Source organism: Pseudomonas putida group bacterium ESBL64 (assembly GCF_045277175.1).
In the GTDB taxonomy this organism is placed as follows: domain Bacteria; phylum Pseudomonadota; class Gammaproteobacteria; order Pseudomonadales; family Pseudomonadaceae; genus Aquipseudomonas; species Aquipseudomonas alloputida.
The window spans coordinates 1,548,559-1,662,196 of the sequence record NZ_CP145799.1 but is presented as its reverse complement, the minus strand read 5'-3'; the positions used below and the strand labels follow the sequence as shown (position 1 = coordinate 1,662,196).

Genomic DNA, 113,638 nt, shown 5'->3' with positions numbered 1-113,638 from the left:
GACCTGTTCCGCCAGCGCAAGGTGCTTGGCCGGCAGCTGGAAGCCCTGGAGCAGAGCCGCCAGGAACAGGAGCTGTTGCTCAGCCAGCTGCAGGTGGCACGGTGTGAGCTGGAGCACGCCGTGCGCATGCGGGACGACTTCATGTCGATCGTCTCCCACGAGGTGCGTACGCCGCTCAATGGCCTGATCCTGGAAACCCAGTTGCGCAAGATGCACCTGGCTCGGGGCAACCTGGACGCGTTCAGTGTCGACAAGCTGCAGGCCATGGTCGAGCGCGACGAACGGCAGATCAACAGCCTGATCCGGTTGGTCGAGGACATGCTCGATGTTTCGCGCATCCGTACCGGTAAACTGTCGCTGCGGCCCAAACTGTTTGACCTGGGCCAACTGGTGCGTGGGCTGGTGGAAAACTTCACGGCGCAGGCCATGGCCCTGGAAACACACATCGAATTGCAGCGTTGCGAAGCGCTGAAGGGGGAGTGGGACGAATTCCGGATTGAACAAGTAGTGGCCAACCTGTTGTCCAATGCAATGCGTTACGGCGAGCGCAATCCGGTGCAGGTGCGGGTGTTCGAGCAGGGCGGCATGGCCTGGGTGCAGGTGCAGGACCACGGCATCGGTATCAGCGCCGTCAACCAGCAGCGGATCTTCCAGCAGTTCGAGCGGGTCTCTGCCCAGCAGGCCAGCGGAGGGTTGGGCCTGGGGTTGTACATCTCCGAGCAGATCGTCCAGGCACACGGTGGCCGGATACAGGTTGAAAGCGAGGAGGGCAAGGGTGCCACATTCACCCTGCAATTGCCGATGGCAATATTCAAAGAACAAAACGACCAGGCGCGGGCAACCTCTGTGTAAGCCTGGGGTCTGATGGCCAACTGTAAGTATTTCAAGGCGTTAACATGAGTGAAGATGCACAAGATGTGGTTCTGGTCGTCGAGGATGAACCGGCGATTCGCATGATTTTGCGCGATTACCTGGCGGGTGAGGGGTACCACGTCCTGGTGGCTGAGGATGGCGAGCAGGCGTTTGCCATCCTGGCCAGCAAACCGCACCTGGACCTGATGGTGACAGACTTCCGTTTGCCGGGGGGGATCTCGGGGGTGGATATTGCCGAGCCCGCGGTGAAATTGCGGCCCGACCTGAAGGTGATTTTCATCAGCGGCTACCCGGCGGAGATTCTCGAATCTGGCAGCCCGATCACCCGCAAGGCACCTATCCTGGCCAAGCCGTTTGACCTGGATAACTTGCACGAGCAGATCCAGTCGCTGTTGCGCTGAGGCATCCGGCCTTTTCGCGGGGCAAACCCGCGAGGAGGCCGTTGCAGGCTATCGCAGCGTCCGCTCAATCCCGCCGACCAGCAAGTTTTCCATCAGCTCCAACCCTTGCGCTTCAGGCAGTGCTTTGAGCAACCCCGGCAGCTGGTTGAGAAACGTCGCCAGTACATGCGCTGTAGCGTCCAACGCCTGCCCCGGCAGTTTCGCTTGCGGTGCGATCAAGCGCAGCAAACCCGCCTCATAGCGCTTGCGCAACGATGCCAGGTGCGCCTGTTGCGCCTCACTCAAACAACACAAATCCCGCTCGGCCAGCCGAAACTGCAGCGGCCGTTCGGCATGCAACTGCCAGTGCGCAGCAATCAGGCAGCTCAATGCCGATGTCCCCCGGGCCATGGCCCGGCGGGCCTGGTCCAGGGTGGCCTGCAGCTCTTCGTACAACTCTTCGATCAAGTCGTACAGCAGGTCCTGCTTGCTGGGAAAGTGATGGTACAGCGAGCCGGCGGTCAGCCCCACATGGGCCGCCAGTTCGCGCATGCTGACCTGGCCAAAGCCCTTTTCGGCAAACAATGCCATGGCCCGGTCACGTCGCTCCTCAAAGTTGGCACAGCGCATTGCGGCATTGACCGGGGGCATGGCGCTTGGTCCTCAGTAGGTGAAGAAACCGCGACCGCTCTTGCGCCCCAGCCAGCCGGCCGCGACCATTTCCTTGAGCAGCGGAGCAGGGCGGTACTTGCTGTCGTTGAAGCCTTCATGGAAGGCCTCCATGATCGCCAGCAGGGTGTCCAGGCCGATCAGGTCGGCCAACGCCAGCGGGCCGATCGGCTGGTTGCAGCCCAGGCGCATGCCGGTGTCGATGTCCTCGGCACTGGCCAGGCCTTCCTGGCGCACGAAGATCGCCTCGTTGATCATTGGCACCAGGATGCGGTTGACCACGAAGCCCGGACGGTTGCCGGCGGTGATCGGGGTCTTGCCGACTTTTTCGGTCACCACCAGCGCCTGGGCGTAGGTGTTGTCGCTGGTCTGCAGGCCACGAATGATTTCGACCAGCGCCATCATCGGTACTGGGTTGAAGAAGTGCACACCAATGAAGCGCTCGGGGTGCTCGATGCTGGCGGCCAGTTGAGTCACCGACAGCGACGAGGTGTTGGTGGCGATCAGGCAGTCGGCGGCAACGTTGGCTGCCACCTGCTGCAGGATGCGCTGCTTGAGCTGCAGGTTCTCGGTCGCCGCTTCGATCACCAGGTGTGCAGCGCTGAGCTGGGTGTAGTCGGTGCTGGTGCGAATGCGTGCTTTGGCGGCTGCGGCCTTGTCGGCATCGAGGGTGCCTTTGCTGACCTGGCGCTCGAGGTTCTTGCTCAAGGTGGCCACGCCGCGCTCGAGCGCTGCGTCGGAAACATCCACCAGCAGCACCTGGTAGCCGGCAATGGCGCACACCTGGGCAATGCCGTTGCCCATGGTGCCCGCGCCGATCACGGCGATCTGTTCAATGCTCATGTGTCAGTCTCCCTCAGACGCGCTCGAACACGACGGCGATGCCTTGGCCACCGCCGATACACATCGTGGCCAGGGCGTAGCGGCCCTGGATGCGCTGCAGCTCATGGATGGCCTTGGTGGCGATGATCGCACCGGTGGCACCCACCGGGTGGCCCAGGGAAATGCCCGAACCGTTGGGGTTGACCTTTTCCGGGTCGAAGCCCAGCTCGCGGGCCACGGCGCAGGCCTGGGCAGCGAAGGCCTCGTTGGACTCGATCACATCCAGGTCTTGTAGGTTCAGGCCGGTTTTTTCCAGCACTTTGCGGGTGGCCGGAATCGGCCCCAGGCCCATCAGCTCGGGCTCCACCCCGGCGTGGGCATAGCCCACCAGGCGTGCCAACGGTTTCAGGCCCAGGCGGCGCACTGCGTCACCGGTGGCCAACACCAGGCCGGCGGCGCCATCGTTGATACCGCTGGCGTTGCCGGCGGTGACGGTGCCGTCTTTCTTGAATACCGGCTTCATACCGGCCAGTTGTTCGGCGGTCACATCAGCACGCACATGCTCGTCGACACTGAACTGCACGCTGCCTTTGCGGGTTTTCAGCTCCAGCGCAACGATCTGGCTGGCGAAGCGGCCCTCGGCAATGGCACGCGCGGCGCGGCGCTGGCTGGTCAAGGCCAGTTCGTCCTGCATTTCGCGGGTAATGCCGTGCTTGGCCGAAACGTTCTCGGCGGTGATGCCCATGTGGAAGTGCTGGAACGGGTCCTGTAGCACGCCGACGGTATAGTCGATGCCTTGCAGGTCACCCATGCGTGCACCCCAGCGCGCCTGTGGCAGCAGGTAAGGGCCACGGCTCATGGATTCGGCGCCGGCTGCGACGGCCACATCGGTGTCGCCCAGCAACAGGCCCTGGGCCGCAGAGACAATAGCCTGCAGGCCAGACCCGCACAGGCGGTTGACGTTGAATGCCGGCGTTTCCTTGGGGATGCCAGCGTTCATTGCCGCTACCCGTGCCAGGTAGGCGTCACGCGGTTCGGTGGGGATCACCGTGCCCATCACCAGGTGGCCGACTTGCTCGGCGGCCAGGCCCGAACGCTCGATGGCGGCGCGGGTCACGGCGCTGGCCAGGTCGGCCAGTGGCAGGTCCTTGAGGGAACCGCCGAAGCCACCAATGGCTGAACGGACGGCACTGACGACGTAGATTTCTGCGCTGCTCATGAGGGCTCCGATTGCGAAGGCGTGGCGGGACCGGGCCAGGCTCTGCGAGAATGGTGGGCGGCCCCGGAGTGGGATCGAGTCTAGGCAAAGGCTCTGTTGCCGCCTATGCCGGATCTGTTCAAACAACCTGGCACTTTTTGCCACTCAGCATAGACAGCGAAAACCGCCATGCGCGAAAGCGATTCAGTCGCCGTGTACTTCCTCAACGCCATGCTCCACGCCCTGCGCGACACGCCCGCCGAGCGTGATGCCCAGCTGCGTGCGGTGGGCATTGCCCCGCAGCTGCTGGATCAGCCTCAGGCGCGGGTGCCGGCCAAGGCGTTCGCCCAGCTGTGGCTGGCGTTGATCCAGCGCCTGGACGATGAGTTCTTTGGCCTCGACAGCCACGGCATGCCGCTGGGCAGTTTTGCCCTGATCTGCCGGGGTTTGATCCTCGAGCCGAACCTGGAAAAGGCCTTGCGCCAGTGCATGGGGGGCTTCGGCCTGTTCCTGCGTGACCTGCGTGGCAGCCTGACGGTACGTGGCGGGCGGGCGCTGATCAGCGTGCAGTCGAACATTGCCGACCCATTGACCCGGGTCTATGCCGAGGAAACCTACCTGGTGCTGATGATCGGCATGCTGTGCTGGCTGGCCGGGCGGCGGATTGCCATCGACCGCACGGAGCTCGCGGTGTCGCGCCCGGCCCAGGAGGACGACTTGCTGCTGTGGGGGCCGGACCTGCGCCTGGGCAGCGGACGCACCGAGGTGGAGTTCGACAGCGCTTACCTGCGCCTGCCGGTGGTGCAGGACCGGGCGGCTTTGCAGACCTTCCTGCGCAGTGCGCCACAGGGCCTGGTGATCCGCTTTCGCAATCAGAACGGGCTGGTGGCTGAGGTGTATCGGCACCTGCGGGCATTGCGCTATGGACAGTGGCCGACATTGGCCGCGCTGGCGCAGCAGCAGGGGGTCAGTGCCAGTACCTTTCGCCGGCAGTTGGAGCGGGAGGGGCGTTCGTACCAGCAGATCAAGGATGAAGTGCGCCGGGCCATGGCCTTCGAGCGGCTGCGCGAAGGCGCGTTGAGCATTGCCGAAATTGCCGAGCAGGCGGGGTTTCAGGAACCGAGTGCCTTCCACCGGGCGTTCAAGAAGTGGACCGGGCAGAGCCCAGGAAGCTACCGGGCGCGGCTGGCCGGCCTGCGTTCTACCTGTGGGAGCGGGCTTGCCCGCGAAGAAACAAACGCGGTGGATGGCACCGGCTCTGCCGGTGTTCGCGGGTAAACCCGCTCCTACAGGGCACGCCCAGAATTGTAGGACCGGGCTTGCCCGCGAAGAAACCAACGCGGTGGATGGCACCGGCTCTGCCGGTGTTCGCGGGTAAACCCGCTCCTACAGGGCATTGCACAGAATTGTAGGAGCGGGCTTGCCCGCGAATAGGCCTGCACAGGCCACCCGAAAGGATCAGGCCGGCACCATGGCAAAGCCGACGCCGAACCGGTTCCAGGCATTGATGGTGGCAATTGCCAAGGTCAGGTTGGCCACCTCGGCCGGCTCGAAGTGTTCCTGCAGGGCTTCATATTGGCCCTGCGGCGCACCCTGTTCTGGCAAGCGGGTCAGGCTCTCGACCCAGGCCAGCGCAGCACGTTCACGCGGCGTGAAGTAGCTGGTGTCCTGCCACACGCACAAGGTCTGCAGGCGTGCTTCGGTCTCACCGGCCTTGCGCGCATCGTTGGCATGCAGGTTGACGCAGTAGGCGCAGCCGTTGATCTGCGAAGCGCGCAGGCGTATCAGCTCCAGCAGCGAGTTTTCAAGGCCGCTGTTAGCCAGCGCCTGCTCCAGGCCGACCATGGCTTTGTAGGCTTGCGGCGCGTGTTTGGCCCATTCGATACGGTTGTGCATGTCAGTCTCCAGGCGTGTGGGGGTGGATATGGCGCTACTGTAGCGCCGCTCATTGGCCACCCCGATAGCCAATTTTGCGCATAAGCGGGAGGCCAATCGTCCATTCAGGTGGCCACTGACCTGCATCCAATCTCTTCATTTCTGCCAAGCCAGCCGAGCCGGGATAATGGCCAGCTCCTGCTAAAAGAGAACCGACTCACAATGAGCGCTGTACTGAACCTGTTGCTGGTGATCCTGCTGGCGTTGAACCTGCGGCCGATCCTGACCAGTATCGGCCCGTTACTCGAACCGATGCGCGCCAGCACCGGCCTGGGTTACCAGCAGGCCGCCTTGCTGACGGCGCTACCGGTGCTGTGCATGGGCCTGGTGCCCCTGTTGCAACCGTGGCTGCGACGCTGGGTCAGCGAGCACGGCGGCATGCTTGGGGGCCTGACCGCCATTGCCTTGGCCTGCCTGTGGCGCCTGCAACTGGACAGTGCCTGGGCGCTGATCGCCAGTGCGCTGGTCGCCGGCCTGGGCGTGGCGGTGGTGCAGGGCATGATGCCGGGGCTGGTCAACCGCTGGTTCCCTGGCCGTCTGGCCGGGGCGATGGGGCTGTACTCGGCGGCGCTGATGAGCGGCGGCGGCTTGGCGGCAGTACTCGGTCCACACATCAGCGGCCATTTCGGTTACTGGCAGGCGGGCCTGGGCGTTTGGGCGATCCCGGCCGTGCTGGCGGTGCTGGCCTGGGCCGTGCTGCGGCCAAGGCAGGAGGCGCCAAAGCTGTCTGGGGCCGCAGGCGGGCACTGGTTCGGCACCCGCCGGGCGTGGTTGCTGGCCCTGTACTTCGGCCTGATCAACGGCGGCTACACCAGCATGGTGGCCTGGTTGCCGGCTTACCACATCGAGCACGGCGGCACCGCTCAGGGCGGTGCCGACCTGGTGGGCCTGATGACCGTCTTTCAGGTGCTCGGTGCGCTTGGCCTGCCGCTGCTGCTGCGACGTTGGGCCGACAGGCGCCCGGGTTTGTGGCTGGCGCTGGCGATCCAGCTGGCGGGCTTTCTGGGTCTTTTGCTGGCACCTGCGGCGGCTTCCGGGCTTTGGGTCGCCATGATCGGCTTTGGCTTGGGTGCCTGCTTCAGCCAGTGCCTGACGTTGACCCTGGAACACCTGAAAACGCCTGCCGAGGCCGGCAGCCTGGCGGCGTTCGTACAGGGTATCGGCTTTATCATCACCGGCATCGTGCCGTATATCACGGGTTGGCTGCGGGATGTCAGTGGCGACTTCCAGGCTTCGTGGACGCTGTTGACCGTGACCGTGATGGCAATGCTGCTGGTGACGGCGTGCTTCAACCCGCGCGGCTATGCGACGGCTATCGCCCGGCCGGCCGCAACCGGCAAGGCCGCACCGGTCAACTGAGGCGTTGCAGGGTATCGCGTACCCGGTCCAGCGCCGGGTCGATATCCAGCAGTTCGATGGCGCCGAAGCCCATCAATAACCCCGGGCGGACCGGCGCCTCGCTGAAGAAGGGTGCCAGTGAATACAGGCCGACCTCTACCTTGCGCGCGAGGTTGGCCAACAGTTCCACATCCACTGCGGGCGTAGCCAAGGCACTGAGGTGGAAGCCTGCGCTGGCGGGGATGGCGCTGAACCACGGTGCCAGATCGCCGCCAAGGCGCGCCAGGATGCGCTCGCGGCGTGCACTGTAGACCTCGTGGCAGCGGCGGATGTGCTTGTTCAGGTGGCCTTCGCCAAGGAAGCGCGCCAGCGCCCACTGCAGCAGGGTCGGGCTGTGCCAATCGCTCAGGTGCTTGGCCACGCAAGCGGCCTGCAGTACGGCAGGTGGTAATACGGCATAGCCCAGGCGCAGCTCGGGCAGCAAAGTCTTGGAGAAGGTCCCGACATAGGCGACCAGCCCATGCCGGTCCAGACGCTGCAGCGCGTCCGAGGCTGGCCCGTGGTAGCGGAACTCACAGTCGTAGTCGTCTTCGATGATCAGTGCACCCAGCTCGGCGGCCCGCGCAAGCAGGGCATGCCGGCGTGGCTCGCTCATCGGCATGCCCAGCGGGAACTGGTGCGAGGGTGTGACGTAGATCAGCCGGGTGCCATCGGCGATCTGTTCCACGCACAGGCCCTCATCGTCCACCGGCACCGATTGCAGGCGTGCCCCCAGGGCCAGGAACAATTGCCGTGCCGGCGGGTAGCCAGGATCTTCCATGGCCACCTGGCAGCCCGGTTCGACCAGCACCCGGGCGATCAGGTCCAGCGCCTGCTGGGCGCCGTTGCACACCAGCAGGTCGGCTGCGCTGCAGTGCACCCCGCGCGAGTAGGCGATGTGGTGGGCAATGGCTTCGCGCAGTTCCGGCAAGCCCTGGGCCGGGAATTGTCGCTCGGGGTGGCGCTGGCTACGGCGCAGTGCGTAGTTCAGGCAACTGCGCCACTGGTCGAAGGGGAACTGTGCCTTGCTCGAAGCACCACCGACGAAGTCATAGCGCGATGGCGCCTGCACCTGGCGTTGGCTGAGCACGGTGGCGCGCTGCTGCCAGCGCTCGAGGGAGGCGGCGCCGGCCAGGGGTATGGTGGCTGATTCGTTACTGCGCAGCGGATGGCGTGGGGTGACGAACGTGCCACGGCCGACCACGCCGCTGAGCAGGTTATCGTAGGTCAGCCGCGAATAGGCCTCGGCCACTGTCTTGCGCGATACGCCCAGTTGTTCAGCCAGCAGACGGGTGGGCGGCAGTTGGGTACCGGCGGCCAGGTGGCCGCTGTCGATACCGTCGCGCAGTTGCTGGTAAAGCTGATCGGCCAGGCCTTTGCGGCCCTCCAGGCGAATGTGCAGTTCCATGGGCGGGTCCGGAGCGGAGGATTGCTCAGGATAGCGGATCGGCTGCGACTCAGGTGCTTGTCACAGGCTACGATGATGCCAAGCAAACCGCTCAGAGCCGGGCGGTGCTGACAGTGATATAGCCTTTTTCTGCCAGGGCAATGCGTATCACGGTTTCATCCTCCGGCGCGTTGCGGTTGCGCTTGATGCGCACGCCTTCAACCGCCGAAGCTTTCATATGCTCTGAAATGGCCCGCCCGTTCGCGTCGAAGAACACCTCGCTGGCCAGCAACTCGATGCGTTCGATCAGTTGCCGGGAATGTTCATCGGTGGCGCAGAAGAACATGACCCCCGACAAGTGCGGGTCGTTGTCGGGGTTGGTCATGTCATGGGCCAGCATTTCGCGCAGGCTGCTGCGCAGTTCGGCGATGGGGCGGGCGTACGGGTGCATGCGGAGCCTCCTCTGGGGCGCGACCTTGCGTCCTCCAGTGCCGATCATGTTTTCTGTGGGCAGAGGCAGCAAGTAGGGCGCTTCTGAGGGCGGCGTAGGAAACGTCTTAAGATGCTGGGCGGTGGTCGAACCCCAGGGTCTACAAGGCAGCAGCCCCCGCCTTGGCCACCTGGGCATCCTGTTCGGATTTGACGCCGGATACACCAATGGCGCCCACCACCTGGCCTTCCACCCGCAGCGGCACGCCACCTTCAAGGCTGGTCAGCAGGGGGGCGGTCACGAAGGCCGTGCGGCCGCCATTGACCATGTCTTCATAATCCCGTGTCTCTTTGCGCCCCAGTGCGGCGGTGCGGGCCTTTTCCATCGCGATGTAGGCACTGGCCGGTGCGCAGCCGTCCAGGCGTTCCAGGGCCAGTGGGTGGCCGCCGTCGTCGACCACGGCGATGGTCACGCTCCATTGGCGGGCCTGGGCTTCCTGGCGGGCGGCGGTCAGTACGCGGGCGATTTCGGTCTGGCCGATAACGAACTTGCTAAGCATGGGCGGGCTCCGGGTTCAAGGCGGCTTCGACGATTTCGATCCAGTGGCGCACGGGCGTGCGTCCAGCTCCGTCGAGGTGGGCCTGGCAGCCTATGTTGGCTGTGGCAATGAGGTGCGGTTTACCGCTTTCCAGCGCATTCAGACGATTGTCGCGAAGTTGCAGTGACAGTTCAGGTTGGGTCAGCGAATAGGTGCCTGCCGAGCCGCAGCACAGGTGGCCATCGGGCACCGAGGTCAGGGTAAAGCCAAGCCGTGTCAGCAACGCCTCTACCGCGCCGCCCAGCTTCAGTGCGTGCTGCAGGGTGCATGGGCAGTGGAAGGCCAGGCGCTGTTCGGCGCACAGGGCCAATTGTTCGATCGGCTCATCGCGCAGGATTTCCACCAGATCGCGGGAAAGTGCACTGACCCGTGCGGCCTTGGCAGCGTAATGGGGGTCTTTCTCCAGCAGGTGGCCATAGTCGCGGACAAACGCGCCGCAGCCGCTGGCGGTCTGCACGATAGCCTCGGCACCCGCTTCGATGGCGGGCCACCAGGCGTCGATATTGCGCCGCGCCCGCTGCAGGCCTTGCTCCTGGGCATTCAGGTGATAGTCCACCGCGCCACAGCATCCGGCCTGCAGGATGGGTTGCACACTGATGCCCAGGCGGTCGAGCAGCCGCGCAGCCGCGGCATTGGTATTGGGTGACAGGGCTGGCTGCACGCAACCTTCCAGCATCAGTACCCGGCGCGCATGGCGCACTGCCGGACGCTGGCCGGGTGTGGTGACCTGCGCCGGCAACTTGCGTTTGAGTGAGGCCGGTAGCAGCGGGCGCAGCGCCTGGCCGCTGCGGGTCAGGGCCTTGAACAGTGCCGGGCGCGGCACCACCGCACGCAGGCCCAGGCGCAACAGGCGCTGGCCGAGTGGGCGTGGCACCTGCTGCTCGACCACTGCGCGGCCGATGTCCAGCAGGTCGTGGTACTTCACCCCCGATGGGCAGGTGGTTTCGCAGTTGCGGCAGGTCAGGCAGCGGTCCAGGTGCAATTGGGTGCTGGCGGTGACCGGCTCGCCTTCGAGCATCTGCTTGATCAGGTAGATGCGCCCGCGAGGGCCGTCGAGTTCGTCGCCCAGCAACTGGTAAGTGGGGCAGGTGGCGGTGCAGAAGCCGCAATGTACGCAGGTGCGCAGAATGCGCTCGGCTTCGTCGGCGCGGGCCAGGCGGCGCGAGGTTTCGCTAAGGTTGGTTTGCATGGGCTGGCCTCACAGGTCCGGGTACAGGCGACCAGGGTTGAACACCCCCTGGGGATCGAGCTGCTGCTTGAGGGCGCGGTGATAGCGCATCAGTGCAACCGGCAGCGGCGGGCTGCTGGCTGCACCGGGGGCGTAGCAGGTGGCGTGGCCGCCCACCCTGGCGACCTGGTCGCGAATGGCCTGCGCCGGTGCGCAGGTCTTGAGCCAGCGCTGGGCACCCCCCCAGTCGATCAGTTGCTGGCCGGGCAGGTCCAGCTCGCCGGTGACGGTGGGTACGGACAGGCGCCACAGGGGGGCGGCGTCGGCAAAGAACGCCAGGCGCTGCTCGCGCAGGTCGCTCCAGAAGCGGTTATCGAGCGTTTCGCCCCCCAACCGCTGGCGTGCCGATTGCACCGACCCTTCGCCGCCTTCCAGGCGCAGGTACAACGTTTCGCCGTCATGGCAGGCGGCGCTGATCGGTAGCGGTTGCTGGCCCCATTCGGCCAGCTCGGCCAGCGCTTCATTGCGGCCCATCGGCAGGCGCAGGCTCAGGCACAGGCGCGGCCGTGGCAGCACTTTCAAAGAAACCTCGGTCAGCAGCCCCAGGCATCCGAAGCTGCCCGCCATCAGGCGTGACACATCGTAGCCGGCGACGTTCTTCATCACCTCGCCACCAAAGCGCAGCAGCTTGCCGTGGCCGGTGATCACCCGTGTACCCAGTACAAAGTCGCGCACCGACCCGGCCCACGGCCGTCGCGGGCCAGACAACCCGGCCGCGACCATGCCGCCCAAGGTGGCCTCGGGGCCCAGGTGGGGTGGTTCGCAGGGCAGCATCTGGCCGGCCTCGTGCAGGGCGGCCTCGATCTCGCGCAGGGGGGTACCGGCGCGGGCCGTGAGTACCAGCTCGGTGGGGTCGTAGCTGACAATGCCGCGGTGGTTGCGGGTGTCGAGTACTTCGCCGGCCACCGGGTTGCCGAGCATCGCTTTGCTGTTGCTGCCCTGGATACGCAGCGGCGTACCTTCGTTCAGCGCCTGGTTGACCTGCTCCAACAGCGTCTGGCTCATGTCGCGCTCCATGCTCATCAGAAGCGCTCCAGCTCGGGGAAGGGCAGTTGCCCTTGGTGCACGTGCAGGGCGCCGAATTCGGCGCAGCGGTGCAGGGTGGGAATGTTCTTGCCGGGGTTGAGCAGGCCCTGGGGGTCGAAGGCGGCCTTCACCGCGTGGAACAGGGTAATTTCGTCGCTGTTGAACTGCGCGCACATCTGGTTGATCTTCTCGCGCCCCACGCCGTGTTCACCGGTGATGCTGCCGCCCACCTTCACACACAGTTCCAGAATCTTGCCGCCGATCGCTTCGGCACGCGCCAGCTCGCCGGGCAGGTTGGCATCGAACAGGATCAAAGGGTGCATGTTGCCGTCGCCGGCATGGAACACATTGGCCACCCGCAGGCCGTACTCCGCGGACAGGTCGCTGATGCCCTTGAGCACCCGTGGTAACTCGCGGCGCGGGATGGTGCCGTCCATGCAGTAGTAGTCCGGGGAGATGCGCCCCACGGCCGGGAAGGCGTTCTTGCGCCCGGCCCAGAAGCGAACGCGCTCGGCTTCGTCGCAGGCCAGGCGCACCTCGCGGGCCCCGGCTTGCGTCAGCACGGCGGCGACGCGCGCGCAGTCGTCGTGAACATCGGCTTCCACGCCATCCAGTTCGCACAGCAGGATCGCCGCCGCGTCCACCGGGTAGCCGGCATGGATGAAGTCTTCAGCGGCGCGGATCGCCAGGTTGTCCATCATCTCCAGGCCGCCGGGAATGATGCCGGCAGCGATGATGTCGGCGACTGCCCGGCCGGCGTCCTCGACGCTGTCGAAACTGGCCAGTATCACCCGCGCCACCTGGGGCTTGGGCAGCAGCTTGACGGTGACTTCGGTGACGATACCGAGCATGCCTTCGGAGCCGGTGAACAATGCCAGCAGGTCGAAGCCGGGGCTGTCCAAGGCATCGCTGCCGAGGCTCAGGCGTTCGCCCTCGACCGTAAGGATGTCCACCTTGAGCACATTGTGTACGGTCAGGCCGTACTTGAGGCAGTGCACGCCACCGGCGTTTTCGGCGACATTGCCACCGATTGAGCAGGCAATTTGCGAGGAAGGGTCGGGTGCGTAGTACATACCATGGGGTGCGGCGGCCTGGGAGATGGCCAGGTTGCGTACACCCGGTTGCACGCGGGCGTAACGCCCCTGCGGGTTGACCTCGAGGATACGGTTGAAGCGTGCCATCACCAGCAGGATGCCCTTGGCCAGCGGCAGGGCACCGCCAGACAGGCCGGTACCGGCGCCACGCGCAACCACCGGTACGCCGCGCTGGTGGCAAAGCTTCAACAGCGTCTGCACCTGCTCCAGGCGCTCGGGCAGCGCCACCAGCAGTGGCACGGTGCGGTAGGCCGACAGGCCGTCGCATTCGTACGGTTTGAGGTCTTCATCGCGGTGCAGGATTTCAAGGTCCGGCAGGGCATCGCGCAGCGCCTGCAACAGGGCGGCCAGGTCCACGTTGGGCAGCGCGCCATCGACGCGTTCGTCGTACAGGATATTCATTGGCTCACTCGCAACGGTTTTTGTTGTTGTTGGCGAAGCGGTCACCGATGCAGCGTGCGCGTGCTAGCGTTTGGGGTCGAGCGAGATGTTGACTGGTCCTACCAGTTTCTTCGGGCAGTACTGTTTATTCACGGTTCTGTCTGGCTAGATTGGTGCTATAAGTCAAAGTGGTCCTACCAGCAGGGGTGTGCGCAGTGGGTACTGAAGGCAAGGCCAAGGTCGCCGACCAGGTGGCCGAACGGGTCGAGCGGCTTATCGTCGAAGGCGTGCTCAAGGTGGGCCAGGCGCTGCCATCGGAGCGGCGGCTGGTGGAAAAGCTTGGCTGTTCACGTTCGGCCTTGCGCGAGGGCCTGCGCATTCTGCGTGGGCGCGGCATCATCGACACCGAACAGGGGCGGGGTTCGTTCGTCGCCGATCTCACCGGGCAGGCGGGTGCTACGCCTTTGATGCACCTGTTCAGTTCGCAACCGCGCACGCTGTTCGACCTGCTGGAGGTCAGGGCGTTGCTGGAGGCTGAGTCGGCGCGGCTGGCAGCGTTGCGGGCTACCGACGTCGACCGCCTGCTGATCCGCCGGCGCTACGAAGAAATGCTGGCTGCGCACGAGGCTGCGCAGGCGCTCGATGCCCGTGAGCATGCCCGCCGTGACCATGCCTTTCACCGGGCGATCAGTGAGGCGTCGCATAACCCAGTGCTGGTGCATACCCTGCAATCGCTCAGTGACCTGACGTTGAGCACGGTGTTTGCGTCGGTCAACAACTTGTACTGCCGGCCAGCGCAGAAACGCCAGATTGATCGGCAGCATGCGCGGTTGTACCGCGCAGTCATGGAGCAACTGCCCGAGCAGGCGCAGCGGGCGGCGCGTGAGCATATCAACGGCATACGCGACAGTTTGCGGGAGATCGAGCAGGAAGAACAGCGCCTGGTCAGGGCGACCATGCGTATGGATGGCTGGGGGTGAAGCGGCCCTGTACCGGCCCTCTCGCGTCGAACCGCCGCGAAAGGGCCGGTACAGGTTTACTCAATGGTCAGCCACAGGGTCATCTTGCGACAAGATGGCCCGGGCCAGCTCTTCATCGTTGGCCTGCAACCCAGGATGGTCCTTGCGGACCTGTTCAAGCGCCGACTCCACATAGGCGCCGCGGATGGCACCGCCGCTGGCGACGAACGCTGAAAGTTCGTCACGGGCCGGGATGATCCGTTTGTCATCCTTGAAGGTCGAATACAGCGAAGCGGAAATACCGGCCGAGGTGGCGACGTCGCCCGCATCGACGCGGGCCAGGGCAGCACCGGCAGGCATCAGGAGCAGCAGCGCAGGGGCGAGCAGTAGGTGGCGCATGTCGTGTTCTCCAGTAACGTGAAGCACAGGGAAATAAACCACTCAGTGTCTAAGACGGTTGAGGCGTTCGGGTAGTTCCCTTCTGCTGGCAGGAGCGTGGCGGGGATGAAGGTGAACCTGCCGCTGACGATATGGCTGAACGCACGGTTCTCAAGGTGTCGACGGAGCGCGTCATGGATTGACCGCGTCGGGACGCGCGTGATTTGCTTGGGTGGAGGGGCTTCGCGGGCAAACCCGCAGAGCGCCCTGCCGATCATTCAAAGGAAACTGAAGGTTCGCCCATGTCCGACTACAGGCTGCATTGCTTCGCCGAATCCGGCAACGCCTACAAGGCTGCGCTCATGCTTGAACTCACCGGCCAGAACTGGCAGCCGGTGTTCGTCGACTTCTTCCATGGCCAGACGCGTGAGCAAACCTGGCGCGATGAGGTGAACGAGCAGGGCGAGGTGCCGGTGATGGAGCATGCTGGCAAGCGCTTCACCCAGTCTGCGCTGATTCTGGAATACCTTGCCGAACAGACCGGCCAGTTCGGGCCCCGTGATGAAGATGAAAAGCGTGAGATCTGGCGCTGGATGCTGTTCGACAACCATAAATTCACCAGCTATTACGCTGCGCTGCGCTTCCTGTTCTGCCTGAAAAACACCGGCGAAACCGATGTCACGCGGTTCCTGCGCGAGCGTGCCACGGCGGCTTACCGTATTGTCGACGCGCACCTGGCGAAGACGCCATTCATGGTCGGTGGCCGGTTGACCATTGCCGACCTGTCGTTGGCGGGGTATGTGTTCATGCCAGAAGACACCGGTATCCCGTTGGCAGCGTTCACGCACATCGAGGCCTGGAAAGCCCGTATCCAGGCGCTGCCGGGGTGGAAACACCCGTATGAGCTGATGCCGCGCACGGCATCCTGACTCATTCGCGACTAAAGCCGCCTGCACAGCGGCTACGCCAAATCATGTGTGTGGCACACCCCGAGTGGGTGCGCCGCCCGCATACTCCGGCTTCAGGTGCCCTTGCTCATCCAGCAGATAAGCATCCATCACTTCCCGCACCACCGGCCCTGCGACCCGGCCTCCAGCCTCACCGTTCTCGATCATGACCGCCACCACCACACTGGGGTGCTCAGCCGGAGCAAAGCCGACAAACAGGGCGTTGTCGCGGTGGCGCTCCAGGGTCTTGTTGCGGTTGTAACGCTCACCCTGTTTGATCGCCACCACCTGCGCGGTACCACTCTTGCCGGCGATCCGATACTGCGCGCCTGCTGCTGCGGCGCGGGCAATGCCGCGCGGGTCGTGCATGACCATCTGCATGCCCTGGCTGACCTGGTCCCAGGCATGCTTGTCGTGCAGCACGATGTCGGGCATGGGGTTTGGGTCGATCGGCGTATCGCCACCCACGGTCATGGCCAGGTGCGGGCGGTGCCACACGCCCTTGCTTGCCAGCAGGCTGGTGGCCTGGGCAAGTTGCAGGGGGGTGACCTGCATGTAACCCTGGCCAATGCCAAGGATCAGCGTCTCGCCCGGGAACCAGGCCTGGCGTCGTGTGGCGCGCTTCCACTCGGCCGAGGGCATCAGCCCGGAGGCTTCCTCGAACATGTCCAGCGACACCTTCTGGCCCAGGCCGAACTCGGCCATGTAGTCGTGCAGGCGGTCGATACCCAGCTTGTGCGCCAGGTCGTAGAAGTAGGTGTCGTTGGAGCGCATGATGGCGGTGTACATGTCCACCCAGCCGTCGCCGCTGCGGTTCCAGTTGCGGTACTTGTGGTCATAGTTGGGCAGTTCGTAGTAGCCCGGGTCGAACACCCGGCTGCCAGGGGTGATCACCCCGCTGTCGAGGCCAGCGATGGCCACTTCAGGCTTCACGGTCGAGCCAGGCGCATACAGGCCGCGCAGGACGCGGTTGAACAGTGGGCGGTCGATGGAGTCGCGCAGCGCGGCATACTGCTTGAAGCTGATGCCCTTGACGAACAGGTTGGGGTCGAAGCTGGGGTTGCTGACCATCGCCAGTACGTCACCATTGGCCGGGTCCAATACCACCACCGAGCCACGGCGGTCACCCAGCGCTTTTTCTGCGGCTATCTGCAAATGGGCGTCCAGGGTGAGGACTATATCCTGCCCAGGGGTCGGGTCCTTGTGGTTGAGCACGCGCATCACCCGACCCTGAGCGTTGGTCTCGACCTCTTCGTAGCCCACGTGGCCATGCAGCTGGCTTTCGTAAAAGCGCTCGATGCCGGTTTTGCCAATCGATTGGGTGCCGCGGTACTCCGTGCTGTCGAGCGTCTTGGCTTCTTTCTCGTTGATGCGTCCCACATAGCCCACTGAATGCGCGAAATGCCCGGCCAGTGGATACTCGCGGATGAACTGCGGCTCCACCTCCAGGCCCGGCAGGCGGAACTGGTTCACCGCTACCAGGGCGATCTGCTCCTCGCTCAAGCCCACCATAAGGGTCACGGGCTCGAACGGTTTGCGGCCGCGGCGCAGGTCCTTGTCGAACTGCTTACGGTCGTCTTCGGTCAGGCCCAGCACCTGCGTCAGGGTGTCGAGCACCTTGGCCGAGTCGCCGCCGGCCCGCTCGCGAGTCATGGTCAGGTCGAAGCTGGGCTTGTTGTCGGCCAGTACCACGCCGTTGCGGTCGTAGATCAGCCCGCGTTCGGGGGCGATGGGCAGCACGTGCACGCGGTTGTTTTCCGACACGGCCGTTTGTTGGTCATGCTGCAGCACTTGCAGCACATAGAGCCGGCCCACCAGAACAGCACACAGGCTGAACACCATGGCAGCGCAGGCCAGAAGCCGACGGTTGACCAGGTGTTTTTCCTTTTCGTGGTCCTTTAACGGGATGGGTTGCGGCATCTGTGAATCGATCCTGAGGGGTGGCAATACGCGCGCGATCGGGTCGCGGATGCTACGCAACCCGCACCGCACCCTCAAGGCGAGTCCCGGCTGCCGGCTGGCTGGCATCGGCTGTGCGCCCCATGATCAGGGCGCTGAGGGGGAACATGAAGATTTGTTCATTGCGTAGTCATGGTGGTGAGTCAAGGGGTGGTTTTTGATGGTTTGTGGATCCATAATTCGATTGTGTTCGTTAATCGAACATCAAGTTTCTTTGGTTTTAAATTTATAACCTATTGAATTTAATTATAAAAAATATGATTTTTCCTAACGATGAGCTGAGGTTGGTCGCGCCTGATTGATAGGCAGTGCTTTCGTAACGTTGTCTGTGGATCCATTATCTGGTTGATTAGCGCCTGACAACGGCCGGAGCCCTCCTGCCGTATGCGATAACAATTACAAAAAGGGTCCAGTCATGAATGGCTATCCAGCGGCACTGAACCGTCAGGGTTCCTCCCGTTGCGCCTGCGCGTGCGCATCGTTCCTCTCGCCTGTGGCCAAGCCTGGCCGGCAGGTGACCCCATGAATACCGATCTCAAGCAACGTCTGGACAACGACCCGATGGGTCGCTTTCAGTGCCTGGCCATTGGTATTTGCATCATCCTCAACATGATCGATGGCTTCGACGTGCTGGTCATGGCCTTCACCGCCGCCTCGGTGTCTGCCGAGTGGGGCCTGAATGGGGCGCAGGTAGGGCTTCTGCTCAGTGCCGGCTTGTTCGGTATGGCGGCCGGGTCATTGTTCATCGCGCCGTGGGCTGACCGCTTTGGCCGACGCCCGCTGATCCTGCTGTGCCTGGCGCTGTCCGGTATCGGCATGCTGCTCTCGGCACTGAGCCAGAGCCCGCTGCAACTGGCGCTGCTGCGTGGCCTGACCGGGCTGGGCATCGGTGGCATCCTGGCCAGCAGCAATGTGATTGCCAGTGAATATGCCAGCAAACGCTGGCGCGGCTTGGCGGTGAGCCTGCAGTCCACTGGCTATGCGCTGGGTGCGACCCTGGGCGGTTTGCTGGCGGTATGGCTGCTGGGGCATTGGGGCTGGCGCTCGGTATTTCTGTTTGGCGGCATCGTCACCGTACTGGTAATCCCGCTGGTACTGCTGTGGTTGCCAGAGTCGCTGGACTTTCTGCTGGCACGCCGGCCGGCCAATGCGCTGGCCCGGGTCAACCGCCTGGCCGTACGCCTCGGCCAGCCGGCATTGGCGCAACTGCCGGCTGTTGCCGCACGGGCAGAAGGTGCCAGCAGGGGTTTCAAGCAGCTGCTGGCGCCGGCCATGCGCCGCACCACGCTGGTGATCTGGTTGCTGTTCTTCCTGGTCATGTTCGGCTTCTACTTCGTCATGAGCTGGACGCCGAAACTGTTGGTGGCCGCCGGCTTGTCGGCCCAGCAAGGCATCACCGGCGGGGTGCTGTTGAGCGTGGGCGGCATCCTTGGCGCGGCGCTGATCGGCGGCCTGGCTTCGCGCTGGCCACTGACGCGCGTGCTGGCGTTGTTCATGCTCATTACCGCCGCGCTGCTGGTGCTGTTCGTGGCCAATGGCGCCTCGGTCACTGCGGCGCTGGCGTTGGGCCTGCTGATCGGGCTGTTTTCCAACGGCTGCGTGGCTGGGCTGTATGCCTTGTCGCCGGTGGTCTATGACGCATCGGTACGCGCCACCGGCGTGGGTTGGGGGATCGGCATCGGCCGCATGGGCGCAATCCTGTCGCCGACCGTGGCTGGCGTGCTGCTCGATGGTGGCTGGCAACCCCTGCATCTGTATGGCGTGTTCGCCAGCGTGTTCGTGCTTGCCGCGGGTTGCCTGCTGCTGTTGCGCCCAACGGCCAAGCCTGCGTCTGCCTTGTCTGCTGATGCACTGAGCCACTGAGTGCAACCCGGCCTGGCCGGGTATCTGAATGCAACTTACTGCTCCGGGTCATGCTGGCCTGGGGCGGTCTGCTGCGCCTATTGAACGCGGAGAACAATAATAATGATGGACACAACTTGTACGCTGGCCCGTTCGGTCCTGGCAGTTTCGCTGGCGTTTGGCCTTGGTTTGCCGGCCTGGGCGCAAGAGGGGGGCTTCTTTGAAGATGCCAAGGGTGGGCTGACACTGCGCAACTACTACTTCAACCGCGATTTCCGCGACCCGGGGGCCGCCAAGGGCAAGGTTGAAGAATGGGCCCAGGGTTTCATCTTCAAGTTCAGCTCGGGCTACACCCCGGGGCTGATCGGTTTTGGCCTGGACGGTATCGCCCTGTTCGGCGTGAAGCTGGACAGCGGCGGCGGTACCAGCGGCTCAGAACTGTTGCCGGTGCACGATGACGGGCGAGCGGCCGACGACTACGGTCGGGCCGGGCTGGCGGCGAAGCTGCGTATGTCTGCGACCGAGCTGAAGGTGGGGGAGTTGTTGCCGGATATTCCACTGCTGCGTTACGACGATGGCCGCCTGCTACCGCAGACTTTCCGTGGTGCCATGCTCGACTCGCGGGAAATCGAAGGCCTGAGCCTGCAGGCCGGCCAGTACCGCGAGGTGAGCCTGCGCCACTCTTCGGACATGCAGGACCTGTCTGCCTGGGCCGCGCCCGGGGTCACCTCGGACGGCTTCAACTACGCCGGCGCCGAGTACCGCTTCAACCAGCAGCGAACACTGATCGGCGCCTGGCACTCGCAGTTGGAGGACATCTACCAGCAAAGCTACTTCAACCTGCTGCACAGTCAGCGGGTAGGGGAGTGGACGTTGGGGGCCAACCTTGGCTACTTCATCGACCGGGATGACGGACAGGCGCGCATCGGCGACATCCAGAGCCGCACCGGCTACGCCTTGTTGTCAGCTTCGCACAGTGGCCACACGCTGTACCTGGGGTTGCAGAAGGTCAGTGGCGACAGTCAGTGGATGTCGGTGTACGGCAGCAGTGGGCGAACCTTGGGCAACGACATGTTCAACGGCAACTTCAGCAATGCTGACGAGCGTTCGTGGCAAGTGCGTTACGACTACAACTTTGCCGCGCTCGGTGTGCCAGGGCTGCTGGCCATGGTGCGGTACGGGCATGGCGAGAACGCCACCACGGCGGCGGGCAGCAATGGCAAGGAGTGGGAGCGCGATACCGAGGTGAACTACACCTTCCAGAGCGGGTTTTTGAAGAACCTCAACATCCGGCTGAACAACGCGACCAACCGGCGCAGCTTCAACAGCGACTTCGACCAGACGCGACTGATCGTCAGCTACCCGCTGACCTTGTAGGAACGGGTTCAGCCGCGAACACCGGCGCAGCCGGTGCCATGTTCCGTGTTGCCTGCTTCGCGGGTAAACCCGCTCCTACATCTACGGCGCCTGTTTCGAGACAGGTTGGTTTCTTGGCGCGCGCTCTGCCCGTAGGAGCGGGTTCACCCGCGAACACCGGCGCAGCCGGTGCCATGCACCGCGTCGCCTGCTTCGCGGGTAAACCCGCTCCTACAACAGGTCAGCAGCAACCCCACGGCTTGCGCTAAGATGCCCGCTCATGTCTTTGGAAGTCGCCTGGATGAGCAAACCCGGTCAGATGGTGCTGGTTGCGTTGCGCAAGATGATCGCTTCAGGCGAGCTGGCGGCCGGCGAGCGCTTGATGGAAGTCCCAACCGCTGAACTGTTCGGCGTTTCACGCATGCCGGTGCGCATGGCATTTCGCACCCTCGAACAGGAAGGCCTGCTGGTGCGCTTTGGTGGCCGGGGGTTTCAGGTGCGTTCGGTCAGCGCCGATGACATCGCGGGTGCGGTCGAGGTGCGCGGTGTGCTGGAGGGGTTGGCGGCGCGTCAGGCTGCAGAACGTGGCTTGTCGGTGCAAGCACGCGCTGCGCTGCAACAGTGCCTGGTCGACGGCGATCAGCTGTTCGACAAGGGCTTTGTGAGCGAAGACGACTTGCAGGTCTATCACGACCTGAACATGCGCTTTCATCAGGTGATCATCGACGCCAGCCACAACCCGGCCATTGCCGTTGCCCTGGCGCGCAACGACCACCTGCCATTCGCCTCGGTTACCGCACTGGCGGTGGACCGCCATGATCTGGCTCGCGAGTACCGGCGCTTCAACTTCGCCCACATGCAGCACCACGCCGTGTTCGACGCCCTGGTCAACCGCCAGGGTGCCCGCGCCGAAGCGATCATGCGCGAGCACGCCAATGCCACCTTGCGCTATGCCGAAACCTTTGGTGGGGCAGCGGCGGACGCGGGCATGAAAGTCATCCTGCCCTCGTCGTAAGCCGGGTCAGATGTCCAGCACCAGCAGTGGCGTCTTCGAGCGCGAGCAGCAGGGCGTGAACTGATCGTTCAGGGCCTGTTCCTCTTCAGTGAGAAACAGATCGCGATGGTCCGGTGTGCCCTGCAGCACGCGTGTCAGGCAGGTGCCGCAAATACCCTGCTCGCACGACATGGCGATCTCGATACCGTTCTCTTCCAGCACCTGCACCACGGTCCGGTCGGCTGGCACCTCGAACACCTGGCCCGTGCTGCCCACCTGCACCGAGAAACTGCCATCGTTGCTGGCATCCACCGGTGCTGCGGCGAAGTACTCGCGGTGCAGGTTGGCCTCCTCCCAGCCCAAGCCCTTCGCGCTGTCCAGCACATGCTGCATGAACCCGCCCGGCCCGCACACATACAGGTGCACATCAGCTTGCGGGTTGCCCAGCACCTGGGCGATGTCCAGCGCCGTTTCCGGCTGCTCGTCAAAATGCACGAACAGCCGATCAGCGAACGGCGCGCTGCGGATCCGCTCGACAAACGCCGCCCGCTCGCTGGAGCGGGCACAGTAGTGCAGCTCGAAGGCCTGGCCGCAGTGGGACAGCTGCTCGGCCATGCACAGGATTGGGGTAATGCCGATGCCGCCGGCAAACAGCACACTGCGCTGCGCCCCCTCGGCCAGCGGGAACAGGTTGCGCGGCGCACTGATACGCAGCCGGGCACCGGCCTGCACCTGCTCGTGCAGGCTACGTGAGCCGCCCCGCGAAGCCGGGTCGTTGAGCACGCCTATCAGATAGCGATGGCGTTCTTCGGGGTGGTTGCACAGCGAATACTGGCGCACCAGCCCGTCGGGCAGGTGCACGTCGATATGGGCGCCGGCGCTGAACGCCGGCAGCAGGCTGCCATCTGCCGCTGCCAGCTCGAAGCTGCAGATTCCCTGCGCTTCATCGTTACGGGATACCACTACGGCATCGATCATGTCGGCTGTTCCTCAGACAGGGGTGGCGCTGGTGGCGATCAGTTGCGGCTGCGGCGCACGCTCTTTGGCGATGATCCGCTCCAGCACTTTGCGTGACTGCACGCCGCCGGCATCGATGTTCAGCTTCAGCAAGTTGCGCTCGGGGTGGGCCAGCAGGTTCTGCTGCTGGCGTTCGAGCATTTCCAGGTCTTCGCTGAAAATCTTGCCCTGGCCCTCACGAATGTTGTCGGTCAGAGTCTGGTCGTGCGCAGCGAAATTGCGTGCCATGCCCCAGAAGTACCAGATCGAGGTATCGCTTTCTGGGGTGATGAAGTCGACGACGATGCTCGATGCCTTGTGCTGTGCCTCGGCGTGGTAGCCGCCCTTGCCGGCATGCGCTACACCCACTTCGATCAGCACATGGCTAGGTGGGGTGAAACGGCAGATCTGCCAGCGGTCCACCGGTACATCGTCGGCCAGGCCGTTGCCACGCAAGGCCATGCGCCAGAACGGCGGCGCCATGATGTTTTCCATGTGCCGGGCGGTGACCACTTCGTCGCCGGTGACGGTGGTCACCGGCGGTGCCTCGTCGATCTCCTTCTGGCCGATGCTGGAGGCGTGCACATAGGTTTCATGGGTGAGGTCCATGAGGTTGTCGATCATCAGGCGGTAGTCGCAACCGATGTGGAACAGCCCGCCGCCGTAGGCCCACTCATCACTCACCGCCCATTCCAGATGCGGAATCAGCGCCGGGTCGGCCTGCGCCTGGTCACCGGGCCAGACCCAGATGAAGCCATAGCGCTCGACGGCCGCAAAGGTCTTGTTGCAGGGGAAACCACGCACCCGTTGGCCCGGCATCGACACGGTCTTGCCGTCGCAACCCATCACCAGGCCGTGGTAGCCGCACACCAGGTTGCCGTCCTCGACATAGCCCAACGACAACGGTGCGCCGCGGTGCGGGCAGAAGTCCTCGACGGCGGCGACTTGGTTCTCGCGGGCGCGGTAGAACACGATTTTTTCCCCGCAGATCTGCCGGCCCAGGGGTTTGGTGGCGATTTCGTCGGGGGTGCAGGCGACGTACCAGGTGTTTTTAGGGTACATGGGAGGCTCTCCGGGGTTTTGTTTTTATTTAATGGATCCATTAAGGCTGCGACTGGCGGGCATGGTCAATGCATTTTGCTTTGTTAATGCGGATTCTGTGCGATTATCGGTTTTTAGTGGATCCATTGAAGGGGCGCCCCTGCGATTCGAGGGGGCGGCTGCAGCAGCACGTCGTCTGAACAGGAAGGCACCGGCGAGATCGATCAAAGCGGCCAGTGCAGGAGCAGGCTTGGCCGAACCTGCTATGCCTAAAGGGACACCCCACCCATCAAGGCCACTCGATGCTAGCCATCGAACAACTCTACAAATCATTCCCCACCCCCCAAGGCCCGCTTCCCATATTGCAGGGGGTGGACATGCGCCTGGCGCGGGGCAGCAGCCTGGCGCTGATGGGCGAGTCGGGCAGCGGCAAGAGCACTTTGCTGCACCTGGTGGCTGGCCTGGACCGAGCGGACAGCGGCCGTATTCTGATCGACGATGTTCCGCTCGATGGCCGTTCGGAAGCGTCGCTGGCGCAGTGGCGGCGGGAGGGGATTGGCCTGGTGTTTCAGCAGTACAACCTGATCAGCAGCCTGGACGTGGGCCTGAACCTTACGTTCCAGGCCCGCCTCGCCGGGCGGCATGACCCGCATTGGGCGGCTTACCTGGCGCAGCGCCTGGGCCTGGCGGACCTGCTTGAGCGTTACCCGGAACAACTGTCTGGCGGCCAGCAGCAGCGGGTCGCCATCGGCCGTGCACTTGCCGGGCGCCCGGCCTGGCTGTTGGCTGACGAACCGACCGGCAGCCTCGATGAAGCCAGCAGTGACGAGGTGCTGAGTTTGTTGCTGCAGTTGGTCGCCGAAGCCGGCAGCGGGGTACTGATGGTGACCCACAGCCCGCGGCTGGCGGCGCGTTTGCAGCACCGTTGCTACCTGCAGGCCGGCCGTGTGCGGCCCGAGCAGGGCTGATGAAGCTTTTGTCGCTGGCCCTGTTGGCGCTGCTCAGCCACTGGCGGCGCCATCGTGTGCAGTGCTTCAGCATCTTCACTGGCCTGTGGCTGGCCACGGCCTTGTGGACCGGTGTGCAGGCATTGAACAGCCAGGCACGCAGCGACTATGCCCGGGCCAGCGCGGTATTGACCGGGCCGCTGCAGGCGCAACTGATCGCGCGCAATGGCGAGCGCTTCGATCAGGCGTTGTACGTGAAACTGCGCAGGCAGGGCTGGGCTGTTTCGCCGGTGCTGGAAGGGCGCTTGCGCTTGCCGGGCGAGCCCGCACGCAGTGTGCGACTGATCGGCATCGAGCCGTTGAGCCTGCCGCCTGCCAGCAGCGTTGCCGGGGTGCAGGTGCAGGCATTCGACCTGCAAGCGTTCATCGGCACGCCCGGGCAAGCCTGGGTTGGGCCAGACACCTTGCGTCAACTGAACAAAAGCCCCGGGCAGCCGACCCGCGACAGTGAAGGGCAGTTGCTGCCGCCTTTGGTTTTGCAGCCTGCGTTGGCACCCGGGGTCATCGTGGTGGACATCGGCCACGCGCAGACGTTGCTGAACGCACCGGGGCAGTTGTCTCGTCTGCTGCTGGCTGATACGCCCGGGCCGTTGCCTGCGGATATTGCCCGCCACCTTGAACTGCAGCCGCGGCAGGACGATGGCGGCTTGCAGCGCCTCACCGACAGTTTCCACCTCAACCTGACCGCCCTCGGCCTGCTGGCGTTCGTTGTCGGCTTGTTCATTGCCCACGCCGCGATCGGTCTGGCGCTGGAGCAGCGCCGTGGGCTGATCCGCAACCTGCGCGCGTGCGGCATCAGCCTGAAGACCCTGCTGGGTGCCCTGGTGCTGGAGCTGGGCCTGTTCGCGGCAGTGGGTGGGCTGGCCGGGGTGGTCAGTGGTTACGCATTGGCCGCGTGGCTGTTGCCCGACGTGGCCGCCAGCCTGCGTGGTCTGTATGGCGCCCAGGTCGCCGGCACGTTGAGCCTGCCGGCGGGGTGGTGGCTGCTGGGTGTGCTGGTGAGTGTACTCGGGGCATTGCTGGCCGGCCTGCAAAGTGTAATGCGCGCTGCCCGATTGCCTTTGCTGGCGCTGGCGCAACCCCAGGCCTGGCGACTGGCGCAGGGGCCGTGGTTGCAACGGCAGGCTTTGCTAGCGGGCCTGCTGCTGTTGCTGGCCTTGGGCTGTGGTGTATTCGGGGCTGGCCTGCTTAGCGCGTTCGGCATGCTGGCAGGGTTGTTGCTGGCGGCGGCGCTGCTGTTGCCGGCGTTGCTCGATCGGGTACTGGCCTGGCTGGCGCGTCGTTGCCACCGGCCATTGGCGCAATGGTTCGTGGCTGACAGCCGCCAGCAGCTGCCAGCCTTGAGCCTGGCGTTGGTCGCCCTTTTGCTGGCGCTGGCTGCCAGTGTTGGCGTGGGCAGCATGACCGAGGGTTTTCGCAAGACGTTTGTCGGTTGGCTTGACCTGCGCCTCTCCGCCGACCTGTATGTCACCCCGCGGGACACGGCCCAAGGCTTGCAGATAATCGAGTGGCTCAAGCAGCAGCCCGGGGCCAGCGTGGTCCTGCCCGGCTGGCGTGCAGACATGCAGCTGCAAGGTTGGCCGGTGCAAGTGCAGGGCATTGTCGATCACCCCGCCTATCGAACGCGCTGGCCATTGCTGGAACAGCATTCGCGCGCCTGGCAGCAACTGGCCAGCGGACAAGGCGTGATGCTCAGTGAGCAGTTGGCCAGGCGACTGAACCTGCAACTGGGCGACAGCCTGAAGCTGCCCGCAGACACGCCAGCCTTGCCCGTGGTCGGGATCTACGCCGATTACGGCAACCCCAAGGGGCATGTACTGGTCAATGCCGGCTGGTTGCGCGCCCACTGGCCACAGGCAACCCTGGCCGGCTTGAGTGTCGACCTGAGCGCTGAACGGGTGCCGGTGCTCAAGGCCGCGCTGCAACAGCACTTTGCCCTGGATGACAGCCGGGTGGTCGAGCAGGCGCGCCTGAAACGCTGGTCAACCGACGTTTTCAACCGCACCTTTGCCGCCACCGCAGCCCTCAACAGCCTTACCCTTGGCGTGGCTGGTGTGGCGTTGTTCATCAACCTGCTGACCCTGGGCCAGGCCCGGCTGGGCCAGTTGGCACCGCTGTGGGCGCTGGGGGTGCGGCGCATGCAACTGGTCTGGCTGAGCCTGGGGCAGACACTCATGCTAAGCAGCTTCACCGTGTTGCTGGCAATCCCGCTTGGGCTGTTGCTGGCCTGGTGCCTGGTCGCAGTGGTGAACGTGCAGGCCTTCGGCTGGCGCTTACCGCTGTATGTGTTCCCCATGCAACTGCTGCAGTTGACCGTGCTGGGCATGTTCACCAGCCTGCTGGCCTGCGCCTGGCCGCTGTGGCAACTGGCGCGCCGCCAGCCGCGCGAACTGTTGAGGCCGTTGGCCGATGAAGCTTAATGCGTGGCTGTTGCTGACCGGGTTGTTGTTGTGCGGTTGTGATCAGCCAGCACCGCAGAGCTATGCCGGGCTCGGGCAGCAGGCTGGCGAGTTTAGCCAGGTGACCCGCGATCATCGTCTGGTATTCCCGCATGACCACGGTCCCCACGACGGCTTTCGTATCGAGTGGTGGTATGTCACCGCTAACCTCAAGGACGCCCAGGGCCGAGATTGGGGCGCCCAGTGGACACTGTTCCGCTCTGCCCTGCGCCCCGGCCTGGAGACCACCGACTGGAACAGCCCGAACCTCTGGATGGGGCATGCAGCACTGACCGGGCCGGGTGGCCATCAGGCTGCTGAAACCCTGGCGCGGGGTGGTGTCGGCCAGGCCGGCGCGCAGGCCCAGCCGTTTCGCGCATGGATCAATGACTGGGTGTTACAGGGCCGGGGCGGCATTGAAGACCTGCAGATGGTCGCAAGTGGCGAAGGTTTTCGCTATGACTTGCAGTTGCACAGCGATCTTCCCTTGGTGCTGCATGGTGAGCAGGGCTACAGCGAAAAATCAGGCAAGGGCCAGGCTTCGTACTATTACAGCCAGCCGTTCTACCAGGTCCAGGGGCAGGTCCAGCGTGGCAGCCTGTGCATCGCGGTTACCGGGCAGGCCTGGCTGGACCGGGAATGGAGCAGTCAGCCGCTGGCGCCCGGGCAGACCGGCTGGGACTGGTTTTCCCTGCACCTGGACAGTGGCGCCAAGCTGATGCTGTTCCAGGTACGGGAGGCCCACGGGGAACCGTATCGCGCCGGGACCTGGGTAGGGCCACAAGGGGACGTGATGGCACTGGACGCCGCACAGATCCAGCTGCAGGCCCTGGCCTGGTCTGCGCAGAAAAACGGCAAGCAGGTGCCCACGCGTTGGCGGGTGCAAGTGCCGGAGCATGGGGTGGATGTGCAGGTCGATGCCGTTGAGCCGCAGGCGTGGATGCAGACACGGTTCCCGTATTGGGAAGGGCCGGTACGCTTGAACGGGAGTGCGGGCGGGCGCGGGTATCTGGAGATGACCGGGTACTAGTGCAACAACGTTTGCGCAAGACAGTTGCGCCCATGAAGATCGCGCCAGCCCCTTCAACCCTTGATCAGCCCTCGCAGCACGGCCCGCGCTTCTTCAGTACGCAGGCATTCGATGAACAGTCGGCTTTCCCGCGCCACCGTGGCCTCCAGCTCCGCCCGCTGGCTGTCCTTGAGCAGCCGCTTGCTGATCCGCAGTGCCGCCTGCGGGTAGCCTTGCAGCTGCCGCGCCAGCGTGCGGGCAGCGTCCAGGCACTGTTCGCCGTTTTCATGCAGCTCATTGGCCAGCCCCCAGGCCAGCATCTGTTCGCCATCCAGCAATGCATTGGTCAGCAGCAAGCGTGCCGCCCTGGCCTGGCCAAGCACACGCGGTAGCAGCAGGCTGGAACCAAACTCCGGGCACACACCCAGCGGCGCGAAAGGCATGCGCAGCTTGGTCGAGCGGCTGACCAGCACCTGGTCGCAGTGCAGCAACAGGGTGGCCCCGATGCCGATCGCCGCACCACTGACCGCTGCGATCAGCGGCTTGTCCAGGCCCATGACCACCCGCATCAGGCGGAACACCGGGCTGTCCAGGTCGCTGGGTGGGTTGTCGAGGAAGTCGCGAAGGTCGTTGCCAGCGCTGAAGCAGTGCGGCCCACCGGTGATGATGATGGCATCGACAGCGGGGTCTTCACCTGCCGCCAGCAACAGGTCGCCCAGCAGCTGGTACATGGCAGTGTTCAGGGCATTGAGCTTGTCGGGGCGGTTGAAGGCCAGGGTCAGCAGGCCTTGGTCCAGCTCGCGTGTGATCAGGTCGTTCATGGCAGCCGCTTTTGTTGTTGTGAGGGGGCCCTGCCGGGCAGTGGCGCTTAGGGTTTATCACGCAGTCCGGCTTGTTGTACAGTCGTTCAGTCCAGCCCCTAACCAGAGACCCACCGATGACTCAGGAAGCCCGCTACCACCGCATGCTGCCGGAACTGCGCAAAGCCAACCTGGTCGAGGCGACCCTGGTGTGCCTCAAGCGCCATGGTTTCCAGGGGGCTTCAATCCGCAAGATCTCGGCCGAGGCCGGGGTCTCGGTCGGGCTGATCAGCCACCATTACGCGGGCAAGGACGAACTGGTGGCAGAGGCTTACATGGCCGTCACCGGTCGGGTGATGGGTTTGTTGCGCGAGGCCATGGCCCAAGCTGCGCCCAATGCCCGCGAGCGGTTGTCGGCGTTCTTCCGTGCCTCGTTCTGCGCCGAGCTGCTCGACCCGCAATTGCTCGATGCCTGGCTGGCCTTCTGGGGCGCGGTGAAGACCGCCGACGCGATCAACCAGGTGCACGACCACTCCTACGGCGAGTACCGCAACGAACTTGGCCGGCTACTGGCCAGACTGGCCGAGGAGGAGGGCTGGCAGGGCTTCGATGCCGACCTGGCGGCCATCAGCCTGAGCGCCTTGCTCGACGGCCTGTGGCTGGAGTCGGGCCTGAACCCCGGCACCTTCAGCCCCGAGCAGGGCGTGATCATCTGCGAGGCGTGGGTCGACGGCCTGCAGGCCGGCGGCCGGAGGCGCTTCAGCCTGCCCGAGGGCTGTTGATCACCTGTTCAGTAACGAGTACGCTGCTGTCGCGAGTGTGTAGAACAACACCAATAAAAAGAGACAACACGCAATGACGCCTCGGGTATTGATCGTCGATGACGATCCGCTTATTCGTGACTTGCTGCAGGCCTACCTGTCCCAGGAGGGCTACGACGTACACTGCGCCGACACCGCGGAAAGGGCCGAAGCCCTGCTTGCCAGCCAGGATGTCGACCTGGTGCTGCTGGACATCCGCCTGCCCGGCAAGGACGGCCTCACCCTGACCCGCGAACTGCGGGTGCGCTCGGAGGTTGGCATCATCCTCGTCACCGGACGCAATGACGACATAGACCGCATCGTTGGCCTGGAATGCGGTGCAGATGACTACGTGATCAAACCACTCAACCCCCGCGAGCTGGTGTCCCGGGCGAAAAACCTGATCCGCCGCGTGCGCCATGCCCGCGAGGCGCACCCCGCCCCGGCCTGCGCGCAATCGCTGAAGCAGTTCGCCGACTGGGCGCTGGATACCGACCGCCGGCGCCTGATCGACGCCCGTGGCGGGCAAACCCTGCTGACCCACGGCGAGTTCCAGTTGCTCAGCGTGTTCCTGCGCAACAGCGGCCACACCCTCAGCCGCGACCAGTTGATGGACCAGATTCGCAACCGCGAGTGGGTGCCCAACGACCGCTCCATCGACGTGCTGGTCGGCCGCCTGCGGCGCAAGCTGCATGACGACCCGGCCGAACCGCAGTTGATCATCACCATTCACGGCACCGGCTACCTGTTCACTGCCAGCGTGGCAGCATGATTCATCGCGCCTGGCGATTGGCGCTGGCCTTGACGTTGCCCACCCTGCACGCCAGTGCCAGTGAGCCGGTGCGTTACTGTGACTACCCGGTGTACCCGCCCATTTCCTGGAGCGACGGCCACCAGGTGCGCGGCCTGGCCCCAACCGTGGTGCGTGAACTGTTCGCGCGCATGGGCTACGAGGTGCAAACCGTGGTGCTGGGCAACTGGAAGCGCTGCCTGATGGACGCCGCCGCCGGGCGGGTGGACGTGGTCCTGGCCTACAACAGCGACCAGCGTGACCAGCGCATGCGTTTTTCCACGGAGCCGGTGGTGCGCGAGGAAGTGGCCGTGTTCTACAACCGCAAGCGGCCGGTGCAGTTCCAGCAGCTGGAGGACCTGGCGGGTTACCGTGGCGGCCTGTTGTACGGCGAAAGCTACGGCGCCGAATTCGACCGCTTCGTCGCCCGGCATCAGAACATCGAGCGGGTGTCTTCCAGCCAGCAGAACTTCGGCAAGCTGATCCGCGGGCGCATCGACTACGTGATCCAGGAGCGGCGCACCGGCCAACTGTTCATCGAGCACCTGCCCGGCGCGCAGGACATCCGCGTATTGCCCAGCGCGCTGAGCGTGGACTACCTGCGGGTAGCCGTATCGCGGCAATCACCCCTGAGCCAGCACATGGACGAAATCGACGCGCAGTTGCGGCGCATGAACCAGGCTGGCGAGATCGCGCGCTGGCTGGAGCAGAGCGAGGTTACCTACCGCGACATGATCAACCTGCCGGCAGATGCCCGATGATTCGCCTGCACACCGATGGCCTGCTGCGCCGCCTGCTGCGGTTCATCCTGTTGTTCAGCCTGTGCTTTACCGTACTGGCCAGTAGCGTGCAGCTGTATTTCGAATACCGCCGCGAGATGCGCGACATCGAGGCGCGCATGGCGTTGATCCGCGCAGGCTACCTCGCCAGCCTGGAGCGCAGCCTGTGGGACTTGGACGAGGCGCAGCTGGATACGCAATTGCGCGGCCTGGTGGATTTTTCCGACGTGGCCCGGGTGCGCTTGGTTAGCGATGATTTTCAACTGCTGCGAGGGGAGGCCGAACCCAAGGGGCCGCTGCGCATCGAGCGCTTCCCCCTGGATTATCAGCCCCCCTCGGGCCCCGCCAGGCACCTGGGTGAGCTTGAAGTGAGTATCGACTTGGGTGCGGTGCACCATCGGTTGTATGCCACCGGCCTTGCCAGCCTGCTGTGGATGGGCGTGTTCCTGTGTGGCCTGGCAGTGGCGCTGTCGGGGCTGTTCTATCGCCTGGTCACCCGCCATCTGCAAGTGATGGCCGAGTTCGCCCGGCGTATTGGCGCCGGCCAATGGCAGGAACCGTTGCGCCTGGGGCGCCGCCGTTCATCGCGCCCTGACGAGATCGACACGGTGGCCAATGCCCTGGACGATATGCGCCGCGCCATCCTCAGCGACATTGAACGCCGCGAACGCGACCGCCTGGCGTTGCAAGACAAGCGCGACGAACTACAGGCCATGGTCGAACGACGTACCGCCAGCCTGGCCCGGGCCAAGGATGACGCCGAGGCCGCCAACCTGGCCAAGTCACGCTTCCTGGCGACCATGAGCCACGAACTGCGCACCCCGCTCAACGGTATCCTGGGCATGGCCGAGCTGCTACGCGGTGGCGGGCTGGAAGCGGCCGACCGTCAGCGCCTGGAAGCCTTGTACAAGGCCGGCGAGGGGCTGTTGGCGATTCTCAACGAAGTGCTGTATTTCGCCCGGCTCGAAGAAGGTGAGAGCCGCGCCGAGCTGGTCGGTTTTTCGCTGCGCCAGTTGTGCCAGGAAGTGCTGGCGCTGCTCGAACCCATGGCCGCGGACAACGGCGACACACTGCATCTGGAGATTGATGAGCAATTAGCCGGTTACCAGCACGGCGCCGAGCAGTACCTGCGTCAGGTGCTCAGCAACCTGCTGGCCAATGCCATCAAATTCACCGAGCACGGCCAGGTGCGGCTCAAGGTGCAGGTGCTGGTCAGCGATGCGACCACGCAGCGCCTGCGGCTGTCGGTCAGTGACAACGGCATCGGCATCGAGCCGGCCGTACAGGCAAAAATCTTCGACCGCTTCGTCCAGGCCAGCGAGGCCGTGGCACGCCGCTACGGCGGCACCGGTCTGGGATTGGCGATCTGCAAGCACCTGGTGGAAAAGCTGGGGGGCTGCATTGGCCTGGACAGTGTACAAGGGCAGGGCAGCTGCTTCTGGTTCGAACTCGACATCGCCCTTGGGCAGCCGGTTGCGGCTAATACCCCAGCCCAGTCGGTCAGCGCCAGCCTGGATATCCTGGTGGTCGAGGACGTCGCGCTGAACCGTGAGGTGGCGAGCGGCCTGCTGGTGCGCGATGGCCACCGGGTGAGCTTTGCCGAGGATGCCGGGCAGGCCCTGCAGTTGTGCGCACAGCGGCGCTTCGACCTGATCCTGCTGGACGTTCACCTGCCCGGCATGAGCGGGGTGGAACTGTGCCGGCAGCTTCGCGCCACCCCCGGGCCTAACCACCACAGCCGGATAGTGGCGCTGACCGCTGGCGTGCAACCGGGGCAACTGTCGGATTATCTGGAAGCCGGCATGCAAGGTGTGCTGGCCAAGCCCCTGCGGCTGGCCAACCTGCGCCAGGCGCTGGCCGACGCAACGCCGACTGAAGAGGCCGGTATTGACGCAAACATGGACTGGTCGCTGCTGGCCACCCACCGCTCGCTGCTGGGCGAGCAGAAGCTGCAGGGCCTGCTGAATGTGTTGCGCCAGTCACTGGAGCAGCACGCCACGGCGTTGGCCGAGGCGCTGCCGGCCCAGGACTTTACCGAGGTGCTGCACCTGGCCCATCGCCTGGCCGGCAGTTGCGACTCCCTGGGTTTTTCTGGCCTGGCTGCGCTGTTGCGACGCCTGGAAGACGCCGCCCGCCAGCATGATGGGCAGGCGCTGAACGCACTGGCCGAGCCACTGGCAAGCCAGCTCGGCCAGGCCCGTGCGACCCTGGAACAGTTGATCCAGAGCTGACGTACAAAAAACTTACGACTTTTTACATCTTCGATCCGTTCGTACAACGGCGTCTTACATCCGTTTCCAATAATCCATGGCAACCGTGTTGCACACGGTCCATGAGGCTTATTGGAGACAAGAATAATGACATGCCGTAGCGCTCAGCCCCTCGTTCGCATCGCCACACGTACCTGCCGCAATGGTGAGGTGCGCCATGACTGACAACGTTGAAAAGATCCAGCTCACCCGCGCCCTGAAAAGCCGACACATCTTCATGCTGTCGCTGGGTGGGGTTATTGGAACCGGCCTGTTCATGGGCTCGGGCGTAACCATCAATCAGGGTGGGCCGGTGGGCGCGATCCTGGCTTACCTGGTCGCGGGCTTGCTGATGTACCTGGTGATGGTCTGCCTGGGTGAGCTGTCGGTGCAGATGCCGGTGTCCGGTTCGTTCCAGGCCCACGCCACCAAGTACATTGGCCCGGCCACCGGCTTCATGATCGGCTGGGTGTACTGGATGAGCTGGGCCACCACCGTAGGCCTGGAGTTCACCGCTGCCGGCATGCTGATGACCCGCTGGTTCCCGGAGGTGCCGATCTGGTACTGGTCGGCGCTGTTCGTGGTGGTGCTGTTCGGCCTCAACGCCCTGGCCACGCGTGCCTTTGGCGAGGCTGAGTACTGGTTCTCGGGCATCAAGGTGGCAACCATCCTCGGCTTCATCGTCATTGGCCTGCTGGTGATCTTCGGTGCCATCCCCCTGAGCAGCGGGGCACCCGCACCGATGCTGAACAACCTGGTGGGCGAATCGCTGTTCCCCCACGGCCTGTCGGCAGTGTTCGCGGTGATGATGACCGTGGTCTATGCCTTCCAGGGTTGCGAAATCATGGGGGTGGCGGCTGGTGAGACCGAGCACCCGGAAAAAAGCATCCCGCGGGCGGTGCGCAATGTGGTGTTCCGCGTGCTGATCTTCTATGTGCTGGCGATTGCCGTGCTGTCGGCCATTGTGCCGCACGAGCAGGCCGGGCTGATGGAAAGCCCGTTCGTGCAGGTGTTCGATATGGTCGGCATCCCTTACGCCGCCGACTTGATGAACTTCGTCATCCTCACGGCCATCCTCTCGGTGGGCAACTCCGGGTTGTATGCCTCCACGCGCATCCTCTGGGCCATGTCCAAGACTGGCATGGCACCGAAAAGCCTGTCGCCGCTGAGCAAGCGTGGCGTGCCGCTGCGGGCGCTCAGCATCACCCTGTGCTTTGCGCTGATTTCGCTGATGACCAGCTTCGTTGCGGCTGACACGCTGTTCATGGTGCTGATGGCGGTAAGCGGTATGTCCGGCACCGTGACCTGGATCGTCATCGCCCTGGCGCAGTACCGCTTCCGCAAGGCCTGGCTGCGCGACGGCGGGCAACTGCAGGACCTGAAGTACAAGGCGCCGCTGTACCCGCTGGTGCCGCTGCTGTGCATCACCCTGTGCAGCTCGCTGTTCGTGTTCCTGGCGCTGGATGAAACCCAACGACCGTCGCTGTATTGGGGCTTTGGCTTCATTGCCCTGTGCTATGCGGCGTACTTCTTCGTCAACCGCCGCCGGCAGGGGGCCTTCGCACCCAGCGCACCAGGGGTTTGACGCCGCAGCTCGTCGCCGGCGGGTGTCAATCGCTGCATGTTCAGCACCTGTGAGATCGAGCACCGCCCGCGCGGCGCGCGATCTCACAGGCCATAAAGCCGTCACGACGAACGCCCTTGTGTAACGCCAAACACCGAGTTGTGCGAAGTTGTAACAGCCCATCCCGTCTTGTTGAACACTCGTTTAGTATCTTCCTCGTCAAGCCCTCCAAAACCATCACAACAACACCGAGGCCCCCATGACTACCCCGTCGTCGCCACTGTTGAGCAAGGTCGAAGCTGGCGTTGCCTGGATCACCCTCAACCGCCCCGAGCAGCGCAACGCGCTGGACATTCCCACCCTCAAGCAACTGCACGCCTTGCTCGACAGCCATGCCGACGACCCCGCCGTACGCGTGGTGGTGCTGACCGGCAGCGGCCGCAGCTTCTGCGCTGGCGCCGACCTGGCCGAATGGGCTGCCGCCGAAGCTGCCGGCACCCTGGAAAGCTATGGCTGGACCGAAACTGCCCATGCCCTGATGTTGCGCCTGCACAGCCTCGACAAACCCACCATCGCCGCCATCAACGGCACCGCCGTGGGCGGTGGCATGGACCTTAGCCTGTGCTGCGACCTGCGCATCGCCGCCGCCTCGGCGCGCTTCAAGGCCGGCTACACCAGCATGGGCTACAGCCCCGATGCCGGCGCCAGCTGGCACCTGCCACGGCTGATCGGCAGCGAGCAGGCCAAGCGCTTGTTGTTCCTCGATGAACTGTGGGGCGCCGAGCGTGCCCTGGCGGCTGGGCTGGTCAGCGAAGTCTGCGCCGACGAGCAACTGCCCGCCGTGGCGGCCGAGTTGGCCGGGCGCCTGGCCAATGGCCCGACGTTCGCCTATGCGCAGACCAAGCGGCTGATACGCGACGGTGCCCGGCGCACGCTGGCTGAACAGCTGGAAGCCGAGCGCCACGCCGGCCTGTTGTGTGGCCGCAGCCAGGATGGCGCCGAGGCCCTGCAAGCCTCGGTTGAACGCCGCGCCCCCCGTTTTACCGGCCAGTAATCCGATACCCGACCCTCATCAGGACCTTCGCAGATGAATTTCCAACTGACCCAAGAACAAGAAATGTTGGTGGAAGCGGTACGCAGCTTTGTTGCCAAGGAGCTGCTGCCCCATGAGGAAGCGGTGGACCGCGCCGACGCCGTGTCACCCGAACTGGCCGCACAGATCCGTGGCAAGGCCATCGCAGCCGGTTTTTATGCATTCAACATGCCCGAGGAAGTGGGAGGGGGCGGTCTGGACTACCTGTCCCAGGCGCTGATCGAACGTGAGCTGTCCAAGGTGTCCTGGGCGCTGCATGTCTTCGTTGCACGGCCGTCGAAAATCCTCATGGCCTGCAAGGACGAGCAGATCAACGACTACTTGCTGCCTTGTGTGCAGGGCGAGAAAACCGACTGCTTTGCCCTCACCGAACCGGGTGCCGGTTCCGATGCCAACGCCATCAAGACCCGCGCCGTGCGCCACGGCGATGACTTTGTCATCAACGGCAGCAAGCACTTCATCAGCCACGCCGGCCACGCCGATTTTGCCATCGTCTTCGCGGTCACCGACACCTACGAGCACAACGGGCGCAAGCGCAATGCGGTCACCGCCTTGCTGGTCGACCGGGGTACGCCGGGCATGACCATCCGCCGTGGTCCCAAGTGCGTGAGCAACCGTGGTTATCACACCTACGAGCTGTTCTTCGACGACTGCCGGGTGCCGGCCAGCAAGGTGCTGGGCGAAGTGGGCAAAGGTTGGGAAGTGGCCAATGCCTGGCTTACCGCCGGCCGGGTGATGGTCGCCGCCAACTGCGTGGGCCAGGCCCAGCGCGCCCTCGACCTGTCACTGCAATGGGCCGCCGACCGCAAGCAGTTCGGCCAGGCCATCGGCAGCTACCAGGGGGTGTCGTTCAAGCTGGCCGACATGGCCACGCAGATCCGCGCGGCCGAGATGCTCACCCTGCACACCGCCTGGAAGATGGACCAGGGCAACATGACCGACGGTGAGGCCGGCATGGCCAAGCTGTTTGCCAGCGAAGTGCTGGGCAAGGTCGCCGACGAAGCCGTGCAGATCTTCGGCGGCATGGGCCTGATGGACGAAGGGCCGGTTGAGCGCATTTGGCGCAACGCGCGTATCGAGCGCATCTGGGAGGGCACTTCGGAAATCCAGCGGCACATCATCGCCCGCGAACTGCTGCGCCCGCTGCTGCGCTGAGCGCCAGGAGAACACCCATGTCGCAATCGATTCGTGACAACCTCAAGCGCCTGCTGGCGCCCCGGCACCTGGCCTTCGTTGGCGGGCGCAGCATGGCGCGGGCGCTCAAGCGCTGCGCCGAAGGCGGCTTTGCCGGTGAGCTGTGGCTGGTCAACCCGCAGCATGAAAGCCTGGAAGGCATCCCCTGTGTGGCACAGGTGGCCGACTTGCCTTACGCCCCGGACGCGGTGTTCATTGCCACCAACCGTGAGCTGACCTTGCAGTGCGTTGCCGAGCTGGCTGCACGTGGTGCCGGTGGCGCCATCTGCTATGCCTCGGGCTTTGCCGAAAGCGGTGAGGAGGGCTGCCAGTTGCAGCAACGCCTGCTCGCTGCGGCCGGCAACATGGCCCTGCTCGGCCCCAACTGCTATGGCCTGCTCGACTACCTGCACGGTGCAGCCCTTTGGCCGGTGGCCCATGGCGGCGAGCAGGTGGAGAAGGGCGTGGCGATCCTCACCCAGAGCGGCAACTTTGCCTACAACCTGTCCATGAGCGACCGCTCGCTGCCGGTGGCCTACATGGCCTCGGTCGGCAACCAGGCGCAACTGGGTGTGGCCGAGCTGATGGATGTGCTGCTCGACGACCCACGGGTAACGGCCATTGGGCTGCATCTGGAAGGCTTGAAGAACGTGCCGGGCTTTGCACGCGCCGCCTACAAGGCATTGCAGCAGGGTACGCCGATCATTGCCCTGAAGACGGGCGTTTCGCAGATCGGCGCTGAACTGGCGCTCAGCCACACCAGCTCGTTGTCCGGCTCCGATGCGTTGTACGACAGCTTGTTCCAGCGCCTGGGGGTGATCCGCGTCAGCGGCCCGGTGAGCTTTGTCGAAACGCTCAAGGCCGCAGCCTGCGGACGCTTGCCGGCAGATGGCGAGCTGATTGCGCTGGCCTGCTCAGGCGGCGATGCCGGCCTGATTGCCGACTATGCCGAACGCAACCAGTTGCAATTGCCGAAGCTCGCGCAAGAGCAGGTGGCGGCACTGGCCGAGGTGTTGCCGGGCTATGCCAACCTGGTCAACCCACTGGACTTCACCACTGCCATCTGGGGCGATGAAGCCGCCCTGCAACGCATGCTCGAAAACACCCTGAGCGGCGCCGCGGGCGCGGCGATGCTGGTGCTGGACTACCCGGCGGCCTTCACCGGCGAGCGCAAGGAATGCGACCTGCTGCTGGGGCTGTACTGCGATGCCGTTGAACGCCACGGCAAGATCGGCTTCGTCACCTCGGCTTTCCCGGAACTGTTGCCTGCCAGTGCGCGTGAGCGCCTGCATGCGCGGGGCATCGCTGCCCTGCAGGGCGTGGAAGACGGCCTGGCGGCCTGGGGGCGCATCGTCGCTTACCAAAAGAACCGCCAGCGGTTACTGGACCAGGGCGAGGCTGCGCGGGTACCGCTGTGCCCCCAGGCCCTCACGGGCGAAAGCCGACTGTTGGACGAATGGCAATCCAAGCAGGCCCTGCGCGCCTTCGGTCTGCCGGTGCCGGCAGGTGTGCTGAGTACGCCCGAGCGCGCTGTGGCAGACGCCGCCCGCGTGGGATACCCGCTGGTACTGAAGGCGGTCAGCGCACAGCTGCCGCACAAGACCGAAGCCGGTGCGGTGGCGCTGAACCTGCGTGATGCCGCCGCCCTGGAAGCTGCACTGTTGCAGATGCGCCAGCGCATCGCTGCCTACGCCCCGCACGTCGCGTTCGACCAGGTACTGCTCGAACCCATGGCCGAGCCGCCGCTGGCCGAGCTGATAGTGGGCATCAAACGTGAACACGACTTTGCCCTGGCCTTGGTGATCGGTGCCGGCGGCGTGCTGGTCGAACTGCTCAAGGACAGTGTCAGCCTGTTGTTGCCCACCACCGACAGCGCCATCCGCGCCGCACTGCTGAACCTGCGCAGTGCCAGCCTGTTGCAAGGCTTCCGTGGCCGCCCGGCTGCCGACCTCGACGCCTTGGTCGCAGCTATCCGTGCGGTGGCCGACTACGCCTGCGAAAACGCCGGGCAGCTGTTGGAGCTGGATGTGAACCCATTGATGGTCGGTGCCCATGGCACCACCGCGGTCGACGCGCTGATCCGCCTCGGCCAGGCGCAAGGAGAATGACATGAATGACCTTACCCTGACGGCCGGCCAGGCGCTGGTGCGGTTGTTGGCCAACTACGGTGTGGAGACCGTGTTCGGCATCCCTGGGGTGCACACCCTGGAGCTGTACCGTGGCCTGCCGGGCAGTGGCATTCGCCATGTACTGACCCGCCACGAGCAGGGCGCCGGCTTCATGGCCGACGGCTATGCGCGGGTCAGTGGCAAGCCGGGGGTGTGCTTCGTCATTACCGGCCCAGGCGTGACCAACGTCGCCACCCCCATCGGCCAAGCCTATGCCGACTCGGTGCCGATGCTGGTGATTTCCAGCATCAACCACACCGCCAGCCTGGGCAAGGGCTGGGGCTGCCTGCATGAAACCCAGGACCAGCGCGCCATGACTGCGCCCATCACGGCGTTTTCTGCGGTGGCCCTGCAGGGCGACGACTTGCCCGAGCTGATCGCTCGCGCCTGGGCAGTGTTCGACAGCGAACGGCCGCGCCCGGTGCACATTTCGGTGCCGCTGGACGTGCTGGCGGCATCGGTCAGCCGGGACTGGAGCGACGAGGTGGTACGCCGTCCTGTGCGTGGCCAGCCGTGCCGCGAAACCCTCGAGCAGGCTGCCCTGAAGCTTGCCGCCGCCCAGCGGCCGATGATCATTGCCGGGGGTGGCGCGTTGCACGCGGCTGAGCAGTTGCAGCAACTCAGTACACGGCTGGCAGCGCCTCTGTTCACCAGCGTGGCCGGCAAGGGCCTGCTGCCGCCGCAGGCGCCGCTGAATGCCGGTTCCAGCCTGTGCGTGGAACCCGGCTGGCAGCTGATCAGCCAGGCTGATGTGGTGCTTGCCGTGGGCACCGAAATGGCCGACACCGACTTCTGGCGCGAGCGCCTGCCGATCACTGGCGAGCTGCTGCGCGTGGACATCGACCCGCGCAAGTTCAACGACTTCTACCCCTGTGCCATTGCCTTGCAAGGTGATGCCCGGCAAACCCTGGCCGGCTTGCTCGAACACCTGCCAGCACTCGACCGAGACCCTGCACAGGCCAGCGAAGCGGTGAGCGACCTGCGCCAGGCCATTCGTCATGGGCATGCACCGTTGCAGGCCACCCATCAGGCGATTCTTGACCGCATTGCCGCCGTGCTGCCTGACGATGCGTTCATCAGCAGCGACATGACCCAACTGGCCTACACCGGCAACTACGCCTTCGCCAGCCGGGCGCCGCGCAGCTGGCTGCATCCGACCGGCTACGGCACACTCGGCTACGGCCTGCCAGCCGGTATTGGTGGCATGCTTGCCACCGACCATCGCCCAGGCCTGGTGCTGGTGGGCGACGGCGGTTTCCTTTATACCGCCCAGGAGCTGGCCACGGCTGTAGAGGAACTGGACCGGCCGTTGGTGGTGCTGCTGTGGAACAACGACGCCCTCGGGCAGATCCGCGATGACATGCTCGGCCTGAACATCGAGCCGGTCGGCGTGCTGCCGCGTAATCCGGACTTCATCGGCCTGGCCCGTGCCTTTGGTTGCGCGGTGCGCCAGCCGCGTGATCTGGACGCGCTGCAGGCCGACCTGGCCAGCGGTTTCGCCACACCCGGCGTGACCTTCATCGAACTCAAACACACCTGCGTCTGTTAAGCCGCGAACAACCAAAAGAACAAGAGAAACCCACATGCCATTTCGCCGTACACTTCTGGCCGCATCCCTGGCCCTGCTGATCACCGGCCAAGCCCCACTGTATGCCGCCCCCCCGCTGTCGATGGACAACGGTACCAACGCCCTGACCGCGCAAAACAGCAATGCCTGGGTCGAAGTCAGCGCCAGCGCCCTGCAGCACAACATCCGCACGCTGCAGGCCGAGCTGGCCGGCAAGTCCAAGCTGTGCGTCGTGCTCAAGGCCGATGCCTATGGCCACGGTATCGGCCTGGTAATGCCATCGATCATCGCCCAGGGCGTGCCCTGCGTGGCGGTGGCCAGCAACGAGGAGGCCCGCGTGGTCCGCGCCAGTGGCTTCACCGGGCAACTGGTGCGGGTACGCCTGGCCAGCCTCAGCGAGCTGGAAGATGGCTTGCAGTACGACATGGAAGAGCTGGTGGGCAGCGCGGAATTTGCCCGCCAGGCCGATGCCATCGCCGCGCGCCATGGCAAGACCTTGCGCATTCACATGGCGCTCAACTCCAGCGGCATGAGCCGCAACGGGGTGGAGATGGCCACCTGGTCCGGCCGTGGCGAAGCGCTGCAGATCACCGACCAGAAGCACCTCAAGCTGGTCGCGCTGATGACCCACTTCGCCGTGGAAGACAAGGACGATGTCCGCAAGGGCCTGGCGGCCTTCAACGAGCAGACTGACTGGTTGATCAAGCACGCGAAGCTCGACCGCAGCAAGCTCACCCTGCACGCCGCCAACTCGTTCGCTACGCTGGAGGTGCCGGAAGCGCGCCTGGACATGGTACGAACAGGGGGCGCGCTGTTCGGTGACACCGTGCCGGCGCGCACCGAGTACAAGCGTGCGATGCAGTTCAAATCGCACGTGGCTGCGGTGCACAGCTATCCGGCTGGCAACACCGTGGGCTATGACCGCACCTTCACCCTGGCCCGTGATTCGCGCCTGGCCAACATTACGGTCGGGTACTCCGATGGCTACCGCCGGGTATTCACCAACAAGGGCCATGTGCTGATCAACGGCCACCGTGTGCCGGTGGTGGGCAAGGTGTCGATGAACACGCTGATGGTCGATGTCACCGACTTCCCGGACGTGAAGGGGGGCAACGAAGTGGTGCTGTTCGGCAAGCAGGCCGGGGGCGAAATCACCCAGGCCGAGATGGAAGAAATCAACGGCGCGTTGCTGGCCGACCTGTACACCGTGTGGGGCAGTTCCAACCCGAAGATCCTCGTCGACTGAAACCGCCAAAGAAGGGAGATTGCCATGCGCTACGCCAAGCTTACCCAACGCATCGCCGGCGACGGGGCTGCGGCCTGGGACATCCACTACCGCGCCCTTGCGCTGCAGGCCGAGGGTAAGGACATCCTGCTGCTGTCGGTGGGTGACCCGGACTTCGACACCCCCGCGCCTATCGTCGAGGCGGCCATCGACAGCCTGCGCGCTGGCCATACCCATTACGCCGATGTACGCGGCAAGCTGGCGCTGCGCCAGGCCATCGCCAACCGTCACCGGCAGCGCAGTGGCCAGGCGGTGAGCGTCGACCAGGTGACCGTGCTGGCGGGTGCCCAGTGCGCGCTGTTCTGCGTGGCCCAGTGCATACTCGACCCAGGCGATGAGGTGATCGTTGCCGAACCGATGTATGTCACTTACGAGGCCGTGTTCGGCGCCTGTGGCGCCAAGGTGGTACCGGTACCGGTCAAGCCCGAGAATGGCTTTCGCGTGTGCCCGCGTGACGTCGCCGAGCGCATTACCCCGCGCACCCGCGCTTTGGCGCTGAACAGCCCGCACAACCCTTCGGGGGCGAGCCTGCCGCGCGCCACCTGGGAGGCGCTGGCCGAACTGTGCATTGCCCATGATCTGTGGCTGATCTCTGACGAGGTCTACAGCGAGCTGCTGTATGAAGGCGAGCATGTCAGCCCCGGCAGCCTGCCGGGCATGGCCGAGCGCACTGCAACGTTGAACAGCCTGTCCAAGTCGCATGCCATGACCGGCTGGCGCATGGGGTGGGTGGTCAGCTCGACAGCACTGGCCACGCATCTGGAAAACCTCGCCCTGTGCATGCTCTACGGCTTGCCGGACTTCGTCCAGGATGCCGCCGTGGTGGCGCTGGAGCAGCCGTTGCCAGAGCTGGACGCCATGCGCGAAGCCTACCGCGAGCGGCGCGATCTAGTGTGCGAGCAGCTGGCCGGCTGCCCGGGCCTCAAGGCATTGAAGCCCGATGGTGGCATGTTCGTGATGGTCGATATTCGTGAGACCGGCGTAAGTGCCCAGGCCTTTGCCGACTACCTGCTGGACAGCCAGGGCGTGTCGGTGCTTGCCGGCGAAGCGTTCGGCCCCAGTGCTGCCGGGCATATCCGCCTGGGCCTGGTGCTGGGCAATGCGGCGCTGGTCGATGCCTGCCAGCGCATCGCCCGCTGTGCCGACGAACTGAAACGGGAGTACGGCCATGCGTGAGTACGCGCGGCTGTACATTGATGGCGCCTGGCAGGTGCCGAGCGGGCAGGGCATGGCTGAGGTGATCGACCCGGCCACCGAGCAGGCCATTGGCCGGGTACCCTTGGGCGCCGAGGCCGATGTCGAGCGGGCGGTGATGGCGGCGCGGCGGGCCTTCGATGGCTGGTCGCGCACACCGTCCAGCGTGCGCGCCGGGTACATCCGGGCATTGGTCGCACAGCTGAAAAACCGCGCGGCGCAAATGGCCGAGGTTATTACCGACGAGCTGGGCATGCCGGTGCAGTGGTGCCAGGCGGTGCAGGTCGAAGGCCCGATTGCCGGGTTGGAGCAATACGCCGAACTGGCCAGGCTGATGGACGAGGTGCGCGAAGTCGGCAATTCGCTGGTGTACCGCGAAGCCGTTGGCGTGTGCGCATTCATCAACCCGTGGAACTACCCGCTGCACCAGATGATCGGCAAGCTGGCGCCGGCCCTGGCTGCCGGGTGCACGGTGGTGGTCAAACCCAGCCAGGAAACGCCGCTACACGCATTTGTGCTGGCCGAAATGATCGACGCCATCGGCCTGCCGGCAGGGGTGTTCAACCTGGTCAGCGGCCCAGGTGCCAAGGTTGGTGAAGCCCTGGCCCGGCACCCGCAGGTGGACATGGTGTCGTTCACCGGCTCAACCGGTGCTGGGGTGCGGGTGGCACAAGCGGCCGCGCCGACGGTGAAGCGGGTGTGCCTGGAACTGGGTGGCAAGTCACCGTTGCTGATTACCGCCGATGCCGACCTGCACGCTGCGGTGCGCCATGGCGTGCAGGACGTGATGATCAACTCGGGGCAGACCTGCACGGCACTGACCCGCATGCTGCTGCCGGCCAGCCGCTACGCCGAGGCGCTGGAAATCGCCGAGGCCGAAACCCGCGCACTGGTCATGGGCGACCCGCGTGACCCCGCCAGTTTCCTCGGGCCGATGTGTTCGGCAGGCCAGCGGCGCACGGTGCTCGACTACATTCGCCAGGGCCAGGAGGAGGGCGCGCGCTTGTTGTGCGGTGGTAATCACGGCGGCTTCGAGCGCGGCTTCTACGTGGCGCCCACGTTGTTCGCCGACGTCGACAACCGCATGCGCATTGCCCAGGAAGAAATCTTCGGTCCGGTGCTGTGCCTGATCCCCTACGCCGAGGAGGCCCAGGCGCTGGCGCTGGCCAATGACTCGCCGTTCGGCCTGTCCAGCGCGGTGTGGGCGGGCAGCCGCGAGCACGGCCTGGCGCTGGCGCGGCAGATACGGGCCGGGCAGTGCTTCATCAACGGGGGCGGGTTCAACTACCAGGCGCCGTTCGGGGGCTACAAGCAGTCGGGCAACGGCCGCGAGTGGGGCGAAGAGGGCCTGGCGGAGTTCGTCGAGGTGAAAGCCGTACAGTGCTGAGCCACCGCTGGAAGACAACCTGTTTTGTGTAAGGAGAATGCTTGTGAATGTACTGATCGTCCACGCTCACCCCGAACCGCAATCGTTCACGGCAGCCCTGCGTGACCAGGCTGTGGAAACCTTCCGTGCCCAAGGCCATCAGGTGCAGGTCAGTGACTTGTACGCCATGGGCTGGAACCCGGTGGCCAGTGCCGATGACTTTACCCAGCGCGAGAACCCCGAGTACCTCGTGTATGCGCTGGAGCAGCGTCAGGGCGTCAAGCGCGGTGCCATTGCCGCAGATATCCAGCAGGAGCTGGACAAGCTGTTGTGGGCCGACTTGCTGGTGTTGAACTTCCCGATTTTCTGGTTCTCGGCCCCGGCCATGCTCAAGGGCTGGATCGACCGGGTGCTGGTGTCGGGGGTGTGCTATGGCGGCAAGCGCTTCTACGACCAGGGCGGGTTGGCTGGCAAGAGGGCGCTGGTGACCGTGACCCTGGGCGGGCGCGAGCACATGTTTGGCGACGGCGCGATTCACGGGCCGCTGGAAGACATGCTGCGGCCGATCCTGCGTGGCACGCTGGCCTATGTCGGGTTCGAGGTGCTGCCGCCGTTCGTGGCTTGGCATGTGCCTTATATCAGTGCTGATGCGCGGCAGGACTTTCTGCAGCAATACCGGCAGCGTCTGGAGCAGCTCTCGGACGACCAGCCACTGGTGTTCCCGCGCCTGGCGCAGTTCGATGAAGCGTTGTACCCGCTGACGTGACCTTTCTCTTGTACTGAGCACTGGGGCCGCGTTGCGGCCCTTTCGCGACACAAGGCCGCTCCCACAGGATTACCGCCAGCTTCGAAGGCTGCGCCGTCCTCCCACAGGATTACCACCAGCTTCGAAGGCTGCGCCGTCCTCCCACAGGATTACCGCCAGCTTCGAAGGCTGCGCCGTCCTTGTGGGAGCGGCCTTGTGTCGCGAAAGGGCTGCAAAGCAGCCCCAACATTTTGTCGGCATACGATGTTCTGCAAACCTTCCAGCGCCACCTGCCAAAAAACGACCACCCACACATTCGGGGTATGTCACCCCTGGACGAATCCACCGATAGTGAACCCATCGGCTCGATCCGGAGCACTCACACGATGGAGTTGCCATGCGCAAGGTACTGAAGGTGATTGGCGGTCTGCTGCTGGCGTCTGGCGCCAGCCTGGCCCAGGCGGCAGAGGTGGACAGTGGTAACACGTTACGGTTGTACAACTGGACCGACTACATCGGTGAAACCACCTTGGCCGACTTCGAGAAGGCCACCGGCATCAAGGTCATCTACGACACCTTTGATGGCTACGAAACCGTGCAGACCAAACTGCTCACCGGCCGTTCCGGCTACGATCTGGTCATGCTCAACGCCTCGCTGGTCCCCCCGCTGATCAGCGCCGGCGTGTTCCAGGCACTGGACAAGCAGCAACTGCCTAGCTGGCAAAACCTCGATCAGCAGGTGGTCAACAACCTGCAGGGCTACGACCCTGGCCTGAGGTACTCGGCGCCCTATACCTGGGGCAGCTCGGGGGTAACCTACAACGTCGACAAGATCACCGCGCGCATGCCCGACGCGCCGATCGGTTCGCTGGCCATGCTGTTCGACCCCAAGATCGTCTCGCGCTTCGCCGACTGCGGCGTCACCCTGATGGACGCGCCCACCGAGGTCATTCCGCTGGCCCTGCAGTACCTGGGCAAGGACCCGCGCAGCGCGTCGCCTGCCGACCTCAAGGCGGCCGAGCAACTGCTGCTGGGCATCCGCCCCTACATTCGCAAGTTCGACTCGGTCAACTACCTCACCAGCCTGCCCAACGGCGATGTCTGCCTGGCGCTGACCTGGTCCGGTGACTACGCCACCGCCCAGGCCCGCGCGGTGGAAGCGAAGAAGGACATCAAACTGTCGTTCTTCATCCCCCAGGAAGGTTCGCTGATCTGGTTCGACAACCTGTACATCCCCAAGGATGCGCCGCACGCGGCCAACGCCCACCGCTTCATCGAGTTTCTGCTGCAGCCGCAGACCATGGCCAAGGTCACTGACTACATCCACTACGCCAACAGCAACGCTGCTGCTACCGCGCTGGTGCGTGATGACATTCGCCAGGACCCGGCCATCTACCCCGACGCACAAACCCGTGAGCGCCTGTTCGCGCAGAAAACCCAGAGCCCCAAGGACATGCGCGCCATCACCCGGGTCTGGAGCACGGTCAAGACCGGTTTCTGAACACTGCCCAACGATTCCCGCCAAGGAGCTGCCCATGGCCACCCCAAGCAAAGCATTCGCTATCGCCCACGACCCGCTGGTGGAAGCCGACAAGGCCCACTACATGCACGGCTACCATGTGTTCGACGAGCACCGCGAGCAAGGTGCGTTGAACATCGTCGCCGGTGAGGGCGCCTACATTCGTGACACCCACGGCAACCGCTTCCTCGATGCCGTCGGCGGCATGTGGTGCACCAACATCGGCCTGGGCCGCGAGGAAATGGCCCTGGCCATCGCAGACCAGGTGCGCCAGCTGGCGTATTCCAACCCGTTCTCCGACATGGCCAACGACGTGGCCATCGAACTGTGCCAGAAGCTTGCGCAGCTGGCGCCGGGCGACTTGAACCATGTGTTCCTCACCACCGGCGGCTCGACCGCTGTCGACACCGCCTACCGGCTGATCCAGTACTACCAGAACTGCCGCGGCAAGCCACACAAAAAGCACATCATCGCCCGCTACAACGCCTACCACGGCTCCACCACCCTGACCATGTCGATCGGCAACAAGGCCGCCGACCGGGTGCCGGAGTTCGACTATCACCACGACCTGATCCACCACGTCTCCAACCCCAACCCGTACCGTGCCCCGCACGACATGGACGAGGCCGAATTCCTCGACTACCTGGTGGCCGAGTTCGAGGACAAGATCCTGTCGCTGGGTGCCGACAACGTGGCGGCGTTCTTCGCCGAGCCGATCATGGGCTCGGGCGGGGTGATCATTCCGCCCGAGGGCTACTTCCAGCGCATGTGGCAGCTGTGCCAGACCTACGACATCCTGTTCGTCGCCGACGAAGTGGTGACCTCGTTCGGGCGCCTGGGCACCTTCTTCGCCAGCGAGGAACTGTTTGGCGTGATCCCAGACATCATCACCACCGCCAAAGGCCTGACCTCGGCGTACCTGCCGCTGGGCGCGTGTATTTTTTCCGAGCGCATCTGGCAAGTGATTGCCGAGCCAGGCAAGGGCCGTTGCTTCACCCACGGGTTTACCTATAGCGGCCACCCGGTGTGCTGCACGGCGGCGCTGAAGAACATCGAGATCATCGAGCGCGAGCAACTGCTCGATCATGTCAACGACGTGGGGGGTTACCTTGAGCAACGCTTGCAGAGCCTGCGCGATCTGCCGCTGGTGGGGGATGTGCGCTGCATGAAGCTGATGGCCTGTGTCGAGTTCGTCGCCAACAAGGCCAGCAAGGCACTGTTCGCCGATGAGGTGAACATCGGCGAGCGCATCCACAGCAAGGCGCAGGAAAAAGGGTTGCTGGTGCGCCCGATCATGCACCTGAACGTGATGTCGCCACCGTTGATCATCACCCATGCGCAGGTGGACGAGATCGTCGAGACCCTGCGCCAGTGCATCCTCGAAACCGCGCGTGAACTCACGGCGCTTGGCCTGTACCAAGGCCGATGAACCTGGCGCAAAGGGCTGTGCGCGGGCGTGCCTGGCAGGCTAGACTGCCGGGCATGACCCAGGCCTCCCCCGATACCCCGCTTACCCTCACAATGGGCGCGCTGCAGCAGTGGCACGTGGCGTTGCAGCGCGCCCTGGCCCATGGCGAAACCCCCGAGGCGCTGGAGTATGTGGCCGCTGCCATCGGCCAGTTGGTGCAGGTGGAGTCGATGATGATCAGCCTTGAGTGCCAGGGGCGGGCACCGCAGTTGCTGTACCAGCAAGGCATTCCTGAACTGCACCGGGCTGCCGTGCTGGAGCGCTATTTCAGCGCCGGCTACCTGCTGGACCCTTTCTGCCTTGCCGTGCAAAGCGGCCTGGCCGAAGGCTTCTACCACCTGCAGGAAATCGCCCCCGACAACTTCTTCGACAGCGACTACTACAAGGCTTATTACCTGGGTACAGGTTGCAGTGAAGACAGCTACTACATCGTCGACCTCAGCGCAGGCCGCAAGCTGTCGCTGAGCCTGTTCCAGGGCTGCAGCGGCACGCGCCTGAATGCCGGGCAGGTCGACCTGTTGCGTGCGCTGGAGCCGATGGTGCGCGAACTGCTGGGGCGCTATGCCCGGCACAACCTGGAACCGGGCGCTGCATCAACCGAGCGCGGCAGCCTGCAGGCAGCGTTCGACAGCTTTGGCTGTCAGGTGCTGACCGACCGCGAACGGGAAGTGGCGCACATGATCCTGCGCGGGCACTCGGTGAAATCTACTGCGCAGGAGCTGGGTATCTCGCCGGAGACCGTGCGCATGCACCGCAAGAACCTGTACATGAAGCTCGGGATCAACTCGCAATCGGAGTTGTTTGCACGGTTTATCGACTGGTTACGCGGTGATCAGCTGGAAATCCATAGCGTAACGCGGTGATCAATTTTCTATACCTCCCGGTATATGGACAGCCCTGCACCTTGCCGCATAGCTTAACCCTCGACGGGGCGCGCCATGCTCAAGCCATAACAACAACGATGCCCCGTTACATTTCAGACCTGCCAACCCAAAACTCTAAAAATGAGGCGGCAAATGGAAAGCATCGGCACCTATGTCATCTACGTCATCATGGTGTGCGCGGTACTGGGTGCCGTGGCATCCATCTACAACCCCGAAGGCGAACTGGGCCAGGAGTTCATCGCCGGCCTGCACAGCATCGGCCCCATCTTTATCCCGGTAGCCGGCATCATGGCGGCGATCCCGTACATTTCAGCTGGTATCAGTCATGTGATCGCGCCACTGTTCCAGGCCATCGGGGCCGACCCTGGCATCGCCGGTCCCATCTTCATCGCCTCGGACATGGGCGGCTACCAGTTAGCCAAAGCGCTGGCGCAAAGCCAGGAAGGCTGGATCCTCGGCCTGATCACCGGCTTTCAGTGCGGCGCCACCATCATCTTCGTCATTCCGGTCGGGTTGGCCATGCTGCGCAAGGCCGACCACAAGTACATGGCACTGGGGATCATGGCCGGGCTGCTGACCATTCCGCTGAGCATCATGATCATTGCCATGACCATGCAGGCGCTTGGCCTGAGCGTGCGTCCGGACATCGCTACCACTGGCGCCGCTACCCAGGCACTGCACTTCACCTGGGCAATGCTGCTGCGCAACCTGATGCCGTTGATCCTGTTTTGCATTGCCCTGGCAGCAGCATTGCGCTACTTCCCCACACTGATGGTGTACCTGTTCCTCAAGCTCGGCCAGTTCATGTACATCGCCGTGGTTCTGGTGCTGGTAGCGTCCATCGTGCAGTACTTCACCGGCCTGTTCAGCCACCTGTTCGGCAGCTGGGGTTTTGCGCCGATCATCGCCGATGCCGATGATCAGTTTCGCGCCTTGGAAATTGCTGGCTACATCGGCCTGATGCTGTGCGGGGCGTTCCCCATGGTGCACTTGCTCAAGCGCTTCCTGGCGCGGCCAATCGAACGGGTGGCCTCGCGCTTTGGCATGTCTGGTGTCGGTGCGGCCGGGGTATTGGCGGCCTCGGCGAATATCCTGGCCATGTTTCGCTTGGTCAGCGAAATGCCGCCCAAGGACAAGGTATTGGTGATCGCTTTCTCTGTGTGCGCCGCGTTCACCTTTGGCGACCACATGGCCTTCTCCGCCAACTTCCAGCCCTCGCTGATACTGCCGTTGATGATAGGCAAACTCAGTGGCGGCCTGATCGCCATGCTGCTGGCCAGTTGGCTGGCGGTGCCCAAGGCGCAGGAGTTGGGGCGTCAGGACGCTGCCGCAGGTGTCTGCAAGGGGGTGGCCGAGCCGTCCTGAGCAAAAGCGTCATGCGCATGATCCGGAGCGTCCTGGGCGCTCCGGATTTTGTGTTTTTAACCGATCAAGGCGGTAAGGTCATGCAGGCCTTCGGTGCATGAGCGTGTGGTGAACAATGACAAAAGATGAGGCAAACGAGTTGGCAGCGGTGATCGAGGCGATCGGCAGCGAACAGCTGGGACCGGCGCTGGATGCGTGGCTGCGCAGCAAGCTGACGTTCGACATGAGTTGCGCCTACCTGTTCCAGTTCAATCAACCAGCACTGCTGGTGCATAACGGGTACAACCGTACGGTCACGGAGCGTACGTTGAACGCCTACGTGCGCGGCGGCTACCTGCTTGACCCGTTCTACGTTGCTTGCGTCAACGAGCACCCAGCCGGGCTATGGCGCATGAGCGAACTGGCACCTGACTGCTTCTTCTCTTCAGGGTTTGCCATTTCCAAGGACATCCACCCCTGCGTGTCGTCCGACTATGGGACGGCGGTGGATGAGGTGGGCTTCATCATTCCCCTTCGGCCCCGGTTGGCGATCGTCTATTCGCTGATGCGCAACCACGGCAGCGGGGATTTCGGTGCAGGAGAAATGGACCTGTTGGCTGCAATGTCGCCGCTGCTGGCTTCGGTTTTTGGTCAGCACTGTCGATTGCGTTACGCTGATATCCTGCGCGCAGCACCAGAGGGGGTGGTGCTGGAGGACGCCTTCGTAGAGATCTTGCAAGGGCAACTGACTGAAACCCAGCGCCTTATCGCCAAGTTGTTGTTACAGGGGCACAGCAATGCGTCGATTGCGCGGCAGCTGAATATTTCCGATGGGACGGTAAAGGTGCACAAGCACAACATCTATCAGCGCCTGGAAATTTCATCCAACGCCGAACTGTTTCGCCTGTTTATCGATTATCTGGCCAAGGGCTGATACAGCAAGGGGCTGCAAAGCAGCCCCTTGCTGTATCAGGTACAGGTCACCTGAACAGCGGACTCAGGTGCTCGCTGAGGTAGATCCCTTGCGGATCGAGCTGGCGGCGCAGCTTACGGAAGTCCTCGGCACGCGGGTATATTGCACTCACATCTTCACCCGTCAGGAAATGCAGCTTGCCCCAGTGCGGTCTGGCGCCATAGGAACGCAGGATCTGATCCACCGCCCGCAGATAGTCCCAGTAGTCGGTACCCGGCTGGCCGGACACCGAAATGGTCACGCTGTCCTGCTCGAAGAATGGGCTCATCCACGCCCCGTCACCGGCAGTAAAGCGGTACTCGATGGGGTAGATGGCCTTGGGGAAGTCCTCCAGCATCAGCTTGCGCACGGCCCGCAACGCTTCCTTGCTGTGGCGCAACGGCACAGCGTATTCCAGCTCGTGAAAGTTGGGCAGGTACTCGATCGGGTACACATCCGAGCTGTAGGCCACTTTCTCGAACTCGCTTTCCCAGATCGGGTGGCCGGTGATGTCCATGACCTTCACTTCGCAGACATCGGTGGTGCGCCCGCTTGTAGAGGTGGCGGCGGTATCGGGTAGGCAATAGCAATGCCGGCTTTGCTCGTAGGGGCACCAGAAGAAGCTGAAGTGGCGGTGTTTGCGTGCCAGTTCGTCGTGCTTTTCCATCACGCTTTCGAAGTCTTCGCGCCAGATGCGCTCGTGCAGGTTGAAGCTGTCGGTCACCTGCAAGGTCAGTTCGGAAACAATGCCCAGTACGCCCAGCGACACCCGACCCGCTTGTAGCAGGTCAGGGGTGCTTTCGTCGACCACGAGTATTTCGCCATTGGGTTGCACCAGCTTCATGCCGACAATCGACGAGGCCAGGTTGCCGAGGGTCAGACCGGTGCCGTGGGTACCGGTAGTCAATGCGCCTGCAATCGACTGGCTGTCGATGTCGCCCTGGTTGACCATTGATAACCCGGCGGCACGCAATGTCTTGCCCAAGGCATTGATGGTGGTGCCGGCGGCAGCGGTGACGCGCTTCCTCTCGTGGTCGATATGGCGTACGCCGCTCATGTTGGCCAGGGTCAGGTGCAGGCCATTGGTCAGTGCCACCGGGGTGAAGGAATGCCCCGAGCCGGCCACGCGCACGTTCATGCCATTGCTGCTGGCCTGGCTGACCATTGAGCACAGTTCGTCCTCGCTGGCCGGTGCTCCGCGTGCTGTACGGATGCAGGACTGGTTACCGGCCCAGTTGCGCCAGTGCGCGTGTTCAAGGCCGAATTCGTTTATATGCATGTTGTTGGAAGAGGTGCTCACATCGTTCTCCTGCCGGTTGTTCTTGTAATCAGAGGGCGGTGTAGCCATTGTCGGCAAACAGGTGCGCACCGTTTACGAAACTGGCGTCGTCACTGGCCAGGAACAAGGCTGCGCTGGCGACTTCCGAGGGTTGGCACAAGCGCCCCTGGGCGGCAGCGATGGCCTGTTCGCTGACGTCCACGCCATGTTTGCGCAACATATCGATCTCGCGCAGGCCGTGGGCGGTGGCGATGAAGCCCGGGCAGATGGCATTGGCGCGAATGCCTCGGTCGCGAAACTCCACAGCGATAGCCCGGGCGAACATATGGGTGGCACCCTTGCTGGTGCAATACAGCACCTCCATCGGCGTGCCCACCACTGCCGAGATGGATGAAGTGCAGACGATACTGCCGCCGCCGGCCGCGAGCATGCCCGGCAACACCGCGCCGGTGACCAGGAACATGCTCTTCACGTTCACGGCCATGATCCGGTCCCATTCTTCTTCACTGGTTTCCAGGAAGGGCATGGCCGACAGGATGCCCGCGTGGTTCATCAGCACGGTGATGTGGCCGAATGCCTCTTCTACGGCCGCCACCGCGGCCTTCACTTGTTGTGCGTCCGAGACATCGGCGGCGGCGAAGATGGCCTGGTAACCTGCATCACGCAATCGCCTTGCAACTTCGGCGCCCTTGCTGCCGGGCAGGTCGACAATGCCTACCCTTGCCCCTTCTGCCGCGAACAGCTCCGATGCGGCCAGCCCGCAGCCACCCGCACCGCCAGTGATCAGCGCCACCTTGCCGTTAAGACGTCCAGCCATGTTCGACTCCCGATGATTTTTGATTGACTGTCTTGGGCCCGGGCGTTTCGCGATTCGCGTGCCGGAGCATGAAACAGATCATCGGGAACATCCATATACCGATGGGTATACGGGGCACGCATAGGCAATGGGGCAGGGCTATAGAGTCCCTGTGGGGCCTGCCCGCGAAGCAGGAGAACCGGTGCATAGCACGGGCTTTGCCCGTGTTCGCCGGCGCGTCCGCTCCCACAAGGTGCATGGTGTGTTCATATTGCCTGTTGCTCGATCAACGCCAGGCACCGCTGCACGATCGGGCTTACATCACCCTTGCGCCGGCTGAGGATGATGGGGCTGACGGCGCCGCTATCAAGCAGGCCGACATACTCGATATCGGGACGGTGCTGCTGCTGTACCGATGCTGGCACCAGGGTCACCCCGACGCCAACCGCTACCAGGCCGATGGCGGTCTGTAGTTCGTTGGCCCACTGGCTGACACGAATGCTCATGCCGTGGTGGGCGAACAGCGCCAGCACGTGGTCGGCATAGCTGGGCCGGGGATTGGCCGGGTAGAGGATGAACGCTTCGCCAGCCAGCTGGGCCAGACTGAGCGGGCTGCCCGCCAGGGGGTGGCCCTTGGGCAGCACGGCCACCAGTGGGTCCTCGCACAGCACCTGCTGGTGAATCACCGGGTCGTCGATGCGAATGCGGCCGAAGCCAATGTCGATACGCCCGCTTTTCAGCGCCTCCACCTGTTGCAGTGTGGTCATCTCGTTCAGGCCCAGTTCCAGCTCGCTGTCCTGGCGAAGTTCGCGGATCAGCTCCGGCAGCACGGTGTACAGGGTAGAGGGCGCAAAGCCGATGCCCAGCCACTGGCGCTGGCCCTGGCCGATGCGGCGGGTGTTGTCGCTGATGTTCTGCAACTGCTGCAGCACGGTGCAGGTCTGTTCGTAGAAGAAACGGCCGGCCTCGGTCAGCCGCAGCGGACGTTCGCGCACCACCAGCAGGGTGCCGAGCTGGTCCTCCAGCTGGCTGATCTGCCGGCTCAGGGGTGGCTGGGCGATGTGCAGCAGCTCGGCGGCGCGGGTGAAGTTCAGGGTCTCGGCCAAGACTTTGAAGTAACGCAGGTGGCGCAGCTCCATCAGACCTCCAGGGTATGGTGGGAGATTCATTTGATATTGGACGGTCGTCAGGGTCTCGCGCAATCCTTCAACAATCAAGTAAACGCATCACTCGGGCCTACGACTGTAAGCCCTACCTGACGGGACCTGGCAACAATGACAAGCGCGCTGATTGAACACATAGATGCAATTATCGTCGATCTCCCGACCATTCGCCCGCACAAGCTGGCGATGCACACCATGCAGCAGCAGACCCTGGTGGTATTGCGACTGCGCTGCAGTGATGGCGTGGAAGGCATCGGTGAAGCCACCACCATCGGTGGCCTGGCGTATGGCTACGAAAGCCCCGAAGGCATCAAGGCCAACATCGACGCGTACCTCGCCCCGGCGCTGATCGGCCTGCCGGCAGATAACATCAATGCCGCCATGCTCAAGCTGGACAAGCTGGCCAAGGGCAACACCTTCGCCAAGTCCGGCATCGAAAGCGCCTTGCTCGACGCCCAGGGCAAACGCCTGGGCCTGCCGGTCAGCGAACTGCTGGGGGGCCGCGTGCGTGACAGCCTGGAGGTGGCCTGGACCCTGGCCAGCGGCGACACCGCCCGCGACATCGCCGAAGCCCAGCACATGCTGGACATTCGCCGGCACCGGGTGTTCAAGCTGAAAATCGGCGCCAACCCGGTGGCCCAGGACCTCAAGCATGTGATCGCGATCAAGCGCGAGCTGGGTGACAGCGCCAGCGTGCGGGTCGACGTCAACCAGTACTGGGACGAGTCCCAGGCCCTCCGCGCCTGCCAGGTATTGGGCGACAACGGCATCGACCTGATCGAGCAGCCGATCTCGCGCATCAACCGTGGTGGCCAGGTGCGCCTGAACCAGCGCAGCCCGGCACCGATCATGGCCGATGAGTCGATCGAAAGCGTCGAGGACGCCTTCAGCCTGGCCGCCGACGGCGCCGCCAGCATCTTCGCCCTGAAAATCGCCAAGAATGGTGGCCCGCGCGCGGTGCTGCGCACTGCACAGATCGCCGAGGCCGCTGGCATTGCCTTGTACGGCGGCACCATGCTCGAAGGTTCGATCGGCACCCTGGCTTCGGCCCACGCATTCCTCACCCTGCGCCAGCTCACCTGGGGTACAGAGCTGTTCGGGCCGCTGCTGCTGACCGAGGAGATCGTCAACGAGCCGCCGCAATACCGCGACTTCCAGCTGCACATCCCCCATACCCCAGGCCTGGGCCTGACGTTGGACGAACAGCGCCTGGCGCGCTTCGCTCGTCGCTGACAAGCAAGGAGATAACCATGTTGTTCCACGTAAAGATGACCGTGAAGCTGCCGGTCGACATGGACCCGGCCAAGGCCGCCCAGCTCAAGGCCGATGAAAAGGAACTGGCCCAGCGCCTGCAGCGCGAAGGCACCTGGCGCCACCTGTGGCGCATTGCCGGGCATTACGCCAACTACAGCGTGTTCGATGTGCCCAGCGTCGAGGCGTTGCATGACACGTTGATGGAGCTGCCGCTGTTCCCGTACATGGACATTGAGGTCGACGGCCTGTGTCGGCATCCCTCGTCTATTCACAGCGACGATCGCTGATTCGCACCTGTATGCCTGACAAGAACAATACGAGGTAAGCACGATGACCGTGAAAATTTCCCACACTGCCGACATTCAAGCCTTCTTCAACCGGGTGGCTGGCCTGGACCATGCCGAAGGAAACCCGCGCTTCAAGCAGATCATTCTGCGTGTGCTGCAAGACACCGCTCGGCTGGTCGAAGACCTGGAAATCACCGAGGACGAGTTCTGGCACGCCGTGGACTACCTCAACCGCCTGGGTGGCCGTAACGAGGCAGGCCTGCTGGCTGCTGGCCTGGGCATCGAGCACTTCCTCGACCTGCTGCAGGATGCCAAGGATGCCGAAGCCGGCCTTGGCGGCGGCACCCCGCGCACCATCGAAGGCCCGTTGTACGTTGCCGGGGCGCCGCTGGCAGAGGGCGAAGTGCGCATGGACGACGGCACTGACCCAGGCGTGGTGATGTTCCTTCAGGGCCAGGTGTTCGATGCCGACGGCAAACCGTTGGCCGGTGCCACCGTCGACCTGTGGCACGCCAACACCCAGGGCACCTATTCGTACTTCGATTCGACACAGTCCGAGTTCAACCTGCGTCGGCGTATCATTACCGATGCCGAGGGCCGTTATCGCGCGCGCTCGATCGTACCGTCGGGGTATGGCTGCGACCCGCAGGGGCCAACCCAGGAATGCCTGGACCTGCTCGGCCGCCATGGCCAGCGCCCGGCGCACGTGCACTTCTTCATCTCGGCACCGGGGCACCGCCACCTGACCACGCAGATCAACTTTGCGGGCGACAAGTACCTGTGGGACGACTTTGCCTATGCCACCCGTGACGGGCTGATCGGCGAACTGCGTTTTTTCGAGGATGCGGCGGCGGCGCGCGACCGCGGCGTGCAAGCAGAGCGCTTTGCCGAGTTGTCATTCGACTTCCGCTTACAGGGTGCCAAGTCGCCTGACGCCGAGGCGCGAAGCCATCGGCCGCGGGCGTTGCAGGAGGGCTGAGTTCAAGGTTGTGTCACTGTGATTTTGCCTGGGGCTTTCCGTGCGGGGAGGTCCCGGGCTTTTTGTCGTCAGGGGCGGGTGATCTAGAATCGTCTTTTTGTTCAGGCCTCCTACACCATGCTCCCCATCGCGCTGCTGCCAACCACCCTCGACCAGGCTTCGCTGATCCGCAATCTCTACCAGTTCTATTGCTACGAGTCCTCCGACTGGGAGCAGGAAGACGTCGAGGCGGATGGCCGTTTCTACATCCACGAGGAGCACCTGCAACGCTACTGGCAGGACGACGGCTGGGGCGCGTATCTGGTGCTGGTGGACGGATTCATCGCCGGCTTCGTCCTGGTCGAGCGTAGCGAACTGCCTGGCATCGATGCGCAGGAACTTGCCGACCTGTTTATTTTGAAGAAGTACCGTCGCCAGGGCATCGGCCAAGCGGTGGCGTTGCAGTTGCTGAGTGGCGAGGGTGACTGGCTGCTGCGTTGCTACGCGCAGGATCTGCCCGCCGTGGCTTTCTGCAATGCCGTGCTGGCGAGCCTGCCGCGGCCGGCGCAGGCTATCCCCTTGGGGGATGAGCCGGACTTGCTCAATTTCCTGGTGACCGGCACCCGCCATTGAGGGGGCGCCTTTTCGTTGGTGCGGATAAGGGATAGCGCCATTTTTGTGATGTGCTTCACAAAATGCTCACGAGCGGCATAATGCCACCATTGCTTTCCAAGACCCGGCCGCCGCTTGCCGGGGTCCCTTTTCATGCGCTTCGAAGGTTCAGGTAAAGTTCATGTCGCTCGCAGCAAACCCCGACATCATGTACCGGCTGTTGATCCAGAGCGTGGTGGATTATGCCATCTACCTGCTCACCCCTGAAGGTATCGTCGCCAACTGGAACCCCGGCGCCCAGCGCGCCAAGGGGTACCGTGCCGAAGAAATCGTCGGCCAGCATTACTCGTTGTTCTACACCGATGCCGAGCGCGTAGCCGGGTTGCCGGCGTTAAACCTGGAGCAGGCGCGCAGCACCGGACGCTTTGAAGAAACGGGCGCACGCCTGCGCAAGGATGGGACGGTCTTCCACGCCCATGTGGTCATCGAAGCGGTGTACGACGATGCCGGGCAACTGGTGGGTTACGCCAAGGTCACCCGCGACATTTCCGAACGCCACCGCCAGGAGCTCGAACTGCTGCAGGCCAAAGAGCTGGCCGAGCAGTACAGCCAGGAAATGGCCAAGCTTTCGCAGTTTCTCGATTCGGTGATTGCCAACATTCCCGCGAGCGTCATCGTCCAGGACCTGGAAAGCCAGCGCATCCTGTTGGCCAACCAGCAGGCCGAGCGCCTGTTCGGCGGGCCGCAGCGCAGCATGATCGGCCAGTTGCCCAAGGAATGCCTGGCGCCGGCTGCCGGTGACTACCTGGAGCAGCAATTCGTGCGGGGTGCCCGCAGTACCAAGGGGCACGCCGCCGAAACCCGCGTCGACACCGCCCGTGGCCCTCGCACCCTGCGCAGCCGTACCCTGCTCAGCCAGAGCCGCGAGGGGCAGGCCGATTACGTGTTGTTCGTGGCTGAAGACGCCACCGAAGAGCTGGCCGCCCATGCGCAGATCCATCACATGGCGCACCATGACGCGCTCACCGGGCTGCCCAACCGTACGCTGTTCCACGAACGGCTACGCCAGGCCCTGTTGCGCGGCAGCGAAAACGCCAAGCTGACGGCTGCCCTGTGCCTGGACCTGGACAACTTCAAGAACATCAACGACTCCCTTGGCCATGCGTTTGGTGACAAGTTGCTACGCGAGTTGGGCAAGCGTCTGCGCCGCGAACTGCGTGAGCACGACACCTTGGCCCGCCTGGGTGGCGACGAGTTTGCCGTGGTGCTGACGGGCCTGGAGGGGCGGGATGCCGCGTGTAATACCGCGCAGCGCCTGATCAAGGCCATCAGCCCGCCATTCCAGATCGAAGGGCATCAGTTCGTGGTGGGGGTGAGCATCGGCATCGCCATCGCGCCTGATGACAATGACCAGGCAGAGCAACTGTTGGGTTACGCCGACATGGCCCTGTACCAAGCCAAGCGTAACGGCCGTAATCGTTATGAATGCTTTGATGTCGAACTGGACGTTGCCGCCCGTCAGCGCCGCCTGGTGGAAACCGACCTGCGCACAGCGCTGCACCTGGGGCAGTTGCAGTTGCACTACCAGCCGGTAGTCGATCATCAGACCAGCAGCGTTACCGGTTATGAGGCGCTGCTGCGCTGGGAACACCCGACCCGTGGCATGGTCATGCCGATGGACTTCATCCCCATTGCCGAAGAAACCGGGTTGATCCACGAGCTGGGCAACCGTGCGCTGAATCTGGCCTGCCAGGAGGCGGCCAGTTGGGACAGTGAGCAGACGGTGTCGGTCAACCTGTCGGCGGTGCAGTTCAAGAACGGCGATCTGGTGCATACCGTCGCCCTCGCGCTGGCCGACTCGGGCCTGCCGCCGCAGCGGCTGGAGCTGGAAATTACCGAGTCGGTACTGCTGGGCAACAGCGAGGAAAACGTGCGCACCTTGCGTGCGCTGAAAGACCTGGGCGTGTCCATTTCACTGGATGACTTTGGTACCGGCTACTCATCGTTGGGCTACCTGCGTTCGTTCCCGTTCGACCGGATCAAGATCGACAAGTCGTTCGTGCATGACATGTGCGACAGCCGCGAGGCCATGTCGATCATTCGCGCCATTACCGAGCTGTCCAACAGCCTGATGATCAAGACCACGGCTGAAGGCGTGGAGTCGGAGGAGCAGATGCGCCGGCTCGCGGCGGAAGGCTGTTCGCACTTCCAGGGCTACTTTTATGGGCGGCCGGCACCGGCGAGCGAGCGGTTGAAGCAGGTCATCACGCAAGCATAATGGGTTGCGCGGCCCCAGGCAGGCGCGGCCTCAGCTGTTCCAGTCCGGCGCAAACGGCGGGCTAACCACGCGCTGGTCTTTCGGCAGCCCGGCAATGGCTGCGCGGTCTTCGTCATCCAGCTGCACGGTCAACGCAGCCAGGTTGGCCAGCTGGTTTTCGCGGCTGCTGGCTTTGGGGATCGCCGCCACGCCGTCCTGGTCCAGCAGCCATTTCAGCGCGACCTGGCTGGGCAGCACGCCATGCTTGCGGGCAATCGCCTGGATCACTGGCTGCGCCGCTGCCTGGCCGCGTGCCAGCGGGGTGTAGGCGGTGAGCAACAGGTCATGGCTGCGAGCGAAGTCGAGTAGCGGTTGCTGGCTGAGCAGAACATGGTATTCCACCTGGATCGCCGACAACGGCGCGCCCAGGGTTTCCACCACCTGACGCAGTAACCCCAACGGGAAGTTGGCCACCCCAATATGGCGCGCCTTGCCTTCGTCACGCAGGGCTACCAGGGTGTCGATGCTGCGGGCCAGGTCCCAGTCTTTGCCTGGCCAGTGGATGTGGAACAGGTCGACCTGTTCGGTACCCAGCGCGCGCAGGCTGTCTTCCAGCGACTGACGCATGGCGTTGGGCTCCAGGCGGTCCCACCAGACCTTGGTGGTCAGGTGGATCTGCTCGCGTGGCACGTCGCTGTCGCGCAGCGCCTGGCCAACGGCTGCTTCGTTTTCGTAGGCGGTGGCAGTGTCGATGTGCCGGTAACCCACGTCCAGTGCCTGGCGCACGGCCTGGGTGCATTCACTGCCGGTCATTGGCCAGGTGCCCAGGCCGATGGCGGGCAGGTCCAGGCCGGTGCGGGTGCTGAGCCTTTGCATGTAAATTCCTTGTAGGGTGTGCAGGGTCGGTCGATGGTCGGCGATCAACCGTGCACGGGCCATGCAGACAAGGTGGAAAGTGGTCGATCAGCGAACACAAATTGCACTTGACCGGGTCAAGCGGCAAATGAACTTCCTTATGCTGCGGCATCTCTTCTAGAATCCCAGCTGTCACATCCGCCAGGCAATGCCTGCGCGGCCTTCCTTGGGCGGGGCATGTTGCCGCGCCGTCATCGAGAGAGCCATGAGTTCCAGCACACCGCTGTCCGGCGTCAACCAACCCCTGCGCGGCATCGCTTTGGTGGTGGTGGCGACGTTCCTGTTTGCCAGCCACGATGCCTTGTCCAAATTCCTGGGTGGCCTGTACCCGATAGTCATGGTGGTGTGGGCGCGTTATGTGGTGCACACGTTGCTGATGGCCGGTATCTTCCTGCCCAAGTCTGGGCTCAATGTATTGCGCACACGCCGGCCGGTACTGCAGACCTTGCGGGCCCTGAGCCTGCTGAGCACCAGCCTGCTGTTCACGACCGGTTTGCAATACCTGCCATTGGCCGAGGCCACGGCCGTCAACTTCCTTGCCCCGGTGCTGGTCACCGCGCTGTCGGCGCCGCTGCTCAAAGAGCGAGTGACAGTGGGGCAGTGGGTGGCGGTGGTCATGGGCTTTATCGGCGTGCTGGTGGTGGTGCACCCGGGTGGGGCGATGTTTACCCCGGCCATTCTATATCCGTTCGGTTCGGCGTTGGGCTTCTGCTTCTATCAGTTGCTGACGCGGATTCTGGCGGCGCATGACAGCCCGACCACCAGCAACTTCTACGCGGGGCTGTGCAACACCTTGGCAATGAGTGCGCTGGTGCCGTTCTTCTGGGAAGTGCCGCGCTGGGACCATGCCCTGTTGATGCTGGCACTGGGCGGCTTTGGCATGACTGCGCACCTGCTGCTGACCCAGGCCTTCCGCCATGCAGCGCCGGCGTTGCTGGCCCCGTTCAGCTATTGCCAGATCGTGTTTGCCGGGTTGCTTGGCTTCGTGGTGTACAGCCAGGTGCCGGATACCCTGAGCCTGGTGGGGATTTTGGTGATCTGCCTCAGTGGGCTTGGCGCAGCGTGGATGCAGCGCAGCAAATAGCAGCTGCGTACTTCAGGCTTTACGGCCGGTAGCAACAGCGTTGTGCTGCGAAGCGGGCATCACGGCGTGGCCATGAACTGCAGGATGCGGTCGCGCAGCCAGCGCTCGGCGGGGTCGTTGTCCTGGGCGCCGCTCCAGACCATCGACAGCTCGGCCTCGGTGATGTCGAACGGCGCCGGGTCGGCGCGCAGGCTGCCGTCGTCGGCGAGGGCACAAGCGGCATAGTCCGGCACCGTGGCGATCAGCTCGGTGTTGCGCAGCAGGGCGCGCAGGCTACCGAACTGCGGCACCGCCAGCACCACCTTGCGGCAACGACCGATGCGTGCCAGGTCGAGGTCGATGTTGCCGCTCATGTCACCGGAAAACGACACCATTACGTGCGGGCGGGCGCAGTATTCGTCGAGGGTCAGCGGCCCCGGGCGGTCGTCGGCGCGTAGCACCCGTACACCGATGTCGCGCAGCTTGCGGCGCTTGGCGGTGGCCGGCAGGTCGGTGGTATAGCTCACACCTACCGAGATCTCGCCGCTGGCCAGAAGGCCCGGCATCAGCAGGAAATTGGCCCGCCGCACTACCACGCTAATGGCGGGGGCTTCTTCACGCAGGGCCTGCAGCAGGGCCGGAAACAGGCCGAACTCGGCATCGTCAGAAAGGCCCAGGCGGAACACGTTGCAGCTGTTGGCCGGGTCGAACTGGCGGGCGCGGCTGATGGCGGCGGAAATCACGTCCATGGCCGGGCCCAGTTCAGCAAAGATCTGCATGGCCCGTGGGGTGGGTTCCATGGCCCGGCCGCTGCGGATCAGCAGCGGGTCGTCGAACAGCTCGCGCAGGCGGGCGAGGGCGGCGCTGACGGTGGATTGGGTGATAAACAGCTTTTCACCCACGCGGGTCAGGTTGCGTTCGATCATCAGGGCTTCGAACAGCACCAGCAGGTTCATGTCGACGTGGCGCAGGTCGTTGCGGTTCATGAGGGCTCGGCGTCCTGGGCAAAGGGTATGGCTGTGTATTGAAGCAGGGTGCAGGGCCCTGTGCCTTGTATGGATGTGCCGGCCTCATCGCGGGCTTGACCGCGATGAGGCCGATACAGGCCTGCGCCTGACAGAGTCAGCCTATCAGGCTCCAACAGCCACTCTATTAGAACTCTGCCCAAGCTCGGCTAGTCTTTCTCGTGGCCCCGCGAATTCCGCGACAGGGCAGCGCGTCAGCACCTGCGTGCAAGACCGTGCCCCCCCGCCGTGACAGCTTCGCAAGCCCCGTGTACACCTGATGAGGGGTAGTACGAGCCCACCCGCTCGGCTGAAAGAACACTGGCATAGACCGGAAATCTGGATAACCGACCCAAAGGTACCCGCAGATGTCGAACGAATCGAAATGCCCGTTCCATCAAACCGCAGGTGGCGGCACCACCAACCGTGACTGGTGGCCTGACCAGCTCAACCTGAGAATTCTTCACCAGCATTCCTCCAAGTCCAGCCCCGACCCGGACTTCGACTATGCCAAGGCGTTCAAGAGCCTCGACTTCCAGGCCCTGAAGAAAGACCTGACTGCCCTGATGACCGACTCGCAGGATTGGTGGCCGGCCGACTTTGGCCACTACGGCCCGCTGTTCATCCGCATGGCCTGGCACAGCGCGGGCACCTACCGCATTGGTGATGGCCGCGGAGGGGCGGGCTCTGGCCAGCAACGCTTCGCCCCGCTCAACAGCTGGCCGGACAACGTCAGCCTGGACAAGGCCCGGCGCCTGCTGTGGCCGATCAAGCAGAAGTACGGCAACAAGATTTCCTGGGCCGACCTGATCGTACTCACCGGTAATGTTGCCCTCGAATCCATGGGCTTCAAGACCTTCGGCTTCTCCGGCGGGCGTGCCGATGTGTGGGAGCCGGACGAAGACGTGTACTGGGGGTCGGAAAAGGTCTGGCTGGGCGGCGATACCCGTTACGGCAAGGATCAGGTCAAGGCGCAGCCGCCGGGGCAGGGTGACCTGGTGGCCGAGCCGGCCAAGCATGGTGAAGAACAGAATCGCGACCTGTCGGCCGAGCGTAACCTGGAAAACCCGCTGGCCGCCGTGCAGATGGGCCTGATCTACGTGAACCCGGAAGGCCCGGAAGGTAACCCCGACCCCGTGGCCTCGGGCAAGGACATCCGTGAAACCTTTGGCCGCATGGCCATGAACGATGAAGAAACCGTGGCCTTGATCGCCGGTGGTCACGCGTTCGGCAAGACCCATGGTGCCGGCCCCGCCGACAACGTCGGCCCCGAGCCGGAAGCGGCAGGCCTGGAGATGCAGGGCCTGGGCTGGCACAACACGTTTGGCTCCGGCAAAGGCGGGGATACCATCACCAGCGGCCTGGAAGTGACCTGGACCTCCACCCCGACCCGGTGGGGCAACGAGTACCTGAATAACCTGTTCGACTTTGAGTGGGAGCTGACCAAAAGCCCGGCCGGCGCGCACCAGTGGCGGCCGAAAGACGGCAAAGGCGCAGGCACGGTGCCCGATGCACACGATCCCGGTAAAAAGCACGCACCGTCGATGTTGACCTCCGACCTGGCATTGCGTTTCGACCCCATTTACGAGCCAATCGCTCGCCGCTTCAAAGAAAACCCTGACCAGCTGGCGGATGCTTTTGCCCGTGCATGGTACAAGCTGATCCACCGCGACATGGGCCCGCTGGCGCGCTACCTGGGCCCGGAAATGCCCAATGAAGAGTTGCTGTGGCAAGACCCGTTGCCCAAAGCTGACCCATCCACGATCAGCGAGCAAGACATCGCGACCCTCAAGGCCAGGATCCTGGCCTCGGGTTTGAGCGTGGGCGAACTGGTCTCCACCGCCTGGGCATCCGCGTCGACCTTCCGCGGCTCCGACAAGCGCGGTGGTGCCAACGGCGCACGTTTGCGCTTGGCGCCACAGAAGGACTGGGCTGCAAACCAGGGCGTGGACAAGGTGCTGGCGGCATTGGAGAAGATCCGGGGCGAGTTCAACAGCGGCGGCAAAAAGGTTTCCCTGGCCGACCTGATCGTGCTGGCCGGTACCGCGGCAGTCGAAAAAGCTGCCAAGGATGCGGGTTACAGCGGCAGCGTAGGGTTCCGCCCGGGCCGAGTCGATGCGTCCCAGGAGCAGACCGACGTCGAGTCGTTCGCCGTGCTGGAACCGCTGGCCGATGGCTTCCGCAACTTCACCAAGGCACGCTACAGCGTCAAGGCCGAGAAACTGTTGCTGGACAAGGCGCAGTTGCTGACCTTGACCGCGCCAGAGCTGACCGTGCTGATCGGTGGCCTGCGGGTGCTCGGTGCCAACCATGGTGGTAGCAAACTCGGGGTGTTCACCGACAAGCCGGGGACGCTGAGCAACGACTTCTTCCGCAACTTGCTGGATATGAGCGTGGAGTGGAAACCGACCTCGGCGGACAACGAAACCTTTGAAGGCCGCGACCGCAAGACCGGGCAGGTGAAGTGGAGCGGTAGCCGGGTCGATCTGGTGTTCGGTTCGCATGCCCAGTTGCGGGCGTTGAGCGAGGTGTATGGCAGCAGTGATGGGGGTGACAAGTTTGTCCGCGACTTTGTGGCCGCCTGGCAGAAGGTCATGGAGCTGGACCGCTTTGATTTGAAATAGCGTTGCCTGGCGGGGGGGCGCTCAGCGCCCCCTTGGCCAGTGGTTATCCCGCCAATTCCAGGTCGGATAGATACAAAAGTATCCTCGTCGGTTCTGTTGCAATGCTTCTCAGGCGGCCGGCCTGAACAGCGTGCTCACAACGACAAGGAACCCCGACCATGCAAATGCCCAAGACCCTGAAAATCCGCAATGGCGACAAGGTGCAGCCAACCTTCTCCGCTCAGGAATACGCTGCTCGCCACGCCCGGCTGCGGGCCTATATGGCCGAGCAGGACATCGAGGCGGCAATCTTCACCTCGTACCATAACGTCAACTACTACAGCGATTTCCTCTACTGCTCGTTCGGCCGCCCCTATGCGCTGGTGATCACCCAGGACAAGGTGGTCTCGATCAGTGCCAACATCGACGGCGGGCAACCTTGGCGGCGCACGGTCGGTACTGACAACATCGTCTACACCGACTGGCAGCGCGACAACTATTTCGTCGCCATCCAGCAGGCGTTGCCGCTGGCCTCGCGCATCGGCGTGGAGTACGACCACCTGAACCTGCAGAACCACGGCAAACTCGCCGCCTGCTACCCCAAGGCCGAGCTGGTGGACATCGCTGCGCCGTGCATGCGTATGCGCATGATCAAGTCGGCCGAGGAGCAGGCACTTATCCGTCACGGTGCACAGGTGGCCGACATCGGCGGGGCGGCAGTGGTCGAGGCCCTGCGTGAGCAGGTGCCCGAGTACGAGGTGGCACTGCATGCCACCCAGGCGATGGTGCGCGAAATTGCCAAACGCTTCCCCGACGCCGAGCTGATGGACACCTGGACCTGGTTCCAGTCCGGGCTCAACACCGATGGCGCACACAATCCGGTCACCAGCCGCCGTGTGGGCAAGGGCGAGATCCTCAGCCTCAACTGTTTCCCCATGATCGCCGGCTACTACACCGCGCTGGAGCGCACCCTGTTCCTTGACCACTGCCCGGACGAGTACCTGCGCCTGTGGCAGGCCAACGTCGAAGTGCACGAAGCCGGGCTGAAACTGGTGCGCCCGGGCATGCGCTGCAGCGATATCGCCCGCGAACTGAACGAGATCTTCCTGCGCCACGACCTGCTGCAGTACCGCACCTTCGGGTATGGCCATTCGTTCGGCACGCTCAGCCATTACTACGGCCGCGAGGCGGGGCTGGAGCTGCGCGAGGACATCGATACCGTGCTGGAACCGGGCATGGTGGTGTCGATCGAGCCGATGATCATGCTGCCTGAAGGGCGGCCGGGGGCGGGCGGTTATCGCGAGCATGACATCCTGATCGTCAACGACAGCGGCGCCGAGAACATCACCAGGTTCCCGTATGGGCCGGAGCACAACATCATTCGCAAATAAGCATCGGCGTCGGCTGCTTCGCGGGCAAGCCCGCTCCTACGGGGATTTCACCGTTGTCGTAGGCGCGGGTTTTCCCGCGAAAAGGCTGGCCCAGACAACAACAAGATCCCCGTATGACCACCAGACCCTGCCTCCAATTAAAAGAACCAGAGGGTACCCGTCATGTCCAGCACCACCCTAGACCCATCCGCCATCGCCGGCCCCGCGCACAACGCCGAACGCCAGGCGCTGCGCAAGGCCGCCCGGGCCAGCTTCATGGGCAACTTCGTCGAGTGGTTCGACTACGCCGCCTACGGCTATCTGGCCACCATCATCGCCGCCACCTTCTTCCCGCAAACTGACAAGACCACCGGCCTGCTGGCTACCTTCGCGGTATTCGCGTTGTCTTTCCTGGTACGCCCGCTGGGCGGCATTGTCTGGGGCCATTTCGGCGACCGACACGGTCGGCGCAACGCGTTGTCCTGGTCGATCCTGATCATGTCGGTATCCACCTTCTGCATCGGCTTGTTGCCGGGCTATGCGCAGATCGGGCTGTGGGCACCGGCCCTGCTGTTGCTGATCCGCCTGGTTCAGGGGTTTTCCGCCTCGGGTGAGTACGCCGGGGCCGCTGCGTTCCTGGCCGAGTACGCGCCGCCTGGGCGGCGTGGCTTGTACACCAGCATCGTGCCGGCCAGCACGGCGGCGGGGTTGTTGTTCGGTGCGGCGTTCGTTGCGGTGCTGCATGAGCTGCTCAGCAGTGAAGCCCTGCATGAATGGGGCTGGCGCCTGCCGTTCCTGCTGGCGGCGCCGTTCGGCCTGGTAGGGCGCTATATCCGCATGAGCTTGCAGGACACGCCCAAGTTCCTGGAGATGGAGCAGCGCCTGGAAACCAAGGCCGGCATGGCCACGACGCCGCTGCGCGAACTGCTGGGCCAGCACCGGCGCAGTCTGGCGATCGGCATAGGTGTCACCTGCCTGAATGCGGTTGCGTTCTACCTGTTGCTCAGTTACATGCCGACCTACCTGTCCAGTGAAATGGGCATGAGCGAGCGGGATTCGTTCATCGCCTCGACGGTGTCGCTGGCCACCTATATCGGCTTGATCTTCCTGATGGGGCGGCTGTCCGACCAGTTTGGTCGCAAGACCATGCTGGTGGTGGCCTCGCTGTTGTTCCTGGGGTTGACCGTGCCGTTGTTTCGCCTGCTGGACGGCCAGCCGCTGCTGGTGATTCTGGCCATCCAGATCCTTTTCGGTGCGATGCTGGCGATGAACGATGGGACCTTGCCGTGCCTGCTGGCCGAAATCTTTCCGACCCGGGTGCGCTTCAGCGGGTTTGCCCTGAGCTTCAATGTGGCCAATTCGCTGTTTGGCGGGACTGCGCCGTTCATTGCCACCTGGCTGATTCAGGTGACGGGCAGCAAGCTGGCCCCGGCAGGATACCTGCTGGCGGCAGCACTGGTGGCGCTGGTGGCCATGCTGATGTGTCGGGAGACGGCGCACGGGGCCCTTGAAGATTAGTTGACCTGCACTGGCCTCTTCGCGGGCAAGCCCGCTCCTACAACGGCCTGTGGCGGACCACCGATGTGCGTGTAGGCGCGGGCTTGCCCGCGAAGAGGCCAGCAATGCCAATACCTGACCCCCGTCAGTGGAGAGAGGCCTGCCGCCGCTCCCCTAAAGGCGACAGCCCGAAGAACCGGCTATAACTCTTGGAAAAATGCGCAGGCGAACTGAAGCCGCAGGCCAGCGCTACCTCACGCACTTGCACGTCGCTGCGCAGCAGTAACTCCCGCGCCCGCGACAGCCGCAGCTCCAGGTAATACTGGCTGGGCGTGCGCTGCAGGTACTTGTGGAACAGCCGCTCCAATTGGCGCACGGTCACGTCGTTGAGGCTGGCCAGTTCCTCCAGCCCCAGCGGCTCCTCCAGATTGGCCTCCATGATCGCCACCACCTGGCTCAGTTTGGGCTGGGCGCTGCCGAGCAGGGTGCGCAGCGGCACACGCTGCCGCTCACGCTCACCGCGTACGCGGTCGCACAGCAACAGCTCGGCGGCCTTGGCCGCGATGTCCTGGCCGCCCGTGTCGCGGGCCACCAGTTGCAACATCATGTCCATGGCTGCCACGCCGCCTGAGCAGGTGTAACGGTCGCGGTCCAGTTCGAACAGCTGGCTGGAGATCACGATACCGGGGAAGTGTGCCTGCAACGTCGGCAGGTCTTCCCAGTGGATGGTGCAGCGGTAACCCTTGAGCAATTCGGCCTTGGCCAACAGGTAGCTACCGGTGCAGATACCGCCTAGCGGCAAGCGCTGGCGGGCCAGTTGGCGCAACCAGTCGATCAATGGGCGGTTGCTACGGCTTCGGTCGATCGGGTTGGCGCCGACCACCAGCAAGGCATCCAGCGCGGGGGCGTTGGCGATGTTGTAGTCGGGCAGTACGCGCATGCCGTTGCTGGCCACCACCGGCGCGTCGTCTGCGGCGATCAGCACACTGCGATACAGTGGCTTGCGCGCGGCCAGGTTGGCCATGCGCAGGGTCTCTACCGCCGACGCAAGGCCGATGGTGGTGAAATTGGGCAAAATCAGGAAGCCAAAGGTCTTTGCCGAACAATTCTTTACACTAGACGGCGATAGGTTTGCAGAAGCGGGGTGGACCATTGCGCTGTTCCTGTGCAAGCTGAGGCCTGGTTGGTCAGGGGCAGTGAGAAAGCAGAGCCTCGCGTGGTTCTTGTTGTTATGGGTCGTTGCCGGGTCGATCATACACCCCGGATGCAGCGGCCAGGAATGGCCCCGCCGGCTGGCAGGGCCGACAGTGATTGCACAGAGAAGGTGAGCGTCAGTGAACCCCGAAACCATGCTGGCGGGCTTGCCAGGCTATGCCATGGCCCCCGAAGCGATCCAGGTGCTGCCCGATGCCAGGGCTTACCGCGCCTGCCTGTTCGAGCGCATCCGTACGGCGACTCGGCGCATCGTTATTGTCGCGTTGTACCTGCAGGAGGATGAGGCTGGCCAGGAAGTGCTGGATGCCTTGTACCAGGCCAAGGCCGCGCGGCCAGGCCTGGAGATCACCATCGTGGTCGACTGGTTCCGCGCCAGGCGCGGGCTGCTGGGGGCCGGGCGTCAGCCGGGCAATGCCGCCTGGTATCAGGCCCAGCGCCAGTTGCGCGGGCTGGACATCGCGATCCATGGCGTGCCAGTGCAGACCCGCGAACTGTTCGGGGTGTTGCACCTTAAAGGCAGCATCATCGACGATTGCGTGATCTACACCGGCGCCAGTCTGAACAACGTCTACCTGCATCGTTTCGACCGCTATCGCCTGGATCGCTACCACGTGTTCCAGTCACCGGCACTGGCTGATGCCATGGTCGGCCTGGTGCAGCGTTTGCTGCACCACACCGCCACACCGCGCCTCGACCTGCCGGCGCCACCTTCCACCCGCAGCCTGCGCGGCGACATTCGGCGTTTGCGCGCAAGGCTGCGACGCATGGCCTACGAGGTACCTGCCAGCATGACGGGGCAGGGCTTGCAGGTGATCCCGCTGCTGGGTGTGGGCCGTGGCAATCCACTGAATCGGGCGCTGTGCGCCTTGCTGGCAGTGGCGCGCACGCAGATCATCATCAGTACGCCGTATTTCAACCCGCCACAGGTCGTGATGCGCGAACTTGACCATGCCCTGGCACGGGGGGTTGGGGTGGAACTGATTGTCGGTGACCGCACCGCCAACGACTTCTACATCGCCCCTGGCGAACCGTTCAGTGCCAGTGGTGCATTGCCCTATCTGTATGAGGACAACCTGCGCACCTTCGCCCGCCGCCGCCACGCCGCGATTGCCAGTGGACAGCTGCAAGTACGCATCTGGAACGATCCGGGGCATACCTTCCATGCCAAGGGCGTGTGGATCGACCAGCGTTATTCGCTGCTGACCGGCAACAACCTGAACCCGCGCGGGTTCAACCTGGACCTGGAGAACGGCCTGCTGATCGACGACCCGCAGGGGCAATGGCTGGCGCCACGGGAAGCGGAGTTGAGCGAACTGCGGCGCTTTGCGCCGAGAATCGGTTCGGCAGAGGCGCTGGGGGAGAAGGCCGAACATCCCAAGCAAGTGCGCAAGTTTCTGCGTCGGTTGCGCTATAGCCGGTTGGAACCGTTGATCAAGCGGGTGCTCTGACATCGCCTGTACTGGCCCTGTCGCCGGCAAGCCAGCGACAGGGCCAGAGTGGTGCGCACCGCGCATTGATGTCATTATGATATTGCTGCCCACGGCCCTTTGTCAGGGGCTGGATTACAATGTGCAGGCAACCGTGCAAGGCCCCTCTGAACGTGATCACGATCGCATACAGTCGGGCCTTTTCCCGTTAACCAGACAGGCCAATGCGTATATGGCGTTAGATCCACCCACGATGCTGACTATTTCAGTCGCTTTGGCCGCTGCGGCCGCCTTGTACCTGGCGATTGAATGGCGCAGTGTGCGCGAAACCTCATTGCTTTACTGGAGTGCGGGTTTCGCCACGATTACGGTTGGTAGCACCCTGGCATTGTTGCGCGGGATCGGCTTGCTGTTCATCGGTATCTGGTTCGCCAATGGCTTGCTGGTGGTGGCCCACGTTTTTTTCCTGATCGGCGTGCTGCGCTTCACCCAGGAGCGCTTGTCACGTGCCTGGTTGATGATCGTGCTGGTCTGGTTCGCCTTGCTGCTGCTGCCCGTGGGCCCGCAGTGGTCGAAGGTGATGCTGATGGTCAACTCATTGTTGGTGGCCTCGCTGACGCTCAAGGCCAGTTTCCTGCTGCGGCCACATGGCAAATCGCTGAGTGTCGGGGCCGTGCAGCTGCGCTATGTGTTGCTGATCCATGGGCTGTTCTATGTGGCCAAGGCGGCCATCGCGATCACGCCAGGCACGCTGATTGACCTGGCGACCTTTGGCGGGCTGATCATTCAGGTTTCGCTGGTGGAAGGCGCGATGGCGATCATGCTGATTGCCTTGTCGATGACCGGCACCGTACGTTACCGGCGTGAAGAGCGGATTGCCCGGCTGGCAGCCCGTGACCCGCTGACTGCGCTGTACAACCGGCGTGCACTGGAGGTACGGGCGGGGCATTTCTTCAAGGACGTGAGCCCGGCGCAACCTGGGGCATTGCTACTGATCGACATCGACAACTTCAAACTGGTCAACGATCTGCACGGGCATATCGCCGGCGACCGTTTGCTGATTGCCTTGAGCGAGATGATCCGGACGGCGCTGCCCGAGCGTTCGCTGGCGGCGCGGTTGGGCGGGGATGAATTCGTCATCTTGCTCAGTGGCGCGAGCAGTGAACGGGTCATGGAACTGGGTAGTGGGCTGCGCGAGCAGTTCCAGCAGTACGCCGACAAGACCGTGCCTACGCCCCAGGCGGTTACCTTGAGCATTGGTGCCAACGTGTTCGACCAGCCGCCGGCGAGCCTGGCGGCGTTGATCGAGCAGGGGGATGTGGCGTTGTACCAGTCCAAACGTGGGGGGCGCGACAGCATTCGGTTTTTCGAGCGGGCGATGGTTGAACTCCGGCAGTGAGCGAATCACCTAGGGGGTGAGCTTTCATGTAACCCATGTGGGTGATCCGTACAGGCGCTCCCGTCACCCGGCCCCCGCGTTTGACGGGCATCCATGCCCGTCATCAGCAAAACAGCGTGGTCAGGTCGCTACCTGATAGCACGGCACATACGCCGCGCCGCCGGGCAGCTTCATCCGGTGCTGGTCGACGAATGCCTGTAGCAGCCGGCCCAGCGGGTCCAGTACGGCGCTGTCACCGTGGATCTGATACGGCCCGTGTTCCTCGATCAGGCGGATGCCTTTGTCCTTGACGTTGCCTGCGACAATCCCGGAAAACGCCCGGCGCAGGTTGGCCGCCAGTTCATGGGGCGGCAGCTCGCGGCGCAAGTCCAGGTCGGCCATGGCCTGGTGGGTCGGGTCGAACGGTCGCTGGAAGCTCTCCTCGATCTTCAGCAGCCAGTTGAAGTGGAAGGCATCGTTGCGCTCGCGGCGGAACTGCTTGACCGCTTTGAGGCCTTCGACCATGTGCCGGGCGACTTCCGCCGGGTCATCAATGATGATTTCGTACAGGCGATGGGCCGCTTCACCCAGCGTGGCGCCGACGAAAGCGTGCAACTGTTGCAGATAAGGCTCGGCGCTGCGCGGGCCGGTGAGCACCACCGGGAACGGCAGGTCGTGGTTGTCCGGGTGCATGAGGATGCCCAGCAGGTACAGGAACTCCTCCGCCGTGCCGGCACCGCCTGGGAAGATGATGATGCCGTGGCCGACACGCACGAAGGCCTCCAGGCGCTTCTCGATGTCTGGCAGGATCACCAGTTCGTTGACGATCGGGTTGGGCGCCTCGGCGGCGATGATGCCGGGCTCGGTGAGGCCCAGGTAGCGGCTGCCATGCATGCGTTGCTTGGCGTGGGCGATGGTGGCGCCCTTCATCGGGCCTTTCATCACGCCCGGGCCGCAGCCGGTGCAGACATCCAGCTTGCGCAGGCCCAGTTCGTGGCCGACCTTCTTGGTGTACTGGTATTCCTCGGTGCTGATCGAGTGGCCGCCCCAACACACCACCATCTTCGGCTCCACGCCCGGGCGCAAGGTACGCGCGTTGCGCAGCAGGTGGAACACGTAGTCGGTGATGCCCTGGGAGCTTTCCAGGTCGATGCGCTGGCTGGCCAGCTCGCTTTCGGTGTAGACGATGTCGCGCAAGGCGCTGAACAGCATTTCACGGGTGCTGGCGATCATTTCGCCATCGACGAAGGCGTCGGCCGGCGCGTTCAGCAGCTCCAGGCGCACGCCACGGTCCTGTTGGTGGATACGTACCTCGAAGTCTTTGTAGGCCTCAAGGATAGTCTTGGCATTGTCGACATGGGCGCCAGTGTTGAGGATTGCCAGGGCGCACTGGCGGAACAGTGTGTAAAGGCTACCGGTACCGACTTCACTCAGTTGCTGCACTTCACGTTGTGACAGCGTCTCCAGGCTGCCTTTGGGGCTGACGGATGCATTGATGACATGGCGTTGAGGCATCTAAGTCTTTCCTGTGCGGGTAAAACATCCTTCTTTGACACCACCATACCGAGAAATGTGGACGGCAACGAGGGGGGCTGTGAAAAACCTTGAGACCGGGCGGCCTGCTTCGCGAGTAAACCCGCTCCTATACAGGTACAGCGCAAGCCTTGATGGCGGTGCGGACCTGTGTAGGAGCGGGTTTACCCGCGAAGCAGCCGACTCGGTCTCCCGTCAGCCCAACAGCTTCTGCACCCCCAGGGTAATCGCCAACCCCCCGCCAACCAGCCACAGGTTGAGGATCGCCCCGGTCGCCAGCGCCCGTGGCCCGGCCTGGCGAATCTGGCTGAAGCGGGTCTCCATACCCAACGCCGTCATGGCCATGGTCAAGGCAAAGGTGTCCAGGCTGTTCACGGCCTGGGTCACGCTGCCAGGCAGCACTTGCAGCGAATTCACCAGTACCAGTGCCAGGAAGCCAAAAGCGAACCAGGGCATGGCAATGCGCCCGTTGCCCTGCGCCTGGCCAGCCTTGCGCGAACGGCTGATCCACAGGCCCACCACCAGCAGTACCGGCACCAGCAGCATGACCCGGGTCATCTTGACGATGGTGGCGATATGCGTGGCTTCGGGGCTGACATTACTGGCCGCGCCTACCACCTGCGCCACTTCGTGGACTGTGCCGCCCAGCAACAGCCCGGCGCCCATGGTATCCAGATGCAGCCAGCCGGCATTGATCGCCAGCGGGTAAAGGAACATCGACAAGGTACCGAACAGCACCACGCTTCCGACTGCCATGGCGCTTTTATGGGGGGCGCTGCGCAGCGCCGATTCAAATGCCAGCACGGCGGCAGCGCCGCAGATAGCGCTGCCGGCGGCGGTGAGCAAGGCGGTATCGCGGTCGAGCTTGAACACTTTCATGCCACACCACAGGCCGATCAGCAGGGTACTGGTGACTACCAGCACCGACACGATAAGCCCCGACCAGCCGACTTCGGCAATTTCCTGCAGGCTTACCCGCAGGCCAAAAAATGCCACCGCAATGCGTAACAGGCCGCGAGCGGAAAAATTGATGCCTGCCGCCCAGCTTGCCGGTACGCCGTCACGCAGCGCGTTGCCATACAAGGCACCTGCGACGATACCCACGATCAGCGGGCTGATGCCCAGGTTGGCGATAGCGGGCAGGGCCGCCAGTTGAGTGACTGCGACCGCGAACAGCGCGACGAAAAGAATGCCATTGAGCCGCCCTCGGGTGGAGAGGGTAGGGGCAAAGGCAGGGTTGGACGGAACCGTGGCCATGTGAGTCCTCCGGAAAAGGTGTTTCGACAAGGCCTACGTTAATCTGGTTATAAGCTTATAAAAAATCGTAATTTAGGATGGCAAATATCCGAAAATCTGATAATTTTCAAAAATGACCCCAGAACAGCTGATAACATTCGCCACGGTTGCCGAACACGGCAACATCAGCCATGCCGCTCAAGCCCTGCACCTGTCGCAGCCGGCGGTGTCCGGCCAGCTCAAGCTCTTGCAGGAGGCGTTTGGCGAACCCCTTTACCAACGTGCCGGCCGCGGCGTGCGGCTGACAGCGGCCGGTGAGCAGTTGCTGGCGCATGCCGAGCGCCTGCGCGAAACCTTCCGACAGGCGCAAGCATTGCGCGAGGCCATGCGCGGGCTGGAGCGCGGCACCTTGCGCATCGGCGCCAGTACCACGCCCGCCAGTTACCTGCTGCCTTACCTGATCGCCGATTTTCACGGGCGTCATCCGGATGTGCTGGTCAGCACCTCGCATGGCAACACGGCGGAGATCGTCGCCGCCCTGGACAGTGTTGATATTGCCCTGATCGAGGGGCCGCCCGGGCAGGAGTTGCCGTTGGGTACGCAAGTGACGCCGTGGCGCGAGGACGAGATCGTGGCGATTGTGCCCCGTGGGCATCCCCTGGCAAGCAGTGACCAGCAGACACTGGCGGCGCTCGGCACCTACCCCTTGGTACTGCGTGAAAGCGGCTCGGGTGTGCGGCAGATCGTCGAGCGGGCGTTTGCCCGTGATGGCGTGGCAATGCGAGTGGCGCTGGAGATCGCTGGCGTTGAAGGGGTAAAAGAGGCGGTCCGGGCCGGGATGGGGGTTGGCTTTGTGTCGGCGATGTCCATTCGTCATGAAGATGGGGCGCTGCACCGGCTGCAGGTTGCGCCGCAGGCGCTGGTGCGGCGTTTTTCCATTCTGTTGCCGCATGGGGCTACGCCTTCGCGGGCTGCCTCGCGGTTTCTTGAATTGTGTGTTGCCATGCAAGAGGTGGGTTGACTGTGCTGGCCTCTTCGCGGGCGTGCCCGGTCCCACAGGTTACAGCACAGATGTTGAAGACTGCGCTGTACCTGGACTGCCCGCCAAAATTTGAAAGCCTGCGCGCTGCGCTTGCTCAGCCGCTTCGCGCAATTGCGACCCTCTGACGGCGGTACTTGAGAGAGATGTTTGGGGGCTTCTGAGCAATGAGGATTGGCCAAATGGATCGGCGTCGGAGTCATTTTGCTCGTGCGATTAGCACGGTCAGGTCGTAAGTCAACACCGAACCGGTGCCGGCTACCTGCACAGCAATCGCGAGCGTGACCCAGCCGCAATCGTCTCGACGAGCGTGCTGTGAGACATTCATCACCTTTGCCGTCAGGCTGAGCCTATCTCTCGGCTTCACAGGTCGATGCATGATGAAGTTTTCAATGCGGTGCCCGGCCACGACATGCGTCACCGAAAACAGCGCATCACACAGCATTCGCTGAGCCAGTGCGAAGGTATGCACGCCGCTTGCACAATGTACGCCCAGGGGGCTGGAAAGCGCCTGAACGGGATCAGTGTGCATGTATAGCGGATCGTATTGCTTTGCGAAGGCGATGATTTCGTCTTGCGCCAACGTTTCATCTCGATGGTGTGTCCACGCCTGGCCGACAGAAAACTGCTCCCAGAACATCTCGCTGGCACTCATGGAAAGGGCCTTAAACAGGTGGGGTGACTATCCTGGATGCAGGGGCGAGAATGAAGCAATGCCCGCTTACCTCAGGTGTTGTGACCTCTCTGGGCGGTAATCCAAAACGTGTTGCAATAAAAAACAAGGGGCGTTGACACCTGGCACAGTGATATTGGTACGGTAGATCTTCTACGGGTGTGTCTGCTTTGCAAGGCAGCCTTTGGTATCGAGTTAGCAACGGAGCCCCAGATGGAGTTTTCTGCCCACAAAGGCACTACGTCGATCAGCCTCGTGCGGGACGCACTTCAAGGAGCAGAACTGCGTGGCCTGGATGTTGCTACTGTGCTCAGCCACGCGCATATTGATCCACGCCTGCTGGACCAGCGCTATGCCAGGGTACCTGCTGGTACGTTCTCCAGATTGTGGATTGCGTTAGCGGATTTGCTCGACGATGAGTTTTTTGCGGCAGACAGTCACCCTCTTCGCAGAGGTAGCTTCAAGCTGATGGCGCAGTTGGCCCTCGGCTGCGACACCATTGGACAGGCGCTCAAGCGGATTCTGGCGTTTCTCAGGGCTGCCCTTGATGACATCTATGGGTCGGTGGAGTGCGACGGAGAGTATGCTGCAATTGTCATCCATGATCATGGTGAGTCGCGAAGGGCGTTTTGTTATGGTGCCTGGCTGGTCCTCGTGCACGGTCTGCTTTGTTGGCTGTGCGACAGGCGCATCCCTGTTTTGAAGTTATCGATGCGTCCTCCTCAGCCAGAGGACGACAGCGACTATCGAATGCGTTTTTGTGAGGAAATCGAGTGGCGGGCCGAAAGAACCTCCGCTGTGTTCGAGAAGAGCTTTCTGGCGTACAAGGTTTGCCAAACGCCCGCTTCTCTTCCTGCCTTTCTAAAAGGCACGCCAAGTAACTTCCTCGTGAAATACCGTAACGACGACAGTACGAGCATTATGATCCGGCGGCGATTAAAACTGCTCTCTCCACACACGTGGCCTGAACTCGATGAGCTCGCACGCGACTTGAGCATGTCCAGTTCCACCCTACAGCGAAGGCTCTACGCTGAGGGTTTCACCTACCAACGGCTCAAAGATAATCTAAGGCGGGATATTTCCATCAGTCTGCTGTGCCGGGCAGGTATGACAGTGGATGGCGTTGCGTCAGAGGTTGGCTTCATTGAGACCAGTGCGTTCCACAGGGCATTCAAGAAATGGACGGGTATCACCCCTGGTGCTTACAGACGCTCGTTGCTTAGCCCTCGAGGGGACTAGTCCGCTGCGCTTGGGCTGATCACCCTCTCTTCGAAGCCATCTGGTTTTCCAAAAACTGCCCGTTCCGGTCAAGCAGAATGATGCCATTGGGCATGGTTGGCGCTTGCCATAAGGCCTACGATTTTTCTCGGGCGCCGTCTAGTTGGTGCCTCTCAACTCTCCCGACTCACACGCGGAACCATGCGTACCTGTGCGTGTGGTCGAGTTGTGCCAGATCGCTATACGTATGTGGACTTCAAAAACACAACAATAAGATTGAAGGAGACACGGTATGAGTTCTTTGAATATGTACACGTTGACCGAAGAGTCGAAGTTTAACCGCTTTCATGGAATTATTCTGTTCTGGTGCGTGTTAATTCTGATTATCGATGGCTACGACTTGGCAGTGGTGGGGGCTGCCTTACCGGCCATCATGGCCGATATGCAAATTGATGCGACCAGCGCCGGGGTAATGGCTGGCTCAGCATTGTTTGGGACAATGCTGGGGGCCATTTTTTTAGGCACATTGGCAGATCGAATTGGCCGGCCGAAAATGATCGCGATCTGTGTGGCGCTGTTCAGCATTTTCACCGCTGCGGCAGGGTTCACTGACAGCCCGCTGACCTTCAGTATCATGCGCTTTATCGCCGGCTTGGGCATCGGCGGTGTGTTGCCCATCTGTACGGCGCAGATGGGTGAGTTCTCGCCCTTGAAAGTTCGCACCCGGCTGGTGACCATCGTTTTCGCAGGCTATTCGGTGGGCGGAATTCTGGTAGCCCTGACGGGTAAACAACTGATCGAAAGCTACGGTTGGCAATACGTGTTTTACGTGGCCGTCCTGCCAGTGGTTTTGATTCCTTTCATTCTCAAGTCAATGCCCGACTCTATCGGCTTTATGTTGAAGCAGGGTCGACAAGACGAGTTGAAAATCATCGCGCGTCGCCTTCGTCCTGACCTTGTGATCAAGGATGACACGCAGCTCGTCGGCAATCCGCAGGTTATCTCTGCTCAAGACAAGCCGGTACGAAGCCTTTTCCTGGAAGGCCGTGGATACAGCACGGTCATGATCTGGATGGCATTCATGACCGGGCTGTTCATGGTGTATGCGCTCAATTCGTGGCTCACCAAGTTGATGGCCATGGCGGGCTTCAGCCTCGGTTCAGCCCTGAATTTCGTCATCGTGTTCAACCTCGGTTCGATCTTCGGTGCAATTCTGGGTGGATGGCTTAGCGACAAATTCAGCATCAAGCACGTCTTGGTGGTGTTCTATGTAGTGGGCGCGGTCGCACTCACGTTGCTGGGATATACCCGCTCCACCGAACTGCTCTTTGTCGTCGTGTTCATCGTGGGGGCCTCGACCCTTGGCACCCAGCTTCTGGCCTATGCATACGCCGGCGATTTCTATCCCTCCACCATCCGCTCAACTGGCGTCGGTTTTGCCTCGGGCGTCGGTCGCGTCGGGGCGATTGTCGCACCTGTTTTGATTGGTGCCTTGGTGTCGATGGCGTTGCCGCTGGAGCAGAACTTCATGGCAATCGCGCTCGCCGGCCTGGTAGGGGCTGTTGCAGTGACCATGATCAACCAATCTCGCTCGGACTCGGCTGTAGTGAGGAAGAAGGCCACGGTTGCCCACGAGCTGACCTGACCATAATGCTGAGAGACAGGTGCCAAGTATGCTTATTGATCGCTTGCGCAAATCACCGGTAGGTTCGGACGAAACTGCCCGTTTGATCGACTGGGCAATCGTCTCACGTCGGAGCATCAGGTCGTTCCTCCCAACCCCAGTTCCGCGAGAGGAAATTGAAGCGGTTCTGAACGTTGCGCGCTATAGCGCAACAGGCGTCAACCTGCAGCCCTGGAACGTGCATGTTGTTACCGGCGATATGAAGGCACGGTTGTCCGCAGCAATTACTGAGGTTGATGACCATCCGGCTGATGACCAACGCTTTTCTGATCCCTACGCGTATTACCCCAGGGAGTGGACATCTCCCTACATCGAACGGCGCAGGGAGGTAGGGTGGGGGCTCTATAGCTTGTTGGGCATCAGTCGAAGCGATAAACAAAGGATGCACGAGCAACACGGCCGGAATTATCGCTTCTTCGGGGCGCCTGTTGGCCTGTTCTTCACGATTGACCGCGTGCTTCAGGAAGGGAGCCTGCTGGACTATGGCATGTTCCTGCAAAGCCTCATGATTGCCGCACGGGGAAGAGGCTTGCACACCTGCCCGCAGGCAGCATTCCTTAAATATCACAGCATCATCACTGAAATGCTGGCAATACCGAAGAGCCAAATGCTCGTCTGTGGGATGAGCTTGGGTTATGCCGATGATGGCAGCATTGAGAACACGTTGGTTACTGGCCGTGAACCCGTGCGTGCATTCACGACCTTTCACTCAGAATAAAAAACCTGGCGTGCGCCCTGTCCAAGTTTAGCGCCGGGCAGGGTGATACTGTTTCGATCATTCCGCTAAAGCGGGCCTTAACCCATTTGTAGGATTGGCATTGCATGGGGCGCTTCGCTGCGCTCCATGTTCAAGCACACAACAAGAACAAGGTGCCTGTGATGTCTATTGCTTTAAAAAAATCGTTGGCTTGTTCAGCAGCATTGCTGGTCGCGCCTTATGCTTCTGCCGCGTTCGTGGAAGACTTCAAAGGCAGTCTCGAACTCCGTAACTTCTACTATAATCGCGATTTTCGCAATGATGGCGCCACTCAGTCCAAGCGCGATGAGTGGGCGCAAGGCTTTATTTTGAACTTGCAATCGGGTTTTACAGAAGGGCCCGTGGGCTTCGGTATTGATGCGATGGGCTTGCTGGGGGTGAAGCTTGATTCCAGCCCGGACAGAACGGGATCAGGGCTGCTGGCCTACGATTCCGACAGGCAGGTTGAGGATGAATACGGTAAGTTCGTAGCCACCGCCAAAGCAAGGATGGGTAAGACGGAGTTGAGGATAGGAGGGATAAACCCTCTGATGCCTCTGCTCTGGAGTAATAACAGCCGCCTGCTGCCTCAGGTCTTTCGCGGTGGTTCGCTGACCGTCAACGACATCGATAAATTGACGGTAACGGCTACAAGAGTCAACGCAGTGAAGCAGCGTAATTCCACCGATTTCGAATCACTCACAGCCACTGGCTATGCCCCGGTTGAGGCGGATCACTACAACTACCTGGCATTTGACTTCAAGCCTGCGAAGGACATGACCTTCAGTTTGCACGCCGCCGAACTTGAAGATCTCTATAAATCCTACTTCGCCGGCATTAAAGTAATCAAGCCGTTGTGGGAAGGCAATGTGATCGCGGATGTTCGCGTGTTCGATGCCAGCGAGACGGGCTCCAAAAAACTGGGTGAGGTGGACAACAGAACGCTGAGTAGCTACTTCGCCTACAGCATCAAGGGACACACCCTCGGTGGCGGTTACCAGAAGGCTTGGGGCGACACCTCGTTTGCGTTCGTGAACGGCACGGATACCTATCTGTTCGGCGAATCGCTGGTCAGTACATTCACTGCCCCTGAGGAGCGAGTGTGGTTCGCAAGGTACGACTTTGATTTCGCCGCGTTGGGTGTACCGGGCTTGCTGTTCACCACCCGGTACATGAAAGGTGATGATGTTGATCCTGATCTGCTGAAGAGCCGCCAAGCCGCTTCACTCCGCCTTAACGGGGAGGAGGGCAAAGAATGGGAGCGGGTCACTGATATCTCTTATGTCATTCAGAGTGGGCCGGCGAAGGGTGTTTCGTTCCAATGGCGAAACTCCACGAACCGCTCGACCTACGCTGACAGCGCTAATGAAAATCGCTTGATCATGCGCTACACCTTCAACTTCTGAATAGCGAAATGGGCCGGCCTTCTGGCGCCGGCCCCTTTTTTGCCATTCATTCCCAGTCGACGGGTTCGCTGTTTCCCGCCTGAATTGCACCAGGCGTTCGGACGCCTGCACCCAGCCGTTTCATCTTTTGCTGCGAAAGGCCAGTACCGATCAAGCCACTGCTGCCAGCTTGGCGCTGGTCTGCCGACGACGGTAGGCACTGTCACGGCTCGCCAGCCACCAGTACAGCGGCGAGGTGATCGCCAACCCTACCAGCCACGACAGGTCAGCCCCGTTGATGTGCTCGGAAATTGGCCCGACGTACAGCGGGGTGTTCATGAACGGTATCTGCACCACGATACCCACAGCGTAGGCGATCAGTGCCTGCGGGTTGTAGCGCCCGTAGATACCACCATCGACCTGGAAGATCGACTGGATGTCGTAATCACCTTTGTGAATGGCGTAGAAGTCGATCAGGTTGATCGCCGTCCACGGCACCAGCACCACCAGCAGTACCAGCACCATGTCAACGAAGTGGCCGATGAAGTCTGCCGAAGCGAACACCGCTACCACGCAGCAGGCCGACAGCACGATCAGCGACAGCACTGCACGGCTTTTGGCGGTGGGGATCCAGCGGTAGGCGAACGTTTGCACCAGGGTGATGATCGACAGCACCGCGCCATACAGGTTGAGGGCGTTATGGCTGATCACACTGAGCAGGAACAGCACCAGCATGATCGGGCCGAGCGTGCCGGTGGCCAGCTTGACCGCGTCCATGGTGTCCATGCCGGCCGGGATCGCCAGCACGGCCACGGCGCCGAAGATGAACGACAGGCTTGAACCCAGGGCCGAGCCCAGGTAGGTGGTCCAGAAGGTCGAGCTGACTTTGACATCTGCCGGCAGGTAGCGCGAGTAGTCCGACACATAGGGCGCAAAGGCGATTTGCCACAACGCCGCCAGCGACACGGTGGCCAGCCAGCCGGCCAGGTTGAAGCCGCCGCGGGTAAGGAAATCGTCGCTCTGCACATGGGTGAAGATGTAGCCGAAGCCAACCACGATACCGATACCCAGTACCCAGGTGCCAATGCGATTGAGCACGTGGATGAAGCGGTAGCCGATGATGCCGATGATGCCTGAACCCAACGCACCGACGACGATGCCCACCGGTACCGGAACGGCGTCGACCACGCCATGCAGTGACTTGCCGGCAAGGACGATGTTGGAAGCGAAGAAACCGATGTACATGACGCCGGCGATCACCACCACCAGCAGCGCGCCGAGGGTGCCGAACTGGGCGCGGCTCTGGATCATCTGCGGAATGCCCATTTGCGGGCCCTGGGCCGAGTGCAGGGCCATCAGCACCCCGCCGACCAGGTGACCGGCGAGGATGGCGACGATGCCCCATACCAGATTCAGGTGGAACAGCTGCACACCCAGCGCGCCGGTGACGATGGGCAACGGCGCGATGTTGCCGCCGAACCAGAGTGTGAACAGATCCCTTACCTTTCCATGGCGGTCTTGCGGGGGCACGTAGCCGATCGTGTGTTTTTCTATCAGGGGTGCCGAATTGGCTGCACTGGTCATGACTGACTCCAAGGCAAGGTAGGGCATTGGGAACTGCCCGGGGGCGTGCCGGCGGTGGGCGACGCGTTCTTGTTGGAGCGATGATGAGGGGCGCGGGGGTAACGAGAAATTAGTAAATATGTGCCCATAAGCGTTAAAAAAACTAAGGCTGACAAAAGCTTAAGCGGGTGACGGTAGCAAGGAGAGTGCCAGCTGGCTGAAGGCCGTGGGGTAGAGGGGCGGCGGGTTGGCAACCCGGATCACGGTGGGCTGGGTTGGTGCGACGTGCGCGTTTTCAGGGCAGATGAAAGGTTGCCTGGGCCGGCCTTTTTGCGGGTAAACCCGCTCCTACAGCAGGCGCGGGTTTACCCGCGAAGGGGCCGGCACAAGAGGAAACAGCTACATGGGGAGCAACCGATCCTGAATCACTTCCTTCATCACCAAGGTCGAGCTCAAGCGTTTCACATTGGGAATACTGGTCAGATGCTCGTCATACAGCTTCTGAAACGCCGGCAGGTCCTTGGCTACCACATGCAGCAGGTAATCCGGGTCGCCAAACAGCCGCTGCGCTTCGACAATCTGCGGGATCTGCGCCAGTGCCGTTTCAAAGTCCGCCACCGGCTGGCGGGTCACCTCGCGTAGCGTCACGAACACCAACGCGGCAAAGTTCAGCCCAAGGGCGCTCGGTGCCAGCCGTGCGTGATAGCCCAGAATGGCGCCGGACTCTTCCAGTGCCTTCAAGCGCCGATGACAGGGTGACAGGCTGAGCCCCACGCGGTCGGCCAGCTCGGTTACCGACAGCCGCCCGTCTTTTTGCAGCTCGGCAAGGATTTTTCGATCAGTTCTATCCATTGGGAAGAATCTTCCAGTACATGAATGCTGAGGGGGAATATACGAAAGAAAATCCCCGGACGGAATCCGTAATCTATCGACATCCCAATGCAGTAGATAAGGAAGATTCAAGTGGCTATCAGTGTGCTGACGGCGTTCTGGGCTGTGTCGATGCTGTTCGTGATTACCCCCGGTGCAGACTGGGCCTATGCCATCTCGGCCGGCATGCGTGGGCGCTGGGTGATGCCAGCGGTGGCGGGGATGTTGTCGGGGCATTTCCTGGCCACGCTGGTGGTGGCGGCCGGGGTCGGCAGTTTGCTGGCAGGTCACCCGTTGGCGCTGACCTTGCTGACCCTGGCGGGGTGCAGCTACTTGCTGTGGCTGGGCGGCAACCTGTTGCTCAGCCCGGCATTGCCGGCGGCCGGGCAGGGCGGCGCGGGGGAGTCGGGCTCACGCTGGGCGTTGAAGGGTTTTTGCGTCAGCGGCCTGAACCCCAAGGTATTCCTGCTGTTCCTGGCCCTGCTGCCGCAGTTCACCGACCCGCAGTCGAGCTGGCCTGTGCCCTTGCAGATCTTGTTGCTGGGGCTGGTCCACCTGTGCAGTTCGCTGGTGATCTACACGCTGGTCGGCTATGGCGCCAAAGCTGTGCTGAGCACTCGGCCGGGTGCGGCAAAGCTGGTCGGGCGGGTGTCGGGGATGGCGATGATTACCGTGGCCCTGGGCTTGATAGCTGGGCAAATGACCTGAATTTACCGGTTCAGCATGACTTCAGATAAACTCGCTGCAACCTAATGCACAACCAGGATGTGCCCCGTGCCCGAAACCACGCAACTGCTCACGTTCGCCTTGATTTGCCTCGGCATGGTCCTGACCCCAGGGCCGAACATGATCTACCTGATTTCCCGCTCGATCTGCCAGGGCCGCCAAGCCGGCTTGATTTCGCTTGGCGGTGTGGCTCTGGGCTTCGTCATCTACATGTTCTGCGCGGCAATGGGCATCACGGCGCTGGTGATGGCGGTACCCTTTGCCTACGACGCGCTGCGCATCGGTGGCGCGCTGTACCTGTTGTACCTGGCCTGGCAGGCGCTGCGGCCGGGTGGCCAATCGCCGTTCCAGCTCCGTGAACTGCCCGCCGACAGCCCGCGGCGGCTATTCACGATGGGGTTTGCCACCAGCCTGCTCAACCCCAAGATTGCCGTCATGTACCTGTCGCTCATGCCGCAATTCATCGAACCGGGCCACGGCAGCGTGCTGTTGCAGTCGCTGGTGCTGGGTTCGACGCAGATCGCCATCAGCGTTACGGTCAACGCGCTGATTGCGATCATGGCCGGTTCCATCGCCGTGTTCCTGGCTGGCAGGCCGCTGTGGCAACAGGTTCAGCGTTGGTTGATGGGAACGGTGCTGGCGGGGCTGGCGGTGCGCATGCTGGCAGAAGGGCGCCGTTGATCGCCTATTGCGATGCAAGGTATCAGTGGCCGAATACTTTGCCGAGTATCTGGCACACCTGTTCTGCCGAGTAGGGTTTGGCCAGGAAGGTGAACCCTTGGTGCCCGCCTTCGGCAATCGCCTCGCTATAGCCCGAAGTCAGGATCACCGGCAACTGCGGGCGCTGGCGGCGAAGTTCGCGGGCCAGTGCCAAGCCACCCATGCCGGGCATGACCACATCGGAAAACACCGCATCAAAATCACCTGCCGGGCCAGTCAACTGCGCCAGCGCTTCTTCTGCCGACCGTGCATAGCTGATTTGGTAGCCGTGGTCCTCGAGGAGCTGAGCCGTGAAGCTGCCCAGGTCGGGATTGTCTTCTACCACCAGTATTCGTCGCCGCTCGCCCTGTACCTGCGGCTGGCTGCCGGCCGAGGCGTCTTCGGGCGAGGCCGCATCTGGGGCCTCCTGCGGCAGATACAGGGTAAAGGTGGTGCCCTGACCGGGGATGCTGTTCACCTGTACATCGCCCCCGGATTGCTTGGCGAAACCGAACACCTGCGACAACCCGAGCCCGGTACCTTCACCTGGGGCCTTGGTGGTGAAGAACGGGTCGAAGATGCGCTCCAGCAATTCGGTGGCAATACCGACTCCGTTGTCGCTCACCGATATCGCCGCGAACGGGCCTGGCTGTGAAGGCTGACCGCGCAAGGCCGGCAGGCACTGGTCGGCCTGCAGGCGCAGCTGCAAGGCACCTTCGCCAGCCATGGCATCGCGGCCGTTGAGCATCAGGTTGATTACCGCAGTTTCCAACTGGCTGAGGTCGGCGCGGATGTGGCAGGGCGCTTGCGGTAGCTGCAGCTCGACCCGGATGCGCGCGCCAGTGACGGTGTCGAGCATGTCGGCCATGGCTTCCAGCCGTGGCCCGGCTTCGAACACCTGTGGGCTGAGGGCCTGGCGTCGGGCGAAGGCCAGTAGCTGGCCGGTCAGTTTGGCACCACGGTCAACCGTGTCGGACATGGTCTTGAGGTAGCGCTCGCGGCGCTCCTCGGCCAGGTTGGGGCGCTGCAGGAAGTGCAGCGACGAGCGGATGATGGTCAGCAGGTTATTGAAGTCGTGGGCTACCCCGCCGGTCAGCTGGCCAATGGCTTCCAGCTTTTGGGCCTGGCGCAGCACGGCCTCGGTGTGCAGCAACTGAGTGGTGCGTTCTTCGACGCGATGTTCCAAGGTGGTGTTGAGCGCTTCCAGGGCCGCCATCGCTTCGCGCACTTCGGCATGGGCCTGGACCCGCTGTATGTGCGCCCAGCATCGCTCGGTCACTTCGCTGATCAGTGCTTGCTCGTAGTCGGTCCATACTCGGGGTACGCGGTCGTGAATCGCCATCAGCGCGGTCAGCCTGCCACCCTTGATCAGTGGCATGCAGATGGTGGCCGTAATGCCGATGGCCTGAAAAGTCGCCGCCTCGTCAGTGGCCAGTTCGCGCAGGTTGTCGTTGATCACCAGGGCCAGGCCGCTGCGCAGGCGGCTGACCGCCAGGCGGCCGAAGTCATGCAGGTGATAGTGGCCCACCAGGCGTGGTGAGCCGGGTGTCACCGCATCGCCGCAAATGGTGAAACCGTCCTCGTCGGGGTCCATCATTGCATAGGCGCAACTGGACAAGCCAAGGTGCTCGACCAGCATGCGGGTGGTGATGGCCATGATCTGGTCCGGGTCGGTCGCTTCGGTCACGGCTCGCCCGAGGGTATCGAGAAAGTTCAGGCGCTGGTTGGTGACCACGCTGGCGGTGGTTTCGGTGACCGTGTCGAGCATGCCCAGTATCTCGCCATCATGGCCGCGAATCGGGCTGTAGCAGAAGGTAAAATAGGCCCGCTCCAGGCCGCCGTTGCGGTCGATCATCAGCGGGAAGTCTTCGATGTAAACCGCTTCGCCGGCCAACGCGCGGGCCGCCATGCTGCTGATTTCATCCCAGGCTTCGTGCCACACGTCGCGGAAGGGGATGCCCAAGGCCAGGGGCTTGCGACCGAGAATCGGTGTGAAGGCATCGTTGTACAGGGTGATCAAGTCCGGGCCCCAGAGCACGGCTTGCGGAAAGCGCGAGGCCAGGCACAGAGCTATCGTGGTTTTCAGGGCATCGGGCCAATGTTCCAGCGGGCCCAGGGGGGTGGTGGCCCAGTCGTGGTTGCGGATGCGTTCGGCCATTAGCCCGCCGCCATCTAGCCATCTAGCCATGTGCTTTGCCGGTCCTCTTTCTCAAGGCCCTTAGGGTGCACCGAGAATAGACCGTTGGCGAGGGTTTTGTGAGGGCTGTGCCACTGCACGAGCCTCTGTAACTGCGCGATCCGGGTGAGTGCAGGTTCACCCGCGAAGAGGCCGTACCGGCTAGCGCATGAAGTGCACCTTGCCGGTGTCATCATTGCCCATGTAAATGCCATACACCCCGGCCTGCCGCTCGAGGATGTAGCGCTCGAGAATTTGCCGGATGGCCGGGTAGTAGATCTCATCCCAGGGGATTTCATCCGGTTCGAAGAACTTGTACGCCAGCGTCTCAGGCCCGTACTGCCCGGTCTCTTCGGTGACGATGGCACGGAATATGATGTACACCTCGCTGATCTTTGGCACGCTGAAGATCGAATACGGCGAGACGATGTCCGCACGTACGCCGCTTTCTTCCCATACCTCGCGCAGCGCCGCCTGTTCGGTGGTTTCGCCAGCCTCCATGAACCCGGCAGGCAAGGTCCAGGTGCCGGGGCGAGGGGGGATGGCGCGCTGGCACAGCAGGTACTTTCCATCGCGCTCGATGATGCAGCCGGCGATGATCTTGGGGTTGATGTAATGGATGTAGCCGCAGCCGGTGCAATGCAGGCGTTCGTGGGTATCGCCTGTGGGAACGCCCCGGGCCAGTTCCTTGGTGCAGTGCGGGCAGTAGCGCGGGGCATTGGGCATGATCAGCGACCTATGCGGGGTTCCTTCAGGGCCAAGGGTTCGACAATGTCGCGCACTTTGGCGTTGTCATCCTGCTTCTGGCGCAGGTAGTCCAAGGCCACCTTGGCGGCGGCGCGGACGTGGTCGACCGAGGCCTGGTGGGCTACCAGCGGGTCACCGCTCTTGATTGCCTCGACGATCTTTTCCATTTCGCGGTTGCTGGCGCCGCGGCGGTTTTCCTGCGATACCGAGGTGGCGCGCAGGTAGCTGATGCGTGCTTGCAACTGGCGCAACTGCTGGGCCGCCACCTGGTTGCCGGAGCCTTCCAGCAGCACATCGTAGAAACCTTGTACCGAATCCAGTACCTGTTGCAGCTCACCTTCTTCCAGTGCCTCGCGGTTCACTTCCAGCGCGCGTTCCAGCGCACGGATGTCCTTGGCCTTGGCGTTGAGGGTGAACAGTTGCACGATCAGGCCTTCGAGCACACAGCGCAGCTCATAGATGTCACGTGCGTCTTCCAGGGTGATGATGGCCACCCGTGGGCCTTTGGCGTCGGCGAACTCCACCAGGCCTTCGGACTCCAGGTGACGCAGCGCTTCACGTACCGAAGTGCGGCTGACGCCGAGACGGTCGCACAGGTCGCGTTCGACCAGGCGGTCGCCGGGCAGCAGGTGAAAGTTCATGATAGCGGCGCGCAGCTTGTCGAGCACGATTTCGCGCAGAGTAACGGGATTGCGGTTGACCTTGAAGCTGTCGTCGAGTGGCTGGCGTTTCATCAGGTGCGCTCTTTATGAGGCTGTTGCGCCAACATCGCGGAATGCCTCGAACCGAGGCTTTCCATGCAGTGGTTCGAACAGCCCGTTGTTAACGGGTTGGCTCCGCATCGGCTTCGGCAAAGGCTTCACGGGCCAGGCGGAAACTGTCCACCGCCGCGGGTACGCCGCAATAAATGCCGACCTGGAGCAGGATTTCGCGAATCTGTTCACGGCTCAGGCCATTGCGCAGGGCACCGCGAATGTGCAATTTGAGCTCGTGGGGCCTGTTGAGCGCGGAAATCATGGCCAAGTTTATCATGCTGCGCTCTTTCAGCGACAAGCCTTCACGGCCCCAGACGTGACCCCAGCAATACTCGGTGACCAGCTCCTGCAACGGTTTGGTGAACTCATCTGCGTTCTGGATCGAGCGGTTGACGTAGTCCTCGCCCAGCACCTGGGTGCGGATTTTCAGACCCTTTTCGTACTTTTCATTGCTCATGTGCAGTACTCCGGCATAAAACAGGGGCCGCAACCGAGGGTGAGACGATTAGCGCGACCCCTGAAAACAGGGTCATCGGTGTTGGCTTTTTCGCGGGCTTGCCCGCTCCCACGGGTTCCAGGATCTGTGCGATACCTGTGGGAGCGGGCGAGCCCGCGAAAAAGCCAACACCGACTTCAAGATGTATCAGCCAAGCGGCGGCAGGGCGCCGAGCTTGCCTTTGTGGTAGACCATCGGGGTCACCGGCTCGGCCGGCAACACCAGGTTCTTCACCGCGCCGACAATGATCGCGTGGTCACCGCCGTCGTACTCGCGCCACAACTCGCACTCGATGATCGCCGTAGCCTTGGCCAGCAGGGGGTTGCCCAGCTCGCTCAGGTGCCACTCCACGCCCTTGGCCTTGTCCTTGCCCTTGCCTGCGAAGGCATAGGCTTCGGCGGTCTGGTCGGCGGACAGCAGGTGGATGGCGAACTGCTTGCTGTCGCGCAGGATCGGGTAGGTGTCGGAGGCGTAGTTGGGGCAGAACAGCACCAGCGCCGGGTCGATCGACAGCGCGCTGAATGCACTGGCGGTGATGCCGACGATGCCGCCGTCGGCGTCCAGGGTGGTCACTACCGTGACGCCGGATGGGAAGGAGCCCATCACGTCTTTGTAGATGCCGGGTTCGATCATCTCGTGTTCCTCTTAGCGCATCACGAACGGGTCGGGCATCGGCGCGGTGGACAAGTTGATCCACACGGTCTTCAGCTCGGTATAGGCCAGCACCGAATCGATGCCGCTCTCACGGCCGTAGCCGCTGTTCTTGAAACCACCTATCGGTGCCATGGCCGACACGGCACGGTAGGTGTTGACCCAGATGATCCCCGAACGCACGTCGCGGGCCAGGCGGTGGGCACGGCCCAGATCGCGCGTCCAGATGCCGGCAGCCAGGCCGAATTGCGAGTCGTTGGCTATGGCCAGCGCTTCTTCTTCGGTCTTGAAGCGGATCACCGCGGCGACCGGGCCGAACACTTCTTCCTGCATGATGGTCATCGCGTTGCTGTCGCACTCGAACAGGGTCGGCTCGTAGAACCAGCCGTCACCTTCAACGTCGGCACGCTTTCCGCCCATGTGCAGTTTTGCGCCTTCGGCCTTGGCTGCTGCCACCAGGCCTTCGACGACTGCCAGCTGTTGCGCGGTGGCCATCGGGCCCATTTCGCTGGCGTCGTCCTGCGGGTTGCCGATGCGGATGCGCTTGGCGCGGGCAATCAGGCGCTCGACGAACACGTCGAAGATTTCATCCTGCACCAGCAGGCGCGAACCGGCCACGCAGCTTTGCCCGGACGCGGCGTAGATGCCGGCCACGGCGCCATTGATGGCGCTGTCCAGGTCGGCGTCGGCGAAGATGATGTTCGGCGACTTGCCGCCCAGCTCCAGCGACAGCTTGGCGAAGTTTTCGGCACTGCTGCGCACCACGTGGCGGGCGGTGGCGGCACCGCCGGTGAAGGCGATCTTGCGCACCAGCGGGTGGCGGGTCAGCGCCGCGCCGGTGCTGGGGCCGTAGCCGGTGACCACGTTGACCACACCGGCCGGGAAGCCGGCCTCAAGGGCCAGTCGGGCCAGCTCGAGGATGGTTGCCGAGGCGTGCTCGGACGGTTTGAGCACGATGGTGTTGCCGGCAGCCAAGGCCGGCGCCAGCTTGATCGCGGTGAGGTACAGCGGGCTGTTCCACGGGATGATCCCGGCAACCACGCCGATTGGCTCGTGCACGGTGTAGGCGAACAGGTCGGGTTTGTCCAACGGCAGGGTGCCGCCTTCGAGCTTGTCGGCCAGGCCCGCAGTGTAGTGGAAGAACTCCGGCAGATAGCCGACCTGGCCGCGGGTTTCGCGGATCAGCTTGCCGTTGTCACGGCTTTCCAGCTGGGCCAGGTGCTCCTTGTTCTCGGCAATCAGGTCACCCAGACGACGCAACAGCTTGCCGCGCGCGGTGGCGGTAATGCTGCGCCACGCCTTGCTGTCGAAGGCACGCTGGGCGGCCTGAACGGCCAGCTCCACATCGGCTTCATCGGCGTCGGGCAGTTGCGCCCAGGCCTGGGCGGTGGCCGGGTTGAGGCTGTCGAAGGTCTTGCCGCTCTGGGCATCGCGCCATTGGCCGTCGATGCACATCTGGAAACGAACGAGGGTCATGCAACAATCCCCTTGGCGGATTCGGTGAGGGTGCGGGCTTGGGTGAGGAAGTCCAGCAGCATCTTGTTGACTTCACGCGGTGCTTCCACTGGCATCATATGCCGTTGCTCGGCGAGGACCACACTGCGTGCGCCAGGAATGCTGGCGGCGAGCTGGCGGGTCATGGCCGGGGTGGAGCCCGAGTCGAGTTCGCCGGTGGCGATCAGCGTCGGCACCTGGATACTGCCCAGGTCGTCGGCGCGGTACATGTCCTGAGTGGCGAACAGCGAATAAGTGGTGTGGTAACCCTGCGGGTCGTTGCTCGCCAGCACCTGGCGAATGGCGGCGACCTGCGCCGGGTTGGCAGCCTTGTATTCACGGCTGAACCAGCGGTCCAGGGCAGCATCGACGTTGGCGTCTGGGCCCAGCTCCGCCGCCTGGGCAGCGCGGGCGATCACCCCGGCACTTTGCTCGGGGGTGCGGTTGAACACGCTGTTGAGCACGACCAGTGCAGCCAGGCGCTGCGGGTAATTGAGGGCGAACGCACGGGCAACCAGGCCGCCCATGGAGAAGCCGATCACGGTGGCTTGTGCAATTTGCAGGTGGTCAAGCAGTTCGGCGAGCTGGTCGGCATAGCCTTCCAGCGGTGTGTCGGCGGCCGGTACGCGGCTTTGACCGTGGCCGAGCATGTCGTAGGCGATGACGCGGTAGTCGTTGGCCAGGCCAACGAACTGACCGCCCCACATTTCCTTGTTCAGGCCCACGCCGTGGATCAGCACCACGGGTTGGCCCTGGCCGACATCCAGATAGCTGGTGCCGGCAGGTGTGCGTTCAGCGACAGGCTGAATCATGGAGGGCGCTCCTTGAAGGTCGGGCGCGGCGGGTAAGCACGCCACGCCCCGGCCCGTCTTGGTTGTTGTTATTGAGCGTTGGCTTTTTCGGCAGCCAGTTCTTCCAGGTCGATGTAACGGTTGCCGATGCGCGGGTGCAGGCGGCCGCCATCGGCTGCGCCCAGGACCACGACGATTTCATCGGCACGCGGGGCATCTTCGATCTGCATTTCCAGGGTGATGTAGTGCGAACGCAGGCCTTCGTCGTCCTTCTGCATCATCGGGATCTGGATCGAAGTGCCTGGGCCGCCGCGCTTGTTGGTGAAGCTCAGGTAGCTCTTGGCCTGTACCGCCTCGCGGTAGTGGTTGCCGAAGCGCAGGGTATGGATGACGGCCGAGGCGTGCTCGATTTCGCCATCGGCGCCGACGACGGCGGCCTTACCGTAGGCCTCGATCTTGTCGGCGCCGCCAATGGCAGCAGTCAGGCGCTCGACCATCAGGGCACCCAGCTCCGAGCAGTTGGCGCGAATTTCCGGCTTCAGATCTTCAACGAAACCGCGACCGGCCCATGGGTTCTTGATCACGACGGCCAGGCCGACCATGGTCACCGGCTTGTCAGTGGCCTTGCCGCCTTCGATGCGGGTCTCTTCGGAGTAGGTGACGATCTTGCGGATTTCGAAACTCATGGATGGCTCCTGGTGAGGGTTATCAGCTCTTGTTGTCTGATGGTATACCATAATATTTGTTGTGCAAGAGGTGTCAGGAAATTTCTCTTGCCGGGGGACGAAAGGTGGCCTGATGCCTTGATTTCTCTGTTGTCTGTACTGGCCTCTTCGCGGGCTTGCCCGCTCCCACAAGGACTGCACAGGTTTCAAAAAAAAGCCCGCTCACGCAGGCCGAAGGGGCCCACGGGAGCGGGCGCGTCCCGCAATGATTCAGGCAATGGGAATTCAGGCGAACGCCGGCACCACTTCCTTGATGAACAGCTCGAGCGACTTCTTCTTCTCGGCGTGGGGCAAGCTGTTGTCGCACCAGAAGCTGAACTCGTCGACGCCCAGTTCCTGGTAGTACTTGATGCGTGCGATGATCTCTTCCGGCGTGCCGATCATGGTGTTCTTGCGGATGTTCTCCAGCTGGAACGCCGGCACTTCGGCGAATTTTGACTCCGGGCTCGGCTCCAGAAAGCCATTCACCGGGGTGGTCTTGTTGCCGAACCAGGCATCGAAGGTGCGGTAGAAGCGCGAGATCGCCTGGGCGCCGACCTTCCAGCCTTCCGGATCAGCCGGGCTGTGCACATGGGTGTGGCGCAGCACCATCAGTTGCGGGCGCGGCACGTCTGGGTTGTTGTCCAGGGCGGCCTGGAACTTGTTCTTCAGGTCCAGCACTTCTTCGTCCCCCTTCATCAGCGGGGTGACCATGACATTGCAACCATTGGCAACGGCGAAGTTGTGCGAGTCCGGGTCGCGGGCGGCGATCCACATAGGCGGCGTGGCGTTGAACGGCTTCGGTACGCTGGTGGAGGTCGGGAACTTGTAGATTTCACCGTCGTGGGCGTAGTCGCCTTCCCACAGCTTACGCACCACCGGTACCATCTCGCGCAGCGCCTTGCCGCCGTCGGTGGCCGGCATGCCACCTGCCATGCGGTCGAACTCGAACTGGTAGGCGCCGCGGGCCAGGCCCACTTCCATGCGGCCGTTGCTGATCACGTCGAGCAGGGCGCATTCGCCAGCGACGCGGATCGGGTTCCAGAACGGCGCGATGATGGTGCCAGCGCCCAGGCGGATCTTCTCGGTGCGCGCGGCCAGGTAGGCCAGCAGCGGCATCGGGCTTGGCGAAATGGTGTATTCCATGGCGTGGTGTTCGCCGATCCACACGGTGCTGAAACCGCCGTCTTCGGCCATCAGGGTCAGTTCGGTCAGGTCTTCGAACAGCTGGCGGTGGCTGACCTGTTCATCCCAACGTTCCATGTGTACGAACAACGAAAATTTCATGGGTTTTTCCTCAACGCTTGTTATTGCCCGTCAGTCAATCGGGCTTCAGTGTGGGAGCGGGCTGCGTCCAACTGCAGGCTTCAGGCAAAGGCCGGCAGGCTGGCCATCTTGCCGCGGCAGTACACCATCGGCCGTGGCGCTTCGGCAGGGACGATCAGGTTGTGTACCTTGCCCACCATGATGGCGTGGTCGCCACCTTCATATTCACGCCACAGTTCGCATTCGATGACGGCGGTGGCACCGGCCAGGATCGGGTTGCCCAGTTCGCTCAGGGTCCACTCGATGCCGCTGGCCTTGTCCTTGCCCTTCTTGGCGAACGCGTAGGCTTCAGCCTGCTGTTCACCGGACAGCAGGTGAATGGCAAAGCGCTTCTGCTTGATCAGTACCGGGTAGGAGTCGGAGGTGTAGTTGGGGCAGAACAGCACCAGCGGCGGGTCCATCGACAGGGAGGAGAAGGCGCTGGCGGTCAGGCCGACGACCGAGCCGTCGTCGTCCTGGGTGGTGATGACGGTAACGCCGGACGGGAAGGAGCCCAGAACGTTCTTGTAGACAGTTGCGTCGATCATCGGGAGTACCTCTGAAGGGCTGCGGTGGTCCGCGGTTTTTATCGTTGATGTGTCTGATGGTATACCGTAATACCTATTTTGCAAGCGGAATTTTCAACCCTGAGTTTTCGCGATGAACGGCCCAAAGCCACGAAAACCGTGGCCTTGAGCGGTGAGGCGGTTTGTCGCAGGGGTTTTGCAAGCGGATCAGTGGCCGTTTTTTCATGCGGATCAGTGTTGTCAAAAGTTTGGAATACCATAATATGGTCCGCAGCTGAGAGGCCGCCTTGATGCGGTTTCCTTACAAAGATAAAAACGACCTTTCGAGCTGAAAACCATGTCCCAACCGTCGTCGCAGCACCAGTTTGTCGAGAATCACACGGTCGATTACGTTCCACCTGCCGAGCGCCATGGGAAGGCGCGCGACCTGTTCACCCTCTGGTTCAGTACCAACATTGCGCCATTGCCTATTGTGACCGGCGCCATGGTGGTCCAGGTGTTCCACCTGAACCTGTTGTGGGGCCTGATCGCCATCGTGCTGGGCCATCTGGTCGGGGGCGTGGTCATCGCCCTGGCCTCTGCACAGGGGCCGCAGCTGGGCATTCCGCAAATGGTGCAGAGCCGTGGCCAGTTTGGCCGCTACGGTGCCTTGCTGATCGTGTTCTTCACCGCGCTGATCTATGTCGGCTTCTTCATTTCCAATATCGTCCTGGCGGGCAAGACCATTCACGGCATCGCGCCGAGCGTGCCGATGCCCGGCGCGATCGTGATCGGTGCCCTGAGTGCGACTGCCATTGGCGTGATCGGCTACCGCTTTATCCATATCCTCAACCGCATCGGTACCTGGGTGATGGGCTCGGCGTTGCTGGCCGGTTTCATCATGATGTTCGTCCAGGATCTGCCGGCTGACTTTTTCAGCCGTGGCGCGTTCAACCTGTCGGGCTTCATTGCCACCGTGTCGCTGGGTGTGATCTGGCAGATCAGCTTCTCGCCGTACACCTCTGACTACTCGCGCTACCTGCCCCGTGAAGTGGGCATTGCCAAGCCGTTCTGGGCCACTTACTTCGGCGCCACCCTGGGCACCATCCTGTGCTTCAGCTTTGGTACGGTGGCGGTGCTGTGCGTGCCGGAAGGCACCGACGCAATGGATGCGGTGAAGCAGGCCACCGGCTGGCTGGGCCCGATCCTGATGGTGCTGTTCCTGCTTAACATCATCAGCCACAACGCCCTCAACCTTTACGGCGCCGTGCTGTCGATCGTGACCGCGATCCAGACCTTCATGGCCGAGTGGACGCCGAGCATCAGGGTACGGGTGATCCTGGCCTCGATCATTCTGGTGGGCTGCGGGATGGTGGCACTGAATGCCTCGGCGGACTTCATCGGCCAGTTCATCGGCCTAATCCTGGCGCTGCTGCTGGTGCTGGTGCCGTGGGCTTCGATCAACCTGATCGATTTCTACCTAATCAAGAAGGGCCAGTACGACATCGCCTCGATCTTCAGTGCCGACGGCGGCATCTATGGCCGCTTCAACCACCACGCGATCATTGCCTATGCCTGCGGCATCCTGGTGCAGCTGCCGTTTGCCAATACTTCGCTGTATGTGGGGCCGTACTCGAACATTGTCGAAGGGGCTGACCTGTCGTGGCTGTTCGGCTTGCTGGTGACCGTGCCGCTTTACTACTGCCTGGCGACGCGCGGCAAGGCTGTCGAGAAGGCGGGGCGGGTGGTAAGCGTCAACGACTGATAGACCGCTGTTGCTGTAGCCGGGGCCGCAATGCGGCCCCGGCTGTTTTGGATCAAACCTTGAACTGCGCCACCATCCCGTTCAGGTCCACCGCCAACCGCGACAGATCCTGCGCCGCCGCACTGGTCTGGTTCGCGCCCGCCGACGTTTGCATCGCCAGGTCACGAATATTCACCAGGTTCCGGTCCACCTCGCGTGCGACCTGCGCCTGCTCTTCCGAGGCACTGGCAATCACCAGGTTGCGCTGGTTGATCGAAGCAATGGCCTCGGCAATCACTTCCAACGCCTGCCCTGCGCTTTGTGCCACTTCCAGCGTACCCGTGGCGCGACCCTGGCTGCTGTGCATTGCTGTCACTGCCCGCTCGGTGCCGTTCTGGATACCGGCAATCATCTGCTCGATCTCTGCCGTCGATTGCTGGGTACGGTGGGCGAGGGCGCGTACCTCGTCAGCCACCACGGCAAACCCACGTCCTGCCTCTCCGGCCCGTGCCGCCTCGATGGCGGCGTTCAGTGCCAGCAGGTTGGTCTGCCCGGCAATTGCACCAATCACGTCCAGCACCCGGCTGATCTCGTTGGCGTTGCTGGCCAGCTGCTCGATCTCAACCGATGTGCCGGTCACATCCGCTACCAGATGCTGAATGGATGCCAGCGCCTGGTTGACCTGGTCGCGGCCATCGCGGGTGGTCTGGTCAGCGCCTTTGGAAGCATCAGCAGTGCTGACCGCGTTGTTCGCCACTTCCTCGACTGCCGCAGTCATCTGGTTCACCGCCGTGGCGGCCTGGTCGATTTCTGCACTCTGCTGATGCAGGCCGCGGCTGGTGTCTTCAGTGACGGTGTGCAGTTCTTCCGAGGCCGAGGCCAGTTGGTCGGAAGACGCGGCGATCTGGCGAATGGTATCGCGCAGGCTGCCCTGCATCCGGCTCAGGGCGCGCAATAGCATGGCCGGCTCATCGCGGCCGGTTACCCGTATCTCCCGGGTCAGGTCGCCGGTCGCCACGCGCTCGGCCACAGCCAGCGCATCGGCCAGCGGCACGACGATACTGCGGGTGAGCACGGTAGCGATGGTGGCAAGGGCCAGCATGATCACCACCAGTGAGGCAACCAGCGCGGTGAACGCTTCGTCCGCTACGTCGCTGCTGCGCTGCGAGGCTTGTTCGGCACCTGTGCCGTTATAGGCGATCAACGCTGCCATGGCCTGCATCATGCTGTCGGCGCGCTGAGTCAGCGGGCCGCTGATCTGCTGCTTGGCATCGTCCATGTGCCCAGCTTGAATGCCTTGCAGCACACGGGTCTGTAATTCGAAATAGTGCTGATAAGCAGCGCTGAAGGCATTGAACAGGGCGCGGTCATCGGCAGCGATGATCGTGTCGGCATAATCCTTCAGCGCATTATTCAGCTCGGTATTGATGCCGTTGAGCATCTGCAGGTTGCGCTCGCGGTCACTGGGGTTGTCGTCCAGGGCGGCACGCAAGGTGACGGCGCGGGCACGCCCGAGGTTGGTGCTGATGTCACCGAGGGCTATTACGGCCGGCATCCAGGTCACCCGGATTTCATCCGTGGCCTTGTCCATCTGCCGGGTTTCGTAAAGTGCGATCAAGCCCATGAACAGGACCAGGATGCCCAACAGGGCGAACACGCTTGCAGCGCGAATGCCGATCTTCAAATTCCGTAACTGCATGGAATGCTCCTTGACGGTGGCGTGCAGGCCTCAGGAGCTTGGGTGGATGGCCGGGTCACCGGTATGGCGCCAGGCTCTTGATGCGCTGCGGAGTTGTTTGTGTGTCTCACCCTCGTGACTTTTTTGATTTCAATGATGCCATATGGCCATCATTATTGAACAGCCATTCAATGTAACGGCCAAAACTGACAAAACCGCCAATTGTTGACGGTTTTGTCAGAAAAATGCCGTTAAACGATGGCGATCATTGGGTCCGCCGCAGCCAGCGCTAAGGCGCGGTCAGCCGCTGGCGGGTAAATCCATACCGAGTTGATCTGGCGCTTGAGGGCCTTGCCTTCCTGGCCGTGCAGCTTCAGTTCGCGCTCCCAGCCTTCGCTGAAAGCGGCGCCCCAGTCTCCCAGGTCCAGGCAGGTGACGTATTTGGGCTGGCGATACAGCACCGGCTGCAGGCCGAGCAGGTCGGCGGCGGCGTTGTTGCCGGCGTGGCGGCCCATGGGGATGGCGTGCTGGCACGTCATCAGGGCATGGTTGCCCAGGTCATCCACCGCAGCCCAGGCGGTGTCGCCGGTGGCGTAAACGTGCTCCTGGCCCAGCACTTTCAAATGGCCATCCACTTTCAGCCGGCCGAAGGTATCGCGCTCGCCGGCAACGTGCGCCGTCAACGGGCTGGCCTTGACGCCAACGGTCCAGATTACCGTGTTGCTGGCGATGTGCTCGCCGTTGTCCAGGGTGACTCCCGCAGCATCGACAGCCACCACGGAAGCGCCGGCCAGCCATTCGACTCCGGCCTGTTCACACGCGGCAACAATCGACGGTGTGATCCCTTCACCCAATGCCGCCCCCACTTGCGCACCACGGTCGACCACCACTACCCGCAATGCCGCGTCGGCCCCGAGGATCGAGCGCAGGCGAGTAGGCATTTCGGTTGCGGTCTCGATGCCGGTGAAGCCGCCGCCGCACACCACCACGGTATTGCGAGTTGGCGAAGCGGGCAGGGCGGCCAGATCGACCAGATGCTGCTCCAGGCGCATGGCCGATTCCATCTGGTCGACATCGAACGCATGCTCCGCCAGGCCTGATACTGCCGGGCGGGCAACCTGGCTGCCTGCGGCCAGGATCAGGCGGTCGTAGGCGATGCGCTGTGGCTGGCCGTGGGTGTCGGTATAGCTGACGCTGCGACCTTCGGTGTCGATGCTGTCGGCGTTGCCCGGGAAGAAGTGAATGCCCACGGCCTCGAACAGTTCACCCAGAGGCGCCTTCATGCCATGCACGTCGGCCTCGTAAAAGCGCGGACGAATGCGCAGTTCCGGCTGTGGCGCCAGCACGCTGATGCTGAGATCGGCACGTTGCGCCTGGTCGAGTAGGCGGGCAGCGCTCAGGGCGCTCCAGACACCGGCAAAGCCGGCACCGATGATCAGGATGTTGGATTTCATGAAGGTGCTCCGCAAGGTTCGAAGAGGGCATCGGGGGCCAGCTGTATGGCCTTCGAGTAACTACGACTATATCGGTCGTAGTTGCCTTCGGCAAGGGCTTTTCCCTTTGCGGTGGAGCTACCTTTTGACACCTTGTTTTGTCAGTGCCGGGGCATCGGCGTAACATGTACGACAAAGTCGGTCGGAGATTTGAATGTCGCTTTACAGTGCTGGCGTGGAATACGGTATCCATTGCCTGTTGTTTTTAGTCGACGAGCGCGGTGAAACTCGTGATTCCAGCGTGCGCGACCTGGCCGAGTTGCAAGGCGTGCCGCAGGAATACCTGGCCAAGGTCTTCACCAAGCTGGCCCGTGCCGGGCTGGTGGCGGCCACCGAAGGCGTGCGCGGCGGCTTCCGCCTGGCGCGGCCGGCGGCGCAGATCAGCGTGCTGGATATCGTCCATGCCATTGATGGACCAAAGAAGATCTTCGATTGCCGCGAGGTGCGCGAGCGTTGCACCTTGTTCGACGGCTCGCCGCCGCGTTGGGCGACCGAGGGTACCTGTGCGATCCACGCAGTGATGCTGGGGGCGCAGAAGCGCATGGAAGAGTCATTGGCACAGCAGACTGTGCTGGACCTGGCCATGCGCTTCGGGCGCAAGGCCCCGGCTGAATTTGGCCAGCAGGTCGATGCCTGGATGGGTGAGCGGCGGGAGGCCAAGGGGGCTGGGGATATTCCGGTAGACCAGGTGTGAAGGGCTTGCCCGAACCGGCCTTTGCGCGAGTAGGGAAGTACGCCGATCAGCGCCCTTCGTGTTGGCGCCGATAGGCCCCAGGCTGCACCCCCATGGCCTTGGCAAACGCCCGGGTAAACGCCGCCACCGACTGATACCCCACCTGCGCACCCACTTGCTCCACGGTATTACCCGCCCGCAGCAACTGGCTGGCATGGCGCATGCGCAGTGCCAGCAGCACCTGCCCTGGCGATTGCCCCGCCAGTTCGTTGAAGCGCTTGAAAAACGCAGACCGCGATAAGCCGGTGCAGGCGGCCATGCTCTCCAGCGTCCAGGCTTGCCCCGGTTGTTCGATCAACTGCTCCAGCAGCCCGGTAAACGCTGGCTGGCGAGCGAGGGCGACAAGCCCGCCCAGTGACTGCCCGGCAATGACCTGCTGGCGCAGCACGTACAGGAACAACAGGTGCGTCAGGCGCTCCAGCAACGCCTGCGACGGGCCGGCGGCCCGCCGGCATTCTTCCAGAATGAGCTCGAACAGCGCCCGCGCCGCACTGCCGGCGGGGTCTTCGGCGCGCAGCAGGATCCAGTCGGCCAGGCCTTCGACAATCAGTGAAGACAGGCCGGACTGGAAATGGAAGAAGCCGCAAACCAGCCCGACGCCGTCGCTGGCTTCGCTATCCAGCGACTGCATGGCCTGGCGCGGTTGGGCACAGGCGTCGACCGGGTCCTGATCGCTGGACAAGCGATAGGCAAGGTCGCGCAACAGGAATACGGCATCTCCCTTCTCCAGGCGCACCGGTTGCGGCTGGCCGTCAATGTGCAGCCAGCAATGCCCTTGCACCACCAGGTGAAAGCTGGCGCGGCCCATGCCCTGGGTGCTGGCATGCCAGCCACCGCAATAGCGCCCGACATGAAACAGGCTGGCATCGAGCTCCAGGCCCTCTAATAACCAATCGACAAGGTGGCTGGACGAAATCATCTAATACAAAGACTCAGGAACAAGGAAAGGCGACTGATGAATATGGAGGGTAGTTCTTATAACCAACAGACTGTAGTGACACTCATCAAAGGAGATCACTGCATGTCCTCGCGCATTACTTTACACACGCTGCAGAGCGCCCCGGAAGCGGCACGGCCGTTTCTTGAGAATGCCCAGAAGAATTCCGGCTTCATCCCCAACCTGCTCGGCGTGCTGGCCAACGCCCCGGCGGCGCTTGAAACCTACGTGACCGTTTCGGCACTCAATGGCAAGTCTGAGCTTGGCCTGGCCGAGCGTGAAGTGGTGCAACTGATCGCGGCCACCCAGCATGGCTGCGACTTTTGCGTGGCCGGCCATACCGCCGTCGCGCTGAACAAGGCCAAGCTGCCGCAGGAGGTGGTCGATGCTCTGCGTGCCCGTGGCGAACTCCCCAACGCCCGCTACGAAACCCTGGCCGCCTTTGCCCGCGAAGTGATCGCCACCCGTGGCAATGTCAGCGAAGCCACCTACCAGGCCTTCCGTGAGGCCGGCTTCAGTGAAGGCAACGCCTTGGAGGTGATTCTGGGCGTAAGTCTCGCAACCCTGTGCAACTTTGCTAATGTTTTCGCCCAGACGCCACTCAACGAAGAGCTTGGCAAATACCGCTGGCAGCCTTCTGCGTAGCCCACCTGTGATAATGGCCCTTACCAGGCCGTTGTAGGAGCGGCCTTGTGCCGCGAACGGGCCGCAGAGCGGCCCCGGCGTTATCAAAGGAGCAAGACCATGCAAGATTGTGCATTTCGACACTGGCTGGATGCCAATGCCGAGGCCATCGACCGGGGCCTGTGCGAACCGCAGCAGGTGCTGGCGCAGATCGCAGAATCGCAGCTGTTGCGCACAGGGGTCGACCCAGCGCTGGGCGGTACGGGCGGGCAGGTGACCGATGCGGTCGAGGCCATCGCCGCCATTGCCAGCCGCTCATTGGCTGCGGCTTTCGTCTGCTGGGGCCAGCGTGCCTTCATCGAATACCTGCTGCACAGCCCCAACCAGCCCCTGCGTGAGCGCCTGCTGCCGCGCCTGTTGACCGGTGAATTGGCCGGTGCCACCGGGCTGTCCAACGCCATGAAGTTCCTGTCCGGTATCGAAGCGCTGCAGGTGCGTGGCCGCCCGGCAGCCGATGGCTGGCACCTGGAAGGGCGACTGCATTGGGTGACCAACTTGCGTAAAAGCGGCTTCGTGGTGGCGGCGGCCATCGAGGATGAAGCCGGCGGCGCGCCGTTTGTGCTGGCCATTCCTTCCGACGCTCAAGGCCTGGAGCGTTCTGATGATCTACAACTGATGGGCCTGCAGTCGAGCAACACGGCAGCACTGGCTTTTCACCAGGTATCGCTGGCACGCGACTGGCTGCTGCATGAAAATGCACGCGAATTCCTGCCACGGGTACGCCCGGCATTCCTGGCGCTGCAATGTGGCATGGCCATCGGCCTGGCGCGACGGGCGCTGGAAGAGGTTCACGCGCACCTGCATGGCCGAGCGTCGTTCCTCGACGAAGCCCGTCAGGTGCTTAGCGAACGCCTGGAAAACACCGTCAGCGAACTCAAGCAGGGCTTGCTCGACGGTCGCTTCCAGCAGCAGCCGGCGGCCTTGTTCAAGCTGCGCATCATCCTGGCTGAAAGTGCTGCCGACGCAGTACAACTGGAATTGCAGGCCAGTGGCGGCAAGGCTTACCTCAGCGAATACGGCGAAGGGTTTGCCCGCCGCTGGCGGGAGTCGGCCTTCGTGCCGATCGTCACGCCCAGCCTGGTGCAATTGCGCGCCGAACTGCAGCGCCAGGCGGGCGTTGCATGAGCGCAGTGTTGCTGGAGGCCCGTGACATCCGCCTGGGCTACCCGCGTGAGGGGGGGTGGCAACAAGTGCTGGCGCAGTTCGACCTGCAGCTGGCGCCAGGTGAAGTCGTGAGCATCCTTGGCCCCAGTGGTGTGGGCAAGTCAAGCCTGCTGCGGGTGCTGGCAGGCCTGCAGCAGCCTGGCGGCGGTAGCGTGAGCTTGCACGGCCAGCCACTGCAGGGGCCGCACCCGCGTCTGGCGGTGGCCTTTCAGGACCCCAGCCTGCTGCCATGGCTGAGCCTGGAGAAAAACGTCGCCTTCGGCCTGGACTTCGCCCGTCAGCCCAAGCTGGCAGATGCCGAACGCCGTGCACGCATCGACCATGCGATTGCGGCGGTGGGCCTGGCCCACGCGCGTGGCCAGTACCCGGCGCAGTTGTCTGGCGGCATGGCCCAGCGCACCGCGCTGGCCCGCTGCCTGGCACGCCAGCCCGAAGTCTTGCTGCTGGATGAACCCTTCGGTGCGTTGGATGAGGTGACCCGCGCCGACATGCAGCAGCTGCTGCTGCAACTGATCGCCACGCACAAGACCGCGGCCGTGCTGATTACTCACGATATCGACGAAGCCCTGCTGCTGTCAGACCGGGTTCTGCTACTGGGCAACCACCCAGCGCACATCCTCGGCCAGTGGCACATTGACCTGCCGCAACCACGGACGCAGCGGGTCGAAGAACTTGGCGCCTTGCGTATCGAAATCCTCAAAACCCTTCGGCGGGCAAGCCGCACAGTCGAACCTACCCCAACCTCGTTGCCCTCGGAGGCTGTCCATGTGCATGGATGACTGCTGTTCCTCTTCTTCGCGTCGTGACTTTCTCAAGCTCGGCGCCATGCTCACTGCTGCCGGTGCATTGCCGTTGCTGTCGAGCTTGCAGGCGCGTGCCGCTGCCGAGCCGGACGCGCCGGTGCGCATCGGCTACCTGCCGATCACCGATGCCACGCCGCTGCTGGTGGCACATAACAACGGCCTGTTCGAGGCCGAAGGCATCAAGGCCGAGCGCCCGGTGCTGCTGCGCAGCTGGGCGCAGGTGATCGAGGCATTCATTTCCGGCCAGGTCAATGTCATCCACCTGCTTTCGCCGATGACAGTATGGGCGCGCTATGGCAGCAAGGTGCCAGCCAAGGTGGTGGCCTGGAACCACGTGGGCGGTTCGGGCCTGACTGTAGCGCCGGATATATCCGACGTGAAACAGCTTGGTGGCAAGACAGTGGCCATTCCGTTCTGGTACTCGATCCACAATGTGGTACTGCAACAGTTGCTCAACGACAACGGCCTGACGCCCGTGTCGAAGCCCGCCAATGCGCAACTGGCCGCCAACGAAGTCAACCTGCTGGTGCTGCCACCGTCCGACATGCCACCCGCTCTGGCCAGCAAGCGTATTGCCGGCTACATCGTTGCCGAGCCGTTCAACGCGCTGGCCGAGAACCTCAAGGTAGGCCGCGTGCAGCGCTTTACCGGCGATGTATGGCGCAACCATGCGTGCTGCGTGGTGTTCATGCACGAGCATGACCTGAATAACCGCCCGGCGTGGTCGCAGAAAGTGGTCAACGCCATCGTCAAGGCCCAGCAATGGACCCGTGACCATCGCACCGAAGCCGCCGCACTGCTGTCCCGGGCGGGCCCCAACAAGTACACCCCGCACGAGCCTGCGGTGCTGACCAAGGTCCTGGCGCCCGCCGCCGAAGACCGTGCTGGCTACATTGCCAGTGGTGCCATTCGCCATCAGCAGTGGGACGAAAAGCGCATCGACTTCCAGCCATACCCGTTCCCGAGTTACACCGAAGAGCTGGTCAAGCGCCTGAAAACCACCCTGATCGAAGGCGACAATGCGTTCCTTGCCGGGCTGGATCCGGCGTATGCCGCCCGCGACCTGGTCGACGATCGCTTCGTGCGTAATGCCATCGCGACAGTGGGTGGCCCGTCGGTGTTCGGCATTGCCGACAACTTCGAGCGTAGCGAGGAGTTTGCGGTCTGATGCGCACCCATGTCGTACATGCCGGCCTTGGGCTGGTCGGGTTGCTGGCCTTGTTGCTGTTATGGTGGGCCGGTGTAGCACTGTTCGGCCAGGCCGACGGCCTGTCGGCGCGCTTTTCGCCGGCGGCAACCCTGGCCAGCCTGGTCGAGCTGCTGGGGCAGGGCGAGGTCTATGGGCATATCTGGGTCAGCCTCAAGCGCATCCTGATTGGGCTGCTGCTGGCGCTGCTGATGGGTGTGCCGCTGGGCTTGCTGGTAGGCAGCTACCGGCACCTGGAGGCGGCGACCACGCCAGCATTCCAGTTTCTGCGCATGATATCGCCATTGTCGTGGATGCCTGTGGTGGTGATGCTGATGGGCGTGGGTGACCAGCCGATCTACTTCCTGCTGGCGTTTGCCGCGTTGTGGCCGATCTTGCTGAATACGGCGGCAGGGGTGCGTCAACTGGACCCGCGCTGGCTGCAACTTAGCCGCAGCTTGAGTGCAACGCGCTGGGAAACCTTGTGCAAGGTGATTGTGCCGGGGGTGATCGGTCACGTGCTGACGGGCGTGCGCCTGGCCATCGGTATTCTGTGGATTGTGCTGGTGCCGTGCGAAATGCTTGGGGTGAGTGCGGGGCTTGGGTATTTCATTCTTGATACCCGCGACCGGCTGGCTTATTCCGAACTGATGGCGATGGTGCTGCTGATTGGCGTGCTGGGGTTTGTGCTGGATGCCCTGGCGCGTGGGCTGCATCGGCGCTGGGTGCATGGCTGAAAGGCCAATGGGGCTTCTTCGCGGGCTCGCCCGCTCCCACAGGTACATCACCGGCCTTGGGCCTTACGGTATTCCTGTGGGCGCGGGCAAGCCCGCGAACAGGCCATCGGATCAATGCACGGTCTTGCGCTGGCGCACACATTCCTGGGCCTGAGCGGTCAGCTCATCCAGCCGCTCATCGCGCATCTGCTCCGCTTCGATCATTGCATCCTCACCCTGCTGGTTAAGCAGATAGGTGTGAATCTGCAGCACTTCAGCCGTCTGATAAATCGGCGCAATGTCCAGGCGCCCGATCAGCGCACCACTGGGCTGGCCGGTACTGCTCATCAGCACCTGCGGTCCATTGGCGGCCACCACTTGCATGCCCATCGCCTCGAACCACGGCACCTGGTTGGCAAAGGCGTTCAGCTCCACGCAGGCATGGCGCGACCGCAGGTCGCCCAGCAGAGCACGGGCGATGCCCTGGCGGCGATGGCTGGCGCACACGGCCAGAAAGGCCAATGAACAGGCCCGCCCATCGTCCTGGGCTGGCAGCGACAGCGCAAAGCCCAGCAACTGGTCCGGTGCTTCGGCATCCAGCGCCAAGGTAAGTGCCACCGCCAGACCGCGGGCGCCGTCCAGCGCTTGCAGGTACTGGTGGACTTCCATGCCGACGCCGTACTGGTACAGCGGGTACAGCGGGTTGTCGACAGCGATGGCGACACTGCTCAATTCGCCGACATTGTGAATGACCAGCTCGCGGATCTGGTTCTGGAAAGATTCGGGTGGCACGCTGTCGAGGCGGCTCAGGATGAACATCTGGGGGCTCCGGCGGATGAGAATACGACCCGCGCTGTGTTGGCGCGGGTGTACAGTCTAACCGGTTTTGCCGCATCAGCCGTGTGCCTGTAAGGCACCGAGCATCAGGTCGAGGTTTTGCACGGCAGCACCAGAGGCACCTTTGCCCAGGTTGTCGAACACTGCGGTGAGCAGTACCTGGCCATGCTCGGGGTTGGCGTACAGCGCCAGGCGCAGGTCATTGCTGCCGTTCAATGCCTCGGGGTCGAGGTTTGCCGCAGCGCCGCCCTGATGCAGAGGCATCACCTGAACATGGCGGGCACCCTGGTAATGCCGTTCCAGGCAGCCTTGCAGCTGCGCGGCGCTGACCTGTCCAGGCAGCAGGCGAAGCTGCAGCGGAATGCTCAGCACGATGCCTTGGCGGTAGGCGCCATAGCCGGGCATGAACATCGGCCGCGCCGACAACCCCGCGTGCTGCTGGATCTCCGGTACGTGCTTGTGCGCCAGCTCCAGGCCGTACAGCTGTAGCGCCGGCGCTTTGGCGGCGCCGGGCTGTTCGTGCCGCTCGACCGCCGCGCGACCACCGCCGGAGTAGCCAGACACGGCGTGGATGTTCAGGGGGTAGTCCGCAGGCAGCAAGCCAGCCTTGACCAGTGGGTGCAGCAGCGCGATGGCGCCGGTGGGATAGCAGCCGGGATTGCTGACGCGCGTGCTTTGCGCGATGCGCTCGGCTTGCTGTTCGTCAAGCTCCGGCAGGCCATACACCCAGCCTGGTGCGGTGCGGTGCGCCGAGCTGGCGTCGATCACCCGCACCTGTGGGTTGTGGATTGCGGCCACGGCCTCGCGGGCGGCGTCGTCGGGCAGGCACAGCAGGGCGATGTCGGCGCTGTTGATCGCTTCGCGGCGGCGTTGCGGGTCCTTGCGCTCGGCCTCGGGGAGGGTCAGCAGGCGAAGATCGCTACGGCCCTGCAGGCGGGCATGGATCTGCAGGCCTGTGGTGCCTTGGTCGCCGTCGATGAAAACAACAGGGGTGTGCATGCTCGGGGTCCGGTTGGGGAAAGATAGCCTATGCTCGCCCGTAGCGTTGGTAATGAAAATTTGAATATGATGATCGATACATTCAGGTTTTCTGAATGATTTTTGAAACGCGTGGTGAACCTGTAGGTTTACCCGCAAAAGGGCCGGCTCTGAACAATGCGCGAAATCAGCCTCGACCGCCTCCGCACATTGGTGGTCATCACCGACCTGGGCTCCTTTGCCGAGGCCGCCCGCCAGCTTAACCTGGCGCCGCCCACCATCAGCTTGCACGTGGCCGAGTTGGAGGCGCGTATCGGCGCCCCGTTGCTTACCCGCACCCGCGGCCAGGTGCGGCCTACCGTCATCGGTGAAACACTGCTGGGGCGTGCCCGACGCCTGCTGGCGGACGCTGACTTGGCGCTGGACGAAGTACGCCGGCAGGTCGAAGGGTTGACCGGGCGTGTGCGGCTGGGCGCCTCCACCGGTGCCATCGCCCATTTGCTGCCGCAGGCGCTGGCGCGCCTGCGTGTGGAGCACCCGGGGATCGATGTGCAGGTCCAGGTGCTGACCTCCCAGGCGTCGCTCGCGCGCTTGCGTGAGGGCACACTGGATATCGGCCTTGTGGCCTTGCCGCAGGTGGCCGGCAAAGGGCTGACGGTTACCCCCTGGCGGCGCGACCCGATCCTGGCGTATGTGCCGGCCGACTGGCAGCCACCGGCCAGGATCACCCCGGCCTGGCTGGCGCAACGGGCGTTGATCCTGAACGACAGCACCACCCAGCTGTCGCGGGTTACCGGCGAATGGTTTGCAGCGGCGGGGTTGTACCCCGAACCACGGATCGAGCTGAACTACAACGATGCGATCAAAAGCCTGGTCGGCGCCGGGTATGGAGCGACCTTGTTGCCGCAGGAGGGGGAGGCGACCGAACTGGACCGGCGCATTGCCCGCCGACCGCTGCGGCCGGGGTTGTGGCGGCAGTTGGGTATTGCGTGTCGGGAAGGGCAGGTGGAGCGGGCCACGGGGTATGTGCTGGAGGCGCTGGAACGGTTGCGGTAGGGGTGGTTCCGCTGCTGCAAGACCTGTGGCAGGCCTGCACGTTCCAGCCCCGACGCCTTGCCAAACTCAGAACCAGCGATCGTTCTTCTTGCGCCCACGGGTCAGTGCCGGCAGGATCAGCCCCGCCAGCAAGCCTGCACCGGCAATGCTGCCGCCATACACCATGTAGCGCATCATCACCTGCTTGTTCTCATCCCCCAGGCGGGCCTGGGTATCGCGCAGGTCCGACTGGCTCTGATCGAGCTGCTCGTTCAGTGCCTTGTTGCGTGCCTCCAACTCGTCAATCAGCTGCTTGCGCGAATCAAGCGTTTCCTGCATGCCCTGTACGCGGTTCTTCCAGCTGTCGTCGATGGTCTTCAACTGCCCGGTCAGTTCGGTGACCTGGGCATCGAGCAACGGCAGGCGCTCGTTCTGCCCGGGCACTGCCTGCAGGTCGTTGCTGAGGATCCACACCACATCGCCGTTCTGCCCGCGCACCTGGCTGTAATTGCCCTGGCTGCCGAGCAGGGTCAGCTTCTGCCCGGACTTGAGCGTGCCGACAATGCGGTGCCCGTCGGTCGGGCCGCTGCGCACGTAGGTGCTCAGGCTGTCACTGACCCAGCGTGCGTCGCTGGCAGGCTCTTCGGCGTGCACGGGGGCGGCCAGGCCCACCAGGGCGGCAATCAGGCCGATGCGCAGGGCAGGGAGGGCGGAAGCATTTGGGCGGGAATCGGGCATGTTGGGTCTTCGCTGAAACAGGACAAAAAGTAGGCCCGGTGACTGGGCCGATGAACCGGTCGGTGAGTTGACCGTCAGCGAAAGACCGTTTTTTTGTCAGCAGGTTCACTGCCTAGTGTCGGAAATGTCTGCAGAATGTTGCAGTGCCCGCCCCAGAGCGCTGCGTTGCCGATGACGCAATTGTAATGCGCCGATCACCTTGGCGTTATCTGCCGGCCGTCAATCTTGGCCCGCCGACATAACAACAAATGCGACGTTCAAGGAGCATCGGATGACGTGCAGATCACCCCTGACACTGGCTGCTTGCCTGGCGCTGGCCGGCGTTGGCAGCCAGGTTGTTGCTGCAGAAAAAAGTGCGGACGGCTTCATGGAGGGCAGCACCCTCAGCGTGCTTAACCGCAACTTCTACTTCAACCGCGATAATCGCGATTCTGTGGCCCCCACACACAACCCGAGCAAACAACCTGACAACGGCTACTCCGAGGCCTGGGGGCATGCCGTGATTACCCGATTCGAGTCGGGCTTCACCCAGGGCATCGTAGGTGTTGGCCTGGATGCGTTTGCCATGCTTGGCCTCAAGCTCGACACTGGCGGCGGCCGCAACGGCGGGCGCAGTTCTTTCGACGTATTGCCGGTTGACCGCGACGGCCAGGCACGTGACGAATACACCAAGGTGGGGGGCGCGGCCAAGCTACGACTGTTCGACACGGTACTGAAGGTGGGGGATGTGTTCCCGGCCAACCCGGTGGTGGCGGCTGGCGACTCGCGGCTGCTGCCGGAAAGCTTCCGTGGGGTGACCCTGGAGAACACCAGCATCCAGGACCTTACCCTGCAAGCCGGGCGTCTGCATGCCATGAGCCAGCCGATGTCCAGCGACCTGCGGGAGAACTTCGTGACCTTCTATGGCGGCCCGGTCGATTCGCCCTGGATCGCCTATGGTGGGGGGGATTACAAGCTCAATGAGCATGTCAGCGTCAGCCTGTTCAGTAGCCGGCTCAAGGACGCGTGGAACCAGTACTACGCCGGCACCAGCCTGAGCTGGCCACTGAGCGAGGCGTTGGCGCTGATTGGCGGTTTCAACTATTACAAGGCTGTGGATGAAGGGCAGCAGCGCCTGGGCGCCTTTGACAACGACATCTGGAGCGCCAAGCTGGGTGTGCGCTTTGGTGCTCACACCCTGGCCCTGACGCACCAGCGCAACAACGGCGACGACGACTTCGACTACCTGCGTCAGTCCGACTCGATCTTCCTCGACAACTCCATCCAGTACAGCGACTTCAACGCGCCCAAGGAGCGTTCGTGGATGCTGCGTTATGACCTGAACATGGCTGCCTACGGCGTACCCGGGTTGTCGTTCATGACACGCTACGGCAAGGGTACCGATGCTGACTACTCCAATGCCAACGCCACCTACATGCGCCGTGACGTTGCGGGCAACCCGCTGACCGACCAGAAACGCTGGGAGCGTGACATCGAGGTGAAGTATGTGGTGCAGACGGGCGCGGCCAAGGACCTGTCGTTGCGGGTTCGCCAGGCCACCACCCGGGCCACGGCGTTCGAGTCGGACCTGGACGAAGTGCGGCTGATCGTGGAGTACCCGTTGTCGATTCTGTGATTCCACCTTGGCAACCTTGTTGCTCCTTTGGTTTGGGTGGATTTTCTGGCGCTCCGCTTGGGGCGCTTTTTTTATCGGCTTGATCGCCTATCAAACCTGCATTTGCATCAGGTGGTCAGGTGCTACCGGTACGCCGGGGCTATGGGGCTAGACTCAAGGCTCACCTTCGATCTTGGAGCAAGACCATGACTGCCAAGAACACCGTCTGCCTGTGGTATGACCACGCTGCCGAAGAGGCGGCGAACTTCTATGCCCGAACTTTCCCCGATAGCCGGGTGGTCGCTGTGCACCAGGCACCCGCCGATTACCCTTCAGGCAAGCAGGGCGATGTGATCACCGTGGAATTCACGGTAATGGGTATCCCGTGCGTGGGGCTCAATGGTGGATCGGCCTTCAAGCACTGTGAGGCATTTTCGTTCCAGGTCAGTACCGTGGACCAGGCAGAGACCGACCGCTTGTGGGAGGCCATTGTCGGCAACGACGGCGAGGCCAGTGTTTGCGGCTGGTGCAAGGACAAATGGGGGATTTCGTGGCAGATCACTCCACGCATCCTCATCGAAGCCATCGGCCACCCCGACCGTGCGGCGGCCAAGCGTGCGTTCGAGGCCATGATGCAGATGGGCAAGATCGATGTGGCCAAGATAGCGGCGGCGTTGAAAGGTTGAAGCAGATCCATGTTTCAGCAGGCGCGGTCCCGCATCGCGAACGGGCTGCTTAGCAGCCCGTGGTCTTCTGGTTGACGCCGTCAGTTGCTGGTTACTTCGGCCTCTGCCGCTGTCTTGGCCGATGCCTTCTTCTCCTGCACCACAATGTAGAACTCTTCCCCATGCTTCACCGCCCCATACAGTACGGCCTTCTCGATCAGCTCGTTGCCGCGCAGGTGGCGCAGCATCATCGGGTCCTTGCGCAGGTCGCGGTACAGCGCCAGGCATAGCAGCACCATCACCACCACGAATGGCAAGGCCACGACGATGGTCAGGTTCTGCAGCCCGGTCAGTGCCTCGCCAGGGTTACCTGGGTCGCCGATCGCCAGCATGATGGCCGCCACCGTACCGGTCAGCGTCCCCCAGAAAATCACTGTGCGTCGCGATGGCGCGGTGGTGCCGTGTTCCGACAGCGTGCCCATCACCAGCGAGGCGGCATCGGCACCCGAAACGAAAAAGATGCC

Annotated in this window: 101 protein-coding genes (2 of these 101 running past the window's edge); 58 read left to right on the top strand and 43 right to left on the bottom strand. The window is 63.2% G+C overall.

Features of this window, described 5'->3' with window-relative positions; all coding sequences use genetic code 11:
• Both V6093_RS07475 and V6093_RS07470 read left to right on the top strand, forming a co-directional pair.
• On the top strand, positions 1-852 hold the 3' portion of the coding sequence (locus V6093_RS07475; RefSeq protein ID WP_003256177.1) for a hybrid sensor histidine kinase/response regulator. It extends 375 nt beyond the left edge of the window; 852 of the gene's 1,227 nt are visible here — the last part of the coding sequence; its start codon lies beyond the left edge, outside the window; the stop codon is at positions 850-852.
• A 44-nt stretch (positions 853-896) separates the two neighbouring features.
• Positions 897-1,274 (top strand): response regulator, encoded by a 378-nt coding sequence (locus V6093_RS07470; protein WP_108079251.1) that lies wholly within the window; start codon positions 897-899, stop codon positions 1,272-1,274.
• A 48-nt stretch (positions 1,275-1,322) separates the two neighbouring features.
• Here V6093_RS07470 and V6093_RS07465 read toward each other — a convergent pair whose 3' ends face one another.
• The 3 genes from V6093_RS07465 to V6093_RS07455 are packed head-to-tail and all read right to left on the bottom strand — an operon-like array spanning position 1,323 to position 3,963.
• Entirely contained in the window at positions 1,323-1,904 is a 582-nt protein-coding gene (locus V6093_RS07465; protein WP_014859099.1) for a TetR/AcrR family transcriptional regulator, read from the bottom strand.
• 12 nt (positions 1,905-1,916) lie between these two features.
• Positions 1,917-2,765 (bottom strand): 3-hydroxybutyryl-CoA dehydrogenase, encoded by an 849-nt coding sequence (locus V6093_RS07460; protein WP_003256174.1) that lies wholly within the window; start codon positions 2,763-2,765, stop codon positions 1,917-1,919.
• A 13-nt stretch (positions 2,766-2,778) separates the two neighbouring features.
• Positions 2,779-3,963: an acetyl-CoA C-acyltransferase family protein gene (locus tag V6093_RS07455; RefSeq protein WP_003256172.1), complete on the bottom strand. Its 1,185-nt coding sequence runs from the start codon at positions 3,961-3,963 to the stop codon at positions 2,779-2,781.
• A 168-nt stretch (positions 3,964-4,131) separates the two neighbouring features.
• Here V6093_RS07455 and V6093_RS07450 point away from each other — a divergent pair, with 168 nt between their 5' ends.
• Positions 4,132-5,220, top strand: a complete 1,089-nt coding sequence (locus V6093_RS07450; RefSeq protein ID WP_003256171.1) for an AraC family transcriptional regulator — start codon at positions 4,132-4,134, stop codon at positions 5,218-5,220.
• 180 nt (positions 5,221-5,400) lie between these two features.
• Here the strand turns inward: V6093_RS07450 and V6093_RS07445 are convergent, their stop codons facing one another.
• Positions 5,401-5,838, bottom strand: a complete 438-nt coding sequence (locus V6093_RS07445) for a carboxymuconolactone decarboxylase family protein (RefSeq protein ID WP_047603082.1) — start codon at positions 5,836-5,838, stop codon at positions 5,401-5,403.
• Positions 5,839-6,039: 201 nt separating this feature from the next.
• On the opposite strand from V6093_RS07445, the gene V6093_RS07440 reads away from it, so the two are divergent.
• On the top strand, positions 6,040-7,236 hold the full coding sequence (locus V6093_RS07440; protein ID WP_047603081.1) for a CynX/NimT family MFS transporter: 1,197 nt from the start codon (positions 6,040-6,042) through the stop codon (positions 7,234-7,236).
• On the opposite strand, the gene V6093_RS07435 is transcribed toward V6093_RS07440, so the two are convergent.
• The 6 genes from V6093_RS07435 to glcD form a co-directional block, all read right to left on the bottom strand.
• Positions 7,229-8,662, bottom strand: a complete 1,434-nt coding sequence (locus tag V6093_RS07435; protein ID WP_014756217.1) for a PLP-dependent aminotransferase family protein — start codon at positions 8,660-8,662, stop codon at positions 7,229-7,231. The genes V6093_RS07440 and V6093_RS07435 overlap by 8 nt on opposite strands.
• 91 nt (positions 8,663-8,753) lie before the next feature.
• Positions 8,754-9,092, bottom strand: a complete 339-nt coding sequence (locus V6093_RS07430) for a hypothetical protein (protein WP_004576022.1) — start codon at positions 9,090-9,092, stop codon at positions 8,754-8,756.
• 139 nt (positions 9,093-9,231) lie between these two features.
• Positions 9,232-9,630: a heme-binding protein gene (locus V6093_RS07425; RefSeq protein ID WP_012051956.1), complete on the bottom strand. Its 399-nt coding sequence runs from the start codon at positions 9,628-9,630 to the stop codon at positions 9,232-9,234.
• Complete coding sequence (gene glcF / locus V6093_RS07420) at positions 9,623-10,858, bottom strand: glycolate oxidase subunit GlcF (protein WP_014859095.1); 1,236 nt, start codon at positions 10,856-10,858, stop codon at positions 9,623-9,625. The genes V6093_RS07425 and glcF overlap by 8 nt, the downstream gene beginning before the upstream one ends.
• Before the next feature lie 9 nt (positions 10,859-10,867).
• The gene (glcE, locus tag V6093_RS07415) at positions 10,868-11,920 is read right to left on the bottom strand and encodes a glycolate oxidase subunit GlcE (protein WP_014859094.1); all 1,053 of its coding nucleotides are present in this window, start codon (positions 11,918-11,920) and stop codon (positions 10,868-10,870) included.
• Positions 11,920-13,419, bottom strand: a complete 1,500-nt coding sequence (glcD, locus tag V6093_RS07410) for a glycolate oxidase subunit GlcD (protein WP_003256158.1) — start codon at positions 13,417-13,419, stop codon at positions 11,920-11,922. Before glcD ends, glcE begins: the two co-directional genes overlap by 1 nt.
• Before the next feature lie 194 nt (positions 13,420-13,613).
• Here glcD and glcC point away from each other — a divergent pair, with 194 nt between their 5' ends.
• A complete protein-coding gene (glcC, locus tag V6093_RS07405) occupies positions 13,614-14,378 on the top strand; it encodes a transcriptional regulator GlcC (RefSeq protein WP_003256156.1) in 765 nt (254 codons plus the stop codon).
• Between the two features lie 60 nt (positions 14,379-14,438).
• On the opposite strand, the gene V6093_RS07400 is transcribed toward glcC, so the two are convergent.
• Complete coding sequence (locus V6093_RS07400) at positions 14,439-14,756, bottom strand: DUF2388 domain-containing protein (protein ID WP_004576019.1); 318 nt, start codon at positions 14,754-14,756, stop codon at positions 14,439-14,441.
• Between the two features lie 281 nt (positions 14,757-15,037).
• On the opposite strand from V6093_RS07400, the gene V6093_RS07395 reads away from it, so the two are divergent.
• Positions 15,038-15,664 (top strand): glutathione S-transferase family protein, encoded by a 627-nt coding sequence (locus V6093_RS07395; RefSeq protein WP_012051960.1) that lies wholly within the window; start codon positions 15,038-15,040, stop codon positions 15,662-15,664.
• Between the two features lie 42 nt (positions 15,665-15,706).
• Here the strand turns inward: V6093_RS07395 and mrdA are convergent, their stop codons facing one another.
• Positions 15,707-17,602, bottom strand: a complete 1,896-nt coding sequence (gene mrdA / locus V6093_RS07390; RefSeq protein ID WP_010954574.1) for a penicillin-binding protein 2 — start codon at positions 17,600-17,602, stop codon at positions 15,707-15,709.
• 561 nt (positions 17,603-18,163) lie between these two features.
• Here mrdA and V6093_RS07385 point away from each other — a divergent pair.
• The 3 genes from V6093_RS07385 (at position 18,164) to V6093_RS07375 (ending at position 21,854) form a co-directional block, all read left to right on the top strand.
• Positions 18,164-19,504 (top strand): MFS transporter, encoded by a 1,341-nt coding sequence (locus V6093_RS07385; RefSeq protein WP_047603075.1) that lies wholly within the window; start codon positions 18,164-18,166, stop codon positions 19,502-19,504.
• Between the two features lie 102 nt (positions 19,505-19,606).
• The gene (locus V6093_RS07380; RefSeq protein WP_179053604.1) at positions 19,607-20,860 is read left to right on the top strand and encodes an OprD family porin; all 1,254 of its coding nucleotides are present in this window, start codon (positions 19,607-19,609) and stop codon (positions 20,858-20,860) included.
• 280 nt (positions 20,861-21,140) lie between these two features.
• Positions 21,141-21,854 carry a GntR family transcriptional regulator gene (locus V6093_RS07375; protein ID WP_003256147.1) on the top strand — a complete coding sequence of 238 codons (714 nt, stop codon included), beginning with the start codon at positions 21,141-21,143 and terminating at the stop codon, positions 21,852-21,854.
• Between the two features lie 6 nt (positions 21,855-21,860).
• Here V6093_RS07375 and V6093_RS07370 read toward each other — a convergent pair whose 3' ends face one another.
• Both V6093_RS07370 and V6093_RS07365 read right to left on the bottom strand, forming a co-directional pair.
• Positions 21,861-22,811, bottom strand: a complete 951-nt coding sequence (locus V6093_RS07370; RefSeq protein WP_047603072.1) for a PDR/VanB family oxidoreductase — start codon at positions 22,809-22,811, stop codon at positions 21,861-21,863.
• A gap of 12 nt (positions 22,812-22,823) precedes the next feature.
• The gene (locus V6093_RS07365; RefSeq protein WP_406669754.1) at positions 22,824-23,891 is read right to left on the bottom strand and encodes a Rieske 2Fe-2S domain-containing protein; all 1,068 of its coding nucleotides are present in this window, start codon (positions 23,889-23,891) and stop codon (positions 22,824-22,826) included.
• Positions 23,892-24,172: 281 nt separating this feature from the next.
• Here V6093_RS07365 and V6093_RS07360 point away from each other — a divergent pair, with 281 nt between their 5' ends.
• The 3 genes from V6093_RS07360 to V6093_RS07350 are packed head-to-tail and all read left to right on the top strand — an operon-like array spanning position 24,173 to position 28,345.
• Positions 24,173-24,838, top strand: coding sequence for an ABC transporter ATP-binding protein (locus V6093_RS07360; protein WP_019751070.1), 666 nt, complete (start codon positions 24,173-24,175; stop codon positions 24,836-24,838).
• A complete protein-coding gene (locus V6093_RS07355; RefSeq protein ID WP_406669753.1) occupies positions 24,838-27,297 on the top strand; it encodes an ABC transporter permease in 2,460 nt (819 codons plus the stop codon). The genes V6093_RS07360 and V6093_RS07355 overlap by 1 nt, the downstream gene beginning before the upstream one ends.
• A complete protein-coding gene (locus V6093_RS07350; protein ID WP_406669752.1) occupies positions 27,287-28,345 on the top strand; it encodes a lipocalin-like domain-containing protein in 1,059 nt (352 codons plus the stop codon). Before V6093_RS07355 ends, V6093_RS07350 begins: the two co-directional genes overlap by 11 nt.
• Positions 28,346-28,398: 53 nt before the next feature.
• On the opposite strand, the gene V6093_RS07345 is transcribed toward V6093_RS07350, so the two are convergent.
• A complete protein-coding gene (locus V6093_RS07345; RefSeq protein WP_003256141.1) occupies positions 28,399-29,145 on the bottom strand; it encodes an enoyl-CoA hydratase-related protein in 747 nt (248 codons plus the stop codon).
• Positions 29,146-29,261: 116 nt separating this feature from the next.
• Between V6093_RS07345 and V6093_RS07340 the strand changes: the two genes are divergently transcribed.
• From V6093_RS07340 to V6093_RS07255, 18 genes are all read left to right on the top strand, one after another.
• Positions 29,262-29,906 (top strand): TetR family transcriptional regulator C-terminal domain-containing protein, encoded by a 645-nt coding sequence (locus tag V6093_RS07340; protein ID WP_003256140.1) that lies wholly within the window; start codon positions 29,262-29,264, stop codon positions 29,904-29,906.
• A gap of 73 nt (positions 29,907-29,979) precedes the next feature.
• A complete protein-coding gene (locus V6093_RS07335; protein ID WP_003256139.1) occupies positions 29,980-30,696 on the top strand; it encodes a response regulator in 717 nt (238 codons plus the stop codon).
• The gene (locus V6093_RS07330; protein WP_108190630.1) at positions 30,693-31,475 is read left to right on the top strand and encodes an ABC transporter substrate-binding protein; all 783 of its coding nucleotides are present in this window, start codon (positions 30,693-30,695) and stop codon (positions 31,473-31,475) included. The genes V6093_RS07335 and V6093_RS07330 overlap by 4 nt, the downstream gene beginning before the upstream one ends.
• Positions 31,472-33,724: an ATP-binding protein gene (locus V6093_RS07325; RefSeq protein ID WP_406669751.1), complete on the top strand. Its 2,253-nt coding sequence runs from the start codon at positions 31,472-31,474 to the stop codon at positions 33,722-33,724. The genes V6093_RS07330 and V6093_RS07325 overlap by 4 nt, the downstream gene beginning before the upstream one ends.
• 196 nt (positions 33,725-33,920) lie before the next feature.
• Positions 33,921-35,327 (top strand): amino acid permease, encoded by a 1,407-nt coding sequence (locus V6093_RS07320; protein ID WP_003256132.1) that lies wholly within the window; start codon positions 33,921-33,923, stop codon positions 35,325-35,327.
• Between the two features lie 238 nt (positions 35,328-35,565).
• A complete protein-coding gene (locus V6093_RS07315; RefSeq protein WP_108079257.1) occupies positions 35,566-36,360 on the top strand; it encodes an enoyl-CoA hydratase/isomerase family protein in 795 nt (264 codons plus the stop codon).
• 33 nt (positions 36,361-36,393) lie between these two features.
• On the top strand, positions 36,394-37,554 hold the full coding sequence (locus V6093_RS07310) for an acyl-CoA dehydrogenase family protein (protein WP_108079258.1): 1,161 nt from the start codon (positions 36,394-36,396) through the stop codon (positions 37,552-37,554).
• Between the two features lie 17 nt (positions 37,555-37,571).
• Positions 37,572-39,680, top strand: a complete 2,109-nt coding sequence (locus tag V6093_RS07305) for an acetate--CoA ligase family protein (RefSeq protein WP_108079259.1) — start codon at positions 37,572-37,574, stop codon at positions 39,678-39,680.
• Position 39,681: 1 nt separating this feature from the next.
• Positions 39,682-41,289, top strand: a complete 1,608-nt coding sequence (locus tag V6093_RS07300; RefSeq protein ID WP_108079260.1) for a 5-guanidino-2-oxopentanoate decarboxylase — start codon at positions 39,682-39,684, stop codon at positions 41,287-41,289.
• Between the two features lie 34 nt (positions 41,290-41,323).
• On the top strand, positions 41,324-42,553 hold the full coding sequence (gene alr / locus V6093_RS07295) for an alanine racemase (protein WP_406669750.1): 1,230 nt from the start codon (positions 41,324-41,326) through the stop codon (positions 42,551-42,553).
• 24 nt (positions 42,554-42,577) lie between these two features.
• Positions 42,578-43,768, top strand: a complete 1,191-nt coding sequence (locus tag V6093_RS07290; RefSeq protein WP_014860013.1) for a pyridoxal phosphate-dependent aminotransferase — start codon at positions 42,578-42,580, stop codon at positions 43,766-43,768.
• Positions 43,761-45,173 carry an aldehyde dehydrogenase family protein gene (locus V6093_RS07285; RefSeq protein WP_265977757.1) on the top strand — a complete coding sequence of 471 codons (1,413 nt, stop codon included), beginning with the start codon at positions 43,761-43,763 and terminating at the stop codon, positions 45,171-45,173. Before V6093_RS07290 ends, V6093_RS07285 begins: the two co-directional genes overlap by 8 nt.
• 43 nt (positions 45,174-45,216) lie before the next feature.
• Positions 45,217-45,918, top strand: a complete 702-nt coding sequence (locus V6093_RS07280) for an NAD(P)H-dependent oxidoreductase (RefSeq protein WP_014590556.1) — start codon at positions 45,217-45,219, stop codon at positions 45,916-45,918.
• A gap of 376 nt (positions 45,919-46,294) precedes the next feature.
• Entirely contained in the window at positions 46,295-47,398 is a 1,104-nt protein-coding gene (locus V6093_RS07275) for a polyamine ABC transporter substrate-binding protein (protein ID WP_406669749.1), read from the top strand.
• A 34-nt stretch (positions 47,399-47,432) separates the two neighbouring features.
• Positions 47,433-48,845: an aminotransferase gene (locus tag V6093_RS07270; protein ID WP_047603058.1), complete on the top strand. Its 1,413-nt coding sequence runs from the start codon at positions 47,433-47,435 to the stop codon at positions 48,843-48,845.
• A 53-nt stretch (positions 48,846-48,898) separates the two neighbouring features.
• Entirely contained in the window at positions 48,899-49,747 is an 849-nt protein-coding gene (locus tag V6093_RS07265; protein ID WP_080580376.1) for a helix-turn-helix transcriptional regulator, read from the top strand.
• A gap of 153 nt (positions 49,748-49,900) precedes the next feature.
• On the top strand, positions 49,901-51,133 hold the full coding sequence (eutH, locus tag V6093_RS07260) for an ethanolamine utilization protein EutH (protein ID WP_004577508.1): 1,233 nt from the start codon (positions 49,901-49,903) through the stop codon (positions 51,131-51,133).
• A 115-nt stretch (positions 51,134-51,248) separates the two neighbouring features.
• Positions 51,249-52,046 (top strand): helix-turn-helix transcriptional regulator, encoded by a 798-nt coding sequence (locus tag V6093_RS07255; protein ID WP_064493064.1) that lies wholly within the window; start codon positions 51,249-51,251, stop codon positions 52,044-52,046.
• A 46-nt stretch (positions 52,047-52,092) separates the two neighbouring features.
• Here V6093_RS07255 and V6093_RS07250 read toward each other — a convergent pair whose 3' ends face one another.
• The 3 genes from V6093_RS07250 to catR form a co-directional block, all read right to left on the bottom strand.
• Positions 52,093-53,364, bottom strand: coding sequence for a D-arabinono-1,4-lactone oxidase (locus V6093_RS07250; protein WP_017148266.1), 1,272 nt, complete (start codon positions 53,362-53,364; stop codon positions 52,093-52,095).
• Positions 53,365-53,392: 28 nt separating this feature from the next.
• Positions 53,393-54,160 (bottom strand): SDR family NAD(P)-dependent oxidoreductase, encoded by a 768-nt coding sequence (locus V6093_RS07245; protein ID WP_012051983.1) that lies wholly within the window; start codon positions 54,158-54,160, stop codon positions 53,393-53,395.
• 245 nt (positions 54,161-54,405) lie between these two features.
• The gene (catR, locus tag V6093_RS07240) at positions 54,406-55,278 is read right to left on the bottom strand and encodes an HTH-type transcriptional regulator CatR (protein ID WP_010954552.1); all 873 of its coding nucleotides are present in this window, start codon (positions 55,276-55,278) and stop codon (positions 54,406-54,408) included.
• A gap of 135 nt (positions 55,279-55,413) precedes the next feature.
• On the opposite strand from catR, the gene V6093_RS07235 reads away from it, so the two are divergent.
• From V6093_RS07235 to V6093_RS07215, 5 genes are all read left to right on the top strand, one after another.
• Entirely contained in the window at positions 55,414-56,535 is a 1,122-nt protein-coding gene (locus tag V6093_RS07235; RefSeq protein WP_047603051.1) for a muconate cycloisomerase family protein, read from the top strand.
• Between the two features lie 17 nt (positions 56,536-56,552).
• Positions 56,553-56,843, top strand: coding sequence for a muconolactone Delta-isomerase (gene catC, locus V6093_RS07230; protein WP_047603050.1), 291 nt, complete (start codon positions 56,553-56,555; stop codon positions 56,841-56,843).
• Between the two features lie 43 nt (positions 56,844-56,886).
• Positions 56,887-57,822 carry a catechol 1,2-dioxygenase gene (gene catA, locus V6093_RS07225; protein ID WP_047603049.1) on the top strand — a complete coding sequence of 312 codons (936 nt, stop codon included), beginning with the start codon at positions 56,887-56,889 and terminating at the stop codon, positions 57,820-57,822.
• 117 nt (positions 57,823-57,939) lie between these two features.
• Positions 57,940-58,434, top strand: coding sequence for a GNAT family N-acetyltransferase (locus V6093_RS07220; protein ID WP_014860023.1), 495 nt, complete (start codon positions 57,940-57,942; stop codon positions 58,432-58,434).
• Between the two features lie 160 nt (positions 58,435-58,594).
• Positions 58,595-60,691, top strand: a complete 2,097-nt coding sequence (locus V6093_RS07215) for a bifunctional diguanylate cyclase/phosphodiesterase (protein WP_179053615.1) — start codon at positions 58,595-58,597, stop codon at positions 60,689-60,691.
• Between the two features lie 30 nt (positions 60,692-60,721).
• Here V6093_RS07215 and V6093_RS07210 read toward each other — a convergent pair whose 3' ends face one another.
• A complete protein-coding gene (locus tag V6093_RS07210; protein ID WP_003256107.1) occupies positions 60,722-61,546 on the bottom strand; it encodes an aldo/keto reductase in 825 nt (274 codons plus the stop codon).
• Positions 61,547-61,790: 244 nt separating this feature from the next.
• Here V6093_RS07210 and V6093_RS07205 point away from each other — a divergent pair, with 244 nt between their 5' ends.
• The gene (locus V6093_RS07205; protein WP_003256106.1) at positions 61,791-62,669 is read left to right on the top strand and encodes a DMT family transporter; all 879 of its coding nucleotides are present in this window, start codon (positions 61,791-61,793) and stop codon (positions 62,667-62,669) included.
• Between the two features lie 59 nt (positions 62,670-62,728).
• Here the strand turns inward: V6093_RS07205 and V6093_RS07200 are convergent, their stop codons facing one another.
• A complete protein-coding gene (locus V6093_RS07200; protein ID WP_003256105.1) occupies positions 62,729-63,634 on the bottom strand; it encodes a LysR family transcriptional regulator in 906 nt (301 codons plus the stop codon).
• A 386-nt stretch (positions 63,635-64,020) separates the two neighbouring features.
• On the opposite strand from V6093_RS07200, the gene katG reads away from it, so the two are divergent.
• The 3 genes from katG (at position 64,021) to V6093_RS07185 (ending at position 69,143) form a co-directional block, all read left to right on the top strand.
• On the top strand, positions 64,021-66,276 hold the full coding sequence (katG, locus tag V6093_RS07195) for a catalase/peroxidase HPI (protein ID WP_274083547.1): 2,256 nt from the start codon (positions 64,021-64,023) through the stop codon (positions 66,274-66,276).
• 158 nt (positions 66,277-66,434) lie between these two features.
• Positions 66,435-67,646 carry a M24 family metallopeptidase gene (locus tag V6093_RS07190; protein ID WP_003256102.1) on the top strand — a complete coding sequence of 404 codons (1,212 nt, stop codon included), beginning with the start codon at positions 66,435-66,437 and terminating at the stop codon, positions 67,644-67,646.
• A 162-nt stretch (positions 67,647-67,808) separates the two neighbouring features.
• The gene (locus V6093_RS07185; RefSeq protein ID WP_003256101.1) at positions 67,809-69,143 is read left to right on the top strand and encodes an MFS transporter; all 1,335 of its coding nucleotides are present in this window, start codon (positions 67,809-67,811) and stop codon (positions 69,141-69,143) included.
• 124 nt (positions 69,144-69,267) lie between these two features.
• Here V6093_RS07185 and V6093_RS07180 read toward each other — a convergent pair whose 3' ends face one another.
• Positions 69,268-70,275 (bottom strand): GlxA family transcriptional regulator, encoded by a 1,008-nt coding sequence (locus V6093_RS07180; protein ID WP_014860028.1) that lies wholly within the window; start codon positions 70,273-70,275, stop codon positions 69,268-69,270.
• Between the two features lie 181 nt (positions 70,276-70,456).
• On the opposite strand from V6093_RS07180, the gene pssA reads away from it, so the two are divergent.
• Positions 70,457-71,785 (top strand): CDP-diacylglycerol--serine O-phosphatidyltransferase, encoded by a 1,329-nt coding sequence (gene pssA, locus V6093_RS07175; RefSeq protein WP_080756703.1) that lies wholly within the window; start codon positions 70,457-70,459, stop codon positions 71,783-71,785.
• A gap of 232 nt (positions 71,786-72,017) precedes the next feature.
• Complete coding sequence (locus V6093_RS07170; RefSeq protein ID WP_014860030.1) at positions 72,018-73,163, top strand: GGDEF domain-containing protein; 1,146 nt, start codon at positions 72,018-72,020, stop codon at positions 73,161-73,163.
• A 120-nt stretch (positions 73,164-73,283) separates the two neighbouring features.
• On the opposite strand, the gene ppnN is transcribed toward V6093_RS07170, so the two are convergent.
• Both ppnN and V6093_RS07160 read right to left on the bottom strand, forming a co-directional pair.
• The gene (gene ppnN, locus V6093_RS07165) at positions 73,284-74,657 is read right to left on the bottom strand and encodes a nucleotide 5'-monophosphate nucleosidase PpnN (protein WP_003256095.1); all 1,374 of its coding nucleotides are present in this window, start codon (positions 74,655-74,657) and stop codon (positions 73,284-73,286) included.
• A gap of 213 nt (positions 74,658-74,870) precedes the next feature.
• Positions 74,871-75,932 carry a YeiH family protein gene (locus V6093_RS07160; RefSeq protein WP_003256093.1) on the bottom strand — a complete coding sequence of 354 codons (1,062 nt, stop codon included), beginning with the start codon at positions 75,930-75,932 and terminating at the stop codon, positions 74,871-74,873.
• 112 nt (positions 75,933-76,044) lie between these two features.
• On the opposite strand from V6093_RS07160, the gene V6093_RS07155 reads away from it, so the two are divergent.
• Entirely contained in the window at positions 76,045-76,932 is an 888-nt protein-coding gene (locus tag V6093_RS07155) for a LysR family transcriptional regulator (protein WP_003256092.1), read from the top strand.
• A 217-nt stretch (positions 76,933-77,149) separates the two neighbouring features.
• Here the strand turns inward: V6093_RS07155 and V6093_RS07150 are convergent, their stop codons facing one another.
• Positions 77,150-77,605, bottom strand: a complete 456-nt coding sequence (locus tag V6093_RS07150; protein ID WP_406669748.1) for a MaoC family dehydratase — start codon at positions 77,603-77,605, stop codon at positions 77,150-77,152.
• Between the two features lie 231 nt (positions 77,606-77,836).
• On the opposite strand from V6093_RS07150, the gene V6093_RS07145 reads away from it, so the two are divergent.
• The 4 genes from V6093_RS07145 to V6093_RS07130 all read left to right on the top strand — a co-directional run bounded on the left by V6093_RS07145 (position 77,837) and on the right by V6093_RS07130 (position 82,667).
• Positions 77,837-78,862 carry an AraC family transcriptional regulator gene (locus V6093_RS07145; protein ID WP_144000204.1) on the top strand — a complete coding sequence of 342 codons (1,026 nt, stop codon included), beginning with the start codon at positions 77,837-77,839 and terminating at the stop codon, positions 78,860-78,862.
• A 271-nt stretch (positions 78,863-79,133) separates the two neighbouring features.
• On the top strand, positions 79,134-80,486 hold the full coding sequence (locus V6093_RS07140; RefSeq protein ID WP_047603042.1) for an aromatic acid/H+ symport family MFS transporter: 1,353 nt from the start codon (positions 79,134-79,136) through the stop codon (positions 80,484-80,486).
• A 28-nt stretch (positions 80,487-80,514) separates the two neighbouring features.
• Positions 80,515-81,243: a nitroreductase gene (locus V6093_RS07135; RefSeq protein ID WP_003256082.1), complete on the top strand. Its 729-nt coding sequence runs from the start codon at positions 80,515-80,517 to the stop codon at positions 81,241-81,243.
• A gap of 104 nt (positions 81,244-81,347) precedes the next feature.
• On the top strand, positions 81,348-82,667 hold the full coding sequence (locus V6093_RS07130; protein WP_047603040.1) for an OprD family porin: 1,320 nt from the start codon (positions 81,348-81,350) through the stop codon (positions 82,665-82,667).
• Between the two features lie 150 nt (positions 82,668-82,817).
• On the opposite strand, the gene V6093_RS07125 is transcribed toward V6093_RS07130, so the two are convergent.
• A complete protein-coding gene (locus V6093_RS07125; RefSeq protein WP_108079270.1) occupies positions 82,818-84,230 on the bottom strand; it encodes a cytosine permease in 1,413 nt (470 codons plus the stop codon).
• A 378-nt stretch (positions 84,231-84,608) separates the two neighbouring features.
• Positions 84,609-85,061, bottom strand: coding sequence for an Lrp/AsnC family transcriptional regulator (locus tag V6093_RS07120; protein ID WP_003256079.1), 453 nt, complete (start codon positions 85,059-85,061; stop codon positions 84,609-84,611).
• 111 nt (positions 85,062-85,172) lie between these two features.
• Between V6093_RS07120 and V6093_RS07115 the strand changes: the two genes are divergently transcribed.
• On the top strand, positions 85,173-85,787 hold the full coding sequence (locus tag V6093_RS07115; protein WP_003256078.1) for a LysE family translocator: 615 nt from the start codon (positions 85,173-85,175) through the stop codon (positions 85,785-85,787).
• A gap of 66 nt (positions 85,788-85,853) precedes the next feature.
• The gene (locus V6093_RS07110; RefSeq protein WP_003256077.1) at positions 85,854-86,486 is read left to right on the top strand and encodes a LysE family translocator; all 633 of its coding nucleotides are present in this window, start codon (positions 85,854-85,856) and stop codon (positions 86,484-86,486) included.
• 22 nt (positions 86,487-86,508) lie between these two features.
• On the opposite strand, the gene V6093_RS07105 is transcribed toward V6093_RS07110, so the two are convergent.
• The 10 genes from V6093_RS07105 to V6093_RS07060 all read right to left on the bottom strand — a co-directional run bounded on the left by V6093_RS07105 (position 86,509) and on the right by V6093_RS07060 (position 96,171).
• Positions 86,509-88,692, bottom strand: coding sequence for an ATP-binding protein (locus tag V6093_RS07105; RefSeq protein WP_047603038.1), 2,184 nt, complete (start codon positions 88,690-88,692; stop codon positions 86,509-86,511).
• Between the two features lie 150 nt (positions 88,693-88,842).
• A complete protein-coding gene (locus V6093_RS07100; RefSeq protein ID WP_010954491.1) occupies positions 88,843-89,406 on the bottom strand; it encodes an NUDIX hydrolase in 564 nt (187 codons plus the stop codon).
• A 2-nt stretch (positions 89,407-89,408) separates the two neighbouring features.
• Complete coding sequence (locus tag V6093_RS07095; RefSeq protein ID WP_012052005.1) at positions 89,409-90,161, bottom strand: GntR family transcriptional regulator; 753 nt, start codon at positions 90,159-90,161, stop codon at positions 89,409-89,411.
• An 88-nt stretch (positions 90,162-90,249) separates the two neighbouring features.
• The gene (locus V6093_RS07090) at positions 90,250-90,639 is read right to left on the bottom strand and encodes a carboxymuconolactone decarboxylase family protein (protein WP_003256073.1); all 390 of its coding nucleotides are present in this window, start codon (positions 90,637-90,639) and stop codon (positions 90,250-90,252) included.
• A gap of 186 nt (positions 90,640-90,825) precedes the next feature.
• A complete protein-coding gene (locus V6093_RS07085; RefSeq protein ID WP_003256072.1) occupies positions 90,826-91,311 on the bottom strand; it encodes a flavin reductase family protein in 486 nt (161 codons plus the stop codon).
• A gap of 12 nt (positions 91,312-91,323) precedes the next feature.
• Positions 91,324-92,805, bottom strand: a complete 1,482-nt coding sequence (locus V6093_RS07080; protein ID WP_003256071.1) for an aldehyde dehydrogenase — start codon at positions 92,803-92,805, stop codon at positions 91,324-91,326.
• A complete protein-coding gene (locus V6093_RS07075; protein ID WP_003256070.1) occupies positions 92,802-93,635 on the bottom strand; it encodes an alpha/beta fold hydrolase in 834 nt (277 codons plus the stop codon). The genes V6093_RS07080 and V6093_RS07075 overlap by 4 nt, the downstream gene beginning before the upstream one ends.
• A 68-nt stretch (positions 93,636-93,703) precedes the next feature.
• Positions 93,704-94,300, bottom strand: coding sequence for an amino acid synthesis family protein (locus tag V6093_RS07070; protein WP_003256068.1), 597 nt, complete (start codon positions 94,298-94,300; stop codon positions 93,704-93,706).
• A gap of 264 nt (positions 94,301-94,564) precedes the next feature.
• A complete protein-coding gene (locus tag V6093_RS07065; protein WP_003256063.1) occupies positions 94,565-95,605 on the bottom strand; it encodes an LLM class flavin-dependent oxidoreductase in 1,041 nt (346 codons plus the stop codon).
• Positions 95,606-95,685: 80 nt separating this feature from the next.
• Positions 95,686-96,171: a flavin reductase family protein gene (locus V6093_RS07060; protein WP_003256061.1), complete on the bottom strand. Its 486-nt coding sequence runs from the start codon at positions 96,169-96,171 to the stop codon at positions 95,686-95,688.
• 316 nt (positions 96,172-96,487) lie between these two features.
• On the opposite strand from V6093_RS07060, the gene V6093_RS07055 reads away from it, so the two are divergent.
• Positions 96,488-97,894 (top strand): cytosine permease, encoded by a 1,407-nt coding sequence (locus V6093_RS07055; RefSeq protein WP_003256059.1) that lies wholly within the window; start codon positions 96,488-96,490, stop codon positions 97,892-97,894.
• 52 nt (positions 97,895-97,946) lie between these two features.
• On the opposite strand, the gene V6093_RS07050 is transcribed toward V6093_RS07055, so the two are convergent.
• Together V6093_RS07050 and V6093_RS07045 are read right to left on the bottom strand one after the other, a co-directional pair.
• Complete coding sequence (locus tag V6093_RS07050; RefSeq protein ID WP_003256058.1) at positions 97,947-99,572, bottom strand: methyl-accepting chemotaxis protein; 1,626 nt, start codon at positions 99,570-99,572, stop codon at positions 97,947-97,949.
• 230 nt (positions 99,573-99,802) lie between these two features.
• Positions 99,803-101,005, bottom strand: a complete 1,203-nt coding sequence (locus V6093_RS07045; RefSeq protein ID WP_265977729.1) for an NAD(P)/FAD-dependent oxidoreductase — start codon at positions 101,003-101,005, stop codon at positions 99,803-99,805.
• Positions 101,006-101,198: 193 nt separating this feature from the next.
• On the opposite strand from V6093_RS07045, the gene V6093_RS07040 reads away from it, so the two are divergent.
• On the top strand, positions 101,199-101,738 hold the full coding sequence (locus V6093_RS07040) for an Rrf2 family transcriptional regulator (RefSeq protein WP_011805352.1): 540 nt from the start codon (positions 101,199-101,201) through the stop codon (positions 101,736-101,738).
• Positions 101,739-101,784: 46 nt separating this feature from the next.
• On the opposite strand, the gene V6093_RS07035 is transcribed toward V6093_RS07040, so the two are convergent.
• Positions 101,785-102,696: an AraC family transcriptional regulator gene (locus tag V6093_RS07035; protein ID WP_004577487.1), complete on the bottom strand. Its 912-nt coding sequence runs from the start codon at positions 102,694-102,696 to the stop codon at positions 101,785-101,787.
• Between the two features lie 102 nt (positions 102,697-102,798).
• Between V6093_RS07035 and V6093_RS07030 the strand changes: the two genes are divergently transcribed.
• The 5 genes from V6093_RS07030 (at position 102,799) to V6093_RS07010 (ending at position 107,288) form a co-directional block, all read left to right on the top strand.
• Positions 102,799-103,359, top strand: coding sequence for a carboxymuconolactone decarboxylase family protein (locus V6093_RS07030; RefSeq protein ID WP_003256052.1), 561 nt, complete (start codon positions 102,799-102,801; stop codon positions 103,357-103,359).
• A gap of 99 nt (positions 103,360-103,458) precedes the next feature.
• Positions 103,459-104,523: an acyl-CoA dehydrogenase family protein gene (locus V6093_RS07025; protein WP_012052013.1), complete on the top strand. Its 1,065-nt coding sequence runs from the start codon at positions 103,459-103,461 to the stop codon at positions 104,521-104,523.
• The gene (locus V6093_RS07020; RefSeq protein WP_014590651.1) at positions 104,520-105,341 is read left to right on the top strand and encodes an ABC transporter ATP-binding protein; all 822 of its coding nucleotides are present in this window, start codon (positions 104,520-104,522) and stop codon (positions 105,339-105,341) included. Before V6093_RS07025 ends, V6093_RS07020 begins: the two co-directional genes overlap by 4 nt.
• Positions 105,328-106,533, top strand: a complete 1,206-nt coding sequence (locus V6093_RS07015) for an ABC transporter substrate-binding protein (RefSeq protein ID WP_047603031.1) — start codon at positions 105,328-105,330, stop codon at positions 106,531-106,533. Before V6093_RS07020 ends, V6093_RS07015 begins: the two co-directional genes overlap by 14 nt.
• Entirely contained in the window at positions 106,533-107,288 is a 756-nt protein-coding gene (locus V6093_RS07010; protein ID WP_003256045.1) for an ABC transporter permease, read from the top strand. The genes V6093_RS07015 and V6093_RS07010 overlap by 1 nt, the downstream gene beginning before the upstream one ends.
• Before the next feature lie 111 nt (positions 107,289-107,399).
• Here V6093_RS07010 and V6093_RS07005 read toward each other — a convergent pair whose 3' ends face one another.
• On the bottom strand, positions 107,400-108,086 hold the full coding sequence (locus V6093_RS07005; protein ID WP_014860042.1) for a GNAT family N-acetyltransferase: 687 nt from the start codon (positions 108,084-108,086) through the stop codon (positions 107,400-107,402).
• Between the two features lie 75 nt (positions 108,087-108,161).
• The gene (gene argC, locus V6093_RS07000) at positions 108,162-109,103 is read right to left on the bottom strand and encodes an N-acetyl-gamma-glutamyl-phosphate reductase (protein ID WP_144000199.1); all 942 of its coding nucleotides are present in this window, start codon (positions 109,101-109,103) and stop codon (positions 108,162-108,164) included.
• A 156-nt stretch (positions 109,104-109,259) separates the two neighbouring features.
• Between argC and V6093_RS06995 the strand changes: the two genes are divergently transcribed.
• Positions 109,260-110,138, top strand: coding sequence for a LysR family transcriptional regulator (locus tag V6093_RS06995; protein ID WP_004577483.1), 879 nt, complete (start codon positions 109,260-109,262; stop codon positions 110,136-110,138).
• A 66-nt stretch (positions 110,139-110,204) separates the two neighbouring features.
• Here the strand turns inward: V6093_RS06995 and V6093_RS06990 are convergent, their stop codons facing one another.
• Complete coding sequence (locus V6093_RS06990; RefSeq protein ID WP_010954473.1) at positions 110,205-110,855, bottom strand: TIGR04211 family SH3 domain-containing protein; 651 nt, start codon at positions 110,853-110,855, stop codon at positions 110,205-110,207.
• A gap of 271 nt (positions 110,856-111,126) precedes the next feature.
• Here V6093_RS06990 and V6093_RS06985 point away from each other — a divergent pair, with 271 nt between their 5' ends.
• The gene (locus V6093_RS06985) at positions 111,127-112,470 is read left to right on the top strand and encodes an OprD family porin (RefSeq protein ID WP_265977717.1); all 1,344 of its coding nucleotides are present in this window, start codon (positions 111,127-111,129) and stop codon (positions 112,468-112,470) included.
• Between the two features lie 185 nt (positions 112,471-112,655).
• Entirely contained in the window at positions 112,656-113,135 is a 480-nt protein-coding gene (locus V6093_RS06980) for a VOC family protein (protein ID WP_003256035.1), read from the top strand.
• 80 nt (positions 113,136-113,215) lie between these two features.
• Here V6093_RS06980 and V6093_RS06975 read toward each other — a convergent pair whose 3' ends face one another.
• Positions 113,216-113,638 carry the final stretch of a BCCT family transporter gene (locus V6093_RS06975; RefSeq protein WP_003256034.1) on the bottom strand. The gene runs 1,323 nt beyond the window's last position, so 423 of the gene's 1,746 nt are visible here — the last part of the coding sequence; its start codon lies off the right edge, out of view; the stop codon is at positions 113,216-113,218.

What these genes read in the sequence shown, in the direction of transcription:
- V6093_RS07130 (WP_047603040.1), top strand. Translation starts at nt 81,348, where the DNA reads ATGGGGCGCTTCGCTGCGCTCCATGTTCAAGCACACAACAAGAACAAG.
- V6093_RS07070 (WP_003256068.1), bottom strand. Translation starts at nt 94,300, where the DNA reads ATGAGTTTCGAAATCCGCAAGATCGTCACCTACTCCGAAGAGACCCGC.
- V6093_RS07270 (WP_047603058.1), top strand. Translation starts at nt 47,433, where the DNA reads ATGGCCACCCCAAGCAAAGCATTCGCTATCGCCCACGACCCGCTGGTG.
- V6093_RS07145 (WP_144000204.1), top strand. Translation starts at nt 77,837, where the DNA reads ATGGAGTTTTCTGCCCACAAAGGCACTACGTCGATCAGCCTCGTGCGG.
- V6093_RS07450 (WP_003256171.1), top strand. Translation starts at nt 4,132, where the DNA reads ATGCGCGAAAGCGATTCAGTCGCCGTGTACTTCCTCAACGCCATGCTC.
- V6093_RS07220 (WP_014860023.1), top strand. Translation starts at nt 57,940, where the DNA reads ATGCTCCCCATCGCGCTGCTGCCAACCACCCTCGACCAGGCTTCGCTG.
- glcE (WP_014859094.1), bottom strand. Translation starts at nt 11,920, where the DNA reads ATGAGCATGGAGCGCGACATGAGCCAGACGCTGTTGGAGCAGGTCAAC.
- alr (WP_406669750.1), top strand. Translation starts at nt 41,324, where the DNA reads ATGCCATTTCGCCGTACACTTCTGGCCGCATCCCTGGCCCTGCTGATC.
- V6093_RS06995 (WP_004577483.1), top strand. Translation starts at nt 109,260, where the DNA reads ATGCGCGAAATCAGCCTCGACCGCCTCCGCACATTGGTGGTCATCACC.
- eutH (WP_004577508.1), top strand. Translation starts at nt 49,901, where the DNA reads ATGGAAAGCATCGGCACCTATGTCATCTACGTCATCATGGTGTGCGCG.
- V6093_RS07255 (WP_064493064.1), top strand. Translation starts at nt 51,249, where the DNA reads ATGACAAAAGATGAGGCAAACGAGTTGGCAGCGGTGATCGAGGCGATC.
- V6093_RS07085 (WP_003256072.1), bottom strand. Translation starts at nt 91,311, where the DNA reads ATGATCGAACCCGGCATCTACAAAGACGTGATGGGCTCCTTCCCATCC.
- V6093_RS07055 (WP_003256059.1), top strand. Translation starts at nt 96,488, where the DNA reads ATGTCCCAACCGTCGTCGCAGCACCAGTTTGTCGAGAATCACACGGTC.
- V6093_RS07210 (WP_003256107.1), bottom strand. Translation starts at nt 61,546, where the DNA reads ATGCAAAGGCTCAGCACCCGCACCGGCCTGGACCTGCCCGCCATCGGC.
- V6093_RS06990 (WP_010954473.1), bottom strand. Translation starts at nt 110,855, where the DNA reads ATGCCCGATTCCCGCCCAAATGCTTCCGCCCTCCCTGCCCTGCGCATC.
- V6093_RS07180 (WP_014860028.1), bottom strand. Translation starts at nt 70,275, where the DNA reads ATGGTCCACCCCGCTTCTGCAAACCTATCGCCGTCTAGTGTAAAGAAT.
- V6093_RS07325 (WP_406669751.1), top strand. Translation starts at nt 31,472, where the DNA reads ATGATTCGCCTGCACACCGATGGCCTGCTGCGCCGCCTGCTGCGGTTC.
- V6093_RS07355 (WP_406669753.1), top strand. Translation starts at nt 24,838, where the DNA reads ATGAAGCTTTTGTCGCTGGCCCTGTTGGCGCTGCTCAGCCACTGGCGG.
- catC (WP_047603050.1), top strand. Translation starts at nt 56,553, where the DNA reads ATGTTGTTCCACGTAAAGATGACCGTGAAGCTGCCGGTCGACATGGAC.
- V6093_RS07435 (WP_014756217.1), bottom strand. Translation starts at nt 8,662, where the DNA reads ATGGAACTGCACATTCGCCTGGAGGGCCGCAAAGGCCTGGCCGATCAG.
- V6093_RS07030 (WP_003256052.1), top strand. Translation starts at nt 102,799, where the DNA reads ATGTCCTCGCGCATTACTTTACACACGCTGCAGAGCGCCCCGGAAGCG.
- V6093_RS07140 (WP_047603042.1), top strand. Translation starts at nt 79,134, where the DNA reads ATGAGTTCTTTGAATATGTACACGTTGACCGAAGAGTCGAAGTTTAAC.
- V6093_RS07370 (WP_047603072.1), bottom strand. Translation starts at nt 22,811, where the DNA reads ATGATCGATGCCGTAGTGGTATCCCGTAACGATGAAGCGCAGGGAATC.
- katG (WP_274083547.1), top strand. Translation starts at nt 64,021, where the DNA reads ATGTCGAACGAATCGAAATGCCCGTTCCATCAAACCGCAGGTGGCGGC.
- glcF (WP_014859095.1), bottom strand. Translation starts at nt 10,858, where the DNA reads ATGCAAACCAACCTTAGCGAAACCTCGCGCCGCCTGGCCCGCGCCGAC.
- mrdA (WP_010954574.1), bottom strand. Translation starts at nt 17,602, where the DNA reads ATGCCGCAACCCATCCCGTTAAAGGACCACGAAAAGGAAAAACACCTG.
- V6093_RS07060 (WP_003256061.1), bottom strand. Translation starts at nt 96,171, where the DNA reads ATGATCGACGCAACTGTCTACAAGAACGTTCTGGGCTCCTTCCCGTCC.
- V6093_RS07375 (WP_003256147.1), top strand. Translation starts at nt 21,141, where the DNA reads ATGAGCAAACCCGGTCAGATGGTGCTGGTTGCGTTGCGCAAGATGATC.
- V6093_RS07285 (WP_265977757.1), top strand. Translation starts at nt 43,761, where the DNA reads ATGCGTGAGTACGCGCGGCTGTACATTGATGGCGCCTGGCAGGTGCCG.
- V6093_RS07275 (WP_406669749.1), top strand. Translation starts at nt 46,295, where the DNA reads ATGCGCAAGGTACTGAAGGTGATTGGCGGTCTGCTGCTGGCGTCTGGC.
- V6093_RS07395 (WP_012051960.1), top strand. Translation starts at nt 15,038, where the DNA reads ATGTCCGACTACAGGCTGCATTGCTTCGCCGAATCCGGCAACGCCTAC.
- V6093_RS07160 (WP_003256093.1), bottom strand. Translation starts at nt 75,932, where the DNA reads ATGGCCACGGTTCCGTCCAACCCTGCCTTTGCCCCTACCCTCTCCACC.
- argC (WP_144000199.1), bottom strand. Translation starts at nt 109,103, where the DNA reads ATGCACACCCCTGTTGTTTTCATCGACGGCGACCAAGGCACCACAGGC.
- V6093_RS07335 (WP_003256139.1), top strand. Translation starts at nt 29,980, where the DNA reads ATGACGCCTCGGGTATTGATCGTCGATGACGATCCGCTTATTCGTGAC.
- V6093_RS07100 (WP_010954491.1), bottom strand. Translation starts at nt 89,406, where the DNA reads ATGCCCAATGCCCCGCGCTACTGCCCGCACTGCACCAAGGAACTGGCC.
- V6093_RS07445 (WP_047603082.1), bottom strand. Translation starts at nt 5,838, where the DNA reads ATGCACAACCGTATCGAATGGGCCAAACACGCGCCGCAAGCCTACAAA.
- V6093_RS07460 (WP_003256174.1), bottom strand. Translation starts at nt 2,765, where the DNA reads ATGAGCATTGAACAGATCGCCGTGATCGGCGCGGGCACCATGGGCAAC.
- V6093_RS07185 (WP_003256101.1), top strand. Translation starts at nt 67,809, where the DNA reads ATGTCCAGCACCACCCTAGACCCATCCGCCATCGCCGGCCCCGCGCAC.
- V6093_RS07155 (WP_003256092.1), top strand. Translation starts at nt 76,045, where the DNA reads ATGACCCCAGAACAGCTGATAACATTCGCCACGGTTGCCGAACACGGC.
- V6093_RS06980 (WP_003256035.1), top strand. Translation starts at nt 112,656, where the DNA reads ATGACTGCCAAGAACACCGTCTGCCTGTGGTATGACCACGCTGCCGAA.
- V6093_RS07025 (WP_012052013.1), top strand. Translation starts at nt 103,459, where the DNA reads ATGCAAGATTGTGCATTTCGACACTGGCTGGATGCCAATGCCGAGGCC.
- V6093_RS07075 (WP_003256070.1), bottom strand. Translation starts at nt 93,635, where the DNA reads ATGATTCAGCCTGTCGCTGAACGCACACCTGCCGGCACCAGCTATCTG.
- V6093_RS07350 (WP_406669752.1), top strand. Translation starts at nt 27,287, where the DNA reads ATGAAGCTTAATGCGTGGCTGTTGCTGACCGGGTTGTTGTTGTGCGGT.
- V6093_RS07305 (WP_108079259.1), top strand. Translation starts at nt 37,572, where the DNA reads ATGTCGCAATCGATTCGTGACAACCTCAAGCGCCTGCTGGCGCCCCGG.
- V6093_RS07245 (WP_012051983.1), bottom strand. Translation starts at nt 54,160, where the DNA reads ATGGCTGGACGTCTTAACGGCAAGGTGGCGCTGATCACTGGCGGTGCG.
- V6093_RS07125 (WP_108079270.1), bottom strand. Translation starts at nt 84,230, where the DNA reads ATGACCAGTGCAGCCAATTCGGCACCCCTGATAGAAAAACACACGATC.
- catA (WP_047603049.1), top strand. Translation starts at nt 56,887, where the DNA reads ATGACCGTGAAAATTTCCCACACTGCCGACATTCAAGCCTTCTTCAAC.
- V6093_RS07345 (WP_003256141.1), bottom strand. Translation starts at nt 29,145, where the DNA reads ATGAACGACCTGATCACACGCGAGCTGGACCAAGGCCTGCTGACCCTG.
- V6093_RS07425 (WP_012051956.1), bottom strand. Translation starts at nt 9,630, where the DNA reads ATGCTTAGCAAGTTCGTTATCGGCCAGACCGAAATCGCCCGCGTACTG.
- V6093_RS07215 (WP_179053615.1), top strand. Translation starts at nt 58,595, where the DNA reads ATGTCGCTCGCAGCAAACCCCGACATCATGTACCGGCTGTTGATCCAG.
- V6093_RS07065 (WP_003256063.1), bottom strand. Translation starts at nt 95,605, where the DNA reads ATGAAATTTTCGTTGTTCGTACACATGGAACGTTGGGATGAACAGGTC.
- V6093_RS07170 (WP_014860030.1), top strand. Translation starts at nt 72,018, where the DNA reads ATGCTGACTATTTCAGTCGCTTTGGCCGCTGCGGCCGCCTTGTACCTG.
- V6093_RS07120 (WP_003256079.1), bottom strand. Translation starts at nt 85,061, where the DNA reads ATGGATAGAACTGATCGAAAAATCCTTGCCGAGCTGCAAAAAGACGGG.
- V6093_RS07440 (WP_047603081.1), top strand. Translation starts at nt 6,040, where the DNA reads ATGAGCGCTGTACTGAACCTGTTGCTGGTGATCCTGCTGGCGTTGAAC.
- V6093_RS07455 (WP_003256172.1), bottom strand. Translation starts at nt 3,963, where the DNA reads ATGAGCAGCGCAGAAATCTACGTCGTCAGTGCCGTCCGTTCAGCCATT.
- V6093_RS07005 (WP_014860042.1), bottom strand. Translation starts at nt 108,086, where the DNA reads ATGTTCATCCTGAGCCGCCTCGACAGCGTGCCACCCGAATCTTTCCAG.
- V6093_RS07320 (WP_003256132.1), top strand. Translation starts at nt 33,921, where the DNA reads ATGACTGACAACGTTGAAAAGATCCAGCTCACCCGCGCCCTGAAAAGC.
- V6093_RS07020 (WP_014590651.1), top strand. Translation starts at nt 104,520, where the DNA reads ATGAGCGCAGTGTTGCTGGAGGCCCGTGACATCCGCCTGGGCTACCCG.
- V6093_RS07300 (WP_108079260.1), top strand. Translation starts at nt 39,682, where the DNA reads ATGAATGACCTTACCCTGACGGCCGGCCAGGCGCTGGTGCGGTTGTTG.
- V6093_RS07385 (WP_047603075.1), top strand. Translation starts at nt 18,164, where the DNA reads ATGAATACCGATCTCAAGCAACGTCTGGACAACGACCCGATGGGTCGC.
- V6093_RS07105 (WP_047603038.1), bottom strand. Translation starts at nt 88,692, where the DNA reads ATGGCTAGATGGCTAGATGGCGGCGGGCTAATGGCCGAACGCATCCGC.
- V6093_RS07235 (WP_047603051.1), top strand. Translation starts at nt 55,414, where the DNA reads ATGACAAGCGCGCTGATTGAACACATAGATGCAATTATCGTCGATCTC.
- ppnN (WP_003256095.1), bottom strand. Translation starts at nt 74,657, where the DNA reads ATGCCTCAACGCCATGTCATCAATGCATCCGTCAGCCCCAAAGGCAGC.
- V6093_RS07135 (WP_003256082.1), top strand. Translation starts at nt 80,515, where the DNA reads ATGCTTATTGATCGCTTGCGCAAATCACCGGTAGGTTCGGACGAAACT.
- V6093_RS07090 (WP_003256073.1), bottom strand. Translation starts at nt 90,639, where the DNA reads ATGAGCAATGAAAAGTACGAAAAGGGTCTGAAAATCCGCACCCAGGTG.
- V6093_RS07265 (WP_080580376.1), top strand. Translation starts at nt 48,899, where the DNA reads ATGACCCAGGCCTCCCCCGATACCCCGCTTACCCTCACAATGGGCGCG.
- V6093_RS07015 (WP_047603031.1), top strand. Translation starts at nt 105,328, where the DNA reads ATGTGCATGGATGACTGCTGTTCCTCTTCTTCGCGTCGTGACTTTCTC.
- V6093_RS07150 (WP_406669748.1), bottom strand. Translation starts at nt 77,605, where the DNA reads ATGAGTGCCAGCGAGATGTTCTGGGAGCAGTTTTCTGTCGGCCAGGCG.
- V6093_RS07400 (WP_004576019.1), bottom strand. Translation starts at nt 14,756, where the DNA reads ATGCGCCACCTACTGCTCGCCCCTGCGCTGCTGCTCCTGATGCCTGCC.
- V6093_RS07365 (WP_406669754.1), bottom strand. Translation starts at nt 23,891, where the DNA reads ATGTACCCTAAAAACACCTGGTACGTCGCCTGCACCCCCGACGAAATC.
- V6093_RS07465 (WP_014859099.1), bottom strand. Translation starts at nt 1,904, where the DNA reads ATGCCCCCGGTCAATGCCGCAATGCGCTGTGCCAACTTTGAGGAGCGA.
- V6093_RS07010 (WP_003256045.1), top strand. Translation starts at nt 106,533, where the DNA reads ATGCGCACCCATGTCGTACATGCCGGCCTTGGGCTGGTCGGGTTGCTG.
- V6093_RS06985 (WP_265977717.1), top strand. Translation starts at nt 111,127, where the DNA reads ATGACGTGCAGATCACCCCTGACACTGGCTGCTTGCCTGGCGCTGGCC.
- glcD (WP_003256158.1), bottom strand. Translation starts at nt 13,419, where the DNA reads ATGAATATCCTGTACGACGAACGCGTCGATGGCGCGCTGCCCAACGTG.
- V6093_RS07035 (WP_004577487.1), bottom strand. Translation starts at nt 102,696, where the DNA reads ATGATTTCGTCCAGCCACCTTGTCGATTGGTTATTAGAGGGCCTGGAG.
- V6093_RS07340 (WP_003256140.1), top strand. Translation starts at nt 29,262, where the DNA reads ATGACTCAGGAAGCCCGCTACCACCGCATGCTGCCGGAACTGCGCAAA.
- V6093_RS07095 (WP_012052005.1), bottom strand. Translation starts at nt 90,161, where the DNA reads ATGAAACGCCAGCCACTCGACGACAGCTTCAAGGTCAACCGCAATCCC.
- V6093_RS07290 (WP_014860013.1), top strand. Translation starts at nt 42,578, where the DNA reads ATGCGCTACGCCAAGCTTACCCAACGCATCGCCGGCGACGGGGCTGCG.
- catR (WP_010954552.1), bottom strand. Translation starts at nt 55,278, where the DNA reads ATGGAGCTGCGCCACCTGCGTTACTTCAAAGTCTTGGCCGAGACCCTG.
- V6093_RS07330 (WP_108190630.1), top strand. Translation starts at nt 30,693, where the DNA reads ATGATTCATCGCGCCTGGCGATTGGCGCTGGCCTTGACGTTGCCCACC.
- V6093_RS07045 (WP_265977729.1), bottom strand. Translation starts at nt 101,005, where the DNA reads ATGAAATCCAACATCCTGATCATCGGTGCCGGCTTTGCCGGTGTCTGG.
- V6093_RS07190 (WP_003256102.1), top strand. Translation starts at nt 66,435, where the DNA reads ATGCAAATGCCCAAGACCCTGAAAATCCGCAATGGCGACAAGGTGCAG.
- V6093_RS07470 (WP_108079251.1), top strand. Translation starts at nt 897, where the DNA reads ATGAGTGAAGATGCACAAGATGTGGTTCTGGTCGTCGAGGATGAACCG.
- V6093_RS07430 (WP_004576022.1), bottom strand. Translation starts at nt 9,092, where the DNA reads ATGCACCCGTACGCCCGCCCCATCGCCGAACTGCGCAGCAGCCTGCGC.
- V6093_RS07315 (WP_108079257.1), top strand. Translation starts at nt 35,566, where the DNA reads ATGACTACCCCGTCGTCGCCACTGTTGAGCAAGGTCGAAGCTGGCGTT.
- V6093_RS07080 (WP_003256071.1), bottom strand. Translation starts at nt 92,805, where the DNA reads ATGACCCTCGTTCGTTTCCAGATGTGCATCGACGGCCAATGGCGCGAT.
- V6093_RS07050 (WP_003256058.1), bottom strand. Translation starts at nt 99,572, where the DNA reads ATGCAGTTACGGAATTTGAAGATCGGCATTCGCGCTGCAAGCGTGTTC.
- V6093_RS07200 (WP_003256105.1), bottom strand. Translation starts at nt 63,634, where the DNA reads ATGAACCGCAACGACCTGCGCCACGTCGACATGAACCTGCTGGTGCTG.
- V6093_RS07040 (WP_011805352.1), top strand. Translation starts at nt 101,199, where the DNA reads ATGTCGCTTTACAGTGCTGGCGTGGAATACGGTATCCATTGCCTGTTG.
- V6093_RS07205 (WP_003256106.1), top strand. Translation starts at nt 61,791, where the DNA reads ATGAGTTCCAGCACACCGCTGTCCGGCGTCAACCAACCCCTGCGCGGC.
- V6093_RS07360 (WP_019751070.1), top strand. Translation starts at nt 24,173, where the DNA reads ATGCTAGCCATCGAACAACTCTACAAATCATTCCCCACCCCCCAAGGC.
- V6093_RS07380 (WP_179053604.1), top strand. Translation starts at nt 19,607, where the DNA reads ATGATGGACACAACTTGTACGCTGGCCCGTTCGGTCCTGGCAGTTTCG.
- V6093_RS07310 (WP_108079258.1), top strand. Translation starts at nt 36,394, where the DNA reads ATGAATTTCCAACTGACCCAAGAACAAGAAATGTTGGTGGAAGCGGTA.